The organism is Bradyrhizobium sp. SZCCHNS3016, assembly GCF_032484535.1.
GTDB lineage: Bacteria > Pseudomonadota > Alphaproteobacteria > Rhizobiales > Xanthobacteraceae > Bradyrhizobium.
The window spans coordinates 57672-145000 of the sequence record NZ_JAUETE010000002.1 but is presented as its reverse complement, the minus strand read 5'-3'; the positions used below and the strand labels follow the sequence as shown (position 1 = coordinate 145000).

Annotated in this window: 73 protein-coding genes, 2 tRNA genes, 1 rRNA gene and 1 riboswitch (1 of these 77 only partly in view); of the genes, 35 read left to right on the top strand and 41 right to left on the bottom strand. The window is 65.8% G+C overall.

What is annotated here, in order from left to right; translation table 11 throughout:
• Positions 1-57 precede the first annotated feature (57 nt).
• The 3 genes from QW881_RS04915 to QW881_RS04905 all read right to left on the bottom strand — a co-directional run bounded on the left by QW881_RS04915 (position 58) and on the right by QW881_RS04905 (position 2065).
• A tRNA-Ala gene (locus tag QW881_RS04915) sits at positions 58-133 on the bottom strand.
• 142 nt (positions 134-275) lie between these two features.
• Positions 276-352 (bottom strand) — tRNA-Ile (locus QW881_RS04910).
• A 224-nt stretch (positions 353-576) separates the two neighbouring features.
• Positions 577-2065: ribosomal RNA gene (locus tag QW881_RS04905) — 16S ribosomal RNA — on the bottom strand.
• An 807-nt stretch (positions 2066-2872) separates the two neighbouring features.
• On the opposite strand from QW881_RS04905, the gene QW881_RS04900 reads away from it, so the two are divergent.
• Complete coding sequence (locus QW881_RS04900) at positions 2873-4936, top strand: M23 family metallopeptidase (protein WP_315755978.1); 2064 nt, start codon at positions 2873-2875, stop codon at positions 4934-4936.
• A 119-nt stretch (positions 4937-5055) separates the two neighbouring features.
• Here the strand turns inward: QW881_RS04900 and clpB are convergent, their stop codons facing one another.
• Positions 5056-7695: an ATP-dependent chaperone ClpB gene (gene clpB, locus QW881_RS04895; protein ID WP_315755977.1), complete on the bottom strand. Its 2640-nt coding sequence runs from the start codon at positions 7693-7695 to the stop codon at positions 5056-5058.
• 221 nt (positions 7696-7916) lie between these two features.
• Here clpB and QW881_RS04890 point away from each other — a divergent pair, with 221 nt between their 5' ends.
• Entirely contained in the window at positions 7917-8702 is a 786-nt protein-coding gene (locus tag QW881_RS04890; RefSeq protein ID WP_315755976.1) for an MOSC domain-containing protein, read from the top strand.
• 204 nt (positions 8703-8906) lie between these two features.
• Here the strand turns inward: QW881_RS04890 and QW881_RS04885 are convergent, their stop codons facing one another.
• On the bottom strand, positions 8907-9563 hold the full coding sequence (locus QW881_RS04885; RefSeq protein ID WP_315778306.1) for a TIGR02594 family protein: 657 nt from the start codon (positions 9561-9563) through the stop codon (positions 8907-8909).
• Between the two features lie 256 nt (positions 9564-9819).
• Here QW881_RS04885 and QW881_RS04880 point away from each other — a divergent pair, with 256 nt between their 5' ends.
• Positions 9820-10683: an alpha/beta hydrolase gene (locus QW881_RS04880; protein WP_315755974.1), complete on the top strand. Its 864-nt coding sequence runs from the start codon at positions 9820-9822 to the stop codon at positions 10681-10683.
• 389 nt (positions 10684-11072) lie between these two features.
• Here QW881_RS04880 and QW881_RS04875 read toward each other — a convergent pair whose 3' ends face one another.
• Positions 11073-11492 carry a secondary thiamine-phosphate synthase enzyme YjbQ gene (locus QW881_RS04875; protein ID WP_315755973.1) on the bottom strand — a complete coding sequence of 140 codons (420 nt, stop codon included), beginning with the start codon at positions 11490-11492 and terminating at the stop codon, positions 11073-11075.
• A gap of 375 nt (positions 11493-11867) precedes the next feature.
• On the opposite strand from QW881_RS04875, the gene QW881_RS04870 reads away from it, so the two are divergent.
• From QW881_RS04870 to QW881_RS04855, 4 genes are all read left to right on the top strand, one after another.
• Positions 11868-12599 (top strand): BTAD domain-containing putative transcriptional regulator, encoded by a 732-nt coding sequence (locus tag QW881_RS04870; RefSeq protein ID WP_315755972.1) that lies wholly within the window; start codon positions 11868-11870, stop codon positions 12597-12599.
• A gap of 191 nt (positions 12600-12790) precedes the next feature.
• Positions 12791-13933, top strand: coding sequence for a hypothetical protein (locus tag QW881_RS04865; protein ID WP_315755971.1), 1143 nt, complete (start codon positions 12791-12793; stop codon positions 13931-13933).
• A gap of 113 nt (positions 13934-14046) precedes the next feature.
• Positions 14047-14277, top strand: a complete 231-nt coding sequence (locus tag QW881_RS04860; RefSeq protein ID WP_315736244.1) for a hypothetical protein — start codon at positions 14047-14049, stop codon at positions 14275-14277.
• 52 nt (positions 14278-14329) lie between these two features.
• Positions 14330-16372 carry a S8 family serine peptidase gene (locus QW881_RS04855; RefSeq protein ID WP_315755970.1) on the top strand — a complete coding sequence of 681 codons (2043 nt, stop codon included), beginning with the start codon at positions 14330-14332 and terminating at the stop codon, positions 16370-16372.
• A gap of 694 nt (positions 16373-17066) precedes the next feature.
• Here the strand turns inward: QW881_RS04855 and QW881_RS04850 are convergent.
• Genes QW881_RS04850 through QW881_RS04840 form a run of 3 tightly spaced genes read right to left on the bottom strand, consistent with a single transcriptional unit; the run spans position 17067 to position 19333 of the window.
• Positions 17067-17399 (bottom strand): GIY-YIG nuclease family protein, encoded by a 333-nt coding sequence (locus tag QW881_RS04850; protein ID WP_315755969.1) that lies wholly within the window; start codon positions 17397-17399, stop codon positions 17067-17069.
• Positions 17400-17449: 50 nt separating this feature from the next.
• Positions 17450-18115, bottom strand: coding sequence for a methionine biosynthesis protein MetW (metW, locus tag QW881_RS04845; protein WP_315736241.1), 666 nt, complete (start codon positions 18113-18115; stop codon positions 17450-17452).
• A 3-nt stretch (positions 18116-18118) separates the two neighbouring features.
• A complete protein-coding gene (locus tag QW881_RS04840; protein WP_315755968.1) occupies positions 18119-19333 on the bottom strand; it encodes a homoserine O-acetyltransferase in 1215 nt (404 codons plus the stop codon).
• 91 nt (positions 19334-19424) lie between these two features.
• Positions 19425-19504: riboswitch (SAM riboswitch) on the bottom strand.
• Positions 19505-19703: 199 nt separating this feature from the next.
• Here QW881_RS04840 and QW881_RS04835 point away from each other — a divergent pair.
• From QW881_RS04835 to QW881_RS04825, 3 genes are read left to right on the top strand one after another with little or no spacing between them, the layout of a single operon-like run.
• Positions 19704-20537 (top strand): chorismate mutase, encoded by an 834-nt coding sequence (locus tag QW881_RS04835; RefSeq protein ID WP_315736239.1) that lies wholly within the window; start codon positions 19704-19706, stop codon positions 20535-20537.
• A 37-nt stretch (positions 20538-20574) separates the two neighbouring features.
• Positions 20575-21672 carry a histidinol-phosphate transaminase gene (gene hisC / locus QW881_RS04830; protein ID WP_315755967.1) on the top strand — a complete coding sequence of 366 codons (1098 nt, stop codon included), beginning with the start codon at positions 20575-20577 and terminating at the stop codon, positions 21670-21672.
• Complete coding sequence (locus QW881_RS04825; RefSeq protein ID WP_315755966.1) at positions 21669-22604, top strand: prephenate/arogenate dehydrogenase family protein; 936 nt, start codon at positions 21669-21671, stop codon at positions 22602-22604. The genes hisC and QW881_RS04825 overlap by 4 nt, the downstream gene beginning before the upstream one ends.
• Positions 22605-22609: 5 nt before the next feature.
• Here QW881_RS04825 and QW881_RS04820 read toward each other — a convergent pair whose 3' ends face one another.
• The gene (locus QW881_RS04820) at positions 22610-23794 is read right to left on the bottom strand and encodes a DUF2125 domain-containing protein (RefSeq protein WP_315755965.1); all 1185 of its coding nucleotides are present in this window, start codon (positions 23792-23794) and stop codon (positions 22610-22612) included.
• 99 nt (positions 23795-23893) lie between these two features.
• On the opposite strand from QW881_RS04820, the gene QW881_RS04815 reads away from it, so the two are divergent.
• A complete protein-coding gene (locus tag QW881_RS04815) occupies positions 23894-24496 on the top strand; it encodes a gamma-glutamylcyclotransferase (RefSeq protein ID WP_409998977.1) in 603 nt (200 codons plus the stop codon).
• Between the two features lie 2 nt (positions 24497-24498).
• Here QW881_RS04815 and QW881_RS04810 read toward each other — a convergent pair whose 3' ends face one another.
• From QW881_RS04810 to ftsE, 4 genes are all read right to left on the bottom strand, one after another.
• The gene (locus QW881_RS04810; RefSeq protein ID WP_315755963.1) at positions 24499-25266 is read right to left on the bottom strand and encodes a lysophospholipid acyltransferase family protein; all 768 of its coding nucleotides are present in this window, start codon (positions 25264-25266) and stop codon (positions 24499-24501) included.
• Between the two features lie 12 nt (positions 25267-25278).
• Positions 25279-25992 (bottom strand): YdcF family protein, encoded by a 714-nt coding sequence (locus QW881_RS04805; RefSeq protein WP_315755962.1) that lies wholly within the window; start codon positions 25990-25992, stop codon positions 25279-25281.
• Positions 25993-26247: 255 nt separating this feature from the next.
• The gene (locus tag QW881_RS04800; RefSeq protein ID WP_315736232.1) at positions 26248-27216 is read right to left on the bottom strand and encodes an ABC transporter permease; all 969 of its coding nucleotides are present in this window, start codon (positions 27214-27216) and stop codon (positions 26248-26250) included.
• Entirely contained in the window at positions 27209-27868 is a 660-nt protein-coding gene (gene ftsE, locus QW881_RS04795; protein WP_006615648.1) for a cell division ATP-binding protein FtsE, read from the bottom strand. Before ftsE ends, QW881_RS04800 begins: the two co-directional genes overlap by 8 nt.
• Positions 27869-28082: 214 nt before the next feature.
• Between ftsE and QW881_RS04790 the strand changes: the two genes are divergently transcribed.
• Positions 28083-28934: an MJ0042-type zinc finger domain-containing protein gene (locus QW881_RS04790; protein WP_315756098.1), complete on the top strand. Its 852-nt coding sequence runs from the start codon at positions 28083-28085 to the stop codon at positions 28932-28934.
• A gap of 54 nt (positions 28935-28988) precedes the next feature.
• Positions 28989-29369 carry a response regulator gene (locus QW881_RS04785; protein ID WP_315755961.1) on the top strand — a complete coding sequence of 127 codons (381 nt, stop codon included), beginning with the start codon at positions 28989-28991 and terminating at the stop codon, positions 29367-29369.
• A gap of 1000 nt (positions 29370-30369) precedes the next feature.
• On the opposite strand, the gene QW881_RS04780 is transcribed toward QW881_RS04785, so the two are convergent.
• The 7 genes from QW881_RS04780 to QW881_RS04750 form a co-directional block, all read right to left on the bottom strand.
• Entirely contained in the window at positions 30370-31539 is a 1170-nt protein-coding gene (locus tag QW881_RS04780; protein WP_315755960.1) for a mandelate racemase/muconate lactonizing enzyme family protein, read from the bottom strand.
• 34 nt (positions 31540-31573) lie between these two features.
• Positions 31574-32278 carry an SDR family oxidoreductase gene (locus QW881_RS04775; protein WP_315755959.1) on the bottom strand — a complete coding sequence of 235 codons (705 nt, stop codon included), beginning with the start codon at positions 32276-32278 and terminating at the stop codon, positions 31574-31576.
• Positions 32275-33345, bottom strand: coding sequence for an ABC transporter substrate-binding protein (locus QW881_RS04770; RefSeq protein WP_315755958.1), 1071 nt, complete (start codon positions 33343-33345; stop codon positions 32275-32277). Before QW881_RS04770 ends, QW881_RS04775 begins: the two co-directional genes overlap by 4 nt.
• Before the next feature lie 18 nt (positions 33346-33363).
• Positions 33364-34203 carry an ABC transporter permease gene (locus QW881_RS04765; RefSeq protein WP_315755957.1) on the bottom strand — a complete coding sequence of 280 codons (840 nt, stop codon included), beginning with the start codon at positions 34201-34203 and terminating at the stop codon, positions 33364-33366.
• Positions 34196-35020, bottom strand: coding sequence for an ABC transporter ATP-binding protein (locus QW881_RS04760; RefSeq protein WP_315755956.1), 825 nt, complete (start codon positions 35018-35020; stop codon positions 34196-34198). Before QW881_RS04760 ends, QW881_RS04765 begins: the two co-directional genes overlap by 8 nt.
• A 77-nt stretch (positions 35021-35097) precedes the next feature.
• Positions 35098-36042: a dihydrodipicolinate synthase family protein gene (locus QW881_RS04755; RefSeq protein ID WP_315755955.1), complete on the bottom strand. Its 945-nt coding sequence runs from the start codon at positions 36040-36042 to the stop codon at positions 35098-35100.
• 28 nt (positions 36043-36070) lie between these two features.
• Complete coding sequence (locus QW881_RS04750) at positions 36071-36886, bottom strand: IclR family transcriptional regulator (protein ID WP_315755954.1); 816 nt, start codon at positions 36884-36886, stop codon at positions 36071-36073.
• A 221-nt stretch (positions 36887-37107) separates the two neighbouring features.
• On the opposite strand from QW881_RS04750, the gene greA reads away from it, so the two are divergent.
• Positions 37108-37590 carry a transcription elongation factor GreA gene (greA, locus tag QW881_RS04745; RefSeq protein ID WP_315755953.1) on the top strand — a complete coding sequence of 161 codons (483 nt, stop codon included), beginning with the start codon at positions 37108-37110 and terminating at the stop codon, positions 37588-37590.
• A gap of 29 nt (positions 37591-37619) precedes the next feature.
• Positions 37620-38084, top strand: a complete 465-nt coding sequence (locus QW881_RS04740) for a metallophosphoesterase family protein (RefSeq protein WP_315755952.1) — start codon at positions 37620-37622, stop codon at positions 38082-38084.
• 58 nt (positions 38085-38142) lie between these two features.
• Here QW881_RS04740 and QW881_RS04735 read toward each other — a convergent pair whose 3' ends face one another.
• Entirely contained in the window at positions 38143-40491 is a 2349-nt protein-coding gene (locus tag QW881_RS04735) for a phosphocholine-specific phospholipase C (protein WP_315755951.1), read from the bottom strand.
• Positions 40492-40717: 226 nt separating this feature from the next.
• Between QW881_RS04735 and QW881_RS04730 the strand changes: the two genes are divergently transcribed.
• Positions 40718-41548 carry a MurR/RpiR family transcriptional regulator gene (locus QW881_RS04730; protein ID WP_315755950.1) on the top strand — a complete coding sequence of 277 codons (831 nt, stop codon included), beginning with the start codon at positions 40718-40720 and terminating at the stop codon, positions 41546-41548.
• Positions 41549-41610: 62 nt separating this feature from the next.
• On the opposite strand, the gene QW881_RS04725 is transcribed toward QW881_RS04730, so the two are convergent.
• Entirely contained in the window at positions 41611-44259 is a 2649-nt protein-coding gene (locus tag QW881_RS04725; RefSeq protein WP_315755949.1) for a TIGR02302 family protein, read from the bottom strand.
• Positions 44260-45445: 1186 nt separating this feature from the next.
• Here QW881_RS04725 and QW881_RS04720 point away from each other — a divergent pair.
• Positions 45446-46393, top strand: a complete 948-nt coding sequence (locus QW881_RS04720; protein ID WP_315755948.1) for a hypothetical protein — start codon at positions 45446-45448, stop codon at positions 46391-46393.
• Positions 46390-49221, top strand: a complete 2832-nt coding sequence (locus QW881_RS04715; protein WP_315755947.1) for a DEAD/DEAH box helicase — start codon at positions 46390-46392, stop codon at positions 49219-49221. Before QW881_RS04720 ends, QW881_RS04715 begins: the two co-directional genes overlap by 4 nt.
• A gap of 228 nt (positions 49222-49449) precedes the next feature.
• On the opposite strand, the gene QW881_RS04710 is transcribed toward QW881_RS04715, so the two are convergent.
• The 4 genes from QW881_RS04710 to argH form a co-directional block, all read right to left on the bottom strand.
• A complete protein-coding gene (locus QW881_RS04710) occupies positions 49450-49656 on the bottom strand; it encodes a hypothetical protein (protein ID WP_315755946.1) in 207 nt (68 codons plus the stop codon).
• A gap of 417 nt (positions 49657-50073) precedes the next feature.
• Entirely contained in the window at positions 50074-51339 is a 1266-nt protein-coding gene (lysA, locus tag QW881_RS04705; protein ID WP_315755945.1) for a diaminopimelate decarboxylase, read from the bottom strand.
• A gap of 341 nt (positions 51340-51680) precedes the next feature.
• The gene (lptM, locus tag QW881_RS04700; RefSeq protein WP_315755944.1) at positions 51681-51974 is read right to left on the bottom strand and encodes an LPS translocon maturation chaperone LptM; all 294 of its coding nucleotides are present in this window, start codon (positions 51972-51974) and stop codon (positions 51681-51683) included.
• Positions 51975-52057: 83 nt separating this feature from the next.
• Positions 52058-53449: an argininosuccinate lyase gene (gene argH / locus QW881_RS04695; protein WP_315755943.1), complete on the bottom strand. Its 1392-nt coding sequence runs from the start codon at positions 53447-53449 to the stop codon at positions 52058-52060.
• 101 nt (positions 53450-53550) lie between these two features.
• On the opposite strand from argH, the gene tlpA reads away from it, so the two are divergent.
• Complete coding sequence (gene tlpA / locus QW881_RS04690; protein ID WP_315755942.1) at positions 53551-54240, top strand: thiol:disulfide interchange protein TlpA; 690 nt, start codon at positions 53551-53553, stop codon at positions 54238-54240.
• Between the two features lie 128 nt (positions 54241-54368).
• On the opposite strand, the gene QW881_RS04685 is transcribed toward tlpA, so the two are convergent.
• The 6 genes from QW881_RS04685 to QW881_RS04660 all read right to left on the bottom strand — a co-directional run bounded on the left by QW881_RS04685 (position 54369) and on the right by QW881_RS04660 (position 58245).
• Positions 54369-54566 carry a putative motility protein gene (locus QW881_RS04685; protein ID WP_315736206.1) on the bottom strand — a complete coding sequence of 66 codons (198 nt, stop codon included), beginning with the start codon at positions 54564-54566 and terminating at the stop codon, positions 54369-54371.
• A 77-nt stretch (positions 54567-54643) separates the two neighbouring features.
• On the bottom strand, positions 54644-55522 hold the full coding sequence (locus tag QW881_RS04680) for a 3-hydroxybutyryl-CoA dehydrogenase (RefSeq protein ID WP_315736205.1): 879 nt from the start codon (positions 55520-55522) through the stop codon (positions 54644-54646).
• Between the two features lie 99 nt (positions 55523-55621).
• Positions 55622-56566, bottom strand: coding sequence for an electron transfer flavoprotein subunit alpha/FixB family protein (locus QW881_RS04675; RefSeq protein WP_315755941.1), 945 nt, complete (start codon positions 56564-56566; stop codon positions 55622-55624).
• On the bottom strand, positions 56566-57315 hold the full coding sequence (locus tag QW881_RS04670) for an electron transfer flavoprotein subunit beta/FixA family protein (RefSeq protein ID WP_315755940.1): 750 nt from the start codon (positions 57313-57315) through the stop codon (positions 56566-56568). Before QW881_RS04670 ends, QW881_RS04675 begins: the two co-directional genes overlap by 1 nt.
• A gap of 118 nt (positions 57316-57433) precedes the next feature.
• Positions 57434-58006: a cob(I)yrinic acid a,c-diamide adenosyltransferase gene (locus tag QW881_RS04665; RefSeq protein WP_315755939.1), complete on the bottom strand. Its 573-nt coding sequence runs from the start codon at positions 58004-58006 to the stop codon at positions 57434-57436.
• Between the two features lie 44 nt (positions 58007-58050).
• Entirely contained in the window at positions 58051-58245 is a 195-nt protein-coding gene (locus tag QW881_RS04660) for a twin transmembrane helix small protein (RefSeq protein ID WP_015664263.1), read from the bottom strand.
• Positions 58246-58376: 131 nt separating this feature from the next.
• Between QW881_RS04660 and QW881_RS04655 the strand changes: the two genes are divergently transcribed.
• Positions 58377-59270, top strand: coding sequence for a YihY/virulence factor BrkB family protein (locus QW881_RS04655; protein ID WP_315755938.1), 894 nt, complete (start codon positions 58377-58379; stop codon positions 59268-59270).
• Here the strand turns inward: QW881_RS04655 and QW881_RS04650 are convergent.
• Together QW881_RS04650 and gluQRS are read right to left on the bottom strand one after the other, a co-directional pair.
• On the bottom strand, positions 59197-60351 hold the full coding sequence (locus QW881_RS04650; protein WP_409998979.1) for an ATP-binding protein: 1155 nt from the start codon (positions 60349-60351) through the stop codon (positions 59197-59199). The two genes, QW881_RS04655 and QW881_RS04650, sit on opposite strands and share 74 nt — an antisense overlap.
• Positions 60352-60909: 558 nt before the next feature.
• Entirely contained in the window at positions 60910-61779 is an 870-nt protein-coding gene (gene gluQRS / locus QW881_RS04645; protein ID WP_315755937.1) for a tRNA glutamyl-Q(34) synthetase GluQRS, read from the bottom strand.
• A 123-nt stretch (positions 61780-61902) separates the two neighbouring features.
• Here gluQRS and QW881_RS04640 point away from each other — a divergent pair, with 123 nt between their 5' ends.
• From QW881_RS04640 to QW881_RS04620, 5 genes are all read left to right on the top strand, one after another.
• Positions 61903-62556: a DNA-3-methyladenine glycosylase 2 family protein gene (locus QW881_RS04640; protein WP_315755936.1), complete on the top strand. Its 654-nt coding sequence runs from the start codon at positions 61903-61905 to the stop codon at positions 62554-62556.
• Between the two features lie 109 nt (positions 62557-62665).
• The gene (locus tag QW881_RS04635) at positions 62666-63757 is read left to right on the top strand and encodes a DUF2855 family protein (protein ID WP_315755935.1); all 1092 of its coding nucleotides are present in this window, start codon (positions 62666-62668) and stop codon (positions 63755-63757) included.
• A 75-nt stretch (positions 63758-63832) separates the two neighbouring features.
• Positions 63833-64804, top strand: a complete 972-nt coding sequence (locus tag QW881_RS04630; RefSeq protein WP_315755934.1) for a peptidyl-alpha-hydroxyglycine alpha-amidating lyase family protein — start codon at positions 63833-63835, stop codon at positions 64802-64804.
• 233 nt (positions 64805-65037) lie between these two features.
• On the top strand, positions 65038-65595 hold the full coding sequence (locus QW881_RS04625; RefSeq protein WP_009025578.1) for an HNH endonuclease: 558 nt from the start codon (positions 65038-65040) through the stop codon (positions 65593-65595).
• 273 nt (positions 65596-65868) lie between these two features.
• On the top strand, positions 65869-67830 hold the full coding sequence (locus QW881_RS04620) for a putative bifunctional diguanylate cyclase/phosphodiesterase (RefSeq protein ID WP_315755933.1): 1962 nt from the start codon (positions 65869-65871) through the stop codon (positions 67828-67830).
• Between the two features lie 20 nt (positions 67831-67850).
• Here the strand turns inward: QW881_RS04620 and QW881_RS04615 are convergent, their stop codons facing one another.
• Entirely contained in the window at positions 67851-69140 is a 1290-nt protein-coding gene (locus tag QW881_RS04615; protein WP_315755932.1) for an MgtC/SapB family protein, read from the bottom strand.
• Between the two features lie 88 nt (positions 69141-69228).
• The gene (locus tag QW881_RS04610) at positions 69229-70440 is read right to left on the bottom strand and encodes an APC family permease (protein WP_315755931.1); all 1212 of its coding nucleotides are present in this window, start codon (positions 70438-70440) and stop codon (positions 69229-69231) included.
• Between the two features lie 863 nt (positions 70441-71303).
• On the opposite strand from QW881_RS04610, the gene QW881_RS04605 reads away from it, so the two are divergent.
• The 4 genes from QW881_RS04605 to prfH all read left to right on the top strand — a co-directional run bounded on the left by QW881_RS04605 (position 71304) and on the right by prfH (position 75123).
• Positions 71304-72287: a phosphotransferase enzyme family protein gene (locus tag QW881_RS04605; RefSeq protein WP_315755930.1), complete on the top strand. Its 984-nt coding sequence runs from the start codon at positions 71304-71306 to the stop codon at positions 72285-72287.
• Positions 72288-72462: 175 nt separating this feature from the next.
• Entirely contained in the window at positions 72463-72915 is a 453-nt protein-coding gene (locus QW881_RS04600) for a hypothetical protein (RefSeq protein ID WP_315755929.1), read from the top strand.
• A 448-nt stretch (positions 72916-73363) separates the two neighbouring features.
• Positions 73364-74503, top strand: a complete 1140-nt coding sequence (locus QW881_RS04595) for an RNA ligase RtcB family protein (protein ID WP_315755928.1) — start codon at positions 73364-73366, stop codon at positions 74501-74503.
• Positions 74500-75123 carry a peptide chain release factor H gene (gene prfH, locus QW881_RS04590; protein ID WP_315755927.1) on the top strand — a complete coding sequence of 208 codons (624 nt, stop codon included), beginning with the start codon at positions 74500-74502 and terminating at the stop codon, positions 75121-75123. The genes QW881_RS04595 and prfH overlap by 4 nt, the downstream gene beginning before the upstream one ends.
• A gap of 120 nt (positions 75124-75243) precedes the next feature.
• On the opposite strand, the gene QW881_RS04585 is transcribed toward prfH, so the two are convergent.
• Positions 75244-75915, bottom strand: a complete 672-nt coding sequence (locus QW881_RS04585; protein ID WP_315755926.1) for a WG repeat-containing protein — start codon at positions 75913-75915, stop codon at positions 75244-75246.
• A gap of 75 nt (positions 75916-75990) precedes the next feature.
• Here QW881_RS04585 and QW881_RS04580 point away from each other — a divergent pair, with 75 nt between their 5' ends.
• The gene (locus tag QW881_RS04580; RefSeq protein WP_315755925.1) at positions 75991-77250 is read left to right on the top strand and encodes an Hsp70 family protein; all 1260 of its coding nucleotides are present in this window, start codon (positions 75991-75993) and stop codon (positions 77248-77250) included.
• Between the two features lie 6 nt (positions 77251-77256).
• Here the strand turns inward: QW881_RS04580 and QW881_RS04575 are convergent, their stop codons facing one another.
• The gene (locus QW881_RS04575) at positions 77257-78753 is read right to left on the bottom strand and encodes a hypothetical protein (RefSeq protein WP_315755924.1); all 1497 of its coding nucleotides are present in this window, start codon (positions 78751-78753) and stop codon (positions 77257-77259) included.
• The gene (locus QW881_RS04570; protein ID WP_315755923.1) at positions 78750-80261 is read right to left on the bottom strand and encodes a hypothetical protein; all 1512 of its coding nucleotides are present in this window, start codon (positions 80259-80261) and stop codon (positions 78750-78752) included. Before QW881_RS04570 ends, QW881_RS04575 begins: the two co-directional genes overlap by 4 nt.
• A gap of 324 nt (positions 80262-80585) precedes the next feature.
• On the opposite strand from QW881_RS04570, the gene QW881_RS04565 reads away from it, so the two are divergent.
• The gene (locus QW881_RS04565) at positions 80586-81158 is read left to right on the top strand and encodes a GNAT family N-acetyltransferase (protein ID WP_315755922.1); all 573 of its coding nucleotides are present in this window, start codon (positions 80586-80588) and stop codon (positions 81156-81158) included.
• Between the two features lie 11 nt (positions 81159-81169).
• On the opposite strand, the gene QW881_RS04560 is transcribed toward QW881_RS04565, so the two are convergent.
• On the bottom strand, positions 81170-82219 hold the full coding sequence (locus tag QW881_RS04560) for an alpha/beta hydrolase (protein WP_316158327.1): 1050 nt from the start codon (positions 82217-82219) through the stop codon (positions 81170-81172).
• 155 nt (positions 82220-82374) lie between these two features.
• Here QW881_RS04560 and QW881_RS04555 point away from each other — a divergent pair, with 155 nt between their 5' ends.
• From QW881_RS04555 to QW881_RS04540, 4 genes are all read left to right on the top strand, one after another.
• Positions 82375-83925 (top strand): winged helix-turn-helix domain-containing protein, encoded by a 1551-nt coding sequence (locus QW881_RS04555; RefSeq protein ID WP_315756096.1) that lies wholly within the window; start codon positions 82375-82377, stop codon positions 83923-83925.
• 160 nt (positions 83926-84085) lie between these two features.
• A complete protein-coding gene (locus tag QW881_RS04550) occupies positions 84086-84256 on the top strand; it encodes a Flp family type IVb pilin (RefSeq protein WP_315736183.1) in 171 nt (56 codons plus the stop codon).
• Between the two features lie 597 nt (positions 84257-84853).
• The gene (locus QW881_RS04545) at positions 84854-86371 is read left to right on the top strand and encodes an AMP-binding protein (protein ID WP_315755920.1); all 1518 of its coding nucleotides are present in this window, start codon (positions 84854-84856) and stop codon (positions 86369-86371) included.
• A 68-nt stretch (positions 86372-86439) separates the two neighbouring features.
• Positions 86440-87329 carry the 5' portion of an FAD-binding oxidoreductase gene (locus QW881_RS04540; protein ID WP_315755919.1) on the top strand. It continues 556 nt past the right edge of the window, so the window shows 890 of its 1446 coding nt (coding positions 1-890); it begins with the start codon at positions 86440-86442; its stop codon lies beyond the right edge, outside the window.

Genomic DNA, 87329 nt, shown 5'->3' with positions numbered 1-87329 from the left:
TGTTGTCTCGCGGACGATGTTGAACATACCAGCAGCAGCGCCCCGATGGGCAAAGGCTGGTGGAGCCTGTCGGGATCGAACCGACGACCTCATGCTTGCAAAGCACGCGCTCTCCCAGCTGAGCTAAGGCCCCATAACCGGAAAGACGAATGCAAGGCAGCGAAATCGTCGAGACGATGTGAACTTATGGGCTGCCCGTCTTCGCCAAGTGGCTTCGCCGGGCACGCTTCGCTCGAGAAAGCGAGGCTGCGCCACGCGTAGCCGGAGGCGAAGCGTGGTGGGCCTGGGAAGACTTGAACTTCCGACCTCACGCTTATCAAGCGCGCGCTCTAACCAACTGAGCTACAAGCCCTAACGCTCGAAGCTCGTCGCCACCCGGCCAGCGAAGGCCAAAGCAGCAACCGCGCAGCCCCAGGCAGCGTGTTCGTCCGCGAAGAAAGAGAAACGAAGACGGCGAAATCCCGCCAATGGAGCTCACGCAAGACCTGGCGGTCTCGGTGGCCCCTGATGTTTCTAAAACAGCTCGATAGAAGCGACAGATCCGAAAATCTGACCTTGCTGAAGAGCCATCCTTAGAAAGGAGGTGATCCAGCCGCAGGTTCCCCTACGGCTACCTTGTTACGACTTCACCCCAGTCGCTGACCCTACCGTGGTCGGCTGCCTCCATTGCTGGTTAGCGCACCGCCTTCAGGTAAAGCCAACTCCCATGGTGTGACGGGCGGTGTGTACAAGGCCCGGGAACGTATTCACCGTGGCGTGCTGATCCACGATTACTAGCGATTCCAACTTCATGGGCTCGAGTTGCAGAGCCCAATCCGAACTGAGACGGCTTTTTGAGATTTGCGAAGGGTTGCCCCTTAGCTTCCCACTGTCACCGCCATTGTAGCACGTGTGTAGCCCAGCCCGTAAGGGCCATGAGGACTTGACGTCATCCCCACCTTCCTCGCGGCTTATCACCGGCAGTCTCCTTAGAGTGCTCAACTAAATGGTAGCAACTAAGGACGGGGGTTGCGCTCGTTGCGGGACTTAACCCAACATCTCACGACACGAGCTGACGACAGCCATGCAGCACCTGTGTTTCGGGCTCCGAAGAGAAGGTCACATCTCTGCGACCGGTCCCAAACATGTCAAGGGCTGGTAAGGTTCTGCGCGTTGCGTCGAATTAAACCACATGCTCCACCGCTTGTGCGGGCCCCCGTCAATTCCTTTGAGTTTTAATCTTGCGACCGTACTCCCCAGGCGGAATGCTTAAAGCGTTAGCTGCGCCACTGGTGAGTAAACCCACCAACGGCTGGCATTCATCGTTTACGGCGTGGACTACCAGGGTATCTAATCCTGTTTGCTCCCCACGCTTTCGTGCCTCAGCGTCAGTATCGGGCCAGTGAGCCGCCTTCGCCACTGGTGTTCTTGCGAATATCTACGAATTTCACCTCTACACTCGCAGTTCCACTCACCTCTCCCGAACTCAAGATCTTCAGTATCAAAGGCAGTTCTGGAGTTGAGCTCCAGGATTTCACCCCTGACTTAAAGACCCGCCTACGCACCCTTTACGCCCAGTGATTCCGAGCAACGCTAGCCCCCTTCGTATTACCGCGGCTGCTGGCACGAAGTTAGCCGGGGCTTATTCTTGCGGTACCGTCATTATCTTCCCGCACAAAAGAGCTTTACAACCCTAGGGCCTTCATCACTCACGCGGCATGGCTGGATCAGGGTTGCCCCCATTGTCCAATATTCCCCACTGCTGCCTCCCGTAGGAGTTTGGGCCGTGTCTCAGTCCCAATGTGGCTGATCATCCTCTCAGACCAGCTACTGATCGTCGCCTTGGTGGGCCATTACCCCACCAACTAGCTAATCAGACGCGGGCCGATCTTTCGGCGATAAATCTTTCCCCGTAAGGGCTTATCCGGTATTAGCACAAGTTTCCCTGTGTTGTTCCGAACCAAAAGGTACGTTCCCACGCGTTACTCACCCGTCTGCCGCTGACGTATTGCTACGCCCGCTCGACTTGCATGTGTTAAGCCTGCCGCCAGCGTTCGCTCTGAGCCAGGATCAAACTCTCAAGTTGAACTTGAAGCTTTGAACCGGCTGATCACAACGTTTGACGAGGTCCCACCAATCGATCTCCACGCTTCACAGCGCGAAAACCATGGTGTTACCTTTGAAACATTGTCCGCCGAAGTCTTCTCGTCCGATCCCAGAACCAAAAGCCGAAGCCCTCAATCCCGAGACCCGCAAGGACTCCGCCGTCCACGTTTCTCTTTCTTCATCTTCACTTGTCAAACAGCCCGGGACCTCAGTCCCACCCTCGGATGGAGGGGTCGCCCAACCTTTCCCGACGTCGATGAGCAACCGGGTTCTACCGGTTGTGCATCGCTCAGCAGAAGTGAGGAGCAATATTGGCGCGAATGCTCGCCTCGGTGTGTCCCGAAGCGGCGCCGCGCTCAGTGACCGTGCTTATAGGGGGGTCCGATCGGGGTGTCAACGCCCAATGTCAACAAATCGTCGCATCGAATCATTTTTTCCGGGACGGCCAGAGAACCCAGACTTCTTGCGGACTTCGTGCCCCACTTGGGCCACAATCCTGCGACGATTTGTTAAGCATCGACCTGGGTTGATTTGGGTCCAGCGGGGACCGCCATCGATTCAAGGATGATCCAGATCAAGGAAGTGGCGAGCCCTTCGCCTGACTCATACGGCCGAGACGACATCGAGAGATCCTGAAGAACAATAGCGGTTCGCGGATTCCGGCTTTCGGGCCAGAGAGTCTCGAACCGTCAGAAGCGCGCCATCATTCCGAGCCGTTTGTCTTGGACGTTAAGCCGACCGGCAGCTGAGTGATTTCGGCGCTGACTTTGAACTTGGGGGACGAAGGTTGAACCATCGGACGTCACGCGGGGGGTATGGACGCGAGGTCGGCATGATCGATCTCGGTCATGAGCCGCCGCTATCGGTCGATGGCTCCGAGGCCGCGGTGATCGATCGCCGCCGCGTCTCCGTGCAATGGTTCTCCGGTACGATTCTGACTGGTCTATGCGGCGCAGCCCTGATCGGCGGCGCCGTTTTTGCGTCGCTCGACGGCGAAATGACCTTCGCTCGCATGCCGGAGCGGATGGAGAGCGCGCTGCGCGGCGCCTTCGGCGCCAATGACCGCGTTGCCACCCTGCGCAAGAGCGATCGCCTGCCGCCGCCGAGCGAAGCGGCGGCGGCGCGCAATGTGGTGCGCATCTCGACCGTGACCCGCGCCGGATCGCGCGAGCTGATCCGGGTCCGTCCCTATGTCCGGATCTCGGGCAACCTGTCGATGACGACGAGCGATCTTTCCGCCAAGATCCCGCCGTTCAACGCCCAGCGCCTGCTGAGCGACACCGACAACGACAAGACCGGGTCCGGCGAGGATCCGAACAATCCGGAGGCCGTCGAGCCCGACGCCGAAGTCTCGTTCGTGACCAAGGATCTCGCCGCGGTGCTCCCCAAGGCGAAGATCGCGACCTCGGTGGCGCTCGACGAAATCGTCATGCGGGTTCGCGATGCGGCGAACTGGCGCGGCAACAATGGCGGCGTCCGCTACGCCTCGCTCGCCAATGCCGCCGCTGACGCGGCCGGTGCACAGGCCGTCCAAGGCGGCGACCTGAAACTGTCCTACGCCAATGACGGCACCTCGCCAGATCCTTACGCCGGCTTCGAGACCCGGGTGGTGCCGGAAAATGTCACCTTGCTCCCCAAGACCAAGGACCAGATCACCGGCGGCAATCCGCTCGGCGAGCGTGTCCACCTGGTCAAGAAGGGCGATACCGTCACCTCGATCCTGCGCGACCAGGGCGCGACGCCCGACGAGGCCAGGGCGATTGCCGCCCAGCTCGGCCCACGCGGCCGTGACGGCGGGCTGAAGGAAGGCGAGAAGCTCCGTATCCTGATGGCGCCGTCCGGCCCTGCCCCCGGCGCCCGGCTGCAGCCGTTCCGGGTCATCATCGCCAACGACACCATGATCGAGGCGGTGGCCGCGCTGTCGGACCTCGGACGATACGTCGCCGTGGACGCGCAGAGCATGAACACGGTCACCGAGACCGCCGACAACACCAATGACGAGGAGGATGACGGCACCGGTGTCCGCCTCTATCAGAGCATCTACGAGACGGCGATGCGCAACAAGGTGCCGACGCCGGTCATCGAGGACATGGTCCGGATCTATTCCTACGACGTCGACTTCCAGCGCAAGGTGCAGCCGGGCGATTCGTTCGACGTCTTCTATGCCGGCGACGATGACGACAAGCCCGGCAACAACGACAAGACCGAGGTGCTGTTCGCTGCGCTGACGGTCGGCGGCGAGACCAAGAAATACTACCGGTTCCAGACCCCCGACGACAGCGTCGTCGACTATTACGACGAGACCGGGAAGAGCGCGAAGAAGTTCCTGGTGCGCAAGCCGGTCAACAACGCGATCATGCGCTCCGGCTTCGGCGGCCGCCGCCATCCGATTCTCGGCTTCGTGAAGATGCACACCGGCGTCGACTGGGCCACCGCCTACGGCACCCCCATTTTCGCCTCCGGCAACGGCGTGCTCGAAAAGGTCGGCCAAGAAGGCGGCTACGGCAAATATATCCGCATCAAGCACAACAACGGCTACGAGACCGCCTACGGCCACATGTCGGCGTTTGCCAAGGGCATGGAGCCCGGCAAGCGCGTGCGCCAGGGCCAGGTCATCGGTTTCGTCGGCTCGACCGGCATGTCGACCGGCCCGCACGTCCACTATGAGATCCTGGTCAACGGCCGCTTCGTCGACCCGATGCGCGTGAAGCTGCCGCGCGGCCGGTCGCTCGAAGGCCCGATCATGGCCAGCTTCGAGAAGGAGCGCGATCGCGTCGACCAGATGATGACCAGCCGCGGCGCCGGTGCCTCGCGCATCTCCGACGCCGGCCCGATCCAGGTCAGCCGCTAAAAGCCCGGCCTCGCCGGGCTGGCCCGTTCAACCCAAGGAACTCTTTTTTGCCGACGCAAGCGGCCCGCGCTGATCGCTCAGCGCGGGCCGCCTTTGCCTGCATTCGGCGCAGCGCCGCTTCAGTTCAGCTTGCGCTTCGAGATCGGCGCCTCGAACGTCGCGATCTCCGCCGTGCGATGCGCCTTGCCGTTGAAGGTCAGCACATTGCCTTCCGAGGAGATGGCGACCTTGTCGCCGTCCTTGACATCGCCGGCGAGGATCATCTCGGCGAGCGGATCCTGGACGCTGCGCTGGATCACCCGCTTCAAGGGACGTGCGCCGTAGGCCGGATCCCAGCCCTTGGCGGCGAGCCAGTCGCGCGCGTCGCCATCCAGCGACAAGGTGATCTTGCGCTCCTCCAGCAGCTTCTGGAGCCGTGTGAACTGGATCTCGACGATCCGCCCCATCTCGCTCTTCTGCAAGCGGTGGAACAGGATGATCTCGTCGACGCGGTTGAGGAACTCGGGCCGGAAATGCCCGCGCACCGTGCCCATCACCAGCTCGCGCACCTCCGACGTATCCTCGCCCTCCGGCTGATTGACCAGGAACTCGGAGCCGAGATTGCTGGTCATGATGATCAGCGTGTTGCGGAAGTCGACGGTACGGCCCTGACCGTCGGTCAGGCGGCCGTCGTCGAGCACCTGCAGCAGCACGTTGAAGACATCCGGATGCGCCTTCTCGATCTCGTCGAACAAGACGACCTGGTACGGCCGGCGCCGCACGGCCTCCGTCAACGCTCCGCCCTCGTCATAGCCGACATAGCCGGGAGGCGCGCCGATCAGCCGCGACACCGAGTGCTTCTCCATGTACTCGGACATGTCGAGCCGGACCATCGCGGTCTCGTCGTTGAACAGATACTCGGCGAGCGCCTTGGTCAGCTCGGTCTTGCCGACACCGGTGGGGCCCAAGAACATGAACGAGCCCATCGGTCGGTTCGGGTCCTGCAGGCCGGCGCGCGAGCGCCGCACGGCAGTCGCGACCGCATGCACGGCCTCGAACTGGCCGACGACGCGCTTGCCGAGAGAATCCTCCATGCGCAGGAGCTTGTCCTTCTCGCCCTCGAGCATCTTGTCCACCGGCACGCCGGTCCAGCGCGAGACCACCTGCGCGATGTGGTTGGCGGTGACCGCCTCCTCCATCATCTCGCCGGCATTCTCCTTGGCCTCGATGTCGGCCAGCTGCTTCTCCAGCTCCGGGATGCGGCCATAGGCCAGCTCGCCCGCTTTTTGATACTCGCCGCGGCGCTGCGCGTTGGCGAGCTCGATGCGCAGGCCGTCCAGCTCGCTCTTGAGCTTCTGCGCGTTCGACAGCTTGTCCTTCTCCGCGCTCCAGCGCGCAGTCAGGCCAGCCGACTTTTCCGACAGATCGGCAAGCTCCTTCTCCAAGGTCAGCAGCCTGCTCTTGGAGCCCGGATCGGTCTCCTTCTTCAGCGCTTCCTGCTCGATCTTGAGCCGGATGATCTCGCGATCCATCGAATCCAGCTCTTCCGGCTTGGAATCGACCTGCATCTTCAGCCGCGCGCCCGCCTCGTCCATCAGGTCGATGGCCTTGTCGGGCAGGAAGCGGTCGGTGATGTAGCGGTTCGACAGCGTCGCCGAGGCCACCAGCGCGGAATCGGTGATGCGCACGCCGTGATGCTGCTCGTATTTGTCCTTCAATCCGCGCAGGATCGAGATGGTGTCCTCGACCGTCGGCTCGGTGACGTAGACCGGCTGGAACCGACGGGCCAATGCCGCGTCCTTCTCGACGTGCTTCTGATACTCGTCGAGCGTGGTCGCGCCGATGCAGTGCAGCTCGCCGCGCGCCAGCGCGGGCTTCAACAGGTTCGACGCATCCATCGCGCCGTCGGCCTTGCCGGCGCCGATCAGGGTATGCATCTCGTCGATGAACAGCACGAAGGTGCCTTCGGCTGACGTGACCTCCTGCAGCACGGCCTTCAGCCGCTCCTCGAACTCGCCGCGATATTTCGCGCCCGCGATCAGGGAGCCGAGATCGAGCGACAACAGCCGCTTGTCCTTCAGGCTCTCCGGCACGTCGCCATTGACGATGCGCAGCGCGAGGCCCTCGACGATCGCGGTCTTGCCGACGCCGGGCTCGCCGATCAGTACGGGATTGTTCTTGGTGCGCCGGGACAGAACTTGAATCGTACGGCGGATCTCCTCGTCGCGGCCGATCACCGGATCGAGCTTGCCGTCGCGCGCCGCCTGGGTCAGGTCGCGGGCATATTTCTTCAGCGCATCATACGCATTCTCGGCGGTCGCCGAGTCGGCGGTGCGGCCCTTGCGCAGGGATTCGATCGCCGCGTTGAGGTTCTGCGCGGTGACGCCGCCCTTGGCGAGGATGCCGCCTGCTTCGCTGTTCTTCTCCAGCGTCAGCCCGAGCAGCAGCCGCTCGACCGTGACAAAACTATCGCCGGCCTTCTCGGCCGCCTTCTCCGCCGCGTCGAAGGCGCGCGCCAGCTCGGGCGACAGATAGACCTGTCCGGCGCCGCTGCCCGACACCTTCGGCAGCTTGCCCAGCGCATCCTCGGTCGCTTTCAGGATAGCACGCGAATTGCCGCCGGCGCGGTCGATGAGACCGCCCGCGAGTCCCTCGCCGTCGTCGAGCAGGACTTTCAGCAGATGCAGCGGCGAGAATTGCTGATGGCCGTCGCGCACGGCCAGCGATTGCGCCGATTGGATGAAGCCCCGGGCGCGCTCGGTATATTTTTCGATATTCATGATATTTCCCTCAGCCTGCTGTGACGCCCCGAAGGCACGATTTCAGCATCTTCATTGGGTTTCGGACCGCGCACGTTGACGTCCATCAACGCCGCACCCCTGACGTCGCCGGCTTGCGCCCGGCTTGAGCTGAAATGTGGGAAGGCGGGCCAAAAACGGAAGAGGCCGTTTCACAAATTCGTGTGCCTGGCCGCGGCCATGGGAATCTCCTATGAGGCGGCATGAGCCAGACCCCTCCCGCGCGCATCGCCGGCCTGTACCGCTATCCGGTCAAGGGCCTTACCCCGGAACCATTGCAGACGGCACCTTTGCGGATCGGCCAGACCTTGCCGGCCGACCGCCGCTACGCCTTGGAGAACGGCCCCAGCGGGTTCGATCCGGACGCTCCGGTCTGGCGGCCGAAGACGGCGTATCTCATGCTGATGCGCAACGAGCGCCTCGCCGGCTTCAAGACCATCTTCGACGACGCGACCAACATCCTCACCATCCGCAAGGACGGCGCGATCGTCGCCCAAGGCGATCTCGAGAGCGCCGACGGCCGCGCGGCGATCGAGCGCTTCTTCGCAGGCGAGTTCGCCGCCGAGCTGCGCGGGCCGCCAAAGCTGCTGTCGGGCGGTGGTTACGCCTTTACGGATCTGGCGCGCAAGGTGGTCTCGATCATCAACCTCGCCTCCATCGCGGAGATCGAGACTTTGGTCGGCGCTCCCGTGCACCCGCTGCGCTTCCGCGCCAACGTCTACGTCACCGGCTGGCCGGCCTGGCACGAGACCTCGCTCATGGGCGAGACGCTGCGCATCGGCTCGGCGCGGCTCAAGGTCGTGAAGACCACCACCCGCTGCGCCGCGGTCAACGTCGACCCGGACACGGCCGCCCGCGACCTCGACATCCCGCCCGCGCTGATGACCCGGCGCGGCAACAATGAATGCGGCATCTATGCCGAGGTGATCGAAGCCGGTGATATCGCCGTTGGCGACGAACTCGCCGTGGAGCAGCCGCGGCTGGTGTAGTTCGAGCGCTGGCCGCATCGGCGGCGCGCCCCCTCTCCCGCGTGCGGGGGAGGGCCGGGGTGGGGGCGCCCCACCCGAAAATCTTCGTGCGGAGAGACTTCCCCCACCCGCATCGCATCTTCGATGCGATGCGACCTCCCCCGCAAGCGGAGGAGGCGCACACCGAGCGAGCCTCGACGGCTCGATTCATCAGTTCGAGATTGGTTAGTTCGGCATCACATACGCATACACCCGGCCGCGCGACACCGCGGTCTCGCGCACGCGGTTGCCGTTGTTGCCGGAGATGACGATCGGGTTGCCCTGGGCATCGACGCCCGAGACCACGCCGACATGTCCGCCGCCACGGCGGCTCATCACCGCGATCGCCCCGACCTGCGGACCGGAGACGCGCTGGCCATAGCTCGCGAACGAGCGCGCCATGTCGGAGCCGGTGCCGCGATGGCCGGTCCGCTCCAGCACCATGTTCATGAAACGGGCGCACCACAGGCTGCGCCGGCCGGTCGGATTGCCGCTGCCGATGAAGCTGCGCGCCGCGGAGACGACGCTGCTGCCGCCGCCGAAGCCGCCGGACGACGCCATGCCGTCGGACGCCGTGCCCGGCATCATGACGCTGGCCTGCGCGTCGGCAATGCCGCTCACCTCCACCCGCGCCACGCCGCGCTCCCAGCGCGACAGCCGGGCGACGGAGCGCCGGTGGTGATGATGCCTTGCGTAGTGATGGCCGCCGTGGCTGCGGTGGGCATGATGCCCGGAGCCGTGATGCGGACGGGCCGAAGCCGGTGTTGCGGTGACGGCGACGACTGCCGAGCACATGGTCAACGCAACGATGTGAAGCGACCGGCGAAGGGTAGACACAACCATACTCAATCCTTCTGTTACTTCCCCCAGTACCTGACTTGGCACCCCCTGGTCCCTCAGCGCGGCCCCTCTGCAAGCCGCCAGCGGCGGTCCGTAAAATGTTGCGGTGTGACGAAACCATGACCATCGACGGCGAAAGGCTGGCGACGAGAGGGTGATTCCGAGTCTATGTCGCGGCGAAAACAAGGCGATGGCCCGACCATTGTCGCGTGTCGCGCGAATCGTCATCATGTAACACGTGACACGGGAGGAGCTGACGATGCCCCACGCAACGGCGAAAGACGGCGTTCGCCTCTATTTCGAAGAGGTCGGCGCCGGCACGCCGCTCCTCTTCCTGCACGAGTTCGCCGCCGACCACACCAACTGGGAGCCGCAGCTGCGCTACTTCGCGCGGCGCCACCGCTGCATCGCCTACGCCGCGCGCGGCTACACGCCCTCGGACGTGCCGGCCGCGCCCGACGTCTACAGCTACGTGCACTTCTACACCGACGCGCTGGCGGTGCTGGACCATCTCGGCATCGCCAGCGCCCATTTCGTCGGCCTGTCGATGGGCTCCTATTCCTCGCTGCAGGTGGCGCTGAACGCGCCCGGGCGCATCCACTCGATGGTGCTGGCCGGGGTCGGCTCCGGCTCCGACCTCACGCTGCTCGACGCTTTCCGCGCCCAGTGCCGCGCCACCGCCGAGCAGTTCGAGACCCTGGGCTCAGCCGAGACCGCCAAGGTCACGCGCGAGGCGCCCGGCCGCATTCCCTTCCTGGTCAAGGACCCGCGCGGCCACGCCGACTTCTACGCCGCCCTCGCCCGCCACGACGCAACAGGCTCGGCCAACACCATGCGCGGTTTCCAGGGTGGCCGGCCTTCGATCTTTACAATGACCGACGCCATCCGCGGCGTGCCGACGCCGGCCCTCATCATCTGCGGCGACGAGGACGACGCCTGCATCGCGCCGAGCCTGTTCCTCAAGCAGCATCTGGCGGCCTCGGGCCTGACCTTCTTCCCCAAGTCCGGCCACGTGCTGAACCTGGAGGAGCCGGCGCTGTTCAACGAAGCGGTCGAGCGCTTCATCGCACTGGTCGAGGCCGGGCGATGGGGGCCGCGGGATCCGCGGTCGATGGCGGGATAGTTGCGCAGCCGCAGCGTTCCGGCTCTGCTCGACACGCAAGGCGCAGCGGGCCAGGCTGCTTCGAGCCGGCTTTGCCCGTTCCAGCGACGATCACGTCCAGCATGAATCGGACCCTGCCGTGACGATCAGGCCAAGCGCGCGCGGCGCCGCGATCCAGTGTTGCGAGATGGCAGTGGGATCGCCCGAGAGGCCACGGCGCACTGGATGCCAGCCTGCGCGGGCATGACAGCTGAGGCTATTGCCACCTCCTCCGTCATCGCGAGCGCCAGCGAAGCGATCCAGGGCTACGCAGACAAGCTACCGTCGTGGCCCTGGATTGCTTCGTCGCTTGCGCTCCTCGCAATGACGGCCTGTTCGAGCAAGCCCTGCCAATGTCGCGACGGACTCGCCTACTCGCCGATGATCTTGATCAGCACGCGCTTGCGCCGACCGCCGTCGAACTCGCCGTAGAAGATCTGTTCCCACGGACCGAAGTCCAGCCTGCCTTGCGTGATCGCGACCACGACCTCGCGGCCCATGATCTGGCGCTTCATGTGGGCGTCGGCATTGTCCTCGCCGGTCCGATTGTGCCGATAGCCCGCCACCGGCTCGTGCGGCGCCAGCTTCTCCAGCCATTGCTCGTAGTCGAAATGCAGCCCGCTCTCGTCGTCATTGATGAAGACCGACGCGGTGATATGCATGGCGTTGACCAGCACGAGTCCCTCGCGCACCCCGCTCTCCTTCAGCGCCGCCTCGACATCATCCGTGATGTTGATGAAGGCGCGACGGCCGGGTGTCTGGAACCAAAGTTCCTTGCGGAACGATCTCATCGGAACAATCCCGTGCTTCATCACCATGGCCAGAGGATACCGCAACGCGCGTGTCCGTCCTCGAGTGTGCCGTAGCTCACAGCGTGCGGTTCCGGCTGCGCGCAGACTGGACCCGATGGAGTGCATACTGCAAGCCCAGCCGGCCCGGTGTCGCTTCGTCCTACAATCCAAGATTGAACCGAACGTTGCTCGGACAGACTTAACTGCATTGCCGATCTCATTTCGACGATGACAACGACAGCGTGGCGGCTCGCCCTTCGGCGACGACTGTGCAGACCTGATCCGGCTGCAGCCGCTCATTCTCATCGCACGAGAAGCTCGACTTCTGCAGGCTGACGCCGATCGCAGCGAGTCGCCATTCAGAGGAGAGAGACAATGAGTCTGCTGCGTATCAATCTCTTTGGCGGTCTTGAAATCAAACGCGTCTCCGGCGAGCAGGTCGTCATCCCAAGCCGCAAGGCTGCAACACTCCTGGGCTATCTCGCCCTTACCTCTCCGCACGGCATTTCACGCAGCAAGCTTGCCGCACTCCTGTGGGAAGGCCGCTTCGGCGACAACGCGCGCGCAAACCTTCGCCAGGCCCTGTTGACGCTGCGCCGGGTGCTGCCGCAATGCGCCGACGTCATTTCGGCGGAACGGGACGACATCCGCATCCATCCGAACGCCGTCAGCACCGACGTGCAGGAGTTCGAGTTGCTGCTGCAGCTCGGCGATCTGGAAACCATGGCCCGCGCCGCCGCGCTGTTCCGGGGCGAGTTGCTCGACGGCATCAGCTCGACGTCCTGCGCGTTCGAGGCATGGCTCTCCGCCGAGCGTCAACGACTGAAGACGCGAGCGATACGGGCCATCGCGGGCCTGCTGGACGTCGGCGGCCCGGAACATGTGGAGATCGCCAAGACATTCTCGTTGCGCGTGCTGGCCGCCGATCCGCTGCAGGAGGACGTCCACCGCACCCTGATGCGCTGCTACGCACAGCAGGGTCGCCGCGCCGACGCCCTGCGTCAATATGACTTCTGCCGCACCGTGCTGCGAAAGCAGGTCGGCGCCACGCCGGAGAGCGAAACCGAAACCCTGCAGCGCGAAATCAGGCGCATGCTTCGCGTCTGACGATCCGCGCGACCCTTGCTCCATGCGTGCCTCACATGATCGATTTTGACGGCACTTTCACGCCCCGCTTGACACTTGCATCACGGCCACACGCGCAACATCGCCCTCGATCGACGTCGCGCAGCAACTACTCCTGATGAGGTCAAGCGGCGCGTCGCTCAGAGGTCAGATAACGAGCGAGGAGGCTCAACATGAGTGGCATGCAGCAATCGACTGAGGACTTTGGTCAACTGAATCCCGAAGGGATCTTCGGCTCCGTCCTCGGCAGGTTCGCCGGACAAGCGATCGGACGCCTGATCGGCGGCAAGACCGGCCGGGACTTCGGCGGCGCCATCGGCGGAATCGCGGGCGGGTTCGCGCCGTTCTCCGTCGGCCCCGGCACCGAGCAGCCGTCGGAGATGGAGTTGCAGGGCTTCTGGAGCGTGCTCAAGAAGATCGGACAGGGCGTCCAGACCGGCCTCAATGTCGGCCACAACCTCGGCATCTTCAGCACCGATCCGCAGGCCGCCGCCGCGGCGCAGCCGACCGACATGGAGCTGCAGGGCTTCTGGAGCGTGCTCAAGAAGATCGGCCGGGGCGCCCAGACCGGCCTCAACGTCGGCCACAACCTCGGCATCTTCAGCGTCGGTCCGCAAGCCGCCACCGGCGCGGCACAGCCGACCGACATGGAGCTGCAGGGCTTCTGGAGCGTGCTCAAGAAGATCGGACAGGGCGTCCAGACCGGCATCAATGTCGGCCACAACCTCGGCATCTTCAGCACCGGTCCGCAAGCCGCCACCGCCGCGGCGCAGCCGACCGACATGGAGCTGCAGGGCTTCTGGAGCGTGCTCAAGAAGATCGGACAGGGCGTCCAGACCGGCCTCGACGTCGGGCACAATCTCGGCATCTTCAGCGCCGGCCAGCCGGGCCAGCAGGCGGCGGCCGCGCAGCCCACCGACATGGAGCTGCAGGGCTTCTGGAGCGTGCTCAAGAAGATCGGCCAGGGCGTCCAGACCGGCCTCGACGTCGGGCACAATCTCGGCATCTTCAGCGCCGGCCAGCCGGGCCAGCAGGCCGCGGCCGCGCAGCCCACCGACATGGAGCTGCAGAGCTTCTGGAGCGTGCTCAAGAAGATCGGCCAGGGCGTCCAGACCGGCCTCGACGTCGGCCACAATCTCGGCATCTTCAGCGCCGGCCAGCCGGGCCAGCAGGCCGCGGCGCAGCCGACCGACATGGAGCTGCAGGGCTTCTGGAGCGTGCTCAAGAAGATCGGACAGGGCGCGCAGACCGGCCTCAACATCGGGCACACGCTCGGCATCTTCAGCACCGGCCAGCCCGCCGGCACGATGCACTAGGACGGCCGATTGGAAGCAACGACCCGCGACATCGCAACGCGGGTCCAAGAGAGTGAAGCGGTGGGCGCACGAAAAGTCCGCCCACCGCCGACCTGACATGGAGGGAACGACGCATGGCGGATCCGAACTCAGAACAGGAATTCATCGTGCAAGGCGAGCCGGTCAAGTCCGGCCAGCTCGCTGATCACTTGAGCCGCGAGCCCAGCGTGAAACGCGTCGGTCAGGTCGCACCTGACGTCGTCATCCTGTCGATGACGAAGAGCCAGGCCGATCGCCTCCGATCGACTTTCAGCACGATCGTGGTGGAGCCGAACGCTCCGCTGAAACCCTTTGGCGCCGGCTGACTTCAGCGGCGCCTCCCGACGATGTCACGAGCGAGGATGAAGGAGCCCGCAAATGGCCGCACGAAGCAAGCCTGAAATCTCGGATCAGAAGGATGCGGCCGGCACGGCCGTCAACGGCACCGGAGCACAACCCGGAGCGGCGCAGCCGTCAGCCGAGGCCGCTGCCGCACCGCAGGCCGCAGCACGGGTGACCGCCGCATCAGCCCCAGCCGCACAAGGGACCAGCCGCAGCGACGGCGGCACGGCGGCGCCAGCAACGGGTCAACCCGGCGCAACGATCTCGCAACGGCGGGCGCAGTACATCCTGGCACCGCGCCAGCAGATGGGGCTTGGGACCTTCAGCGCCGACTTCATCGTCCAGCAACTGACAAACAGCCCCGACATCGACGTGGTGAAGACAATTCAGCCGCCGCGCCTGCTCGGATTTCAGAGCGCCGACCCAGGACAAGCACCGCTCGGCCCGATGGTGCTGGCCCGAATGACGCCCGACAAGGCCGAATTGCTGAAGGCCCAGGCCGGAGCACGGCTCGCGGTCGAGCGCGATGCGCCGCTTACCTACTTGCTCGATCCGACCGTCCCCCAGGTGCCGGCGCCGCACCAGCTTCCCAATCCCGGCGTTCTCATTCCCTTGGCCGACGGGTTCTCGACGACGATCGAAGTGGTCGGCGAGAGCGGCCCGCTGCCGGAGGTGGAAGTGTACGTGTTCGGCAGCGTGTGGCCGGTTCAGGGCGTCACCGACGCCAGCGGCCGCGTCACGCTCAAGATTCAGGGCGAGACGCCCGACACCATCCGCTCGATCCTGATCAAGCCGCGGGTCGATTACTGGACCTTCTGGCTCGATCGTCCGCAACTGACCCCCGACAGCGTGAACCGCATCGCCGCGAAGACGCTCGGCGCCTATCTGCGCGGATTTCCCGGCCAGCAATTGCTGGGTTGGGGCCAGCGCGCGATGGGCCTCGATCGCCTGCCCCTCGCCTATAACGGCGCGGGAGTAAAGATTGCGGTGATCGATTCCGGCGCCGCGCCGACGCATCGCAATCTGCACGGCGTCACGATCGGCAAGAGCATCGTCGGCAATGATCCCGCGAGTTGGACCGTCGATACCATCGGTCACGGCTCGCACTGCGCCGGGATCATCGCCGGCGGACCGATCGGCTCCGGCGGAGGCATTCGCGGCTTCGCTCCGGCGGCCGAAATCCATGTCTGCCGGATCTTCCCGGGCGGCCGGTTCAGCGATCTCGTCTCGGCGCTCGACTACTGCATGGAGAATGGCATCGACGTCGCCAACATGAGTCTGGGCGGCGGCGAGCCGTCGCAGATCATCGAGGAGCGGATCTTGCGGGCCAAGCAGATGGGCCTCGCCTGTATCGTCGCCGCGGGAAATTCGTCGGGGCCGGTCCAGTTTCCGGGCTCGACGCCGCATTGCCTTGCGGTCGCCGCGATGGGCAAATGGGGCGAGTTTCCCGAGGACAGCTTCCACGCCCAGCAGGGGTTGGACGGCTTCCGGAGCGCCGACGGATATTTTCCGGCGAAGTTCAGTTGCTTCGGGCCGGAGATCGACGTCTGCGCGCCGGGCGTCGGCATCGTGTCCTCGCTGCCGGCGGATGGCTTCGGCGCCTGGGACGGCACCTCGATGGCGACGCCGCACGTCACCGGTCTCGCCGCGCTCGTGCTGGCGCATCATCCCGACTTCAAGGGCCAGTTCGCGACGCGCGACGCGCGGCGTGTCGAGCGGCTGTTCCAGATCCTGAAGGAGACATCGACGCCGCTGCAGTTCGGCGATCCCAACCGTTCGGGAGCCGGACTGCCGAACGCGATGCGCGCACTCGGCCTGGAAGCGGGCGTGGCCTCCGCGCCCACGGCCGATCCCTCGCTCGACGTTCTCCGTCGCCTGCTGGGACTGGCGCGCGGCGAGGCGCAGAGCGGCGCGACGTCTCCGACGCTGGTGCCACAGGCCCCCAATGGCAAGCTCAACGGAGCCGGTTCGGTTGCCAGGGGTCCGGCAACGACGACCAGCGAGTGGTCCAGCCCGGCGGTCGGTGATCCCAGTCCGGCGCAGATCCGCGACATCATGCACAAGGTCGGCTTGTTGTAGATCACGGGGCAAGCCGTAGGAACGGCATCAGACGTTGCACGACGGGCAATTTGCGCATGAGCCTCATGCACGGACTGCCCGTCGTGTTAGTTTGTCGCACGATCGCGACTTGCGTCGTCGGCCAAATCAAGCGCAGATTTCCGCCCGTCCCGCCTCACTGCAAGAGGGGCGTATCGCGGTCGTCACGAACGCTGAGGTGGGATGCGGTGGGCGTGTCGGATTGCGCGTGGGGCTTCCTCGCGCGGACGAGCAATTCCGGCACGCACGGTCAAGTCGCGCGGTCCTGATACCCCGATGCTGGTATCCAGCGCGATGCGCGCAAGCGCATTGCGCGACACGGTGGCCAAAAAGCCCGGCGCACCGAGGAGAATGCGAAGCAGCCGTTCAACCATCGCGCAGGGAAGGCCGGGTGTTCCGGCTCGTACCTGTGGTTCCTGCCGCCTGCATTTTTTCCGCAGGCGGGCCATGGGTGCGGCCAGCATCCGGCCTTCCCTGCGCCTCTTCGTTGTCGGAGGCGATGCATGACGCATAGCTCGGGCGTAGATGCGCCGCGAGAACGAGCGGTTTTGTCTGAACTAACTCTGCTCTTTGACGTGCCTCAACAGCTCCGCTCTTTGAAAAGTGAAATCAACCAACCCCAAGCTCGTCATGGCCGGGCTTGTCCCGGCCATCCACGTCCCTCCTCGTGCGAGTTCTATGTCGCGATCGTGTCGTAGAGATCGTCCCAGTCGGGATTGCTCGCAATGATCAGTCCGACCTTCCAGGCACGCGACCAATGCTTGATGTTGTGCTCGCGCTGGATCGCGCTCTGAATATCGTCGAAGACTTCGAAGTAAACGAGCCTCGTCAAGCCATATCGCTCGGTGAAGCCGTCAACCAAGCCGGATCGATGCTGAACGACACGGCGCACGAGATCGCTGGTCACGCCGACATAGAGCGTACCATTCGGACGATTGGTCATGAAGTAAATGTAGCCACCCGCCATCGTACCATGCAAGACGTGGATGGCCGGGACAAGCCCGGCCATGACGGGTGGAAAGAGCCGACAACAAACTCGCAGCACGGCCGGCTTCGTACCTACCGCCCCTTCTCCGCCCTGCTCAGAAGAAACACCCCCTGCTCGCCGAACATGTTCCAGAACCACCAGGGCATGGCGACACGCAAGGGGCGGCCGTAACTATCAAGTGCGACGGCGCGCTCCATCTTGACGCCGATCTCGTCGCAGAGCTGCACGAAGTCCTTGATGGTGCAGAAATGGATGTTCGGCGTGTCGTACCAGGTGAAAGGCAGATTGTCGGTGCGCGGCATGTGGCCGCCGACCAGCAGCTGCAGCCGCAGCCGCCAGAAGCCGAAATTCGGGAAGGTGACGATGGCACGGCGGCCGATACGCAGGAGATTTTCCAGCACCGTCTTGGGCCGCCGCGTCGCTTGCAGGGTCTGCGACAGGACCACGTAGTCGAACGCATCGTCGGGATAATCGACGAGATCGGTGTCGGCATCGCCCTGCACCACCGCGAGGCCCTTGGCGACACAATGGTTGACGCCCTCGCGCGACAGCTCGATGCCGCGGCCGTCGATGCCGCGGCTCTCGAGCAGCTGCAGCAGGTCACCGTCGCCGCAGCCGATGTCGAGCACCTTGGAGCCGCTCTCGACCATGCCGGCGATCAGGAGATGATCGGGCCGATAGGCCAGCACCTCGCCGCCGGAGAATCCGTTCAGCGGCAGCACACCCTGCATGCTCATGTCTCAGCCTCCCGTCGCGACCTTGAGGCCGCGCGCCTTGCCGGCGGAATCGAGAAAAGCGCTGGCGATCTCGAAGAACTCGGGGACGTCGAGCAGGAACGCGTCGTGCCCCCTGTCGGTCTCGATCTCGGCAAACGACACGCGCGCGCTGGACGCGTTGAGCGCATGCACCAGCGCCCGCGACTCCGAAGTCGGAAACAGCCAGTCGCTGGTGAAGGACACCACGCAAAAGCGCGTCTTGATCCCGCGGAACGCCGCCGCCAGCACGCCATCGTGGTCGCCGGCGATGTCGAAATAGTCCATCGCCCGCGTCAGATAGAGATAGGAGTTGGCGTCGAAGCGCTCGACGAAGGACGAGCCCTGATAGCGCAGATAGCTCTCGACCTGGAAGTCGGCATCGAACGAGAACGTCGGCAGCTCGCGGTCCTGCATGCGACGGCCGAACTTGCGATGCAGCGCCGCGTCCGACAGATAGGTGATGTGCGCGGCCATCCGCGCCACCGCGAGCCCGCGATGCGGATGGACGCCCTTGTCGCCGTAGCGTCCGTGGTCCCAATCCGGATCGGCCATGACGGCCTGGCGGCCGAGCTCGTGGAAGGCGATGTTCTGCGCCGAGTGCCGCGTGGCACAGGCGATCGCGAGCGTGGCGAACACGCGGTGCGGATAGGCCACCGTCCATTGCAGCGCCTGCATGCCGCCCATCGATCCGCCGACCACGGCGAACAAAGTGTCGATGCCGAGATGGTCGATCAGCATCGCCTGCGCCCGCACCATGTCGGGGATGGTGATGATCGGAAAATCGAGCCCCCAGACCTTGCCGGTCGCCGGGTTCAGCGACGCCGGCCCGGTCGAGCCCATGCAGCCGCCAATCACGTTCGAGCAGATGATGAAATAGCGGCTGGGATCGAGCGGACGGCCGGGGCCGACCAGCGTCTCCCACCAGCCCGGCTTGCCGGTGACCGGATGACGGTTGGCGACGTGCTGGTCGCCGGTCAGCGCGTGGCAGACCAGGACCGCGTTCGACTTGTCGGCGTTGAGCTCGCCATAGGTCTGGTAGGCGATCTGGAACGGCGACAGGTCGACGCCGCAATCGAGCCTGAGCGGCTTGTCGGCACCGAACTGCGCGACCAGCGAGCTCGGATGATCGACCTCGTGCGAGCGCTCTTCGGGCGCAATCGTGCGCAGCGCGGAGGTGGGTTTCGGCGTCAGGCCTGTCATGTCTCTCACCCCGGCCATCCGGCAAGGGCTCCCGAACCACGTGACACATCAGGCCATGAAAAACCCGGCCTGAACTGGGGTTCGGCCGGGATCGATAACGTCCCCGGCCTGTTTAGCGAGTTTTTTAACGTGGCTGCAAGCCGGCCGGCTCAAATGACCACGGAACAGGCAGAAACTAGTCCCGCGGGCGCTCCGCGTCAAGGCAAGCTGGGGTTGACCCGCCGGTCGGGCGCCCCTTGGCTACAGGTCAGCCAAGCCTAGGCGGCACAAGGTAAACTTGCTGTTGCGCACGTCCCCCGCATCGGAGAGAACGGCATCCGTTCCAGTCCGCCGCGCGTTGACCCGCGGCCTGCGAAGAGTGACCCTGCCCATGTCGACCCCGCCGCCAGCCCCTCCCTCGCTCGCCGATTTGCGCAAGGAGATCGACGCGATCGACGAGCAGGTCCATCAGCTCCTGATGAACAGGGCCGACATCATCGACCGGCTGATCAAGGTCAAGAAGACCCAAGAGGTCGGCTCGGCGTTCCGCCCGGCGCGAGAGGCCGACATGATGCGGCGCCTGGTGCAGCGCCATCGCGGCATCCTGCCGCTCGACACCGTCGAGGGCATCTGGCGCGTGATCGTCTCGACGTTCACTTACGTGCAGGCGCCGTTCTCGGTTCACGCCGACGTGTCGGTCGGCGAATCCGCGATGCGCGATTCCGCCAGGTTCCATTTCGGCTTCGTGGTGCCTTATGTCGCCCATTTCAGCGCCCAGGCCGCCGTCGAAGCCGTGGCGCGCTCGAAGGGCGATCTCGCGCTGGTGTCGACGACCTCGGGGCATACGCCGTGGTGGATCACGCTGGAGCCCGCGGGCGCGCCGAAGATCATCGCGCGGATGCCGTTTATCGAGCGGGCCGACCATCCGGCGGCGCTGCCGGTGTTCGCGATCTCGCGCGTCGCGGACGACGCGCTGGTGCTGGAGGTCGAGACCTGGAGCATCCGCGTCTCCGGCTGGAATGCGCAGGTGTCCCGCGCGCTGTCGCCGCTCGCCGACGTCATCGCGGTGCCCGATACCGCCTTCGACGGCGCCGCGCTGTTGGTGTCGATCGAGTCGCCGTCGAACCTCGACAAGATCAAGGCTGCCCTGATCGCGGCGGGCGCCTCGGTGCGCTCGACGGCCCTCGTCGGCGGCCATGCGAAACGCTATACGGTTCCCAGCTGAGACGCCCCGCGCCAGTGATGATTTTCCGGAGTTGACGATGAACCGCCCCGTGCCGAATCCCGGCATCCTCGACATTGCGCCCTACACGCCGGGCAAGAGCCCGAAGCCCGAGCCGGGCCGCAAGGTGTTCAAGCTGTCGGCGAACGAGACTCCGTTCGGTCCTTCACCCAAGGCGATCGACGCCTTCAAGAGCGCGGCCACGCATCTGGAGGATTATCCGGAAGGCACCTCGCGGGTGCTGCGCGAGGCGATCGGCCGCACCTATGGCCTCGATCCCGGCCGCATCGTCTGCGGCGCCGGCTCCGACGAGATCCTGAATCTGCTGGCACACACCTTTCTCGGGCAAGGCGACGAGGCGATCTCCACCGCGCACGGCTTCCTGGTCTATCCGATCGCGACCATGGCCTGCGGCGCCAAGAACGTGGTTGCCGCGGAGACGGAATATCGGACCGACGTCGATGTGATCCTCAGCGCGGTGACGCCGCGCACCAAGCTGGTCTGGCTCGCCAACCCGAACAACCCGACCGGCACCTACATCCCGTTCGACGAGGTCAAGCGGCTGCGCGCCGGCCTTCCCTCGCATGTCGTGCTGGTGCTCGACGCCGCCTATGCCGACTACGTCTCGCGCAACGATTATGAGTTCGGGATCGAGCTGGTCGCCACGACCGAGAACACCGTCGTCACCCACACCTTTTCCAAGATCCACGGCCTCGCAGCGCTCCGCGTCGGCTGGATGTTCGGCCCGGCGCACATCGTCGATGCCATCAACCGCATCCGCGGGCCGTTCAACGTCTCCTCGCCCGCGATGCTCGCTGCGGTCGCCGCGATCGAGGACACCGCGCATCAGCAGATGTCGAAGGCACACACCGAGACCTGGCGCAACTGGCTCACTGAGGAGATCGGCAAGCTCGGGCTGAAAGTGACGCCGAGCGTCACCAACTTCATCCTGATCCACTTCCCGACCGACAAGGGCCGCACCGCGGTCGAGGCCGACGAATTCCTGACACGGCGCGGCCTCGTGCTGCGCGCTCTCGCCAACTACAAGTTGCCGAATGCGTTGCGCATGACGATCGGCACCGAGGAGGCCAATCGTCTGGTCGTCGAGGCTCTCAGCGAATTCATGAGGACGAAGTGAGCGTCGCGGGACGGTTCGAACGCATCGCGCTGATCGGCTTCGGCCTGATCGGCGGCTCGATCGCGCGCGCGGCGCGACTGCAAGGCATGGCCGGCGAAATCGTCACCACGGCGCGTTCGGACAAGACCCGCGCCCGCGTGACCGAGCTCGGCATCGTCGACCGCGTCGTTGCGAGCAATGCCGAGGCGGTCAAGGATGCCGACCTCGTCATCCTCTGCATTCCCGTCGGCGCGTGCGGTCCCGTGGCCGAAGAGATCGCGCCGCATCTGAAGCCCGGCGCCATCGTCTCCGACGTCGGTTCCGTGAAGGGCGCCATCGTTCGCGACATGGCGCCGCACCTGCCGGCGCATGTTCATTTCGTACCGGCGCATCCGGTCGCCGGCACCGAGAATTCGGGACCGGACTCTGGCTTCGCCGAGCTGTTCATCAACCGCTGGTGCATCCTGACGCCACCCGACGGTGTAGATGCCGACGCGATCGATCGTCTCCGCGCGTTCTGGGCCGCGCTTGGCGCCAAGGTCGAGATCATGACGCCGGATCATCATGACCGCGTGCTCGCGATCACCAGCCATCTGCCGCATCTGATCGCCTACACCATCGTCGGCACCGCCGACGAGCTGGCGCAGGTGACCGAGTCCGAGGTGATCAAGTTCTCCGCCGGCGGCTTTCGCGATTTCACCCGCATCGCCGCCTCCGACCCGACGATGTGGCGCGACATCTTCCTGAGCAACAAGGATGCGGTGCTCGACATGCTCGGCACCTTCACCGAGGACCTCTCCAAGCTGACGCGGGCGATCCGCCGCGGCGACGGCGAAGCGCTGTTCGATCACTTCACCCGCACCCGCGCGATCCGCCGCGGCATCGTCGATATCGGCCAGGATTCGGCGGCGCCGGACTTCGGCCGGCCGCTGCCGCAGTTGAAGAAGCCCTGAAGGCTTCAGAACAGCGGCGGGACGCGGGCGACCTTGAACGGACCGAGCACGACGACGCCATCGGAGAAGCGCAACGGGAAGGTCCGCGCCTTGCGCCCTTCGAGGGTGGCCTCCTTGCCGAGCGCATTGATACCGAGCGCGACGCCGACATTGGCGTTCTGCTTGACAACCTTGCCGAGGCCGGGAATCGCGCGGTCGAGCGCACCGAGCAGGTTGTTGACGTCCTGCGACTTCACACCCGGCGCTACGCGATCGAGCGTCCCCTGCGGCACGCCGTTTTCGAGCATCTTGTCGAGGCCGAGCGCCGGGATGACCTTTTCGATCCCCGCGACCGTCATCTGCACTTCGCCATCGATGCCGCCATTGGCGGTCAGGCTGAGCGTGCCCGACGCGACGGCCAGCAGCTCGCCCTGCTGGATGCGCGACTGGACGATCTCGACATGACCGCCCGCCGCCTGGATCTCGCGAAACCGCTCCGGCCAGGGTTTGGGCCTGAAGTCCTTGAGACCCGTGACGCGGGCCTGGACGTCGGTATTGAACGGTTCGGCAAGCAGAGGATGGCTGCCTTGGATGCTGCCGTTCGCGATCTGCAACGCAGTCTCCAGCACCGGATGGTCGGACGGCGAGCCCTCGGCAACACGGCCGTGCAATTCGGCATGATCGGCGCGCGCGGCGGGCACGGCAGTGTTGCCCTCGATGCGGTCGATGGTCGGTTGTTCGAACACGAGGTCGGCGCGCTGCGGCGGCCCTGGCAGACCGCGGACACTGGCCTCACCGACGCGCCAGTTCACGGAGAACGAGGCCGGTCCGCGACCGTCGGCGATCATGGCGGGTCCCTTGAACTCCGCGATGAGCCGCTTCGGGTCCCACACCTGGGCGACGACGAGGATCTCGTCGAGCTTGGCATTCATCAAAGGCGTGCCGGCGGCCTGCGAGAACAGGGCCACGCTCGGATCGGAACAGCGGACCTCGAGCCGGAACGGAAAGCCGGCGACCGAGCGCTTCGCGCAGTCATAGACGCGCCCCGACTTCGCCTCGCGCGCACGCCAGGCATCGGCCTGGACATCGACCTGCGAAGCGGCGAAGAACCAGAATGCGCTCCAAGCGATTGCGGCGATCAGGAGCAGGACGGGGGCAATGAAAAGCCCCCAGAGCGGGCGCCTGCGGCGCGCTTGTGGCAAACGAGACATGCAGGACACCCTTTGGGCAGCAATTTTGGCAATTCGGCGATCACGGATTGTGTATCTAGATTAACAATTCGCGAGCACCACACTTAGGCCTCCGCATTGATGTCCGCAATGACCCTCTCCGAACGCGACCTTCCCCACGGCGACCTCTGGGTCTTCGGCTACGGCTCGCTGATGTGGCGACCCGGATTCGTCTTTCTCGAGCAGGTGCCGGCGCGGTTGATCGGCGAGCATCGCGCGCTCTGTGTGTATTCGTTCGTCCACCGCGGAACGCCGGAGAAGCCCGGCCTCGTGCTCGGTCTCGATCGCGGCGGCGCGTGTCGCGGCGTTGCGTTTCGGGTGGCAGCAGACAAGCGCGACGAGACCATCGCCTATTTGCGGGCGCGTGAGCAGGTGACCTCGGTGTATCGCGAAGTGACGCGCTCGGTATGGCTGGAGAACGACGCCCGCGAGCGGGTGAGCGCGCTGGTCTACGTGGTCGATCGCGGCCATGTGCAATATGCCGGCCGGCTGTCGCCGCAGGAACAGTTGCGCCATGTGCGTCAGGGTCACGGCCAGTCCGGCGCCAATCGCGACTACGTGATCTCGACCGTGAAGGCGATCGAGGCGCAGGGCTTTCGCGACACGCAGTTGCATCGGCTGGCAACGATGCTGCACGATGACGGCCACTCGCTGCATCCGGCGCCGGAAGGTGCGCCACCATAGCGTCAAGCTTTCACCGCCGCCGCTATGCGGCCGAACAGCCGGGCCTGCTCGGCCTGCCCTGCGGCGACCAGCCGATTGGTGGCCTCCTCGATCACGCTTTGGATCCGTTGCATGAATTCATCGCGTGGCAGGCCCGGCGGCAGCGGATCAAGAAACTCCACCACAAGCGTGCCCGGATAGCGCAGGAATGTGCGACGCGGCCAGAACAGCCCTGAGTTCAGCGCCACCGGCAGGCACGGCACGCCGCAATCCGTGTAGATCAAGCCGACCCCGCCCTTGTAGTCCGGCGGTGCGCCCGCCGGGCGCCGCGTGCCTTCCGGAAAAATCACAAACTGACGGCCGTGCTTCACCTCCTCCGCCGCCCGCCGCATCACCTGCTTCAACGCGCGGGCGCCGGAGCTGCGGTCGATCGCGATCATGTCCGCCTTGACCAGATATTGTCCGAACAAGGGAATCCGCAGCAGCTCGCGTTTGAGAACGAAGAACGGCGCATCGAAGAAATGCAGCAGCGAGATCGTCTCCCACATCGACTGATGCTTGGCGGCGACGATAAGCGGCCCCTTCGGGATCTTTTCGACGCCGCGATATTCGACGCGGATGTTGCAGACGACGCGCATCAACACGATGTTGCTCTGCGCCCACCAATTGGCGACGCGCAGCAGCGCCTTGCGGGGCATCGCCAGGGTCGGCAACGCGATCAGCGCCCAGAGCACGAAGTTCGGGTAGAACAGGATGTTGAACAGCAGCGAACGCAGGAAGATCGAGACCATCAGAAACCCAGTTCAATTGGCTTGCGCCGTCGTCGGTCGGCGCGACACCGAGCCGGTTGGCGGATCGACCTCGGGCGCGAGATCGAGGCCGAGATCGGCCAGCCGCAGCCGCATCTCGGCGGCGACAAATTTGGCATATTCGGACAGCAGAAGTCGCAGCGTCGGCGCGCTGGTCCACCACGGCTCATCACGCCATTTCTCGCCGACGACGGCATACGGAATGAGATCCATGCTCGGCATCGCATGCGACAGTTCGACGATGGCCCGCGGCATGTGATAGTTCGACGTCACCACGATCAGCGACTTGAAGCCGCGCTCGCTGGCCCACCGCCGCGTCTGCGCGGCGTTGCTGCGGGTGTTGATCGCCGAATAATCCAGATCGACGCAGCAGTTGATGAATGATCGCGCCTCGGGCAGCGACCTGGTGATGTTGCTGGCCTCGTTGGTCGGGTGCACGCCGGAGATCAGCAGCCGCCGGCCATAGCCTCCCGCCAGGAGTTCCACCGCGTCCGACACGCGCGACGAGCCGCCGGTCAGGACCACGATTCCGTCCGCCTTGCGCTCGGGCTGGATCTCGGCACCGCGCAATTGCGAGAGGAAGCCGACGAAACCGACCGCCGCGACGAAGAAGCCGAGCCCGAGCGTCGCCACGGCGCCCGCGAGCGTCCGCCACACCGCCACGGTGAGCGGCAGCTTTCGCCTGCTATGGTCGGTCTCCGGCTCCATGCAACGCCTGGCTTGTCCTTGCCTGCCTGCGCGCGGCGCCATGCCGTCGCGCGATCCCGTCGTTCAAGTCCGGGAACGCAGACAGGTTTCGCCGGCCTCCCGATCACGTTCGCTCGCCGCCGATCCTGGCGCGCAACCTCCGCCGTGTTCGTGACCCAGCTCACCCCGTCCTGCCTCACCCCGGCGCAGACGATTTTAGGCGGTTTTCGGGCCAAGTGAAATCCGCAACGAGACGGCTGGGGATAGAAGCCGCCATCAGTCGATGCTCGCCAGCGTCGTGAACAGGGTCCGGCGTGCGGCCCAGCCGGTCACCGCGGCGATCACGATGGCCTGCAGCGCGATCGCGACATAGCCAAGCGGGCGCAGCGAGAACGTCCCGAGCAATGCCGCAAACTGATCGCCGACGGGGGTGCCGGAGAACCAGTTGGCGATCGACTCCGAGAACCCGAATCCGAGCATCGCAAGGCCGCCGCCGATCACGCCCCCCTCCAGTCCGAGCTGCAAAAAGTGCCGCAGGAAGTGATTGGCGATGTAGCGGTCACCGGCGCCGACGAAATGCAGCACCTCGACGATCGGCCGGTTCGCGGCCATCGCGCCGCGGGTCGCGAACGACACCGAGATGATGGTGGCCGCGATCACCAGCACGAGAATGCCGAAGCCTGCAAACAGGGTTGCACCGGTCATCGAGCGCATGCGCTCGATCCAGGCGCGGTGGTCATCCACGCTGGCGGTCGGCGCAACCTGGGTCACGCGGGCGCGCAGGGCGTTGAGATCGAAGCTGGTGCCGGGCTGGACGCGTGCGATGATGACGCGGGGCACCGGAAGCTCATCGAACGACAAGCCGCTGCCGAGCCACGGCTCCAGCAGCTTGCTCGATTCCTCCTTCGTGAATGGCCGGACCTCCACGATTCCGGACTGCGCCCGCATCGCCTCCGTCACCAGGGCAATGTCGCGCTCGAGATCCCGGCCGGTCTTGGGGCGAACCTGAACCGTGATCTCGCTCGCCACCTCCGACTGCCACTCGGCCGCGGACTCGCTGACCAGCAGCACGCCGCCGGTCGTGATCGAGGCCAGGAAGGTCATGATCGCCACCACGGCGACCAGCGCACGGCCCGCGATCGAGGCGCGCGGCACGATCGGCGACACGATGCGGGCCTGCGCCGGCAGTTGCGGGCGGTCGTCGCCGAGATCGACCAGGAGGCCGCGATCGTCTACGCTACTCATAGATGTGCAATCGTCCCTGATGCAGCACCAGCCGGCGGGCCTCGTATTGGTCCATCAGCGTGATGTCATGGGTTGCGATGATCACCGCCGTGCCCGAGCGGTTCAGTTCGATGAACAGCCGCAGCAGGCGGCGGCCGAGCGTCGGATCGACGTTGCCGGTCGGCTCGTCCGCGAGCAGCAGCTGCGGCCGCGAGATCACGGCGCGCGCGATCGCCGCGCGCTGCTTCTCACCACCCGACAGGATCGGCGGCAGCGCATCCATGCGCTCGCCGAGGCCGACCCATTTCAGGAGGTCGATGACCTCCTTGCGATAGCTTGACTCGTCGCGGCCCATGACGCGAAACGGCAACGCCACGTTCTCATAGGTCGTCATGTGGTCGAGCAGCCGGAAGTCCTGCAGCACGATGCCGATGCGCTTGCGCAGATCGGCGATCTCTTCCTTGCTGAGCAGCGAGATGTCGTAGCCGAACAGATTGACCAGACCGCGGGTCGGCCGCAGCGACAGGAACAGCAGCTTCAGCAGCGAGGTCTTGCCGGCGCCCGACGGGCCGGTGAGAAACTGGAAGGAATGGGCAGGAATCTGGAAACTGAGGTCGCGGAGAATCTCCGGCCCCAATCCATAGCGCAGCCCAACATTTTCGAACCGAACCAAAGCGTCAGCTCCGTTCGACCGCGTGCGCGGCAGACCCGCACGCTCCAAGCTCAGCGGTACGATGGCCCGATTGAGCGCCCGTTATGGTTTCCGGTTCGTTAACGGTCGCCGTGTACCATTGGCGCGATTGAGTTCCGAAGTTCGTCGACATGGCGGTCCTTGTAGCACGAACTGTCGGAAACAAAGCGGCAATGGCCGTTGGAGAACAGGCGCGATGTTCATCGTTTGCCCTCATTGTACGACATCTTATGCCATCGACTTGGCAACCCTGGGTATGGCTGGCCGCAGCGTACGCTGTTCCCGTTGCAAGGAGGTCTGGCTGGCGCGACCGGAGGATGCGGTCGAGGCGCCCGCCCCCATGCCTGCCATGGCGGAGGCCGGCGCGTCGGCCGCGCCCCGTGACGCGGCCGACGAGTGGGAAGCCCTCGCGCGCCAGGAAGACGACGACGAACGGACGCCCGATGTGGAAAGTCCGCCGCTGGCTGCCGGCTGGCCCGAGGATGCCCTCGCCGAGCCCGACGACACAGCCGATGCCGAGCAGCCGGCGCAGGGCGGGGCTTCGCGCCTCGCCGGTCTCCGCAAGCTCATCAGGCGCCCGACGTTGCCGGATTTCCCAGGCAATAAGCTGTTGAACCTGCCGGTGCTGACGGCCGCCATGGCGGCGCTCACGATTGCGCTGGTGGTGTGGCGCGCCGACGTCGTCAGGCTGCTGCCGCAGACGGCGTCGTTCTACAAGCTGGTCGGGCTCGAGGTGAACCTGCGCGGCCTGAACTTCAAGGACCTGAAGGTGGCGACCGAAACCGTCGACGGCAAGCCGGTGCTGGTGATCGAGGGGACGATCGTCAGCCTGACGAAGAAATCGGTCGATCTGCCGCGGTTGCGTTTCAGCGTCCGTGACGCGCAGGGCACCGAGATCTACGCCTGGAACACGCTGCTCGATCAGACCGCGCTCAAGCCCGGCGAGCGCACGACGTTCAAGTCGCGGCTCGCCTCGCCCCCTCCCGAAGGCCGCAATATCGATATACGGTTCTTCAACCGGCGCGACCTCGCCGCCGGCAGTGCATGATGGTTCCGGTCTCGCGGCTCTCTCGCGGGGCCCACGACACGGAGACGAAACGACATGTCGCGCGTGCTGATCGCCGACGACGAAGATTCGATGCGGACCTTGGTCGCGCGCGCCATTGCCATGGATGGACATGAGATCGTGACGGCGCAGGACGGTGCCGAGGCGCTTGACATCCTGACGCGCGAGGCCGGCGCCTTCGACCTGCTGCTGACCGACATCCAGATGCCCATCATGGACGGCATCGCGCTGGCGCTGTCGGCAGCACGCGATTTTCCCGATTTGACCATCCTGCTGATGACGGGCTTTGCCCATCAGCGCGAGCGCGCGTCGAATCTCCGCGCGATCGCTCACGACGTCATCACCAAGCCGTTCTCGGTCGCCGATATCAGAACCGCGGTCGCCGACGCGCTGGCGTCGAAGGCTGCGAAGGCGTAGGCCGCGCTGCCAGAGCATCGTCGGCGACGCGACGTTCGGGCTACAGACACGCATTGCGGCGATCCTCGCTGTCCCTGCACGCCCGGCTGGCGTGCCTGCGCACGCAGGGACGACCCATAACCACCGTCGAGCGACGACAGTGGAGTGTGAGGCAGAGCGCGGAGAGTGCCGCTGGGCTCGCCCCCTGCGGAAAGATCGCTGAAGGAGTTGATCCTCTCTCCTCCGCCATTGCGAGCGCAGCGGAGCAATCCAGAATCCCTCTGCGGAGACAGTCTGGATTGCCTCGCTGCGCTCGCAATGACGCTGGGAGAGACATCTCGTTCGCCAACTCATAAATCATACGGGGCACGTGCGCCTGCATTCCCGCGGCACATCGTGCCCGAGGTCTGCCAATCGTCTCACCCTCGCAAAAGTCGGAGGGCGCAGGGAATGCCGGGTGAAGGCCTCACCCATGGCCCGCCTGCGGAAAAAAATGCAGGCGGCAGGTACCACAGGTTCAGCCGAACATCCGGCATTCCCTGCGCGACGGGCTTACGGCTGCTTCGCGATCTCCCCGGTGCGCCGGGCTTGTTGGCCACCGTCATCCGCGCGATGCGCAAATGCATCCTCGCGAACTTGACCTCAGCGTCGGGAGGCCAGGACCACGCGACTTGACCGTCCGCAAGAGCACGTTCGTCCGCACATCCGTCAGGACATGCTGCGAGTTCTCACGGCCATCGCATCCCCGCCTCGCGTGTCGTGACGATCGCGCGCAACGCCCCTCCGAAGTGAGGCGGGATGCGCGGAAACATCGTCCTGATTTGCCCGACGACACAAGGCCGCGAGAGTGCGGCAAACTGGCTCGACGGGCAGTTTGCGCAGAGCTGTCATGAGCGGATTGCCCGTCGTGCGTGTCAACACGCGCTCCGTGCCCAGTGTCGTCCCTGGCAAGTCCGGAAACGCGCGTTGACGGGCGCGGACCCGGAACCCACAGCGAGATTTTGATTGAGGCGCCCTCGACTCACACGCTGAGCGCGCGCATCTCGGCATAGAGATCGGATTTGCCCTCGAAGCCGATGCCCGGAAGATCCGGCATGGTGATGTGACCCTCGATGACCTTCACGCCGTCGGGGAAGCCGCCATAAGGCTGGAACAGGTCGGGATAGCTCTCATTGCCGCCGAGGCCGAGGCCGGCGGCGATGTTGAGCGACATCTGGTGGCCGCCATGCGGGATGCAGCGGGACGGCGACCAGCCGTAGGTCCTGAGCACGTCGAGCGTGCGCAGATATTCGCACAGGCCGTAGGACAGCGCGCAGTCGAACTGCAGCCAGTCGCGATCGGGACGCATGCCGCCATAGCGAATGAGGTTGCGCGCGTCCTGGTGGCTGAACAGGTTCTCGCCGGTGGCCATCGGGCCGGGATAGAAGTCAGCCAGCGTCGCCTGCAGGTGATAGTCGAGCGGATCGCCCGCCTCCTCGTACCAGAACAGCGGATAGTCGCGCAGCATCTTGGCGTAGGCGATCGCAGTCTCCAGGTCGAAGCGGCCATTGGCGTCGACGGCGAGCTGATGGCCGGGGCCGATCTCATCGAGCACGGCCTCGATGCGCTCACGGTCCTCATCGATCGGGGCGCCGCCGATCTTCATCTTCACGACATTGTAGCCACGCTCGAGATAGCCGCGCATCTCGCGGCGGAGCGCCGAGAGATCCTTGCCCGGATAGTAGTAGCCGCCGGCAGCGTAGACGAAGACGCGCGGTTCGGCCTTGCGGCCGTGCCGCTCCGCGAGCAGACGGAACAGCGCCTTGTCGGCGATCTTGGCGACCGCATCCCAGATCGCCATGTCGAGCGTGCCGACCGCGACCGAGCGCTCGCCGTGGCCGCCGGGCTTCTCGTTGATCATCATCGCCGCCCAGGCCTTGTCCGGATCGATGTTGTCCTTGCTGGCATCGAGCAACGATGTCGGGTCAGCTTCCAAGAGGCGCGCGCGAAAGCGCTCGCGGATCAAGCCGCCCTGGCCGTAGCGGCCGTTGGAATTGAAGCCGTAGCCGACGACGGGCCGTCCGTTGCGCTCGACATTGGTAATGACGGCGACGAGACTGGAGGTCATCTTGGTGAAGTCGATATAGGCATTGCGGATCGGCGATGAGATCGGCTTCGTCACCTCGCGGACGTCAACGATACGGACGGTCATGGTCATTCTCCTGGTCGGGGCCGCACGCGCCGCTCTACAGCGAGGCGCCTGCACAGATGGTGATGGTCTGTCCGGTGATGGCGCCCGCGTCCGGCGACAGCAGGAAGGCGGTGAGCGCGGCCACCTCCGCTGGATCGACGTAGCGCCCCATTGGCGGCAGCACCGGCGCGGTGCCCGCGCGGCTGGGATCGCGCAGGAACGGCGTGTCGGTCGCGGCCGGAGCGACGACGTTGACGGTGATGCGGCGCGGCGCCACCTCGACGGCCCAGGAGCGCGCGAGGCCGGTGAGTGCGGCCTTGGTCGCTGCGTACTGGCTGCGCCCCGCCGCGCCGTTGGCGGTGCGGCTGCCGATCAGGACGATGCGCCCGCCCTCCGTCATGTGCGGCGCGAGCGCATTGGCGAGCACCTCCGCCGCGCCGACATGGATGCGCCACATGCCTTCGCCGTTCTCACGCGTGAGTTCGCCGAGCCTTCCGACGCGCATGTAGCCGGCAGCATGAACGAGCGCAGTGACGACGCCGATGCCTGCGAGTTGCGCGACCAGCGCGTGCGGCTCGGCGAGATCAGCTTGCAGACTTCGAAAGCCCTCATGTGAGAGCGCCGACGGCGCGCGGTCGATGCCCGTCACGCGCCAGCCGGCCGCCAGCAGTCGCTCGGCGATGGCGCGGCCGATGCCGGAGCTGGCTCCGGTCACCACCGCGTGGCGAAAACCGGAACTGCTGTCGTGATCCACTTTCATCCCTTGTACGCAGCCGCCTCGGCCTTGACCTTCACTGCATCAAAATTGTTGATCTTGTCGATCAGCTCATTGGTGTAGAGCGCATTGTAGTCCTTGATGTCGAGCCCGTTCATCACGGCTTCGGTGCGGAACTCCTGCTCGTTGATCGCGCCCATCCTCGTATCAGCATAGGGCGGCGCGTAGAGCTTGATGCGGCGGCTGATCGACTGCAGCACGGCCTTGACCGCCTCGTCCTCGCTGGCGCCGCGCGGCGCCGTTTCAGGATAGAGCTTGAGAAAGGCCCTGGCGCCGGCGGCGGGATTGGCGAGCAGGAACTGCGACGCCTTGCACACCGAGCGGCCGAAGCCGATCAGCAGATCCTTGTCCTTCTCGAAGGTCGCGGGCATCGCCATCAGAAACTGGCCGCCGACCATCGGGATATTGGTCGGACGCGGCAGGTAGGTCAGCTCGATGCCGGCGGCTTCGATCTGGCCAAAACCCGTATCGAAATAGGCCAGCGCATCGACCACGCCGCGCTGCAGGGCGACGCCCGCCGGCGTGCCGTTGCCGACCGCGACCCAGCTCACATCCTTCTCCGGATCGAGGCCGAGCGCCTTCAGCACGTTCTTGGTCACCGGATATTCGGTGGCGCCAAAGTCCGAGACGCCGATCTTCCTGCCCTTGAGATCCGTGTAGCTCTTGAGCGTCGACCCCGGCGGGACGGCAATGTCCCATTTGTACGGATAGGTGTACTGATAGAACAGTTTCGCGCCGCTCCATTCGCCCTTGGCGAGCAGCGGCAGCGCCGTCGAGGGCACGCCGACGCCGATGTTGACGGTGCCGCGATCGGTGGCAACCTGGACGTTGGCGTTTGTGCCGAGCGCCTGGACGTCGAGCGAAAAGCCCTCCTGCGCGTTGTAGCCCAGCGCCTCACCGATGACGCAGTTGATCACGGTGGCGTTGAGCGCCTTGAGCCCGACGCCGAAACGGATCTTCTTGATGTCAGCCGCCATCAAGCCAGCCGGCGCACTGCTCATCAGCAGCGCCGCCCCGGCGCCACCCTTCAGGAATGACCTGCGCGAAACCATTCTTCGTTCCTCCCTGCTTTATTTTTTGCGGTTGGCGCCCCAGTGCACGATCTTGGCCTCGCACCAGCGCACGATCCCATGCAGCACGATGCCGAGCACGCCGAGAATGATCAGCGCGGCGAACACGCCGGCGACGTCCGACACCGCCTGCGCCTGGGTGATGACCACGCCCATGCCACGCTGGGCCCCGAGGAATTCAGCGACGATGGCGCCGAGCAGCGCATAGACCACGGCCATGTCGAGCCCGGCGAAGATGAAGGGCGCGGCATTGGGCAGCTTGACGATCCGGTAGGTCTCGAGCCGCGACGCCGACAGCGAGCGCATCAGGTCGATGCGCTCCGGCTCGACGGCGCGCAGCCCGGTGAAGCTGTTGATGAGCACGGGGAAGAACGACAGCAGCGCCGAGATTGCGATCTTCGAGCCGTCGCCGAAGCCGAACCAGATCACGATCAGCGGCGCAATCGCCACTTTCGGCAGGCTCTGCAGCGCGAACGCATAGGGCATCACCAGGCGCTCGATCGCCTCGACCTCCGCCATCAGCGAGCCGATGACCAGGCCGAGCCCGACACCGATGGCGCAGCCGACCGCGGCATTGCTGAGCGTGCTCCACAGCGGCAGGTAATAGCCGAGCGGGCTGGCCGGGCTGACCGCGAGCCCGGACCACAGCGCGCGGACGACGGCTTCGGGCTTCGGCAGGATGTAGGACGGGATGTTCAGCAGGTTGACCGCGGCAATCCAGCTCAGGATCAGCACCGCGAGGCCGATCCAGGCGATCGGCGATCCCAGGCGGATGCGGCGGCGCGGACTTGCGGGCTTCTGGGACATGGCTGAAACGGCGACGTTGGCGAGATCAGTCATGGCCGTGCTCCTGCGCATTGAGCAGTCCGCGGACTTCCCTGGCAAGCCGCGCATAGTCCGGATGCAACACGATGTCGTCGAACGTGCGCGGCCGCGGAATGGGCACGTGGAGATCAGCGAGGATGCGGCCGGGGCGGGCCGACATCACGATGACACGGTCGGCGAGAAAGATCGCCTCGGAGATCGAGTGCGTGATCAGCAGGATGGTCTTGCGGTTCTCCTGCCAGATCCGTTGCAGCTCGAGGTTCAGGCGCTCGCGCGTCAGCGCATCGAGCGCGCCGAAGGGCTCGTCCATCAGCAGGATCTCGGGATCGCGCGCCAGCGCGCGGCAGATGCCGGCGCGCTGCTGCATGCCGCCGGACAGCTCATAGGGATATTTGTCGCCGAAATCGGCAAGGCCGGTCACGGCGAGCAGACGATCGATGCGGTCGCCGGCCGGCGCATGCTGGCCGCCGACGCGCAGCGGCAGCCCGACATTGTCGCGCACCGTCATCCACGGCAGCAGATTGGCCGCCTGGAACACGACGCCGACCTTGCGCGAGGGACCGGCGACGTGCTCGCCATCGAGCAGCAGCCGGCCGTCGCTGTAACTATCAAGCCCCGCGAGCAGACGCAGCAAGGTGCTCTTGCCGCAGCCGGAGGGGCCGACGACGCAGACGAACTCGCCCGGCTTGATGTCGAGCGAGATCCGGCTCAGCGCATGGACGGCCGCGCCCGAGGCCGAGACGTAGGTCTTCGACAGCTGGTCGATCGCAATCAGCACATCGTCCGGCGCGGCGGCGCGCCGTGGCGCATTGTCGACATCCATCATCAGCATGAGCGTCCACCCGGAATGTTATTCGTTGTCGTCTGGAGTGACGGCCGGGCCACACCTGACCGTCGCTTGTCGATCAATCAGGCCGCAGCCTGCACCGTCAGACCGGCAGCCGCGACCGCGGCGCGGATCGCGGCCATCTCCTCGGCGCTGGGCGCATGGGTCGGCGGGCGCACCGTGGCGTCGCGGATGACGCCGGCGACCTGCATCGCCGCCTTCATGCGGCCATGCGCCTCGCCGGTCGGCTCGCCGCCGCCGTACACGGCGTCCTTCAGCGGATCGATCATGCCCTGCAGCTTCATCGCAAGCTTGAGGTCGCCGGCGGTGACGGCAGCGAACAGATCGTAGATCAGATCCGGAATCAGCGAGGCGAAGCCGACCAGCGCACCATCGACGCCCTGCACCATCGACGCCAGCAGATATTCGTCGTGGCAGGTCAAGAGCGCCTTGTGCGGCGCCGCGGCGCGGATCGCCTTGAGGTCGCGGGCGTATTTGTTCATCTCGCGGGTGCCGATCTTGAACGCCTGCACGTGGTCGAGGCGGGCGAGCTCGGCGAGCAGCTCCGACGAGAACGAGGCGCGGGTCCAGGCCGGATAGACGTGCACGATCAGCGGCAGCCTGGTCGCCTCGCCGATCGCGCTGAAATAATCCAGGCAGTGCTCGCGCTTGAAGCCGAAGCGCAGCCAGTGATGCGGCGGCATGATGTCGAGCGCGGTGGCGCCGGCTTCCTTGGCCATCAGCGCATGCTCGATGCCGTCCTTGATGCCTTCGCACACGACAGAAGAAATGGTCGGACAGATGCCGGTGAGCGCCTTGGCGACGATGCGCGTCACCTCGGCGCGCTCCTTCGCGGTGAGGCTGAACACCTCGCCGGTGTGGCCGTTGGTCATGATGCCGACGATGCCGCGGCGCTTGCCGAGCCAGGCCGCGTAGCGCGACAGCTCGGCCTCATCGATCGAATGGTCGGCGTTGAAGGGGACGGCGATCGCCGGGATGATCCCCTTGAAGTTGGTCATGACGCTCATGCTTGCTCCTGTTTCGTCACATCGATGTTCATCGTTTCGAGACCGTCGCGCTCGCCCCGCCCATCGCCTCCAGAGCCCGCGACAGCTGGGCGGCCGCTCTGAGCAGCGGCGCCACGCCGAGCCGCTCGAAGTCGTCCGCCGTGATGCGCATGGTGGGCGCAGCGATGCTGATCGCCGCGAGCGGAATGCCGTCGCGATCGATGACGGGTGCCGCGAGCACGCACAGCCCGGGCGCATTTTCCTGATTTGACAGCGCGTAGCCGGCCGCCTTCACCTGACGCAGACGCTGCAGCAGCGCGTCGAGCTCGGTGATGGTGGTCTCGGTGCGCTTGATGCGCGGCTGCGCCTCCAGCACCTCGATCTGCGTCTCGACCGGCAGCAGCGACAGGATCGCCTGGCCGACGGCGGTCGAATAGACCGGCGCGCGGCTGCCGATGCGAACGTCGACGCCGAGCCGGACGAGACCGGCCTGGATGCGCTCGACATAGACGATGTCGCTGCCGTCGAGCACGGCGAGCGAGGCGGCCTCGTTCATCTCGCCGACCAGGCTGCGCAGGATCGGGCGCGCCTGTGTGCGCAGCTCCGAGCGCGCGATCGCGTTAAAGCCCAGATCGAGGCATTTCAGCGTCAGGCGGAAGCGCCTGGAGTCGCCGACCTTCTCGACATAGCCGAGCATCACGAGCGTGTTGAGCAGGCGGAACGTGGTGCCCTTGTCGAGCGCCGCGCGGCGCGCGACGTCGGCGAGCACCAGCTCGGGCTCCTCGCTGGTGAAGGCATTGAGCACCTGAAAGCCCTTGGCCAGCGACTGCACGACGCTTTTCCCAGCCTTGCTGTCCTCGTCCACTTGGAGGCTCCGACGTTTCCTGATTGACGCCGGCCTTGACGACCGGCATTTTGATTTGTATGGTTCGGATTGCGAACTATAGTTCGTATATTAGAATGCGCGTAGCCGCGTCTGTCAAGCGCGCTCGCACGCCGCATGCGCGCACGGCTTGAAATCTGCGCAGCCGGCATGATCTCTCCCTGAGGGCCGCGACATCTCGCGGCCTTTTTCAGGAGTCCGACGTGAGCGTCGCATTCACCAAGGAAGAGAGCGCCGAAACGGCCGCCGAAACGCAGCTGCCCGACCGGCCGGTCTCGCCGCATCCGAATCTCGTCACCGAGGCGGGACTCAAGGCGCTCGAGAGGCAGTTGCGCGAGGCGCAGGCGGCGTTTGAAGCGGCGCAGGGGATCGAGGACGTGAATGAACGGCGACGGGAGTCGGCGCTGCCGCTGCGCGACGCGCGCTACTTTGCAGCGCGTGTCCGGACCGCGCAGGTGATGCCGGCGCCGACATCGACCGATCAGATCGCGTTCGGCAGCACCGTGACGTTCAAGCGCGGCGACGGCCGCGTGCAGACCTACACCATCGTCGGCGAGGATGAGGCTGATCCGAAGCGCGGCATGATCTCGCACGTCTCGCCGGTGGCACGGCTGTTGATGGGCAAATCGGTCGGCGACGTCGTCGAGGTTACCGGACAAGAGCTGGAGATTCTCACGATCGCCTGAGGCGGTATCCATCACGCCGGCAGGAAACGATGCTCAAAGTTGGAATCATCTCCGACACGCATGGGCTGCTGCGGCCGGAGGCAGTGCGATGTCTGTTGGGCGTCCATCACATCATCCACGCCGGCGATATCGGCCGGCACGAGATCGTTGACCGGCTTCGCCTGATCGCATCGGTGACTGCGATCCGCGGCAACATCGACACGGCAGACTGGGCGAATGCATATTCCGCCACCGAAACCATCAGGCTCGGCACGCATGCCGTCCATGTCGTGCACGACGTCCACGACCTCGCGATCGATCCTGCAACGTCGGGCATCGACATCGTCGTTTCTGGTCACTCGCATCGCGCAGGCATCGAGAGGCGCGACGGCGTGCTCTACCTGAATCCAGGCAGCGCAGGGCCGCGTCGCTTCAAGCTGCCGATCACGCTGGCGACGCTGAACATCTCCGCAGGCCAACTGTCACCCGCGATCCACGATCTCGGCAGCGCCTGAGGCAAAGCGAAAGGGCGCCCATGGGCGCCCTCCCCGACCCCCGTATGAGATGCATCGATCAGAAGCGATCGGCCAGCGCCATCCCGGGGTCGCTGAACGAGGGACGGCCGGTCTCGACATGTCCGGCGACGCGGCGATAGAAGCTGTCGTCGGTGTCGCTGGTGACGACGAAGTCGTACCACAGGCCGGATTTGCGCAAATGCCAGTAGAGCTCGCCGTGGCGGCCGGGCGCAGACACCTTGACGGTCCACGACGTCGATGGGCCGCCATGGCTCGGTCCGGGGAAGAAGGTCGGTGCGCCAAAGCCGAAGCCCGGAGCATCGAAGTCGGGAGCCGAGCGGAAACCCGGCACCACGCCAAAACCCACCGGATGGAAGCCGGGCAGCGGACCGAAGCCGGGACACCGCGGCTCCAGCGCGGCCGAGACCGAGGCGGTGACGGCCTGCAGCGGCCCATAGATCTCGTTGGACTTCACCGCAAAGCTCACGCGGGCATGGCCGTCGTTGCGCAGCTGCATGTGCAGGCCGCCCTCGAAGACGTTGTAACCGACGAAGATCTCCGGGTTGGCGGCATTCGACGGCCTGACCTTGTCGAGGTCGCCCTTGAAATGACGGTGGAAGCCGTTCGGGCCGAGCACCCAGAGATCATACAGGCCGTCGCTGCCGACGCTCCATTCATCGTCGATCATCTTGCCGGCCTCGACGGTGTAGCGGCGCGGAATGAGATCGAGATGCTGCTTGTCGTAGACGTGGAACACGGCGCCGGCAAAGCCGGTGTTGGCGAACAACAGCTTCACCTTGCCCGCGGCGGCATCGACCTTCGCGGTGGCGTGGAGGATGTAGGGCAGCGGACGCGAATAGCGCGCGCCGCTCTCCTGAAACAGCGGCTGCGGTGTCGCGGGCGCAACCGGCGCCGGCAGGGTCTTCTGATGCGCGTCCGAGGCCTGCCAGTTGCTCTGGTCGGGCAGCTCCGGGAAGCGCGGATCGTTCGGGCTGGCGAAATCGAACGCCGAGGTGAGATCGCCCGAAATGGCGCGGTGCCATGGGCTGATGGCGTCGACCTTGATCGCAAAGCGCTTCTCGAGGAAGCGGCCGATCGAGGTGTGGTCGAACACCTGCGAGTTGACCCAGCCGCCCTTGCTCCAAGGCGAAACGACGTACATCGGCACGCGCGCGGAGAGGCCCCAGGGACGGATGTTGCCGCTAATCGTGTCGGTCGCGGTGAGCACGTTGCCGACGGAGTTGGAGAAGTACTCACCATCGAGCGGCAGCGTCGCCTTGCCCATCAGCTTGCCGTTGATGTCATAGGACGGCACCGACGGTGCCGGCAGGTGATCGAAGAAGCCGTCATTCTCGTCGAAGGTCAGGAAGAAGACCGTCTGGCTCCAGACCTCGGGATTGGCGGTCAGGGCTTCCAGCACCTGGTCGGTGAAATTGCCGGCCCGCGTGGGACTGCCGCCGCCGGGATGCTCGGAGTTGGCCTGGGTCGGCAGGATCCACGACACCTCCGGCAGCGTACCGGCCATGACGTCGGCCTTCAGCCGGTCCAGATAGTCCGGACCGCCGGTCAGGCCGTGCACGTAGTTCGCATCGCCCGGCTGCGCGTGACGGAAGCTGGAGAACGCCAGGCAGCCGTGCATCGCGCCGGTCCAGTTGTCGTTCATGTCCTGGTAGATGTGCCAGCTGACGCCGGCCTTGTTCAGGAGATCGGGCAGCGTGTCCCAGTTGAAGTCGCTGCCGACGTATTTGTAGGTCGCCTGCGGCTGCGGCTGGCCGGCGACCCAATTGTGCGGGTTCGGCCAGCAGCGCAGATTGTTGGGCTCGGAGTCGTTGGTCGTAGAGTTGATGCCCTGCGCGCGCAGCGCCGGATTGAAGTTGGAGCCCGACCAGAACACGATCCGGTTGGGATCGGTGCCGGTGGTGATCGAGGCATGGTAGGCGTCGCACAAGGTGAAGGCCTCGGCGAGCGCGAACTGGAACGGAATGTCGTCGCGGCCGAAATAGCCCATCGCATAGGGCGTCTTGTACTTCGCCCAATAGCCCATCTTGCCCTGATTCCACGCCGCCTGGCTGTCGCCGAACGAGTGCGGCGTGCCGTAGCCGACCAGCGCGTTGGAGGTCGTGGAGTCGCGGTGATAGGGCGGAATCTCGCGGGTGCCGTCGGACTGGAACCAGACCGGCTTGCCGCTCTCCAACGGGATCGGGAAGCGGTCGCCGAAGCCGCGGACGCCGCGCAGCGTGCCGAAGTAGTGATCGAAGGAGCGGTTCTCCTGCATCAGGATGACGATGTGCTTGACGTCCTGAATGGTGCCGGTCCGGCGCCGTGCCGGAATGGCCAGCGCCTGGCGGATGCTGGCGAAGGCAGCCGCCGCCGTGGCGCCTGCCAAGAAATCGCGACGTGTTGTCATGCTGATACGACCTTTTGAAATCTTGAAGAACGTATTCAGGGTTGGCGGGGCGAGCCCGACCTGCTCCTGCGAACGTCCCTGGCGTATCAGCGCGACTTGACAGCGCTGTGAAATTTTTATTTACGGAATGAATCTGAATGAGATTTTCTCAGTATCGGGGCACAGCGTATCGGGGCGCAGCGTGATGGGATCGACCTTTCGTTCTGGGCCGGGCGTGAACGGCATCTTGTTTCGTATTCGGGAGTTGCAGAACGAGCTGCCGCCGAAAGCGCGGCAGATCGCGGAGCTGGTCATCGCCCGGCCGGAGCCGTTCATCCACATGTCGATCACCGAGGTCGCGGAAGCCTGCGGCGTCAGCGAGGGCACGATCGTGTCGTTCTGCCGCCGGGTCGGGGTGCGGGGGTTTCAGGAGCTCAAGATCATGCTGGCGCGCGACCTGATCGAGCCGGTGCGGCTGATCCAGGAGGACCTGCATCGCGGCGATGATCCGGCGACGGTCACAGACCACATCTTCGCGGCGCATGCCGCCTCGCTGCAGGAGACGCGGCGGCTGCTGTCGATGGACGCGCTGGCGCAGGCGGCGAAGCTGCTGCGCGAGGCGCGGCGCGTCGAGATCTACGGCATCGGGAGCTCGGCGCCGATCGCGCAGGATCTGTCGTATCGCCTGCTGCAGCTCGGGCTCGCGGCGAATGCGATCGTCGATTCGCATGTCCAGGCGGTCAGCGCCGGGATGACCGGGCCCGATGTCGCGACCGTCACCGTGTCGCATTCGGGCAGCACGGTCGAGACGGTGCTGGCGACGGGGCTGGCGCAGGCGGCGGGCGCGCGGACCATCGGCATCACCCGGCTCGGCAAGTCGCCGCTGGCGGCGCATTGCGAGGTGCTGCTCTACACCGTCGCCAACGAGACGCGCTATCGCCCGGAGGCGATGAGCAGCCGCGTCGCGCAGCTCGCCATCATCGATACGCTGGTCAGCTGCTGCGCCCTCACCGACACCGAACGCTCCGTCGACAGGCTGCAGCACGCGGCGCGCATCCTGTCCGAGAAACGCTACTGACCGACGCGGCCTCCGGTCAAAACGGTGAGCCACGGGCATGACCTCCCGTGGCCGACCCATCCTCAATAGTCCTTCAACAGCCGCTCGATGTAGTCGAGCTCGAGCTGCGGCCGCGACTGATCGCCGAGACGGCGGCGCAGCTCCTCGAGGATGCGGCGGACGCGCTGCACGTCGATCTCGCCCGGGATCTTCTGGGAGAAATCGTCGATGTCGCGGCCGGGATGCATCGGACGTCCGAGCGGATCGGTCTGCTGCGCGCCCTGCTGGCGGCCGGCGCGCTGGCCGGGGCCGTCGCCGGGCTGGTCGCCGTCGCCCTGCTGCATCGCCTCGGCGAGGCTCTGTGCGCCCTTGCGCAGCGCGTCCAGCGCCTTGCCCTGCGATTCCACGGCGCCGTCGGCATTGTTGTCGCCGAGCTGACTGCCGGCATCGCCCATCGCGCTGTCGGCGTCGTCGAGCCCGTCGCCGGAATCGCCCTGGTCGCCTTGATCACCGGGATCGCCCTGCTGACCCTGTTGCCCCTTCTGGCCTTTCTGACCCTTCTGTCCCTTTTCGCCCTTCTGGCCCATGCCGCGCTTGGCGAGCTGGTCCTGAAGCTGCTTGAGACGGTCGCGCAGCGCCTGCTGGTCCTGCTGCAGGTCGCCCATGCTCTGGTCCTGGTCGCCCTGCTGCTTGTTGCGGTTGCGGCGCGAATCCTGGCCCTGCTTGAAGGTCTTGTCGCGGAGCTGCTGCTGCTTGCGGATCATGTCGCCGAGCTCGTTGAGCGCCTGCTCCATGTCGTTGTCGCCGCCCTGGTTGGGCTGCGCCATCTGCAGGTTCTCCAGCATCTGCTGCAACTGCTCGAGCAGCTCGCGCGCGCCCTCCTTGTCGCCCTGGCGCGACAGCCGCTCCATGCGGTCGATCATGTTCTGCAGATCCTGCTGACGCAGGATCTTGGTGTTCTGGTCGAGCGGCCGCTGCGCCATCTGCGGGTTGTTGCGCAATTGCTCGGCGAGCTGGCGCATGTAGTTATCCATCGCCTTGCGCAGATCCTCGGCGAGCTTCTTGATCTCCTCGTCGCTGGCGCCGCGCTCCAGCGCCTGCTTCAGCGCGTCCTGGGCCGCGCGCAGCGCCTTGTCGACGTCGGAGATGTTGCCGTCCTCGATGGTGACGGCGAGCGCCCACAGGCTCGCCACCACCTCGCGCAGCGCATCGTCGGTGCGCGCGGCCTCGAGCTGGCGGGTCACCGAGCGCAGGCCGAGATACTGGCCGGGCTCCGGCGTGAACAGCTCCGGCGCGATCGCCAGCGCATCGAGCGCGGTGAACACGTCGCCGTTGCGGTTGCCGTCGAGCGCGAGGATCCGCCGCTGCTCGATCAGCGCCCGCGCCAGCGGCTTGGTGAACAACCGCTCCGGCAGCCTGGTCTCGAACGGCTCGCTGGTGCCCTCGTTGCCGGCCTCGTCCTTGGCCGTCAGCGTGAGCGTGACGTCGGCGCCGGCATAGGGGTCCTCGCTGAGATCCTTCACGGTCTGGCCGACGCCGTTGCGGGTGCGCGCATTCGGCAGCACCAGCGGAAACTCCGGCGGCTGGAACAGCGGCCGCGCGGCGGGCGCCTCTGCCGTCTTGGTTTCGGCAGCCTTGTTTTCGACAGGCCGCGCAACGACCTTGGCGCGGGCTTCGGTGACGCCGTAATCGTCCTCGAGCTTGTAGGACAGCTTCAGCGAGCCGCGCGCCTGCCGCTCGGGGTCCTTGGCCATGCTGATGACCGGCGGCTTGTCCGGCGTCGCCGCGAACACCCATTGCGGCTGCCCTGCGGGCGCGCGGACGTGAACGGTGCCGTCGGTCTTGATCGTGTAGTGCTTCTCGGTGGTGCCCTTCGGCGCGGCTTCGCCGGCCGCGACCTCGCCGGGCGCCGCCTCGGTGACGCCGCCACCGGTGATGACATCGAGATTGCCGCCGCTGGAACGCACGATCAGCGTCGAGCCCTGGGGCACCACGATCGGGCCGCTCGCCGGCACGGCGCCTTCCTTGTTGGCGGCGGACAGGATGATCGGCGGCTTCGCCGTGTAGAGCGGCGGCTTGACCCAGGCGTCGACCCGGACCGTGACCGGCGTCAGCACGCCGTTCCAGTCGAACGCCGAGGCCACCCGCAGCGCCCGCTCGTCACCGGCCGCGATAGAGGTCGCGACCAGGAGCACGATGACCAGCGCGCGCACGGCCCAGGGATCGTGCAGCGACAGCCGCGGCCGCGGCGTCCCGGCGCGGATGCGCTTGATCGAGGCCAAAGTGCGCTCGCGCTGCGCCTGCCACAGCGCGCGGGCCAGCGGATCCTGAGTGGTGAGCGTGTCGGTGAGCGCGGTGGCGGGGCGATGGGCGATGCCCGAGCCGCGATCGAGCCGCGCCAGGCCCTCGTCGCGGGTCGGCCAGCGATAGCGCAGCATCGGCACGGCGGCGCCGAGCAGCAGCAGCAGAAACAGCCCGACGCCGATCATGCGGACCGTGAACGGCAGGCCGAGCCAGAGTCCGGCCCAGGAGACGATCAGGAACAGACCGACGACCGTAAGCAGCCGGGCGAGATGCGGCCAGCCGCGCTCCCAGGCAATGGCGAGACGCGCCCGCTTCAGCGCCTGCGCCAGCTTCAGCCGCGCCAAGCCATCCTGCGTCAGGCCATCCTGCGTCAGGCCATCGGGCGTGCTGCTTGCCGGCCCAGCCGGCTCGGGGGTGACACCGCTCAACAATCCCTCCAGGTTGCCCGGATGTTCAACCTAGCACAAAGGCAGCCGTGAGGCACCCGCTCTGCGCGGGCTTTCCCGCCGCCGGCCGCGGTTCACACGGGAGTGTGACCGGCCGGGTTCCCGGAAAGCTACGGGGCGCACGGGGGCCTCGTGGTTCGAGACGCGCCGCAAGCGGCGCTCCTCACCATGAGGGGTAAGCTCAGAGATCGTAGATTCACCTGCCCAAGAACAGCCTGCCCGGGGGCAAGGTCGAGCGCACCGGATTCGATCTGCACGATTCATGTTCCGGGCACCACCTTCGCTCCTCACCCTGAGGAGCCCGCCGCAGGCGGGCGTCTCGAAGGGCGAGGCCCGCACTGTAGCCTGCGTGGACCGACGTAGCGACCGCATCTGCAGCTTGCACGTCGCATGGAAATCCGTTCTCGCGGCGTGTTGTCACCCGAGCTATTCGAGAATGCGTCGCCCCCTGAAAAAGCGAGGGCGCAGGGAAGGCCGGGCGCCGGCCGGCGCCCATGGTCCGCGTGCAACAAAAAGCACGCGGCAGAACCACAGGCTCAGCCGAGATCACCCGGCCTTCCCTGCGCGATGGTGTTACGACTTATACGCGATCTTCCCGGGGAACGGCTGTCTTGCCCCCGTCGCCGGCGATTCGTCACCGCCCACTTGGCATCAGCACCGCGATGCCAGAACCACGCGACTTCATCGTCGCACCGGGATCGTTCGTCCGCGCGAGCAAGCCCACGCTGCGCCCCAATGCGCCCACCGCATCCCGCACCCGACGTCCGTGACGATCGCGAAGCGCCCCCTCAGCGGGACGGGATGCGAGGGTTAAAGCACGATTTCGGATAAAGCGCAATAGAAATACTTCGTACGACGGCTGAACATCTATGTTCGCGAAAGCGAGCCTCTCAGATTATGACTGTATTCACCCGCTTTCCCGGCTGGCCTAGACGGTCCCAAGTGACCGGCCGCAGATCTATAAATCGAACCGGGAAATGGCGACCGGCGCGAGCTGGCATCGAGCAACAAGCGACTTTGGCAGGGCATACGCGCCGGTATTCGAAGACGTCGCAAGTCTGCACGTTTCAAAAGTGTCTATCTTGCGTACAGCCAGACGTTGAGAGATGATGGCCGTTGGGAGGCGGCGCTCAGCTGATGGAAGGCTGTTGCTGCCGGCAAATGGGCAATGCTTTCTTTTTGGACGCCCGAAGATTTCCGATCGAAAGTAGTTGGGCTCGATGGTCTGAACGATCATTGGGAACCGGTTATCCATGACTCGCGTGAATTAACGTTTCCAAAGGGCCAACGCAGCTCGCAAAATGCGGACTTTTGGGACCCTCTGCCCGCTGCCCCCAAGGCAGTCAATTCAAGCTCAGGCGAGCGGGAGCCGAATTGGTTTGATTATATCGAACTTCCCCTCTTTGAGGCGCGGGCTTTCGAGCATCCATTTGGGCCACCTCGGGAGCAGGATCGCGCCGAAAGCCTGCAGGCTCGAAGGGCTCGATGGCTCTTGAGTTTGCTTGATGTACCCTCGTCAATTGATCGGCGAACATTTCTGGGCAAATTCAACGAGCTATTTGAGCATTTCAACCACCCGAACACGTTTCGCGCAGTGTCGGACCTTGCTTTAAACGGCGCTTCTGCTGACGACATACTCACTGCATTTTACCTAAAGCTGGCATGGGCTGAATGCCCAAAATTCTGGAGCATTCGTCAATCTCGGTCTCGAGCTCCATTCATCCCTCAGAATGGACAAACGATGCTCACTTGGACCAGGGCCGTGCGCCTGAGCATTCTGTCTAAGGGGCTTCCGGCCGAGTGTATCATTCAAGACGACTGGTACGAGGATTGGCTTGTCATTCCATTCGGCGATCCAGCGTTTTGGCTCTTCATTGACTACGTTACTCTACGATTGGAGGCGTTCGCCGCAGGAGCACTTGAGCTCCCCAATGAGCTTACACGAAAGAACGTGCGCGGCCTTTCGCCGCCAAGCTTTGGAGGAAATTCACTTGATGGCACGCTTCTGGGAAGCACCTCGCGGACCGGCCAACTTATTCGTTTAACGACGGATGCTTGGGGGTTCTCCTGTTTGACCGACAAGGTTTCCGAGGCAGCCGCTGGAAAATTGGGATGAATGAACTGACTCCCATTGAAGGGGCTTGGGTTTGCAAGCGCTCGAATCCGGATGAAATTGGCGTCGTTGTGGCGATACGGGAGACGCCAAATCGAACGACAATCGAGGCAGACTTTGGTCCTAAGGGAAGGATTACACTGGACCAAGACGAGTGGGGATGTGGGCTACAGATCGGGCATTGCGTCCAAGATGTACCGCTCTCCGGCGTAAGGGAGACGTTGGGCGCCGGCACAGTGCTCCACGTTCGAGAGTTGGCGACGCGCTTCCAAGTATTGGTTCAGCTTCACGCTACTGGGCGGTCGATCTGGTTGCCATTTGAACGGTTGCGCAGGATCATGGATCCTGAGCTTCTCTACAGGCGCGCTGGACCGATCGCCGAGCGGGGCGCCGAACGATTTTCGCTGAACATCATTGCGCACGCACTAAGCAAATGGAACGAAGCGACCGGCGCACTCGATCGGCTGGATGTCGATCCGCTCCCGCATCAAATATCACTGGTGCATCGCATTGTGAATTCAGGCCAGACGAACTGGCTTATTGCAGACGACGTGGGCTTGGGAAAAACCATCGAAGTCGGGTTGCTCCTAGCCGCACTTGAGCGGCGGCAAAATCTCCGGCGAATCCTATTTGTTGTTCCATCGGGTCTGACGCGACAGTGGAAGGAGGAAATGCTCGCGAAGTTCGACCGTCGTTTCCTTATCTTCGGTACAGATTTCCGTATCTCCGATCACAAGGAGTGGGGCCTTTTCGAAAGGGTCATCGTGTCTCTTGACCTGGCGAAACCACGTCAACCTGACGACGATGGCACAAACGATTCGACCCCATTCGGAATGTTGCTGGCGGCAGGGGTGTGGGATTTGATCGTCTTCGATGAAGCCCATCGATTGGCACGAGATGATAGAGGTCGGTCGACGCTCCGATATAAGCTGGCGCAGGCCTTGCGAGCGAAGACCGACAGGCTCATCCTGCTGACCGGCACCCCACATCAGGGCGACACTGGAAAGTTTCGTAACCTGCTGACGCTGGTTCGGCCGGACTTAAGTGCGGCAATAGATGAGATTGAAACGGAACCAGACGTCGTTCAAGAGATAGTGCTCCGAAACCGGAAGATCGATGCTGTAGATCTCGACGGCAGCTTTCTGTTCAAGGGGGTGATCGTCAGGCGCGCCACTATCGATCACGACCCCGAGTTTGAGACATTAGAGCGCCAGCTTCAAGACTACCTTCGGATGGGATACCGAGCTGGAGATACACTGGGCGGTGCTGAGGGCCGCGCAATAGGTTTCGTCATGACCATCTACCGAAAGATGGCGTCGTCATCGATAGCTGCGCTGTACATTGCGTTGAAAAACAGGCTTGAACGGCTAACTGCACAAAATGACGCTGAGGACCTACCATATCCGCCGTCGGACGATGAGGAACTCGACGGAGACGACCAACTGGAGCAACGATCGCGTGGGCCAGGACGAACGCCATTCTTCGAGACGGAGACCCAGTCTTTGCGAGACCTAATGGCGAAGGCCGCCGAAGCAATGAGGAACGACAAGAAGGGCGACGCTTTAGTTTCATTGGTTTGCGACATCGTAATCGCGCAAAAGAAGAAAGTGCTTATATTCACGGAATATCGATCCACTCAGGCATATCTCATTTATCGGCTAAAGTCCGTCGTCGGCGAGAAGCCGGAGATCATCAACGGCGGCATGACGGTGGAAGAAAAGAGAAACGCCATCAGGGCATTCGAAAACGAAAATTCAATTTTGATCTCAACTGAGGCGGGCGGCGAGGGCCTCAATCTGCACAAAGACTGCCACATACTCATCAACTACGATTTGCCGTGGAATCCCTCGCGCATTTCTCAACGCATAGGGCGGCTCTATCGCTACGGCCAAAAGCAAAAAGTCGTCGTTATAAACTTTCTTGCCCGCGACACGATTGACAACGAAATCGTCTCCATTTTGTTTGATCGGCTCGAAGTTATAGTCAGAGAGATGGCGACCGTGGGGTCTGAGTTTGATGAACGCTATGCCGCCGACATTTTGGGAGAACTGTTAGAGCGGATCGATATTTCGATGCTTTTGGAGGAGGCCCAGGGCGGCCGAGTTGACCGTACTCAAGATCGGATAGACGACGCCCTGAATCAGGCGAAGCGAGCAAAACTGATCCAAGATGACATTTTAAGCTTCGCTACGTCCACGGGGTCTCCTGACCTGGAATCCTTGGGACAATACACGACGGTCGATGTCGCGACATTTATAAAGCGAGCGGCTCGGTTCTTTGAGATCGAAGTTGAAGAAAGTGGCGACCAAGAGCGCTTCACTATGCGGCTCCCCTCTCACATGAAAGGTAGATTTGCAGAGTTCGGAGGCAGAACGGTTGTTAGCGCAACAACTCGTCGAGCGGCATGGCGTCCGGGCGACCAGATCCTAATCGACTTTTCAACCGAGTTTCTGAAGTGGCTCGTCGATAACGTTACAGCGGAACAATTTAACGGAAGCTATTCGGTGATCGCTAGACGCGAAAGTGCCGAGTTCGTTGCGGCGTTTCTAGCTAGATTCCAAAATGACCAGGGCCATACGTTAAGCGAAAAGTTGGTCGTGCTGACGCAGGACCCGGGGGCCCTTCCCGTAGTGAACACAAGCATCGTCAGAAAGCTACTATCTTCGCCTAGCGAGGATGCCGCACCGCGGCTACGTGATCCTGCTGAGCGGAAGCGGCAGATGGACCTTGCTCGGGACCATGCCGAACTCCTGATGGCTCAGGAACTGACGCGGTTTAAGCATCCGAACGATCTGGTCACTCTGGCGGCTGGTGAATTTTCGTCCTCCTGAGGAACTTCGTCGGGACAAGCCGGGAAATAGTTATTGTATTCGTCGAACGTCATGAAGAGATCGCTCCAGACACAAGCAGATGCCATCTGTGCCGCCAACTTCTTGTAGATCGGTGTGATCGCCCCTCGATACGTTCTGCAATTACGTGACAGCGCACTTACTTCTGCGTTCCGTCGCCTAGGCCGAATTGGTCGCGCTGTGGCCGTAATACTTTCGGAGACTTTCGTCTCAGAAGAAAGACTTAAAAAGCTGGAACACGGCACCAACGTATTCGCGTCCCTGCCAAACGATGAGCAGGGCCATAGCGAGTCCGCCAATGGGCTTCACGTACAGAGTGAAGGCTAACGGTCGCCGGATAGCTTCAACTGCTCTGGCTCCCTTCGCGACTATGCTGAAGCGGCCCAGTTTGATATTTAGCTCTGGTTGCTGACTCACGACATAGCTCTCCATTGAAATTGAGAGAACCCTGTCGAATCAACAGAGGTATGGAGGCATAGATTCGCGGCACGCGCAACGCACCGCACGACCTCTATTCCCGGTTTGTTGAAACCTGTGGGCAGTTGAGGCATGACGCAGCTCTCCATTAGGGGAGCTGGAGAGCTGGCGATCGGGGGATGAATGTTTGTGGCCAGCATCGAAATGGCCGTCAAGCGAAAGCTGGCCTTCTCAACACCAGGAAGTATCAGGAAATATCAGGAGCATTTGTCGGGCACCAGGCGCCCGCTTACTCGCACGTGATGAAGCGGAGCTGAGACTCGCAAAGTCGACGATGAGATCGATCGCGCCGCCACGATCGACCAGTCAGCATGTGCGAATCTACTTAAAGCCAACCGCCAACCTGCAAACAGCTCCTCACAACCACGGCGCCGGCGTATCCATCGCGATCAGTTGCTCGACCTCGATCCGCGGCCGGATCACCGCGGCCTGGTCGCCCTTGACCAGCACCTCGGGGACCAGCGCGCGGGTGTTGTAGGTGCAGGCCTGGACGGCGCCGTAGGCGCCTGATGTCATGATGGCGAGGAGGTCGCCGGGCTTGGGCTCGGGCAGCGTGCGGTCGAGCGCGAGGTAGTCGCCGCTTTCGCAGACCGGGCCGACGACGTCGGCGACGAACGACGGCGCACCCGGCGCGGGCTTGATCACCGGCAGGATGTCGTGATGGGCCTCGTACAGCGTCGGGCGGATCAGGTCGTTCATCGCGGCGTCGATGATGACGAAGTTCTTGGCCTCGCCATGCTTCACATAGATCACCCGGGCGACGAGGATGCCGGCATTGCCGACGATCATGCGGCCGGGCTCGAACATCAGGGTGCAGCCGAGATTGTGGCTGACGCGCTTGACCATGGCGGCATAGGCCGCCGGCTCCGGCGGCACCGCGCGGTCCATGTGATAGGGGATGCCGAGGCCGCCGCCGAAATCGACATGGGAGATGTCGTGGCCGTCGGCGCGCAGCGTCTGCACGAACTCGGTGAGGATGCGGAACGCCGTCTCCATCGGGCCGAGATCGGTGATCTGGCTGCCGATATGGACGTCGACGCCGGTGACCTTGATGCCCGGCATCTTCGCCGCGCGGGCGTAGACGCGGCGCGCGTGCTCCAGCGGGATGCCGAACTTGTTCTCCGACTTGCCGGTCGAGATTTTTGCGTGCGTGCCGGCATCGACGTCCGGATTGACGCGGATGGAGATGCGGGCGGTGTGGCCGGTCTCCTGGGCGAGCCGCGCCAGCAGATCGAGCTCGGGCTCGGACTCGATGTTGAGGCAGTGGATGTCGGCCGCGAGCGCGGCGCGCAGCTCGGACTCGGTCTTGCCGACGCCGGAGAACACGATTTTTCGCGAGGGAATACCGGCCGCCAGCGCGCGCTTCAACTCGCCGCCGGAGACGACGTCGGCGCCGGCCCCACACTTGGCCAGGGTGCGCAGCACCGACTGGTTGGAATTGGCCTTCATCGCGTAGCAGATCAGCACGTCCTGGCCGGTGAAGGCGTCGGCGAACACGCGGTAGTGCCGCTCCAGGGTCGCGGTCGAGTAGCAGTAGAACGGCGTGCCGACCTGGCCTGCGAGTGAGGTGAGGTTGACGTCTTCGGCGTGCAGCACGCCGTCGCGGTAGTCGAAGTGATTCATGGGTCTGATCCGCGCACGGGGCCGCGAGAAGGTTGATTGTGGCGGCGAATTGCCGGGAAATGAGCGGGAATGTCAATTGAGGCGGCCGTCCTCGCCGAGGCACAGGTGCCGCGCCGTCCGGGGCCTCATGGTTCGAGACGCGCCGCGCGCGGCGCTCCTCACCATGAGGGTGGAGATCTCGCCGGGGCCAAGTCGCGCCACAAGTTCAGTCCTCGTCCTGAGGAGCCCGCCGGAGGCGGGCGTCTCGAAGGACGGTGGCGGCCTAGATGCCTGCTGCAGGCGTCGGCCGGATGCGATCTCCCCTGGAGAAGGGGTGGTGCCCGTCGCGGGCGCGTCAGCCGCTATTTGCTGTCGAGCAGCGGGTCGAGGATGAAGGGTTTCTTCTGGCCGCGCGTGGCGGCGGGGGCGGCATCGGTGCCGTAGCCGGAGTTGAACAGGCCGGGCTTGTTCGCAGCGTCCGTCGCGGTGTCGGCGGGAGCGGCCGACATCTGCGGCGCCGGCGGGGAATTGGCCGGCAGGTCCAACGGGCCCTTGCGCCCGCAGGCGGCGAGCAGAAGGGCTGCGGCGCCCACGACGAGGAGGGCGCGGACTACGGACAGCGGACGGCGACTGCGATTCACGTGTGAGATCCCCATGCGGGCGGCACCATACAGAGATTGCCCCGATGTGGCGAGTGCCGGAGAGCCACGCCACGCCGGTCAAATTTCAGACAGCAGCCCTACTTTCGCTGTTTTTCCAGCCGCTTCAGCCAGGCTTTGGCCTGCGCGGCCACGTTCTTCGGCGCGGTGCCGCCGTAGCTGGTGCGGCTCTTCACCGAGGACTCGACCGAGAGCACGCCGAGCACCTCCGCTGATATCTTCGGCTCGACCTCCTGCATCGCCTGCAGCGGCAGCTCGTGCAGGGCGACGCCCTGCTTGGCGGCCAAGGCCACGATCCGGCCGGTGACGTGGTGGGCCTCGCGGAACGGCATCTTCAGCGTGCGCACCAGCCAGTCGGCGAGATCGGTCGCGGTGGCATAGCCCTCACCGGCGGCGGCCTTCATCCGCGCCTCGTCCGGGACGAGGTCGAGCGCCATGCCGGTCATGGCGCGGATGGCGAGCGACAGCGCCGCGAACGCCTCCATCGCGCACTGCTTATCCTCCTGCATGTCCTTCTGATAGGCGAGCGGCAGGCCCTTCATGACGATCAAGAGCCCGTTCAGCGCGCCGATCACGCGGCCGGTCTTGGCGCGGACCAGCTCGGCGGCGTCCGGGTTGCGCTTCTGCGGCATGATCGAGGAGCCGGTGGTGAACTTGTCCGACAGCTTGATCAGGCCGACCAGCGGCGAGGTCCAGATCACGATCTCCTCGGCGAAGCGCGACAGATGCACGGCGCAGATCGAGGCGGCCGACAAGGTCTCCAGCACGAAGTCGCGGTCGGAGACGGCGTCGAGCGAATTGGCCATCGGACGCTCGAAGCCGAGCGCCTCGGCGGTGGCGTGGCGGTCGATCGGGAACGAGGTGCCGGCGAGCGCGGCAGCGCCGAGCGGCGATTCATTGAGCCGCTTGCGGGCGTCGAGGAAGCGGCCGCGGTCGCGCCCGGCCATCTCGACATAGGCCAGCAGATGGTGGCCGAAGGTGACGGGCTGGGCGGTCTGCAGATGGGTGAAGCCGGGCATCACGGTGCCGGCGAACGCCAGCGCGCGGGTCGCGAGCGCATGCTGGTAGGCGGCCAGCGCGGCGTCGATGTCGTCGATGGTGTCGCGCACAAACAGGCGGAAATCGGTCGCGACCTGGTCGTTGCGCGAGCGCGCGGTGTGCAGGCGGCCCGCGGCCGGGCCGATCAGCTCGCTCAGCCGGCTCTCGACATTCATATGGATGTCTTCCAGCGCCCGCTTGAACTCGAACGAACCCTTGGTGATCTCTGACAGAATCGTGTCTAGACCCTTGCCGATATTTTTCGCATCACCCGCGGTGATGATGCCCTGGGCGGCGAGCATGGCGGCGTGTGCCTTGGAAGCGGCAATGTCCTGTGCGTAGAGATGGCGATCGACGTCGATCGAGACGTTGATGTCCTCCATGATCGCGTCGGGACGCTCCGAGAACCGTCCGCCCCACATCTTGTTGCTCATGCCTGAACCGCTTCTTAGACCTTGCTGACCGCCATGGGATGGGACACACCGTCCGGCGCCGCCCCGAAACTCGCGCTCCTGATAGCCGCAACCGACCCGAGATGACAAACGATAAGCCTGAGCCGTCCCCTGCCCGCCCCGCCCGCTCGCGCCGAACGCTGCTCGCGGCCAGTGCCGTCGCGGTCGTCGCCGTGGCCGGCATCGCGGCAGTGACCTTAGGCGGATTGCTGAAGGGACGGCCGGCAGGCGACCAGGCGTGCCAGGCGGCGGTCGCGACCGCCAAGCGGATCGCGCCGCTGATCAAGGGCGAGGTGGCGGCGCTGACGGCGGCAACAGTGCCGCTGCGGCTGCCGGATCTCGCCTTCGAAGACGGCTCGGGGGCAGCGAAGAAGCTGTCGGATTTTCGCGGCAAGACGGTGCTATTGAACCTCTGGGCGACATGGTGCGTGCCGTGCCGCAAGGAGATGCCGGCGCTGGACGGGCTGCAGGCCAGGCTCGGCGGCGACGATTTCCAGGTGGTCGCGGTCAACATCGACACCCGCGATCCGGAGAAGCCGAAGGCGTTCCTCAACGACGCCAAGCTGACCCGGCTGGCCTATTTCAGCGACCAGAAGGCCAAGGTGTTCCAGGACCTGAAGGCGGTTGGCCGCGCGCTGGGCATGCCGACCTCGGTGCTGGTGGATTCGAATGGCTGCGAGATCGCGACCATCGCAGGCCCCGCCGAATGGGACAGCCCCGACGCGGTCAAGCTGATCCAGGCGGCGACATCGAAGGCGGCCGCGGGCCTGTAGTTCAACGCGTCATCACGGGGCAGCCCGTCAGGGCTGAACCCGGAATCTCGAGATTCCGGGTTCGATGCTGTCGCATCGCCCCGGAATGACCGCGGATGAGATGACGGCTCGGCCTTGTCGCCTCGGGTTCAAGCCGCGATGTTGAGATTGCCGCCGACGCCGGGGCCGGCATTGGCGAGCGACAGCGTCTGCTGCGCGCCGCCGAGCAGCGTCATGACGGCATCCTTCTGGGCGTTCAGGTTCTGCTTCATCACCGACGTCGCGACCTGCTGCTGAATCGCACCCGTCTGCTGCGCCATGACCGCAGCCACCAAGCTCATATCCATACGCGCTTACCTCTCTGGGGCACACGCTAGCCGAGGAGGCTTAACGAAGCGTATCGAGGGAGCCGGTGGCGGTAAATTCAGCGGGTCGGCACCGGCTTGGGGCCGCGATAGTCGTAGAAGCCGCGCTGCGTCTTGCGGCCGAGCCAGCCGGCCTCGACATATTTCACCAGCAGCGGACAGGGCCGGTATTTGGAATCCGCCAGCCCCTCGTGCAGCACCTGCATGATGGACAGACAGGTATCGAGGCCGATGAAATCGGCCAGCTCCAGCGGGCCCATCGGGTGATGCGCGCCGAGCTTCATCGCCGCATCGATCGCCTCGACGTTGCCGACGCCCTCATACAGCGTGTAGATCGCCTCGTTGATCATCGGCAGCAGGACGCGGTTGACGATGAACGCCGGGAAATCCTCGGAGACGGCGACCTGCTTGCCGAGCCGCCCGACGAACTCCTTGGCCGCCTCGAAAGTGGCGTCGTCGGTGGCGATGCCGCGGATCAGCTCCACCAGCTCCATCAGCGGAACCGGGTTCATGAAATGGATGCCGATGAAGCGCTCGGGGCGGTCGGTGCAGGCGGCGAGCCGGGTGATCGAGATCGACGAGGTGTTGGAGGCGATGATCGCCTCCGGCTTCAGCACCGCGCACAGATCGTGGAAGATCTTGCGCTTGACGTCCTCCTTCTCGATCGCCGTCTCGATGACGAGATCGCAATCGGCCAGGCCGTCGAGGGTTTCGGTGATCGAGATGTGGCCGAGCGCCTGATTGCGGGCCTCCTCGGAGATGACCTTCTTGGCCACCTGACGGGTCAGGTTGCCGTTGATGGTGGCCATGCCCGACTTCAACCGGTCGGCAGTGACGTCGTTGAGCACCACGTCGAGCCCGGCCAGCGCGGCGACATGCGCGATGCCGTTGCCCATCTGTCCTGCGCCGATCACACCGAGCTTGTTGATCTGAGCCATGTTGTCATCCACCCGGACGGCACGCCTGCTGTGCCCGTCCATGCCCTTGGAAGTGAGAACACCGGCCGCCGCGGTCCCATGCGGCCGGTGCCAGCAGCGTTATTTGCCGAGCTTGCCGAGCGCCTCGGTCAGCTCGGGAACCGCCTGGTACAGGTCGGCCACCAGGCCGTAATCGGCGACCTGGAAGATCGGCGCGTCCTCGTCCTTGTTGATCGCGACGATCACCTTGGAGTCCTTCATGCCGGCCAGATGCTGAATGGCGCCTGAAATGCCGACTGCGACATAGAGCTCCGGCGCCACGACCTTGCCGGTCTGGCCGACCTGCCAGTCGTTCGGCGCGTAGCCTGCGTCGACCGCGGCACGCGAGGCGCCGACGCCGGCGCCGAGCTTGTCAGCCAGCGGCTCGATGTACTTGGCGAAGTTCTCGCGGCTCTGCATCGCGCGGCCGCCGGAGACGATGATCTTGGCCGAGGTCAGCTCGGGGCGGTCGCTCTTGGCGACCTCCTCGCCGACGAAGGTCGACAGCGCCGGATCGCCGGCCGCCGCGACGGTCTCGACCGACCCGCTGCCGCCCTCGCCTGCCGCGGCGAAGGTCGAGGTGCGCACGGTGATGACCTTCTTGGCGTCCTTCGACTTCACGGTCTGGATCGCGTTGCCGGCATAGATCGGCCGCTCGAACGTATCGGGCGCGACGACCTTGATGATCTCCGACACCTGCATCACGTCGAGCAGCGCCGCGATACGCGGCATCACGTTCTTGAAGCGCGAGGTCGCGGGCGCAACGATCGCGTCGTAGTTCGCGGCGAGCTTGACGACGAGGTCGGCGAGCGGCTCGGCGAGATCGTGCGCGTACGCCGCATCGTCGGCCAGCAGCACCTTCTTGACGCCGGCGAGCTTGGCGGCGGCATCGGCCGCGCCCTTGGCGCCCTGGCCCGCGACCAGCACGTCGACGTCGGCGCCGAGGGCAGCAGCCGCCGTCAGCGCCTTGTTGGTCGCGTCCTTGATCCCGGCATTGTCGTGTTCGGCAATCAGCAGCGTGGCCATCAGAGCACCCCCGCCTCGGTCTTGAGTTTGTTGACGAGCTCGGCGACGTCCTTGACCTTGACGCCGGCCTTGCGGCCCGCCGGCTCGGTGGTCTTGAGCACCTCGAGCCGCGGCGTGAGATCGACGCCGGTGTCGGCGGCGGTCTTCTCGGCGATCGGCTTCTTCTTCGCCTTCATGATGTTCGGCAGCGACGCATAGCGCGGCTCGTTGAGGCGCAGGTCGGTGGTGACGATCGCCGGCCCCTTCAGCTTCACGGTCTGTAGGCCGCCATCGACCTCGCGGGTGACCTTGAAGTCGGAGCCTTCGACCTCGAGCTTGGAGGCGAAGGTCGCCTGCGCCCAGCCGAGCAACGCCGCCAGCATCTGGCCGGTCTGGTTCGAGTCGTCGTCGATCGCCTGCTTGCCGAGGATGATCAGGCCCGGCTGCTCCTCCTGGGCGACGGCCTTGAGGATCTTGGCGACCGCCAGCGGTTCCACGTTGCCCTCGGCCTTGACCAGGATGCCGCGGTCCGCGCCCATCGCGAGCGCCGTGCGGATCGTCTCCGAGGCCTGCGCGGGGCCGATCGAGACCACCACCACCTCGGTCGCCTTGCCGGCTTCCTTCAGCCGCAGCGCTTCCTCGACGGCGATCTCGTCGAACGGATTCATCGACATCTTGACGTTGGCGAGCTCAACGCCCGATCCGTCGCTCTTGACGCGGACCTTGACGTTGTAATCGACCACCCGCTTGACCGGCACCAGAACCTTCATCGATCCTCTTTCGCTCTAAATTGTCCGGGGTTGACCTTTCGGGCGCGGAACCTAAAGCCCCCATCCCCCCCGGTCAACGCGCGACGGGCGAAAAAACGCAGGCCCGCACGCCGCCGGGTTAACGGTTTTGCCCGGGCACCCACAACACGTCGCCGGCGCCGTTCCGGTTCGCGGCCCGGCTGGCCACGAACAGGAAATCCGACAACCGGTTCATATAACGAATGGCGGCCTCGCTGACCGGCTCGTCGGGCTTGCCGGCGAGCTCCGTCATGATCCGTTCCGCCCTGCGGCAAATGGTACGCGCGACATGCAGATGCGCCGCCGCCGCGGTTCCCCCGGGCAGCACGAACGACGTCAGCGGCGAGAGCCGATCATTCAGCGTATCGATGTCACGCTCCAGGCGGTCGACCTGGCTGGCGACGACGCGCAGCCGCTCCGCCTTGCCCTCGCGCTGCGGCACGGCCAGATCGGCGCCGAGGTCGAACAGATCGTTCTGGATCAGGCCGAGCATCGCATCGATCTCGGGCGCATCGGCCAGATGCAGCCGGACCACGCCGATCGCAGCGTTGGTCTCGTCGACGGTTCCATAGGCGGAGACGCGCAGATCGTACTTGGGACGGCGCTCGCCATTGCCGAGCGCGGTCGTGCCGTCGTCACCGGTCCGCGTGTAGATGCGATTCAGGACCACCATGCTGCTTCTCAACGTCCGTTTCTCGACGCCTCGGCGTCTCGGTCTCAGCGCCCCATCGCCCAGATCGCCGCCATGGCAATGACGACCGCGACGAACTGCAGGATCACCCGCCAGCGCATCAGCTTCTGCGACAGGTTCGGCGAGCCGCCGCGCGTCATGTTGACGAGGCCGAGAAACAGCACCAGGGCGACCGCGCCGACGGCGATGGGAAGGATGAATTTACCGAGAAGTGAAGCCATCGGGGCTAGATAACACCGCAGACGCAAGAGCGCCATGGCGGATCCGCGCGGCCGGCGCTGCAACTTCTGGCTTTTGGACCCGTAATATCGGATTGTACAAACCAAGTTTCCTTTGCGGAGTGCAGGGACAGGTGAAGGCGCTTCGCTACATCTTCCACGTCGTCATGGACGCGTTCTACACCTTCCTCGCCGACGACGGCTGGGCGATCGCCAGCCATATCGCGCTGTCGACCCTGATGGCGCTGTTTCCGTTCCTGATCGTCCTGACCTCGCTCGCCGGCTTTCTCGGCTCCAAGGACCTGGCCGACCAGGCCGCCACCCTGATGCTCGAGACCTGGCCGGCGCAGGTGGCGGATGCGCTGACCGGCGAGATCCACGACGTGCTGACCACGACCCGGACCGATGCGCTGACCATCGGCGCCGTGCTCGCGGTCTACTTCGCCTCGAATGGCGTCGAGGCGCTGCGGGTCGCGCTCAACCGCGCCTATGGCGTGATCGAGCAGCGCCGCTGGTACTGGCTGCGGCTGGAATCGATCGGCTATACTCTGGTCGCCGCGTTCACGGCGCTGGCGATGTCGTTCCTGATCGTGCTCGGCCCGCTGATGCTGGCCACAGCCCGGCGCTATTTGCCGCTGGCGGTCGAAGCCAACGAGCGCTTCGTCAACCTGTCGCGCTACGGCATCACCATCAGCGCGCTGATCGTCGCGCTGTTCATCCTGCACGCCTGGCTGCCGGCGGGCCGGCGCAGCTTCATGCAGATCGTGCCCGGCATCGTCTTCACCTTCGTCGCCTCGCTGGTGTCGGGCATCGTGTTCGGCCAGTATCTGGCGCGCTTCGCCTACAACTACGTCACGATGTATGCGGGGCTCGCGTCGGTGATCATCGCGCTGGTGTTCCTGTATTTCATCGCCGCGATTTTCGTGTATGGCGGTGAGTTGAACGCCTCGATCATCAAGTCGCGGCTGCCGCGCGGCGTGTCGCTCCAAGAAGCGCAGTCGCTAGAGCCCGCGGCGAAACGGGCTTGAGCAGGAACGCGTCCGCGCCGGCAGCGCGCGAGGCCGCCTCGTCCTCGCCGCGCCCGGACACGCCGATGATCGGGATAGTCCCGTGGGGCGCGTCCAGCTTGCGAATGCGAGCAATCGCCTCGACGCCGTTGATGCCGGGCAGCACCATGTCCATCAGCACCGCATCGTAATTGCCGGCCGCGATCCGCTCCGGCGCCGCCTCGCCACGGCCGATGAACTCGGCCTGGTGGCCGAGCTCGTTGAGGATGGTGTTGAGCACCACGCGGCCGAACGGATTGTCCTCGACCCCGAGGATGCGCAACGACCTTGTCGGCGCCAGGGTCGCGCCATTCTCCGATCCGCCCGCCGCGGTGTGCGGCGCGGCCGCAACGGTCAGCGTCACGGTCAACGTGAAGGTCGTGCCGCCGCCTTCATGCGGCGCCACGGCGACATCGCCCCCCATCGCGCGCGCCAGTTGCCGGACCGAGGACAGGCCGAGGCCGGCGCCGCCGAAGCGCGAGGCGATCGAGACATTGGCTTGGCTGAACGGGCGGAACAGCCGCTTGATCTCCTTCAGGGTCAGGCCGATGCCCGAATCCGAGACGTGGAAGGCGATCGCGGCGCGGCCCCTGTTCGCGCCTCGGCCTGCGCCCGTGCTCGGCTTGCCGCGACCGCCGCGACGTGCGGGAACGACCTCCAGCGCGACGCCGCCCTGCTCGGTGAACTTCACCGCATTGTCGATCAGGTTCTCCAGCGCAGCGCGCAGCCGCACGGGATCGCCGAACACGAGTCCCGGCAAGTCGTCGGAGACGTGGACCTTGACATCCAGCCCCTTGGCGGCGGCGCGGCCCGACAGCGAGTCTCCGGCGGCCCGCGCCAGCACGCGCAGATCGAACAGATCCTCACGCAGCAGCGCGCCGGCGGTTTCGTCCTTGGCGGCATCGACGAACAGGGTGGCGAGGCTCGACAGATGCTCCGCGCCGGCCTTGATCGTATCGACCCAGCGCCGCTCGCGCTCGCCGAGCTCGGAGGTGGCAAGCAGGTCGCTGATGGCGAGAATGCCTGTCAGCGGCGTGCGCACCTCATGAGCGAACACCGCCAGCGCGGCTTCGACGACCCCTGGTGATCCGGCGGCAGCCCTGGGCACAGACTTCGCGGCTTCGGGCTTCCTCACTCCGGACTTGGCCGCGCTTCGCCGGCTCCCCGCCATCGCCGTGACCTGAGGAACGTGCTTCTTGAGCGGTCGCGCCTTGGCGCGCTCCTTGGCCGGCGCCGCCTTCGCGGCCTTGGTCTTCGGCGGTTGTGTCTTCGGCGTTTGTGCTGCGGACGACGGCATCCTCACGGATGTCGTCCTGGAGGACGCCTTTTCAGCGGGCGCTCTGGACGCGCCGGCGGGCCTGGGCGCAGCCGGCTTGGCCGGTCGGGCCCGACGCCCCGTACTCATCTTCCGAACGCGCTTCATCATGGCCCCTGTGACATGAACTCCGAAAAACGAAGGGGCACTTGTACTGTCATGTCTCGTCGTGCCGCTTTCGATTGAAGCTCCCGATTACCCGCGCCATTGAGCAGCATGGCACGGTCGTTTCCGGGTGTCACGATGCCCCGGAGGTTGTCCCCGCCGGAAACATTCGGAGATATCAGGGCTGCGGACAGGACACGGCTAGACCATGCCGATCCTGTGTCGGATTTCCGTCGGCGAGACGCCTTCCGCGCGCAAGGCGCGCAATCCCGTCGCCTGGGTGGACTTGGACAGCTTGTGGCCCTGCGCGTCGCGAATCAGTTGGTGATGCCAATAGGCCGGGGCCGGCAGGCCGAGCAGGACCTGCAGCAGCCGGTGGACGCTCGTGGCATGAAACAGGTCCTGTCCACGCACCACCTCCGTCACCCCCTGCAGGGCGTCGTCGATCACGACGGAGAGGTGATAGCTGGTCGGCGTCTCCTTGCGCGCCAAGACCACATCCCCCCAGGCCTCCGGCCTTGCTTCGACCCTGCCACTCTCGCCCGAAGGCCCGGCGCCGTGCTCGTCCCAGGCCGCCCGGCCCGCGCGCGCGACCGCGGCGGCCATGTCGAGCCGCAAGGCATAGGGCGCGCCGCCGGCCATCAGTGCCGCACGGCGCGCTCCGGAGAGCGAGGTCGCGGTCCCCGGATAGAGCGGCGCGCCATCCGGATCGCGCGGCCACCTCCCCTCTGCATCCCGTTGCGCGACCATCCGCGCGACCTCGGCCCGGCTCTCGAAGCTCGGATAGACCAGCCCCATGCCCTGCAGCCGCTCCAGCGCAGCGCCGTACTCGGCGAGGTGCTCCGATTGCCGCCGCACCGGCCGCTCCCAGGCGATGCCGAGCCAGGCGAGATCCTCATAGATCGCCTGCTCGAACTCGGGGCGGCAGCGGGTCGGGTCGATGTCCTCGATGCGCAGCAGCAAGCGGCCGCCGCTCTGCTGCGCGCATTGGAAGTTCAACAGCGCCGAATAGGCGTGGCCGAGATGCAGATAGCCGTTCGGGCTGGGGGCGAATCGGAAAACGGGTGGCATGTCATCTCGTCCTTGCCGGACTTGAGCTGGCGTGGTCCGACGATCATTCTTCGCGGGCTCGTTCGATCCGAGATGGATACGCGGGTCAAGCCCGCGCATGACAATGGAAAAGGTCGCACTGAGATGACCCTTCACCTCGATAGCCAGGACATCCTCGAGGATGCGATCCGCGACCTGGTGAAGCAGGACGTGCGGCTGGCGCCGATCCTCGCCGCCGCCGGCATGCCGGCGCTGCGGCGGCGCGAGCCGGGCTTCGCGGGGATCGCCCATATCGTCTGCGGCCAGCAGCTGTCGACCGCGAGCGCGGCCGCGATCTGGGGCCGGCTGCAGGCGGCGTTCGATCCGTTCGATGCCGACGCCATCCGCCGCGCCCGCGCCGACCGGCTGGGACGGCTCGGTCTCTCTGCGGCCAAGATCAAGACGCTGAAGCACATCGCGCGCGAGCTTGGCGCCGGGCGGCTCAATCTCGACGTACTCGCCAATGAGGACGCCGATGCCGCCCACGCCGCCTTGACCGCCCTGCCCGGCATCGGACCGTGGACCGCCGACGTCTACCTGCTGTTCTGCCTCGGCCATGGCGATGCCTGGCCGGCCGGCGACCTCGCCGTGCAGGAGGCGGTCAAGGTCGGGCTGGGCCTGGCGACGCGGCCAACGGCCAAGCAGATGATGCCGCTCGCGGAAAGCTGGCGGCCGCTGCGCGGCGCGGCGGCGCATCTGTGGTGGAGCTATTACCGCGTGCTCAAGAAGCGCGAGGGCGTCATCGCATCGGCGAACTAACAACTCCGGCGAACGCCGTTTCAAACAAAGTTGGGGTTGCAAAACGGTCATCGATGTCGGCCAGGATCGCGCCACGACGCACAGCAAACGAACGGCCGAGGTCTTCATCATGCAATCGTCCGATTTCATCGTCGCACGCAGCGATCTGCAGCAGTGCAAGACGATCGTCACCGAGCTTCCCGATGGCGACGCGCTTCCTGCCGAGGCGCTGCTGGTGAAGGTCGACCGCTTCGCCTTCACCGCCAACAACATCACCTACGCGCTGCTCGGCGAGCAGTTGAAATATTGGCAACTGTTTCCCGCGCCCGACGGCTTCGGCATCATTCCCGTGTGGGGCTTCGGCGACGTGATCGCGTCCCGCCATCCTGCCGTCGCCGAAGGCGAGCGCCTGTTCGGCTACTTCCCGATGGCGACGCATCTCGTCATCGAGGCCGCCGACGTCGGCAAGCGCGGCCTGCGCGACGCGGCCGCACACCGGCAGGGCGTCGCGCCGGTCTACAACGCCTATGCGCGGGTCGGCGACGATCCCGCCTTTGCCGGACGGCACGGCGATCATCAGGCCCTGCTGCGCCCGCTGTTCATGCTCTCGTTCCTGGTCGACGACTTCCTCGCCGAACAGGCTCATTTTGGCGCCACAACCGTCATCCTGTCCTCAGCCTCGAGCAAGACCGCGTTCGGACTCGCCCACCTCCTGCATACGCTGCGCAAGGGCATCCGCGTGATCGGGCTGACCTCGCCATCGAATGCAGCCTTCGTCCGCTCGCTCGGCTGCTATGACGAAGTCGTGACCTACGATGCGGTCGACATGCTCGACGCGACGTCGCGCGCGGCCTTCGTCGACATGGCCGGCAATGCCAGTCTGCGCGCCGCGCTGCATCGACACTACGGCGACAACCTCGTCTATTCCGGCCGCATCGGCCTGACGCATCAGGACGGCAGCGATGATGTCGAGACGCTTTCCGGCGCCCGGCCCACCTGGTTCTTCGCGCCTGACCAGATCAGGAAGCGCGCCAAGGAATGGGGACCGGGCGGCATCGAGGCGCGGCTCGGCGCGGCGTGGCGGGACTTCGCTCCGCGGCTCGACGGCTGGCTCACGATCACGGAAGGACGCGGACCGGAGGCCGTGCAGCGCGTCTATCTCGACACCTTGCAAGGTCATATTCCGCCGCATCAGGGCCACATGCTGACGATGGCGACGTAGCCAGGTTTTCACCCGCGACCAAAGCCGTGTAGCGTTGCCAGGACTGAGGTTGCACGGAGGCAGGGAGGCGAGGCGATGTCCATTCTCGGAACGGGCAATTTCACCTATCGCATCGTCAAGGACTGGGCCAGGCTGCCCGAGGGCTGGGCGCTAACCGACGTCGCCTCGGTTGCCGTTGACAGCAAGGACCGCGTCTACGCCTTCAACCGCGGCGCCCATCCGATGATCGTGTTCGACCGCGGCGGCAATTTCATCAAGAGCTGGGGCGAGGGCCTGTTCAGCCGCGCCCACGGCCTGTCGATCGACAGCGACGACAATCTGTACTGCACCGACGATGGCGACCACACGGTGCGCAAGTGCACTCCTGACGGCAGGTTGCTGCTGACCATCGGCCTGCCGGAGCACCCGACCCCGTTCATGAGCGGCGAGCCGTTCAACCGCTGCACCCACACGGCGCTGTCGCCCTCGGGCGAGATCTACGTCTCCGATGGCTATGGCAATGCGCGGGTCCACAAATACACGCCCGACGGCAGATTGATCCGCAGCTGGGGCGAGCCAGGCTCGGATCCCGGCCAGTTCAACATCGTTCACAACATCGCGACCGATGCCGATGGCTTCGTCTACGTCGCCGATCGCGAGAACCACCGCATCCAGATCTTCGACGGCGACGGCCGCTACGAGACGCAGTGGAACAATCTGCACCGGCCCTGCGCGCCGTGCGCCTGCGGCGCGGGGCGCAAGACCTTCATCATTGGCGAGCTCGGCCCCGGCATGCCGGTGAACCTCAACGTCCCCAATCTCGGACCGCGGCTGACCATCACCGACGCCACCGGCCGGCGCATGGCCCGGCTCGGCGGCGAACACGGTCCGGGGCTGGAAACCGGCCGTTTCCTGGCGCCGCACGGGCTCGCGATCGACAGTCGCGGCGACATCTATGTCGGCGAGGTCGGCGTCACCAATTGGAGCACGAGCTTCCCGGACCAGCCGATGCCGGACGAGGTCAGGATCTCCCGCTGCCTGCAGAAGCTGGAGCGGGTCCCGGGCTGACTTTTGGTCCGGCTGGTCCTCTCCCCAAACCGAAGACATGCAACTGATTTGCAGTGCAGCGACCTAACCCTCTGCCACGGTTCTGACGCGCTTTGGGCCGAAGCTGGAAGGGCGGGAGAAGCTGTGTCAAGCCATGTGTCAAGCCATTCTTGGGGCTTCACAATCCCGTCACGCTGCATGTAGTATGTGAGGGCATGCTGCTTCGCAGCCGTTATGGAGGCCAGGAGCGTTACTTGAACGCACATGTCTCGCAAGGCGGTTGGCCGGTGTTGGTGCTGAACGCGGACTTCCGGCCGCTGAGTTATTACCCACTGTCTCTCTGGTCGTGGCAAGACGCGATCAAGGCGGTGTTCCTCGATCGCGTCAACATTGTCGAGTACTACGACAGGGCGATCCGAAGTCCCTCCTTCGAGATCCAGCTGCCCAGCGTGGTTTCGCTGAAATCCTTCGTGAAGCCGACGACGCATCCGGCCTTCACCCGCTTCAACGTCTTCCTCCGCGACCGCTTCGCCTGCCAGTACTGCCACTCCGGCGACGACCTGACCTTCGACCACGTCATTCCCCGCAGCAAGGGTGGCCAGACCACCTGGGAAAACGTCGTCGCCGCCTGCTCGCCCTGCAATCTGAAGAAGGGCAATCTGACCCCGCAGCAGGCCAAGATGTTCCCCAAGCAGGCGCCCTACGCGCCGACCGTCCACCAGCTCCATCGCAACGGCCGGCTGTTTCCGCCGAACTACCTGCACGACAGCTGGCTCGACTATCTCTATTGGGACACCGAGCTCGATCCGTAGCGGATCGGCGCTTTGTCGTCGTCGTTGGACCTCTGTGAAATGGCGGAAGCGCTCGCACGGGCGTGCCGGCTGGGGGTGATCGATGTCCGACGTCGACGACCACCGGCTCGATCGGCCAGACGGCTCGCCGAATGGCTCGGCCGTCCGGCGGTATAATGGGCTGGATTAACCCCACCTTAGGCCCCTGTTCAGCATGCTCCTGCGTCGCCGCGTTGGGCGCCGCCATGGCTGCCCGCTTCCGTCACCGATTCAGCAGGGCCGTCCGTTCCGCGCATGCAGACCGCAATCACCGAGTGCAAAGCGGCGGCGCTCGCGAAAGCCCAGGCAGCGAGCTCGCTGCAGAACATTTCCCTGACGCTGTTCGCCAATGTGGCGATCGCAACGTCGCTGGCGCTGTTGCTGTATCTCAGAGAGGGGGGCACGCTGATCTTCTGGTGGCTGGCGGCCGCCATCGCCTTCGCCGCGCTCCGCGCTGGGTGGGTGTCGTACCTGAAGACGTCCGGACGGATCGAGCGCGATCCACAGCGCGTGCTGCGCAATCTCACCATCATGGCTTTCGCCAGCGGCGTGCTGTGGGCGATCGTCCCGCTCGCACTGCCGGCCTTCTCCCGCGCGCACAACGTCAACGACGTCGTCTTCATCATGGCCGGCACCACCACCGGCGCCATCATCCAGAGTCTTGCTTATTCGCCGATGGCGATCGCCTTCGGCGCGCCGCTGATGGGCTCGACCGTGTTGCGGATGCTGATCTCGGGCAGCGATGTCGACTACATCGTTGCGGTCGACGTCGCATTCCTGACCTTCATGCTGTTCCGCGCATCGCGGCTCGGCGAGCGCAACTTCATTGCGAGCCAGAATACCGCCATCGAGGCGACGGTGCTGGCGGAATCCGTCGCCGAGGCCAACCACGCCCTGGAGCGCCTGGTTCGCACGGACTCGCTCACCGGGCTCGCCAATCGCAGTCACTTCCGCATCGTGGCCGCCGCGGCGTGCCGTTCCGGACGTGGGGTCGCATTCCTCCTGATCGACGTCGACAACTTCAAGACCATCAACGATACGCGCGGCCACGACGCCGGCGACCGGGTCATCCAGGCAGTGGCCACCCTGCTGCAGTCCGCCTGCCACGCCGACGATCTGCCGGTTCGCCTGGGCGGCGACGAGTTCGTGGTCGTCATGCAGGGTGACGATGTCGCAAGCCGATCCGTCGCACTCGCCGAATGGCTGATGGCCGCCCTCACGCAGCCGCTCGCGATCGCGGGCCAGTTGCTGCCCGTCAGCTGCTCGATCGGCATCGCGGCGCATGCGGAAGGCTCGATCGATCTGGAAGAGCTCTCCGCCCGCGCCGACGTCGCGCTCTATCGCGCCAAGGACGACGGTCGCGCCTGCATGCGCGTGTTCGACGCCAAGATGCAGTCCGAGCTGACGCTGCAGCGCCGGCTCGATGCGGAGCTCCCCGCCGCGCTGGCCCGCCGCGAGCTGCACGTCGAATTCCAGCCCCAGGTCGCGATGGCCACGCAGGAGGTCATCGGCTTCGAGGCGCTGCTGCGCTGGAAGCACCCGAGCGCCGGACTGATCCCACCGCCGGACATCGTGTCCGCGGCGATCCGATTGCGCCTGTCCGGCCAGCTCACGGAGTTCGTGGGCGAGCGCGTCTGCGCGTTCCTGCGCGCGCTCGACCGCAAGAAGGCGCACGGCATCCGGGTATCGATCAACGTCTCGCCGCGGGAATTCCCGCTTCACTCGCCGGCGCAGACCCTCAAGACCGTCTCCGAGCGCTACGGCGTCGATCCCCACCGGATCGAGATCGAGGTGACCGAAGAGGCGATGTTCGATCCCAAGCGCTGCGCCGACGAATTGAAGCTGATCGACCAATACGGCTTTGGTCTTGCGATCGACGATTTCGGCGTCGGCCATTCCTCGATTGCCAACCTGATGGCGGTCGAGATCGACACCATCAAGGTCGACCGCTCCTTCATCCACGGCATCGCCACCAATCGACGGGATCAGCAGCTCGTCGCCGCCATCACCGCGGTGGCGCTGCCGCTCGGCCACCGCATGATCGCCGAGGGCGTCGAGAGCGAGGCGGACGCCGAGTGCCTTCGCATGCTCGGCTGCTCCTACGGACAGGGCTGGCTGTATGGCAAGCCGATGAAGGAGGACGACGCCATCGCGTGGCTCGTCCAGCATCGCAGCGGTGCTGCTGCCGCGATCGAGCGCTTGCCGCGAAGCGCGTAGGTGCGGCGCGGACGTCGCGCTCACGGATGGAGCAGCACATCGGCAAGACCATGGGCAAGGCTCGGTCCGAAGGCGCCGGCCCACGCGGCGGCGATGACGAGGACGAGTCCGGGGACGAGGCGCAGGGCGAAGGACGACCCGCCGCTGGTCCACGCCACCACGATCTTGCTGATCGTGTTCGCCGACAGCGCCGTGAGCACCGGAGCCACGGCATCGGCGGCGCCGATCTTGCCCGATGCGGCGAGCGCAGCCGCGGCCACCGCCGGCGCATGGGTATCGACGAGACCGGCGACGGCAGCGCTCGCCACCAGGCCGGCTTCGCCGAACGCCTCGCGCAACGCGGCCGAGAGCACGAGCACCGCAGAGATCGTCAGCGCCAGCAACAGCGCGCCCGGCAGGCTGAAGGCGCGTCCGAGCGGCAGATCGGCGGAGCCGCTCTGCCGCAAGCCGACGATCGTGAAGATCGCACCGTAGATCGCCGCCGCCGCGCCGGCACATAGCAGCGGAACCAGCAGCGCCTGCAGCGCCGGCAGGCTGGTGACGGCCAGCACCGCGGCGAGCTGAGCGATGGTCGCGACGGTCGACAATGTCGCGCCCGCAGCCGCGGCACCGCCGAGCTCCGGCGCCTTGCACGCCCGCGCGCCCATCGCGCCGATCGTGGCCGTGCTGGAGACGAAGCCCGAGGCGAAGCCGGATACGGCGAGCCCGCCGCGTGCGCCGAGCAGACGCATCGAGACATGTCCGGCGGCACCGATCGCCATCATCAGGACGACGAGCGTCCAGATGCCGCGCAGATTGAGCGCGCCGTACGGACCGATCGGCTGATCGGGAAGCAGGGGCAGCACGACCAGCGTGGCCGAGGCAAAGATCAGGCCGTCCTTGAGCTCGCTCTCGCTGAGCACCGAACGGACGAAGTCGTGCAGCACCGGCCGGGCCGCCAACAGCACCGCCAGCACGACGGCGACGCCCGCCGCCAGAGCCGGTTGCTCGGTGGCGAGACCGCCGAGCAGGACGGTCAGGATCAGCGCCGCCTCCGACGTCAGTCCCGGATCGTCGCTGTGCGAACGCCAATAGGCGATCGCGGTGAGGACCATGATTCCAGCCGCGACGACGGCCAGCAGCACCTTGCCGCCGATCAGCATGCCGATCGCACCGGCAAGCGACGCCACGGCAAAGGTCCGCAAGCCGGCGGGCGAGCGTCCGGGCCCCTCGCCCTTGCGGCGTTCGCGCTCGAGGCCGATCAGCAGTCCGATGCCGAGCGCAACGACGATCGCGATGATCTCGGGACTGAGGCTCATGACATCCGGCATCGACACGGTCCTGCATCACACCGCCAGGCCAGCGCCGGGGGACATCGGGAAACGCGATACTTCGGCACGAGGGTTCCCATCGGTACGCTCAAGGCGCGACGAATGCGCTGACGATCATCAGCATGCATGTGATGAGACCGAGTGCGGGAATCCATAGCGGCACCCGGACATGCGGACCATCCGATCCGATGCGCCGGATGCGAATACGGAGCAGGCACAGGTTGACGATGGCAAAGATCGTCAGCGTCGCGAGCGAGGTGCCTTCCGCCAGCCGCTCCAGCGGGAAGGCCAGCGCGAGGACCGCGACCGCCAGCATGACGAGCCCGGTTGCGATCAGCGGCGTTCCGGTGCGGGGATCGACGCGGCCGGCGATGCGCGGCAGGTCGCCCTGCCCCGCCATGCCATAGACGACGCGGGCCGTCATCGTCATCTGGGCGAGAATGGTGTTGAGCGTGGACACGATCGCGATCGCATTGAAGGTCGCCGGACTGATGCCCGCTACGGCATTGAACACCAGGCTGAGCGGCGCGGACGAGGCCGACAGCGTGCCCGGCGGCACGGCGGTCACCGCGATCGCTGCAATCAGCACATACAGCACGGTGGTGATCAGCAGCGTGAGCGCCATCGCCCACGGAATGTTTCGCTGCGGGCTCTTGGCCTCCTCCACGACGTTGGCGAGGTCCTCGAAGCCGACGAAGGCGAAGAATGCGAGCAGGCCGGCGAAGGTGATGCCTGAGAGAACGCCGAGATCGAGCGGCGGCGGCGCCAGCAAGGCAGGGCCGAACGCGACGCCGGAGTGAACGGCCGAGACGACGATCCACACCAGTCCGCCGGTCTCGATCAAGGTCAGCAGTCCGGCGAGCATCACCGATTCGAGAATGCCCCAGGACGCGACCATGCCGAGCGCGACCACGATTGCCATCGCGATCAACGGCGTCGGCAGATCGATCAGCTGCCGGATGTAGCCGGCGCCGCCGAGCGTCACCGCGGCCGCCGCAATGATGCCGGTGGCGAGCCGCAGCGAGCCGACCGCCGTCGACAACAGCCGCGACTTGAAGGCCGCGCGGGCATAGGCGGCTTCGCCGGCACTCACAGGATAGCGGGTCGCAAGCTCGGCATAGGAGGCGGCGGTGAACGCCATCACGAACGCCGCCAGCGCAAAGGCCCAGGAGGAATGGACTCCCGCATGACCGGCGACCGCGCCGATCAGGACGTAGATGCCGGCTCCGACGGTTACGCCCGTGCCATAGAGGACCAGCAGCGGCAGTCCGAGCCGCCGCCGCAAGCCAGATGGAGGCACGATTGGATCTTGCGGCACCACGACGTCCATTCTTGATCACAACGAACAACAGAGTTGTAGGGGCTTAAGGGAGCAAGCGCGAGCGCTCTTGATCCCGGTCAATCCGGAGGGCGCGCCCGCGGCCGGCTGCTGCGGCATTCGGCTGCCGGGCCTTCTTCGCGAGGCGCGTTCGCCTTCACGGCCATCGGCCAACTTGAGATGCGCCGCGTCGAGACATGACTTCGCACTCTCGCGGCGCGATGGGCCCGAGCTGTGCTGATCGATCTCCTCTCGAAACGAGAGGGCGCAGGGAAGACCGAGCCTCGGCCGAGGCCCGTGGCCCCCGTGCGGAGAAAATGCACGGGGCAGGAACCACAGGTTCAGCCGGAGCGACCCGGCCTTCCCTGCGCGATGGTTTTCACGGCTGCTCCGCGCTCTCCCCGGGGACCGGCTTGTTTGCCCCCGTCGCTCGCAACCACGCACGAACGTGATCGCAAGCTTGGCGCCAGCTTCGGGGCGCCAGGACCACACGGCTTGACCGTCCGCCACGACATCAGTCGTCTTGCGCGCGAACGCGCCCGACCTCGCGACGGCCACCACTCCCCGCCCCCGCGTATCGTGACGACGCGTACGCCCCTCTCTGCATGAGGCGGGATGCGCGGGAGATAAGCATGATTTCCGAAAAAACGAAACAAGAATATTTTCCGCAGGCGGGCTGGACATCAGCGGCAGATTGCGCTCGCCACCTCGATCGATTTGCCCGACGGGCAGCCCGGTACAACCTGCCTACGCCAATGCGATGGATTGCTCGTGCCCGTCCCGCCTTTCACCGCGGACGGCAGCAGCTTAGGATGCCATCGTCTCCACAATCCGGAACACGCGACGTGCCCGACTTCGAGCCGATCTACACCACGACCGGCGCCGAGAGCGTGGGCCGCTTCGTGGCAACACACTACGCGCTATCAGAGCCGCTCGCGTGCCGCCTGATGAACCGCGGCTTCAACGACGTCTATCTGATTACATCCGCAACGGGCGCACGCTACGTCTTCCGTCTGTCGCATCACCGCGCCCGCGGCCCGGCCGATGTCCGCACCGAGACCGACTTCCTCGCACATCTCGCGCGCTGCGGCGTGCCGGTGGCCGCGGCGGTTCCGGCGCGCGACGGCGCGCTGTTCGTACGCGGCGAGGCGGCGGAAGGCCGCCGCGAAGGCGTGCTGTTTCACGCCATCGAGGGACGCACCCCGGAGGTCGCATCGCAGAGCGACGCGCGCGCCAACGGCGTGACGCTTGCCCGAGTGCACGCGGCGGCGATGTCCTATCGGCCCGAAGCGCCGCTCTATCTTCTGGACCTCGACCATCTGCTGCACCGGCCGCTCGCGCGCGTTCAACGGCTCTGCAGTCTGATCGATGCCGATGATGGCGGCTTTCTCCAGGACGTCGCGGAGCGAACCGCCGCACGGATCGAGGCGATGGAGAGCCTGACATGGACGCATTGTCACGGCGACTGCCACGGCTTCAATGCGCGCATCGGCCCCAGCGGCGAGGCCGTGTTCTTCGACTTCGACGACGGCGGTCCCGGCTATCTGGCCTATGACATGGCCGTGTTCCTGTGGGCCAAGCTGTCGTTCGGCCGGCGCTTTCATGCGGCGTGGCACGCCTTCGTCGACGGCTACCGCTCGGTCCGCCCGATCTCGGCCGCTGATTTCGAGGCCGCGCATGCCTTCGTGATCGTCAGGCACTTCTGGCTGATGGGCGAGCAGGCCAGCCGTTCGCGCGAATGGGGTAGCGAGAATGTCCGCTGGGTCACGCAGCAGCGGGAATTTCTTGAAGGCTGGGAGGCGCAGCAGCTTGCGACGCGCTTGCTATGAGCTTGGGCGGATCGGAGGGATTGAACCGGAGAGCTCCGGCGGCCGACGCATGATCCGGCGTTCAGGCTTGCAGGGTTCGGTCCCTTCCGCGGCGACGATGACGAGATTAACGTTTCGCGATCCTTCCGCCGCGACCGAAGCAGACGCAGCACGCCCGCATCGGAGATTTTGAGCCATGACAGACACGATCGTTCAGTCACGCCGGCTGGGCATCATCGGTTGCGTGATCGGGCTTGTTGCTCTGGCCGCGGCGGTTCTGCCGCATTGGGTGCTGCCGGTGATCGATCCGCCGCCGCCGATCGACAAGGTCATCGTCGATGTCGGACATCGCGTAAAGGAGCGCCTGATGGCGCGCATCAAGGGCGCCGACTACCAGGCGCCGGTGCGCGAGACGTCCTGGACCGACCGCCTGCACCAGCAATTGCCGGTGGCCGCGGTCTCGCTCGGGTTGCTTGCGATCATTCTCGGCGTCGTGGGTCAGTTGCGTCGCGAGGAGCGGCACGTCGCGGCGATGGCGACGACCCTGGGCGGCTGCGCGATCGCCGTGCAGCTCTCCTTCTTGCTGATGGGCGCGCTGATCGTGGTGGCCATCATCTATTTCCTTGGCGATTTCCTCGCGCTGTTCTGATCGCGAGGATGCACGTGCCTGGATCTGCCGGCTGCGGGCAGATGCGCCGTTGTCCATCTTCGATGCCGCCCATTCTGTGCGAGCGCAGCGAAGAATCCAGTGTGGTGCGCGGGGCCCTGGATTGCTTCGTCGCTGCGCTCCTCGCAATGACGGAGAGAAAGCGAGCTGCTCGAAAACGACGGGGCATCCGTGTCCTGTACGTCACAGCGGGACATCGGTTGAATGATGCACATTGCCAATATGATCGGGATGTGATTACTACGCGCTCCGGCGTCGAGCATTCCGCTCCGCCGCACAGGAGAGAGACGATGACTGCGATCATCCGTTGCTCCGCCAGGAGCCGCCAGGACTGATCCTCGCGTGAGGCGAGGCTTGGTCTGGCATGCGTGCGTCCGCGCGCGCTGATCGTCCCTGACCAGTTCTCCCTATCTTTCTCCAAGGTATTTACATGGGCAATTCCCATCGCGTGGACGGCCGTGCGCCGGTCCACGGCTTCTACTCGTCCAGCTCCTGGATCGAGGGCGCCGCTGCACGCCAGCTCGAAACGGTGGCTGACATCTGTGGCGTGCGTGCTGTCGCCGGCATGCCGGATCTGCATCCCGGCAAGTTCGGTCCCGTCGGCTGCGCCATTCTCGCCGACCACATCCATCCGGCCTTCGTCGGCTCCGATGCGGGCTGCGGCATGGCGCTGTTCGCGCTCGACCTCGCTTCGCGCCGGATCCGCGTCGACAAGGCGGCCGACCGGCTGCGCGACGTCGCCACACCCTATGACGGCGACATCGTGAGCGAGCTCGCAGCTCATCAGCTTGCGCCGTCCGACTTCGATGCGTCGCTCGGCACGATCGGCGGCGGCAATCACTTCTGTGAGCTGCAGGCGGTCGAGGAGGTGTTCGATCCGTCCTGCGGTATCGATCGCGACCGCGCTCATCTGCTGGTGCATTCGGGCTCGCGCGGCCTTGGCCACGCGCTGCTCGAACGGCACGTTGCGGAGGGTCTCAAGCCACTCGCGCCGGACAGTGAGGCTGGCCACGCCTATCTGGCAGCGCATGACCACGCGCTGCGCTGGGCGTCGCTGAACCGGCAGGTGATTGCGCAGCGGGCCGCGACGGCCCTGCGCTGCGAGGCCGATCCGGTCTGTGCGTGCTCGCACAATTGCATCGAGCATCGTGCAGACGACGTGTTGCACCGAAAGGGGGCGGCGCCGTCCGACCAGGGGCTCGTCGTCGTGCCGGGCTCGCGCGGCGCGCTGTCCTATCTGGTCGCGCCGCTCGCGTCAGCGCCAAAGGAGGCGTTGTGGTCGATCGCGCATGGCGCCGGTCGCAAGTTCGACCGGAGCTCGATGATCGGCCGTGTCGGCGCCACGCGATCGGATCGCGAGCGTCTCGCGCGCAATCCGTTCGGCGGCCGCGTGATCTGCGAGGACCGCGCGCTGCTCGCCGAGGAGGCGCCGGAAGCCTACAAGCCGATCGCCGGCGTGATCGCCGATCTCGAAGCATTCGGGCTGGCGCGCGTCGTCGCCAGCTTCCGCCCGCTGGTGACGGTGAAGAAGATCGCCACCGAGCGGCGGCAGAAGGAGGACCGCCGATGAGACGGCTCCTCCTCACATCGGGACGCGGTCCGGCCGAATGCCGGATCGCGGTCGCGCATGCGCTGCAGCGGCTCGCCGACGAGGCCGAGGCGGCGGACTGCGAATGCGCGATCGCGCGAGAGCAGACCGACCGGCATGGCCCGGCCAGCGCGATCGTCGTGCTGGACGGGCCGACGGCGTCCGACCTCGCGCGGCGCTGGACGCAGGGCTCGCTGCTCTGGGTGTGCCGCAGTCCGCTGCGGCCGCATCACGGCCGCAAGAACTGGTTCGTCGGCATCGTCGATCTGCCCTTGTCGGAGCAGGTGGCGGCGTTGGCGGCCACCGACGTCCGGTTCGAGAGCTTTCGCGCCGGCGGGCCCGGCGGCCAGCACCAGAACAAGACCGAGAGCGCGGTGCGCGCGGTTCACGTGCCGACGGGGCTGGCCGCGATCGCGCGCGACGGCCGCTCCCAGCATCGCAACAAGGCGCTGGCGCTCGCGCGTCTCGCCGCATTGCTGGACGGCCGCGCGCGCCTGGCCGACGCCGGCGAGGCGCGCCTCATTCACGCGGCGCATGACCGCGTCGAACGCGGCGCAGCCGGGCTGCGCTTCGAGGGACCGGCGTTCAGGCCAGCGGGATGATCATCGGACGGCCGGGGGCAGGGACGCTGCTGGCTGCGAGATCCTCGCTCTGCGAAGAACCCGTTCCACGCGCGCGGCGCCGGTCTTTGGTCAGCACCGCGCCGAGGGCTGCGGGAGCTATCAAGGCGCCCGGCAGACCTCGGCAAAAGTCTGCAGCTGCTCGCGCGGCTTGAAGGGAGCAACCGTCTTCCCGTCAGAGCCGATGCATCCCCAGGTCCCGCCTTCGAACCAGCTGTGCTCGCCTTCCGATACGAGCGAACACCCGAGGCAAACGACGGCGACGCCCTTCTCGAATGGATAGGCGCCGTCATAGATCGCGGGGATCACGAGCCTCAACGATGGATCGATGTATCCGATCTTCGCGCCCACCGGCGACCGGGCACGCCCCTCCGTAAACTCTTCCGCGCCGTTGTCGTAGGCCATCACCGCGGCCATGACACCATCCCGATTCACGTAGAACCAGCGGCCTGCTTCGCCCTTCGACCTTCCGAGCACGAGGACATCAGCCAGTCCATTGCGGTCAAATTGCAGACCAGCCCGGAAGGAGGGAGTGAGATGGAGCTGCCCATCCTCACCTGCCGCCGCGCAGCCCTTGACGGTCGATCCCGGCTCCCAGCAATCATAGGACGCCATCCGGCCATGATCCCCGTTGTCCGATGCGACTGCCGGAAACGCGCCGGTCGCGAACGAGGCTGCGAAGGTCAGGAGCGCGGCCAGTGCTCTCGTCAGAGGCCGGTTGCGCTGCGCGACGGAGGAGTCATGCGCCATGTGGGGAATCTTCATGCCGGTCATGCCTCACATTCGCACATGACATTGCGGTGCGAAACGGCTAAGCGGTCCGCCCCCCCGGACGGAAACGAGACGAGCATGGCGGCAGCGGCCCATTGTGGCATCGACTTCGGCACTTCGAACACCACGGTCGGCCTCAGCAATTCCGCCTCCGCAGAGCTCATCCCCCTGGAGGGCGAGCAGCGGACCTTGCCGAGTGCGATGTTCTTCGATTTCGAGGATCACGGCACCCAGTTCGGGCGCAGCGCGATCGAGCGCTATCTGACCGGCCACGACGGCCGCTTCATGCGCGCGCTGAAGAGCATCCTCGGCACCGCGCTGATTCACGAGAAGACCTATATCCGGCAGAAGGCGGTGCCGTTTGCCGGCATCCTCGGCTTCTTCTTCGCGCATCTGAAGACGCAGATCGAGACGCGGCTCGGCAGGGAGATCAATCAGGTCGTGCTCGGGCGTCCCGTCCGCTTCGTCGACAAGGATGATGCGGCCGACGCGGAGGCGCAGGGCGCGCTGGAGGGCATCGCGCGCGACCAGGGTTTCAAGCACATCGCGTTCCAATACGAGCCGATCGCCGCCGCGCTCGACTACGAGCAGCAGGTCGCCCGCGAGGAGCTGGTGCTGATCGTCGACATCGGCGGCGGCACCTCGGACTTCTCGATCGTGCGCGTCTCGCCCGAGCGGCGCAGCAAGGCGCAGCGCGAGGACGACATCCTCGCCAATGGCGGCATCCACATCGGCGGCACCGATTTCGACCGGCTTCTCAGCCTGAAGAGCGTGATGCCGCATCTCGGCTATGGCAGCCGGACCGTCGACGGCAAGCGCGAGCTGCCGACGGCCTATTATCACGAGCTCGCCACCTGGCACCGCATCAACCAGCTCTACAAGAGGGGCGTCATCGGCGAGCTGCGCCAGATCCGCTACGAGGCCGAGCGGCGCGATCTGGTCGACCGCTTCATCAAGGTGGTGGAGGAGCATCGCGGCCATACGCTTGCGATCGGCGTCGAGCAGGCCAAGATCGCGCTGACCGCGGCGAAGTCGCTGACCTCGGTGCTGTCGGAGAAGGACGACTGGGCACGCATCCGCTTCACGCGCAAGGATTTCGACCGCGCCATCGCCGATTCCGTCGAACGCGTCGTCGGCACCGTGACGAAGCTGCTCGACGATGCCGGCGTCGGGGCCGCTTCCATCAATACCATCTTCCTCACCGGCGGCTCGAGCATGGTGCCGGCGCTGCGTCAGGCGATCCTGGCGCTGTTTCCGGCGGCGCGCATCGCGGAGACCGACCTGCTCGGCAGCGTCGGCATCGGGCTCGCGCTCGACGCGCAGCGCAAGTTCGGCTGAGCCCGCTCAGCGCGGTTCCGACGCCGAGGGCTGTGGGTCCTGCACCCGGAGTGTCCGCGGCCGTGGTGCGGCGCGCGGCGGAGCCGGCGCCGATCCGGGAGCGCGAGCCTGGCTGCGCTTGGCACGAGCCGGCGGAAGGCTGGTCGTCGTTGTCACAGCACCCGCCCATTCTCCGTCACGAATGATGCGCCAGGGTTCGGGATCGATCGGACGCGATTGCGGAGCAACGACCGCGGGCCGGCTGGCGCGGCGCCGCCGCGGCGGCTCGCTCGACACCGGCGGAGCGACCGGACGGACCATGTCGGATGTCGTCTCGGCGGCCGGCGGCGCATCGGCGGGCATTTCGACTAGGACTGCCGCCGCGGCCGGCTCGGCCGCAACAGGCTCGGCCTGAACGGCGGGCGCAGCTTGAGACGGTGTCTCCGCTCGCACGATCGATCCCGTGGTCTCCTCGACCGGCCCCGACTGGAACATGTCATTCGGCAGCAGCACGCCCGCAATCGCGAGTGCGGCGGCGAGGCTTCTGCCGAGCGAGATCAGCGCAGGACGCTCGCGCGGCAGCGCGGCGCTGCTGATCATCCGGCGCCCGGCATCGACGCCGACCACCGCGACAAAGGCCGCGAAGCCGAGGCTGCCGCCGACGCTGGGCAGGACCGCCGCCGCCTGGACCAGCAACGCGGTCAGCGCCACCGCGGCGACCAGCGGCTGGACCACGCCGTGCAAACGCTGCGGCGACGACATGCCGACGAAACAACCGGCAAAATACGCGTCGGACAGGCGGGCATCGTCCGGCACGAGCTGCTGCAGGACGACGAGACCGGCACAGGCGAGCGCTGCCGAGACGAAGATGCGCGCCGGCCGCCCTGCGGCCGCGACCTGCGGCAGCCTCAGCGCGAACATCGTTGCGACCATTCCGACGCCGCACAGCGCCAGCATGAGCACCGAATGATTGAGACCCTTATCGAAGCCCTGAAGGCTGGCGACGCGCAACGGCACGCCATCGGCGCCGAGCAGCGGCGCGAGACTGAGGAACAGAAACGAGCCGATCGCCGCGAGCGCGCCGAAGCGCCCGCCATAGCCGCGCAACAGCACGACGCGCAGCCGCATTTCGAGCGCGCAGACACTGCAGAACACGAGGCCGCAGAACAGCGACAGCAGCAGGAAGGACCTGTCGATCGGAAGCCCCGACCGCGCCACGCTCTCGCTCAACGCAACGATCGGCGTCATCCCGCTGAAGCTGCCGCCATAGACCGAGGAGGAGAAGGTCGTCGGCAACAGATCTCTGGTTCTTGCCGTGATCAGGCCGGCGCAGAGCAGCAGGGTGGCGGTGACCGACGCGAGCGCCGGGGGCAGACCCGACGTGCTCAGGTGCAGCGTCGCCAGACAGCCGAGAAAGGCGCCGGCGAACGAGGCCAGCGGCACGACATTCAGCAACCGGCGCGGCCAGCGGCGAGAGCCGGGCTCGGACGACTGGTCGAGCGCGCCATCGCGGTCCGCTGTCACGGCCCCGCCAACGTCGACGGGTCCGGCCGCCACTCCGGCGCGGGCTGCACCTCATGGCGGGCCACGATGCGCGGTCGCGCCGTCGCGTGCGGCACCACCCGCGTCTGGTGGCGCTTCAGCGGCGCAGCTAGGACCCCCGCGGCCTGACCGTCGCGAGCGATCCGCCGGGACGGGCCTGCGGAGGCCGGCGACGCGGACTGCTGGGCCGGCTCACTCGGGGGCCGCGCGGCGAGCGGATTGGCGCCCTGCGGATCCAGGATCTGAAGCGGCAGATCCGGCGCTGTGGCAGCGGCCGAGGCCGGCTCGCCGGGCACCATGCCGTCGCGCCGATCCTCGTCACGTAAGGGCATCGTGGTCCGCGCCGGCGCAGCGGCCCCGTCCGCGTTCACGAACGAACCGTTGGGCTCCGCCACCGGCCGCTGAAACATCAGCTCGCTGGAGAGCAGCACCGCGAAGATAGCGAGTGTGGCGACGAGCCCCCGCGTCCAGGCGAGGGCGGTCTGCCACGGCGATTCCCCTGCCTCGACGAACAGCCGGACCGCAGCATCCACGAAGATGACCGAGACGAAGGCGATGTATCCGAGGCTGCCGCCGACGCTCGGCAGGATGGGACCGGTGAGGATCAGCAGAGCCGTCAGCAGCACCGCCGCGGCCATCGCCTGCAGCAGGCTGCGCAGCCGCCGCGACGACGACATGCCGACGAAGCAACCGGCGGAATAGGCGTCGAGATCGGGGGCGTCGCTGGGCAGGAGCTGCAGCACCACGAGGCCGGCAAAGGCCACGGTCGCCGCAACGAAGATGCGCACCGCGCGGCGTGACCCTGCCACGGGCGCCCAGCGCAAGGCGGCCATCGTCGCCAGCATGCCGACCGAGCACAACGCGAAGGTGAGCGCGATGCCGCCGAGCCCCTGCTCCAGGGCGCCGCGACGCGCGATCGGAAACAGCTCGCCCTCGGCGCCGAGCAGCGGCGCCAGACCGACGAACAGGAACGAAGCGACCGCCGCCAGCGCGCCCAGTCGTCCGCCATAACCGCGCGCGAGCCCGCCGCGCAGCCACATGTCGAGCGCGCAGCCCAGACAGAACATCAGTCCGCAGAACAGCGAGAGCAGAACGAAGGCGGCGTCGAGCGGCAGGCCGGCGCGAATGACGCTGGCGTTCAACAGCGCCACGGGAGTCATGCCGACGAAGCTGCCGCCATAGGCCGACGAGAAGAACGTGCTCGGCACCAGATCCGCGGTCCGTGTCAGGATCAGCGAGGAGCACAGCAGCAAAGCCGCCGCCGCCGAGGCAATCAGCGGCGACAGCCCGGCTGCACTCAGATGCAGGGTCATCAAGCAGCCGAGGAACGCGGCGATGAACGACGCCAGCGGCGGGCAGCCGAGCTGGAACAGCTCCGAGCCATAGAACGGCACGGCCCGGCCGAGCTGCCGATCGCGCCATGCGCGCGGATCGAAGCTCTGCTCCGCCCGCAGACGACGTAACTGACGATCCGCCGCTTTGCGCTTCATGTCCACGACACCCCGAATCGCGCCAGCCCAAGATCTGCGTGATGATCTCGCGGCAGGCGAATGGTTGACGTTCGGGCGCAACCCTGAGCCCGAGCCGGCGCAGTTTCCTGCGACGGTTGTACGCGCGCTGCATTCGTGCAGGCTGCGTGTGCTCAAGTCATGCACTGCAATGCAACGTTGTGGAAGTATCGGGCTCCAGTCCGGGCGTGAAAGTTCCTGGCAACCTTAATGGCGGAGCGCGATGCGAATTATCAATGACATGCGAGTTGGACGGCGTAGCAACCCCGGCTTGCAAACGAGCTTGGTAAACGACAGCATGGCGTCATGCTCACGCCCACGTTGCATACCGCCCGTCTGATCCTGCGGCCGCTGGCCCTCGCCGATGCGCCGGCGATCCAGCGTCAGTTCGACAACTGGAACGTGATCCGCAACCTCGCGGCCGTCGTGCCGTGGCCCTATCCTCCCGACGGCGCCGAGACCTTCGTCAGGCTGCAGCTCGACAGGATCGCAGCCGGCGAGGAGCTTTATCAATGGGTGCTGGTGCTGCGCGACGGTGACGGCGAGGCCATCGGCAACATTCACTTCCGGCCGCGCATGAAGTCGGTGAAGGGCCATCGCGGCTTCTGGCTCGCCGAGCGCTATTGGAATCGGGGACTGATGAGCGAGGCGATCGCCGCCGTGAACGACTTCGCCTTCGGTCCGCTCGGCCTCGATCAGTTCACCGTCTGCAACGTCGCGACCAATGTCGCGTCACGGCGAGTCAAGCAGAAGACCGGCGCCGAGTTCGTCGGCTTCATCGAGGTCGCGCACCACAATGGCGAGACCTGCTCCGAGCAATGGATCGTGCGGCGGGAGACGTGGCTGCAACGTCAAGGGAAGCAACGCGCTCCCGCCTGAGATCGTCGGCGCTACGCGCTCGCCGTCACGTCGAGCACCGCCTGCGCAAACGCTTGCGGCGCCTCCTGCGGCAAGTTGTGGCCGATGCCGCCGGTGATCAGCCGGTGCTCGTAGCGGCCGGTGAACTTCCTGGCATAGGCTTCGGGCGCCGGATGCGGCGCGCCGTTGGCATCGCCCTCCATCGTGATGGTGGGCACGGTGATGTCAGGAAAGGTCGCGAGCTTCGCCTCCAGCGCATCGTATTTCGCCTCGCCCTGCGCGAGGCCGAGCCGCCAGCGATAGTTGTGCACGACGATGTCGACGTGATCAGGATTGTCGAAGGCGGCGGCGCTGCGCGCGAATGTGGCGTCGTCGAACGCCCATTTCGGCGAGGCCGTCTGCCAGATCAGCCTGGCGAAGTCGCGCCGGTTCTTGTCGTAGCCCTCGCGGCCGCGCTCGGTCGCGAAGTAGAACTGGTACCACCATTGCAGCTCGGCGGCCGGCGGCAGCGGCATGCGGCCGGCCTGCTGGCTGCCGATCAGATAGCCACTGACCGAGACCATCGCCCTGCATCGCTCCGGCCACAGCGCCGCGATGATGTTGGCGGTGCGCGCGCCCCAGTCATAGCCGGCGAGGGTCGCGGTCCTGATCGCGAGCGCGTCCATCAGCGCGACGATGTCGGCGGCGACGGCGACCGGCTGGCCGCTGCGCAACGCGGTCGGCGACAGCAGCCGCGTCGTGCCGTAGCCGCGCAGATGCGGAATGATGACGCGATGGCCGGACGCGGCCAGCGCCGGCGCGACGTCGGCGAAGCTGTGGATGTCGTACGGCCAGCCGTGCAGCAGGATGACGACGGGGCCGTCGGCCGGACCTGTCTCGGCATAGCCGATGCTGATCTCGCCGGCCTTGACCTGCTTGATCGGTCCGAGCGACGTCGCCGCCCCCGGCCGGATCGCCGGCAGCTTCGTCGCCGCCTTGAAGCTCTGCGCCTGCCCAGCGCTGGAGCCGAGTTGAAAGGCCGCAACGGCGGTTCCGGCAAGGGTGAGGAAACGGCGGCGGTCGGGGTAAAGAACGGTCGGCATGGCGGAGGCTCCTGGTTCCGATGTGCGGTTCTTGTGCGCCATGCATCCGCGCGGCGCTTGGAGGAGGCATTGATTTTTCCTTGAGGCCGGCTTGATTTTGCGGATCGCGTGACGCGAGGGTGAAACCGGCTGCCGCGGCGGCCAGGGCGGTGCATGTGGTGTATTGCTTCGACGATTTCGTGCTCGATCCCGGCCGCCGCGAGCTGCGCCGCGGCGACGACCTGGTTGCGATGGAACCGCAGGTGTTCGACCTGCTCGCGTTCCTGATCAGGACGCGCGACCGCGTCATCAGCCGCGACGACATCCTCGCCGAGGTGTGGGGCGGCCGCATCGTCTCCGAGGCGACGCTGGCGAGCCGCATCAGCGCCGCGCGGAGCGCGATCGGCGACAGCGGCGAGGCGCAGCGCCTGATCCGCACCATTCCGCGCAAGGGCGTCCGCTTCGTCGGGGAAGTCCATGAGCAGGCGGACGCAGTGCAGACGCCGGCGGCGGTTTCGGCCGCGCAAGCCTTCGACGGCCCCGCCATCGCGGTGCTGCCGTTCACCAACATGAGCGGCGATCCGGAGCAGGACTATTTCGCCGACGGGATGGCCGAGGACATCATCACCGCGCTGTCCCGCTGTAGCGGCCTCGCCGTGATCGCCCGCAACTCCTCCTTCATCTACAAGGGCAAGGCCGTCGATATCCGTGCGGTCGGACGCGAGCTCGGCGTCGGCTACGTTCTCGAAGGCAGCGTGCGCCGCGCAGGGTCCCGCCTGCGCATCAACGGACAGCTGATCGATGCGGCATCCGGCGCACATCTGTGGGCGGAGCGCTTCGACGGCCAGCTGGACGATGTGTTCGCGCTGCAGGACCGCATCACCGAAAGCATCGTGGCGGCGATCGAGCCGACGCTCGAGCTGGCGGAAGGCGAGCGGCGCCGCGCCACACCGCCGCTGCATCCGGACGCCTATGATCTGCTGCTGCGCGCCGCCAGCCTGCGCGACGCCTTCGCGCCCGACAGCCTCGCGGCGGCGATCGCGTGTCTGGACCAGGCGCTGGCGATCGATCCCGCCTGCGCGCCCGCGATGGCGGCTTGGGCCTATTGTCAGGCGCTGCGCCATTTCCAGGGCTGGAGCGCGCCGGACGAGACCTATCGCACGGCCGCCGTCGCGCGGGCGTGGCAGGCGTGCGAGCGTGCGCCCAGCGACGCGCAGGTGCTGTGGATGGCGGCCTTCGCGATCTGGAACATGGCCGACGACATCGCCCCGGCACGCGAGCTGTTCCGCCGCTCGCTCGCCATCAACCCCAACTCGGCCATGGCGCTGACCTTGAGCGGGTGGATCGAGATCATGGCCGGACACACGGCTGCGGGCCGAGCGATGATCGAACGGGCTCGGCGGCTGAACCCGCGCGATCCACGGGGCTGGTTCGCAGCCGGAGCGCTGGCGATCTGCGCGGTGGCGGAGGACGATCTCGCAGGTGCCATTCGATGGGCCGAGATCGCGCTGGCGCAGAACCGCCGTTTCGCCGTGGCGCTCCGCGTCCTGATCGTGGCCCTGGTCGGGACCGGTGAGATGTCGCGCGCTGGCGAGGTCGCGCGTCAGCTTCTGAGCCTCGAACCGGATCTCACCGTGTCCGGGTTCCTCGAACGGATCCCGTTTCCGGCCGGAATGCTCGCCACAACCTATGCGGAGGCGCTGCGCGCAGCCGGGGTGCCGCCGTGATCCCGTTCGCGTGCAGCGGACCCTGCTGCAACTGAAATTTTCGACATGAACGGCAAAGTTGCGAAACTTGGCTGGACCTCGTTCACACTACCTTAGGTTCCATTCCGTAGTTTCGCGGAGATCGTCCGGCGGCCATTTGCCGGACGGCGGAGGGGAATTGATGAGGAAATTGCTTCTCAAATTTTACGAAGATGAATCGGGCGCAACCGCGATCGAGTACGGCCTGATTGCGGCCGGCATCGCGCTCGCGATCATCACCATACTCAACAAGCTCGGACTGACCCTGGAAGGCATCTTCACGACCCTGACCACGAAGCTGAACGGCGGCTGATCGATCGATTGTCTGCAATGGCGTTCTCAGGACCGGAGCAATCCGGTCGCCATGGTCGGACTGGCCGGGCCTCGCGCCCGGCCTTTGTCTTTTGATGGAGGTCCATTCTTCGATGGAGCGGCGCCGCAACCGACCTATCAGGGCGTCGTGCTGCGTCCAGCCTGCTCGCAGGCATTCGTGCAGCGCCGGCAGGACTCGGCGCCGATCCGGCAATGGGCATGCATCCCGGCGTGATGCTCGCATTCCTCGGCACAGAGCCGGCATCAACGTATCCGGACGCGCTGACGCCTAACTCTGTTCCCGCCTGCATCCATCATCGATTGGGCGATCAAGTTCAATCGCGCGGCGCGACCTCAATCATCTCACGATCCGCGTGACGGAATTATCACCTCACCGTGCGTCACGGCTTCCGGCATTTCATTCGCCCGCGCCTACGAGCGCCATTTCGCAGAACTGCCATCCGAAACCTTGCGGCGTGCGCGTATGGACGCACCCGTTCGGTTGAGGCACAACAGCTCTCGTCACTGACATCGGCGGCCCGAGCCGCGGACCAAGAACGACGCGCGCAAGCAAAGCGCCGACGATGTGGAGGAATGGATGCTGATTCCGATGGCCGACGTGCCGCGCTGGTATGTGGAGCGCAAACCCAGGGACAGCGTCGCGCTCCGGCACGGCACCGATGTCCTGACCTGGGAGCAGCTCGAGCGCCGCGCCAATGCGCGTGCGCGCGCCTTCGCGGCCAAGGGCGTCAAGCCAGGCGACTTCGTCGCGATCGGCCTGCCCAACGGCAATGCGCTGTTCGAGACCAGCTTCGCGGTGTGGAAGTGCGGCGCGACGCCGACGTCGCTGTCGTGGCGGCTGCCGCGCGGCGAGGCCGCCGCGGTGCTCGAGATCCTCAAGCCGTCGCTGGTGGTCGGTGGCGAGGCCGACTGGAACGCTCCGAACGCGCTGCCGGCCGATTTCACGCCCGAAGGATTTTCGGACGAGCCGCTCACCGCGCCGGTGTCACGCTATTGGAAGGCGATGACCTCGGGCGGCTCGACCGGGCGGCCGAAGGTGATCCTCGATCACCAGCCTGCGGTGACCGACACCGCCGCCGAGCCGCCGCTCGGCATTCCGAAGGGCGCAGCGCTGCTCAATCCCGGCCCGCTCTATCACAACGCGCCCTTCATCGTGTCGCACTACGCGCTGTTCGCCGGCGGCAGCCTGACCGGGATGGTGAAGTTCGACGCCGAGGAGACGCTGCGGCTGATCCAGGCGCAGCGCATCCAGTGGGTCAACTTCGTGCCGACGATGATGCACCGGATCTGGGCGCTGCCGGAGGCGGTCCGGAACAGCTACGACGTGTCGAGCCTGAAGATGGTGTTCCACATGGCCGCGCCGATGCCGCCATGGCTCAAGGAAAGATGGATCGAGTGGCTTGGGCCCGAGCGCGTCCATGAGCTCTATGGCGGCACCGAGCGCCAGGGCCGCACCATCATCTCCGGCACCGAATGGCTGCAGCACAAGGGCTCGGTCGGCAGGATCGACGAGTCCTGCAAACTGCGCATCCTTGGTCCCGACGGCAACGATGTCGCGCCCGGCGAGAGCGGCGAGATCTACTTTCTTCCCGCTGATGGCGCCGGCAGCACCTATCACTATCTCGGCGCCGAGCCGAAACGGCGCGCCGACGGCTGGGAGTCGCTCGGCGACATCGGCCGGCTCGATGCCGACGGCTACCTCTATCTCGGCGACCGCCTCGCCGACATGATCCTGCGCGGCGGCGCCAACATCTATCCGGCCGAGGTCGAGGCGGCGCTGATGGCGCATCCCGACATCCGCTCCTGCGTCGTCGTCGGCCTGCCTGATCCGGAGCTCGGCCAGCGCGTGCATGCGATCGTGGAGATCGACCGTGCCAAGGACGCGCAAGCCATTGTCGACGGCATGGGTGCATTCCTCGCCGACCGGCTCAGCCGCTACAAGCACCCGGAAAGCTACGAGCTGGTCGACGTGATGCTGCGCGACGATTCCGGCAAGGTCCGGCGCACCCTGCTGCGCGACGAGCGCGCAGCGTGGATGAAGGATGGCCGCCACTTCCGTCTCGTGCCCGCGCGGGCGCGACCGGCAGCAAACTGACGGCCCGGAAATTTTTCGAACGTTTACGATGCTGGCGTAGACTCCGTGAGGGAAGGAGACTCCGCGCCATGATGTCGAGACGACGGTTTCTGCGCACCGCGGGTACGGCCGCGGCGCTGCCCTTTGCGCGGATGCCGCGGGCGCGTGCCGAGCTGCGCACCATCCTCAACGATGCTAGCCGGCTCAACCCGACGCCGGTTGCCAGACACGTGGTGATCAGCAAGCCCGCGACCGACGACCTGATCGCGCGGCTGCGGGCCGAGCTCAAGGAGGCGGCGGCGGCGAAACGCCCGGTGACGGCGGCCGTGGCCCGGCATTCGATGGGCGGCCAGAGCCTGCCGCGCGACGGCACGGCGATCACGCTCGACGGCGGCGCGATCGAGCTCGACACGGCGGCGAAGACCTATCGGACCGCGGCCGGCAACCGCTGGTGGGACGTGATCGCCGCGCTCGATCCCAAGGGCTTCTCGCCGGCCGTGATGCAGTCCAACAGCGATTTCGGCGTCGGCAGCACGTTCTGCGTCAATGCCCATGGCTGGCCGGTGCCGTACGGCCCGTTCGGATCGACGGTGAAGTCGATCCGCATGCTGCTTGCCGACGGCACGCTGGTGCAGTGCTCGCGTAGCGAGAATGCCGAGCTGTTCGGGCTCGCGATGGGCGGCTACGGCCTGTTCGGCATCATCGTCGATCTCGAGGTCGAGATGGTGCCGAACCTGCTGCTCGAGCCGCGCTTCGAGCGCATGGCGCCGGAGACGTTCGCGGAAAAGTTTACGCAGAGCATCGACGGCGACGCCAATGTGAAGATGGCCTATGGCCGGATGTCGGTGTCGCGCAAGGCGTTCTTCGACGACGCCCTGCTCGTCACCTTCCGACCCGCCCCCGATGCCCCCGAGACCCTGCCCGCGGCAGTGAGCTCCGGCAAGCTCACCGGCGTCGCCAACACGATCTATCGCGCCCA

Excerpts from the sequence above, each read along its gene's own strand:
- clpB (WP_315755977.1), bottom strand. The coding sequence starts at position 7,695 with ATGAATATCGAAAAATATACCGAGCGCGCCCGGGGCTTCATCCAATCG.
- QW881_RS04890 (WP_315755976.1), top strand. The coding sequence starts at position 7,917 with ATGAGCCAGACCCCTCCCGCGCGCATCGCCGGCCTGTACCGCTATCCG.
- QW881_RS04885 (WP_315778306.1), bottom strand. The coding sequence starts at position 9,563 with ATGGTTGTGTCTACCCTTCGCCGGTCGCTTCACATCGTTGCGTTGACC.
- QW881_RS04880 (WP_315755974.1), top strand. The coding sequence starts at position 9,820 with ATGCCCCACGCAACGGCGAAAGACGGCGTTCGCCTCTATTTCGAAGAG.
- QW881_RS04875 (WP_315755973.1), bottom strand. The coding sequence starts at position 11,492 with ATGAGATCGTTCCGCAAGGAACTTTGGTTCCAGACACCCGGCCGTCGC.
- QW881_RS04870 (WP_315755972.1), top strand. The coding sequence starts at position 11,868 with ATGAGTCTGCTGCGTATCAATCTCTTTGGCGGTCTTGAAATCAAACGC.
- QW881_RS04865 (WP_315755971.1), top strand. The coding sequence starts at position 12,791 with ATGAGTGGCATGCAGCAATCGACTGAGGACTTTGGTCAACTGAATCCC.
- QW881_RS04860 (WP_315736244.1), top strand. The coding sequence starts at position 14,047 with ATGGCGGATCCGAACTCAGAACAGGAATTCATCGTGCAAGGCGAGCCG.
- QW881_RS04855 (WP_315755970.1), top strand. The coding sequence starts at position 14,330 with ATGGCCGCACGAAGCAAGCCTGAAATCTCGGATCAGAAGGATGCGGCC.
- QW881_RS04850 (WP_315755969.1), bottom strand. The coding sequence starts at position 17,399 with ATGGCCGGGCTTGTCCCGGCCATCCACGTCTTGCATGGTACGATGGCG.
- metW (WP_315736241.1), bottom strand. The coding sequence starts at position 18,115 with ATGAGCATGCAGGGTGTGCTGCCGCTGAACGGATTCTCCGGCGGCGAG.
- QW881_RS04840 (WP_315755968.1), bottom strand. The coding sequence starts at position 19,333 with ATGACAGGCCTGACGCCGAAACCCACCTCCGCGCTGCGCACGATTGCG.
- QW881_RS04835 (WP_315736239.1), top strand. The coding sequence starts at position 19,704 with ATGTCGACCCCGCCGCCAGCCCCTCCCTCGCTCGCCGATTTGCGCAAG.
- hisC (WP_315755967.1), top strand. The coding sequence starts at position 20,575 with ATGAACCGCCCCGTGCCGAATCCCGGCATCCTCGACATTGCGCCCTAC.
- QW881_RS04820 (WP_315755965.1), bottom strand. The coding sequence starts at position 23,794 with ATGTCTCGTTTGCCACAAGCGCGCCGCAGGCGCCCGCTCTGGGGGCTT.
- QW881_RS04815 (WP_409998977.1), top strand. The coding sequence starts at position 23,894 with ATGTCCGCAATGACCCTCTCCGAACGCGACCTTCCCCACGGCGACCTC.
- QW881_RS04810 (WP_315755963.1), bottom strand. The coding sequence starts at position 25,266 with ATGGTCTCGATCTTCCTGCGTTCGCTGCTGTTCAACATCCTGTTCTAC.
- QW881_RS04805 (WP_315755962.1), bottom strand. The coding sequence starts at position 25,992 with ATGGAGCCGGAGACCGACCATAGCAGGCGAAAGCTGCCGCTCACCGTG.
- QW881_RS04800 (WP_315736232.1), bottom strand. The coding sequence starts at position 27,216 with ATGAGTAGCGTAGACGATCGCGGCCTCCTGGTCGATCTCGGCGACGAC.
- QW881_RS04790 (WP_315756098.1), top strand. The coding sequence starts at position 28,083 with ATGTTCATCGTTTGCCCTCATTGTACGACATCTTATGCCATCGACTTG.
- QW881_RS04785 (WP_315755961.1), top strand. The coding sequence starts at position 28,989 with ATGTCGCGCGTGCTGATCGCCGACGACGAAGATTCGATGCGGACCTTG.
- QW881_RS04780 (WP_315755960.1), bottom strand. The coding sequence starts at position 31,539 with ATGACCGTCCGTATCGTTGACGTCCGCGAGGTGACGAAGCCGATCTCA.
- QW881_RS04775 (WP_315755959.1), bottom strand. The coding sequence starts at position 32,278 with ATGAAAGTGGATCACGACAGCAGTTCCGGTTTTCGCCACGCGGTGGTG.
- QW881_RS04770 (WP_315755958.1), bottom strand. The coding sequence starts at position 33,345 with ATGGTTTCGCGCAGGTCATTCCTGAAGGGTGGCGCCGGGGCGGCGCTG.
- QW881_RS04765 (WP_315755957.1), bottom strand. The coding sequence starts at position 34,203 with ATGACTGATCTCGCCAACGTCGCCGTTTCAGCCATGTCCCAGAAGCCC.
- QW881_RS04760 (WP_315755956.1), bottom strand. The coding sequence starts at position 35,020 with ATGCTGATGATGGATGTCGACAATGCGCCACGGCGCGCCGCCGCGCCG.
- QW881_RS04755 (WP_315755955.1), bottom strand. The coding sequence starts at position 36,042 with ATGAGCGTCATGACCAACTTCAAGGGGATCATCCCGGCGATCGCCGTC.
- QW881_RS04740 (WP_315755952.1), top strand. The coding sequence starts at position 37,620 with ATGCTCAAAGTTGGAATCATCTCCGACACGCATGGGCTGCTGCGGCCG.
- QW881_RS04735 (WP_315755951.1), bottom strand. The coding sequence starts at position 40,491 with ATGACAACACGTCGCGATTTCTTGGCAGGCGCCACGGCGGCGGCTGCC.
- QW881_RS04720 (WP_315755948.1), top strand. The coding sequence starts at position 45,446 with ATGCTTTCTTTTTGGACGCCCGAAGATTTCCGATCGAAAGTAGTTGGG.
- QW881_RS04715 (WP_315755947.1), top strand. The coding sequence starts at position 46,390 with ATGAATGAACTGACTCCCATTGAAGGGGCTTGGGTTTGCAAGCGCTCG.
- lysA (WP_315755945.1), bottom strand. The coding sequence starts at position 51,339 with ATGAATCACTTCGACTACCGCGACGGCGTGCTGCACGCCGAAGACGTC.
- lptM (WP_315755944.1), bottom strand. The coding sequence starts at position 51,974 with ATGGGGATCTCACACGTGAATCGCAGTCGCCGTCCGCTGTCCGTAGTC.
- argH (WP_315755943.1), bottom strand. The coding sequence starts at position 53,449 with ATGAGCAACAAGATGTGGGGCGGACGGTTCTCGGAGCGTCCCGACGCG.
- tlpA (WP_315755942.1), top strand. The coding sequence starts at position 53,551 with ATGACAAACGATAAGCCTGAGCCGTCCCCTGCCCGCCCCGCCCGCTCG.
- QW881_RS04685 (WP_315736206.1), bottom strand. The coding sequence starts at position 54,566 with ATGGATATGAGCTTGGTGGCTGCGGTCATGGCGCAGCAGACGGGTGCG.
- QW881_RS04680 (WP_315736205.1), bottom strand. The coding sequence starts at position 55,522 with ATGGCTCAGATCAACAAGCTCGGTGTGATCGGCGCAGGACAGATGGGC.
- QW881_RS04675 (WP_315755941.1), bottom strand. The coding sequence starts at position 56,566 with ATGGCCACGCTGCTGATTGCCGAACACGACAATGCCGGGATCAAGGAC.
- QW881_RS04670 (WP_315755940.1), bottom strand. The coding sequence starts at position 57,315 with ATGAAGGTTCTGGTGCCGGTCAAGCGGGTGGTCGATTACAACGTCAAG.
- QW881_RS04665 (WP_315755939.1), bottom strand. The coding sequence starts at position 58,006 with ATGGTGGTCCTGAATCGCATCTACACGCGGACCGGTGACGACGGCACG.
- QW881_RS04660 (WP_015664263.1), bottom strand. The coding sequence starts at position 58,245 with ATGGCTTCACTTCTCGGTAAATTCATCCTTCCCATCGCCGTCGGCGCG.
- gluQRS (WP_315755937.1), bottom strand. The coding sequence starts at position 61,779 with ATGCCACCCGTTTTCCGATTCGCCCCCAGCCCGAACGGCTATCTGCAT.
- QW881_RS04640 (WP_315755936.1), top strand. The coding sequence starts at position 61,903 with ATGACCCTTCACCTCGATAGCCAGGACATCCTCGAGGATGCGATCCGC.
- QW881_RS04635 (WP_315755935.1), top strand. The coding sequence starts at position 62,666 with ATGCAATCGTCCGATTTCATCGTCGCACGCAGCGATCTGCAGCAGTGC.
- QW881_RS04630 (WP_315755934.1), top strand. The coding sequence starts at position 63,833 with ATGTCCATTCTCGGAACGGGCAATTTCACCTATCGCATCGTCAAGGAC.
- QW881_RS04620 (WP_315755933.1), top strand. The coding sequence starts at position 65,869 with ATGCAGACCGCAATCACCGAGTGCAAAGCGGCGGCGCTCGCGAAAGCC.
- QW881_RS04615 (WP_315755932.1), bottom strand. The coding sequence starts at position 69,140 with ATGCCGGATGTCATGAGCCTCAGTCCCGAGATCATCGCGATCGTCGTT.
- QW881_RS04600 (WP_315755929.1), top strand. The coding sequence starts at position 72,463 with ATGACAGACACGATCGTTCAGTCACGCCGGCTGGGCATCATCGGTTGC.
- QW881_RS04595 (WP_315755928.1), top strand. The coding sequence starts at position 73,364 with ATGGGCAATTCCCATCGCGTGGACGGCCGTGCGCCGGTCCACGGCTTC.
- prfH (WP_315755927.1), top strand. The coding sequence starts at position 74,500 with ATGAGACGGCTCCTCCTCACATCGGGACGCGGTCCGGCCGAATGCCGG.
- QW881_RS04585 (WP_315755926.1), bottom strand. The coding sequence starts at position 75,915 with ATGACCGGCATGAAGATTCCCCACATGGCGCATGACTCCTCCGTCGCG.
- QW881_RS04580 (WP_315755925.1), top strand. The coding sequence starts at position 75,991 with ATGGCGGCAGCGGCCCATTGTGGCATCGACTTCGGCACTTCGAACACC.
- QW881_RS04570 (WP_315755923.1), bottom strand. The coding sequence starts at position 80,261 with ATGAAGCGCAAAGCGGCGGATCGTCAGTTACGTCGTCTGCGGGCGGAG.
- QW881_RS04565 (WP_315755922.1), top strand. The coding sequence starts at position 80,586 with ATGCTCACGCCCACGTTGCATACCGCCCGTCTGATCCTGCGGCCGCTG.
- QW881_RS04560 (WP_316158327.1), bottom strand. The coding sequence starts at position 82,219 with ATGCCGACCGTTCTTTACCCCGACCGCCGCCGTTTCCTCACCCTTGCC.
- QW881_RS04550 (WP_315736183.1), top strand. The coding sequence starts at position 84,086 with ATGAGGAAATTGCTTCTCAAATTTTACGAAGATGAATCGGGCGCAACC.
- QW881_RS04545 (WP_315755920.1), top strand. The coding sequence starts at position 84,854 with ATGCTGATTCCGATGGCCGACGTGCCGCGCTGGTATGTGGAGCGCAAA.